Source organism: Sphingobium sp. LMA1-1-1.1 (genome assembly GCF_040676365.1).
Classification (GTDB): domain Bacteria; phylum Pseudomonadota; class Alphaproteobacteria; order Sphingomonadales; family Sphingomonadaceae; genus Sphingobium.
Genome location: NZ_JBEGHS010000012.1, coordinates 743,998 through 858,477, shown reverse-complemented (window position 1 = coordinate 858,477; position 114,480 = coordinate 743,998). Strand labels below are relative to the sequence as shown.

The window sequence follows — 114,480 nt, the reverse complement described above, 5'->3', positions numbered from 1 at the left end:
TCCAGGTTTCGGCGGACCTGATCCAATCCTTGGGCGGCGGGTTGGTGGCGCCCCGCAGGAAGGTGGAGAGCAGCAGGAATCTCGTGCCCTGATCCTCCGGCAGGTCGGCCCTGATCGACAGCTGGTCGCCTTCGGCCAGGCTGGGCACCTGCGCGATGGGCAGCACGTCCTTGCCCCGCATGACGGTGATGCGCAGACCCGGGCCGCCAAGCTCGAACGGCGCGGGATCGGCCGCCTGCACCGTTGCGGCCGACAGCGCGATGGCGGCGGCACCGCAGGTCCAGGACAGGATCTTCCATCGGTCGGGCAGCGGCATAGGGTTTCGACATCTTCCTGTCAGCGATCCGGACCCCGCTGTCCCACATCGGCTTTCCAATTCCAAGAGGGGCCAATTCCAAGAAGGCGGAGAGAGGCAACCGGTTTTGCGGCGAAGGGTCAGGATCGCGGGACGAACGGCTATTCCCTCGGTTCGTCCAGGATCAGCGCGGCCAGATCGTGCAGGCTGGGCAGCACCGCCGCGACCAACCCCCTCTCCGCATCGGTGGGCGGCAGCAGGTCGGGGACCATCACCGTCGCGATGCCGGCCGCCGCCGCCGAACGCACGCCGGCATAGCTGTCCTCCACCGCCACCGCATCGCTCACCGCCACGCCCAGGCGCCTGGCGGCCAGCAGATAGGGTTCCGGATGCGGCTTTGGCCGATCGACATCGTTGCGCGTCACGACAATGTCGAAATAGTCGAGCAAGCCCGCCTTCTCCAGCCGACGGCAGGCATGGGGCGCCTCCGTGGAGGTCGCTATGGCCATGGGGATGCCGGCGGAGGCCAGCCTGGCCAATGTCGGCTCGACACCGGGGCGCATCGGCACGGCCGCCTCCAGCGCCGCCTCGAATAGCAGGTCGCTGTCGGCATAGAACTGCTCCAGCGGAAAGTCCGCGCCGAAATGCTCCGCCAGCATGACCTGGTTCGCATCACGGTGAATGCCGACCATGGCAAGCTGCAACGCCTCGGAAAAGGGCCAGCCCAGGGCGGCGGCGGCCTCCGCCATGGTGCGGCGATGTTCCGCCTCCGTATCCAGCAGCGTGCCGTCCATGTCGAAAATCACCGCGCGCACCGGATCGGGCAGGCGGCGATTGAGGATGGCGGGTTCACTGCTGGCAAGGGTCGACGCGGTCATGCCATCCATGTGGCGTTTCGGCCGCGCTTTTGCGAGTGCATAGGCCGCACCCGCAGATGCAGGGATTGCGGGCCCGGACGCTCCGGCGCAGTCGTCAGTCTGACTGGCCGCCGGTTTCAGTCGCCCGGCGATCATCCTGGGGCGGCGACCACGGCGCCACGCGCAGCATGATCGCGTCGAACAGGTCCGAAGCCAGATAATCGGACAGCCATTTCTTCAGGCAGGGGAGCGGCTGCATCTCGAACCAGCCGGGATCGACGGCGGCGAACTGCCGCACGAACGGAATGACGGCAGCGTCGGCCAGCCCGCGCCGGGCGCCGCACAGATGCGGCGATCCGGTCAGCCTGTCGTCCAGGGCGTGTAGAAAGGCGAGCCCGCCGGCGCGGTGCGTTTCGGCAGCGCCCTCGGCATCGACTCCATGCCGCCCCGGATATTTGTAGCGGTCCAGATCATGTTTGAACGGCCCGTCATTGGCGGCGATGAGCGCGGGATCATCGCGGTCCAGCCAGCCTTCCGGATCATGCCGCGCCAGCGCCCAGCGCATGATGTCGATGCTCTGGTCGATCACCCTGCCGTCGGCGGCGACCAGTACGGGCACGGTTCCCTTGGGCGAGGCGGCGAGCATCGCCTCCGGCTTTGCCGACAGCCTGACCTCGCGCAGTTCGACCTGCGTGGCGCTGATCGCCAGCGCCAGCCTAGCCCGCATCGCATAGGGGCAGCGGCGGAAGCTGTAGAGGATGGGGACTGTCATGCCGCCTCCCCTTCAGGCAATGGCGACGGCGTCGAGCACGAAGGCGCTGCGCTCCGCGAGAGCGCCGATCTGGGCGAGATAGGCCTGGAAATGCGGGCTTGCGCGATGGGCGGCGATCGCGGCGTCATCGACATAGAGTTCATCGAGGATGAAGCGAGCGGGATCGGCCTGATCCTGCCATAGATCATAGCGCAGATTGCCCGCCTCCGCCCGACTGGGCGCCAGCATGGAATCGAGCAGGGCACGCACCGCCGCCTCCCTGCCGGCTCTGGCGGTCAGGACGGCGACGATCTTAACGGGTCCGGACATGGGCAGGATTCCTTTTGCTGATGAGCGGGCGCTGCGGGAGCGCGCCGCCGCCTTGCATGTCCTCATGCCTGATCGGGCGCGCCGATCAAGCGGGCTGCGATCGGGCAACAGGCATTTCTTTCCTTGCAACCAGCCGGAAAATCCGCGTTAAGGACGAGTCGATGAACCGGCTGTTCGCCCTGTTGGCATGTCTTGCCCTGACGCTGTCCTTTGCGACGGCATCGGTCGCGCACGCGATGGAGCCGATCGGCTGCATCGATGGGGTGTCGCCCTCGGCGGCCGAAAGCCCTGATGGCGACGATGAGGGGCAGGCGTCCGGCGACGCGGACCGTGCCTATCCCCACCATCATGGCGGCTGTCATGGCCATCATGTCGCGGCCGCTTTTGCCGCATCGGAAATCGCACCCGCAATGGCCCAGCGGACGGCCAGGCTGCGCTGGACCTCTTCGCCCCATGGCGCCGCCCCCACGCGAGCCGAATTGCGGCCGCCTATCGCCTGACCCTGCCGCCCGGCCTGCGCATCGCGCAGGCGGTCAACAGTTGTCAGGAGTTACCGAACATGAACCCCTTGCTGGCGGCATGGCTTGCCGCCGCCTCATCCCTGTCCGCAGCGCAGGCACAAGTGCCGTCCGCGCCGGCGGCCAAGGCGCAACCAGGCCTGACGCTCAGCCAGGCCCTCGACCTGGCCGGCGCCGCATCGCCCGCACTGGACGCCGCCGCCGCCGGCGTCGACGCATCCAGGGCCGCACAGGCCGCGGCGGGCCTGCGGCCAAACCCGGTCGTCACGCTCGAAGCTGAAAATGTGGCCGGCACCGGGCCCTATTCCGGCACGCAGAGCCTGGAGGCGACATCCTCTGTGGCCATTCCGCTGGAACTGGGCGGCAAGCGGTCGGCGCGGCTCGCCGTCGCAGGCGCGCAGCGCGATCGCGCCCTGATCGAACAGGCGATGGCGGCGGCCGACCTTCGATGGGCGGTGACGCGCGCCTATGCGGAAGCGGTGGCATCCGAACGGCGCACGGGCAATGCGCGCGACCAGCTTCGGATTGCCGAAGAAGGCCTGCGCGCCGCGGATGCCCGAGTGCGCGCCGGGCGCGCCTCCCCCATCGAGGTGCAGCGCGCCGGGCTGACGCGGATCAATGCGCAGGCCGCGCTTGCCAGGGCGGAGCGATCCGCCGAAGTGGCGCGCTTCACCCTGGCCCAGCGGATCGGGCAGGCCATCCCCGGCCCGCTGGACGGAAGCTGGTTCGATCGCATCGATTCGATCCAGGGTCCGTTGGCGCCCATGGATCCGGCGCAGACGCTGGCGCTGGCAGCCGCAGACGCCGATCTGGCGGCCAGCAGCGCGCAGGTGCGGCTTGCCCGCAGCCAGCGCATTCCCGACCTGACGGTGGGCGCGGGCGCCCGCCGGCTGGAAGCGACCCATGACAATGCCGCGCTGTTCAGCCTGTCCCTCCCCCTCCCCGTCTTCAACGGCGGCAGGGCGGCCGTTGGCCAGGCCATGGCGGAACAGCGCCGCGCCGAAGCCAGGCGGCGCATCGCCGCGCAGGAGGTCGCCCAGGCGATAGCCAGCGCGCAGGCGGAGGCCGCGAACGCCGCCATCGGCGCGGCGACGGCGACCGGACCGGCGCTGGCAGCCGCCGAGGAAGCCGCCCGCATCGCGCGCATCGGCTATCGCGAGGGCAAGTTCGGCCAGCTCGACCTGCTCGATGCCGAACGCACGCTCACCGAAACCAGGGCAGCCGCCATAGCGGCGCTGCTCGCCTATCATGACGCACAGGCGCAGCTGGAGCGATTGACCGCTCGCGCGCCGGACCAGGGAGACAATTGATGAACATCCTCCAGCGGACCGTAGCGGCCGCCATCCTACTATCCTCCCTCGCCGCCTGCGAAGCGCCCGCGCCGGAGAGCCATGCCGAGGGGGAGGCGCATGCCGGCGAGGAAGGACTGATCCACCTCACCGCGCAGCAGATCGCCGCCGCGGGCATCGAGCTGGCCCGCCCGACGACTGGCGGCGGCGCGATCACCTTGCCCGCCACGATAGAGGGCGATCCCCAGGGAACGCAGGTCGTGTCCGCCGCCATCGGCGGACGCGTGGTGTCGCTCACGCGCAATCTGGGCGAGGGGGTGAAGAGGGGCGACACTCTGGCGGTGATCGAAAGCCGCGAGGCCGCATCGCTGAAGGCGGAGGTCGAGGCGGCGCAGGCGCGTCTGGCGCTCGCCCGGTCCAACCTGCAGCGGGAACAGCGCCTGTTCGCCGAACGGGTTTCGCCCGAACAGGATCTGATCGCGGCCCGCACCGCCGCGACGGAAGCGGGGATCGCGCTGCGCCTCGCGCGGCAGCAGGTCGCGGCGGCAGGGGGCGGAGGAGGCGGCCTCAACCGGCTGGGCATCGTCGCACCGATCAGCGGCCAGGTCATCGCCCGCACCGTCACCCTGGGGCAGATGGTGGCCGCCGATGCGGAGCTTTATCGCGTCGCCAATCTCTCGCGGCTGGCGGTTCGCCTGTCGCTTTCCCCTGCCGATGCGGGCCGCATCCGGCCGGGCGCGAGCGTGGACATCAGCGCGCCGGGACGCAGGACGGGCGCGCGCGTCAGCTTCGTTTCCCCAGTGCTCGACGAAACGACGCGCCTCGTCCCCGTTCTCGCCATCATCGACAATCGCGACGGCCAATGGCGCGTCGGCGAACCGGTTACCGCCGCCATCGCGGTGACGGGCGGCAGCGGCGGAATGACGATTCCCGCCAATGCGATCCAGATGGTCGAGGGACGCTCGACGGTCTTCGTCCGCGTGGCGCAGGGATTCCGGGCCGTGCCGGTCACGGTCGGCCAGCCCAATGGCGATGCCGCCACCATCCTGTCGGGCCTCACCGGCCGCGAACAGATCGCCGTCGCCAACAGCTTCACTCTCAAGGCCGAGCTCGGAAAGAGCGAAGCCACGCACGAGGATTGATCCATGATCGGGCGTATCGTGACCTTTTCGGTCGAGCGGCGCTGGCTTGTGCTGCTCGTCACCCTCATCGCGGCCGTGATCGGCGCCTGGGCGCTCAGCCGCCTGCCCATCGACGCCGTCCCCGACATCACCAACAACCAGGTGCAGGTGAACATCCGCGCGCCCGCGCTGTCGCCCGAACAGGTCGAAAAGCAGGTCGCCTTTCCCATAGAGACCGCGCTGGCGGGCGTGCCGGGCCTTGAACATACCCGTTCGCTGAGCCGCAACGGCTTTGCCCAGGTGACGGCCGTCTTCACCGAATCCACCGATATCTATTTCGCCAGGGCCCAGGTCGCCGAACGGCTGCGCGGCGCGGAAGAGAGCCTGCCCGCTGGCGTCACGCCCGAAATGGGGCCGATCGCCACGGGGCTGGGCGAAGTCTATATGTGGACCGTCCATCTGGCCCACCGCAAGGACGACCGGCATGCGCCCGGCGAACCCGGCATCCAGCCCGACGGCAGCTATATCACGCCGGAGGGCGAGCGGCTGGTCGGCGCGTCCGATCAGGCGACCTATCTGCGCACGGTGCAGGACTGGATCGTCGCTCCCCTGCTCAAGAACACGCCGGGTCTTGCCGGCATCGACGCCATTGGCGGCCATGTGAAGCAATATCAGGTGGCGCCCGATGTCCATCGGCTCGCGGCGCTCAAGCTCAGCCTCGGCGACCTCGCAACGGCGCTGGAGGAAAACAACAGCGCCGTCGGCGCGGGCGTCATCGACCGCAACGGGGAAGGCCTGACCGTCCGGTCCGATGCCCGCCTTCGCAATGCCGCCGATCTTGGCCGGACCGTCATCGCCACGCGGGAGGGGGTTCCCATCCTGCTCAACCAGGTCGCGACAGTGCGGACCGGCCAGGCGCTGCGCATGGGTTCCGCATCCGAAAATGGCCGGGAAGTCGTCGTCGGCACCGCAGTGATGCGGATCGGGGAGAACAGCCGCGCCGTCGCCTCCGCCGTCGCCCGGCGCCTTGAAGAGATCAACGCCTCGCTGCCGACCGATGTCATCGTCCAGCCTGTCCTGGACCGCACGGCCCTGGTCCACGCAACGATCGGCACCGTGGCGAAGAACCTGTCCGAAGGGGCGCTGCTGGTCATCGTCGTGCTGTTTGCCCTGCTCGGAAACTTCCGCGCCGCGCTGATCGCCGCGCTCGTCATCCCCGTCACCATGCTGCTCACCAGCTTCGGCATGCTGCGCGGCGGCGTATCGGCCAACCTCATGAGTCTGGGCGCGCTCGACTTCGGGCTCATCGTCGACGGTGCCGTCATCATCGTGGAAAACGCCCTGCGACGGATCGCCGGGCATCAGCATGACAGGGGCCGGCCGCTCACCCCCGACGAACGGCTTTGCGCGGTGACCGCCGCCGCGCGCGAGATGATACGCCCCTCCGTCTATGGGCAGGCGATCATCATCCTCGTCTATGTCCCGCTCCTCACCCTGGACGGGGTGGAGGGGAAGACATTCACGCCGATGGCGATGACGGTCATCCTCGCGCTCGCCTTCGCCTTCATCCTCTCGCTGACCTTCGTCCCCGCGATGCTGGCCCTGCTGCTGTCGAAACCCGTGGAGGAGAAGGAGGGGCGGATCATGTCCTGGCTGAACGCCCGCTATCAGCCGGGGCTGGAGACGGCGATGCGCCGGCCGGGCCGGACGATCGGCATCGGGATTGCGGCATTCCTTGCCGCCATCGCCGGCTTCTCGATGCTGGGACAGGAATTCCTGCCCCAGCTCGACGAGGGCGACATCCTCGTCCAGGCGGTCCGCGTGCCGGGCACTTCGGTCGACCAGAGCCAGGCGATGCAGTTCGAGGTCGAACGCGCGATCGCGCGGGAACCGGAGGTCCGCTTCGTCTTTTCCAAGACCGGCACAGCCGAGCTTGCCTCCGACCCCATGCCGCCCAATGCGACCGACACATTCGTCATCCTGAAGCCCCGCGCGCAATGGCCCGACCCGCGCCTTCCCAAGGCGGAGCTGATCGAACGGCTGGAGCAGCGGCTGTCGATGCTGCCCGGCAACGCCTATGAGATCACCCAGCCGATCCAGATGCGCTTCAACGAACTGATCGCGGGCGTCCGGGGCGACATCGCCGTCAAGGTCTTCGGCGACGATGCCGACCAGATGAGCGGCACGGCCGACCGCATCGCCGCCGTGCTGCGCCGGACGAAGGGCGCCACCGACGTGCGGGTGGAACAGACCGAAGGGCTGCCCATCCTCGACGTGCAGCCCGATCGCGGCGCCATGGCGCGGCTGGGCATCAGCGCGCGGGCGTTGCAGGACATATTGGCCGCCGCCGTGGGCGGGCGCGACGCCGGCGTGATCTTCGAGGGCGACCGACGCTTTGCCGTCACGATCCGGCTGGGGGAGGAGGCGCGCAGCAATGTCGAGACGCTGGGCCAGCTTCCGGTGCCGACGCCGTCGGGCGCTTTCGTGCCGCTGGCCAGCGTCGCCCGCATCGCCCTGGTCGACGGGCCAAACCAGATCAGCCGCGAAAACGGCAAGCGGCGGGTCGTCGTGCAGGCCAATGTGCGTGGCCGGGACGTGTCCAGCGTGGTCGCCGACGTGCGGGCGGGGATCGCAAGGGAGGTGCGGCTGCCGGCCGGCACCTATCTCCAATGGGGCGGCCAGTTCGAAAATCTGGCATCGGCGCGGGACCGGCTGCTGCTGGTCGTGCCGGCCTGCTTCGCGCTCATTGTCCTGCTGCTCTACGGCGCGCTCGGCAGCGTGCGGGACGCCGCGATCGTCTTCACCGGCATCCCCCTCGCCCTGGTCGGCGGCGTGCTGGCGCTGGCGCTGCGCGGCATGCCCTTTTCCATCTCGGCGGCCGCGGGCTTCATCGCCCTGTCGGGCATCGCCGTGCTCAACGGACTGGTGATGGTGACGTCGATCCAGGATCTGGTGGCGCGCGGCGTGGATCGCGCCAAGGCGGCTCAGGCGGGCGCGCTGGCGCGATTGAGGCCGGTGGTGATGACGGCATTGGTCGCATCGCTCGGCTTCATGCCGATGGCGCTTGCGACCGGCGCCGGGGCGGAGGTGCAGAAGCCGCTGGCCACGGTGGTCATAGGCGGCCTTGTTTCCGCGACCTTGCTGACCCTGTTCCTGCTGCCGACCCTCTATGCCCGCTTCGGCAGGCGCGGGTCGACCAGCGACGCTGGCGGGGCAGCGGGGACGGCCGTCCCCTGAGAGGATGGCGGGTCGCGGCGACAGATTTCATATCGCAGGCGGAATCCTTGGCACTTGCGCGCTCCCGCACCGTTCCCTGCCGCAAGGAGGATGCCGTGCCGGACGAGATTGTTTCCATCGGGCTGCTGACAGCCAGGGATCTTGAGATCCTCGGCCAGGGATTCCGGCGGCACTTTCCCGTGCGGGATGACGAGCTGTTCAAGGATCTGCTCGCCAGGCTGGACGAACTGCCTGCCCGGCCAGAGCCGCCCACCGATGACCGGCGATGACGGTGATCCGGCCTTGCACGATCGCCATGCGGCAGTGCATGGAGCGTCAGCCATGCGCCAGACCCCGACGCCCAACATCCTTGTCGATGCCGACGCCTGCCCGGTGAAGGAGGAAATCTACAAGGTCGCCTGGCGCCACGCCGTGCCGGTCGTGGTCGTCAGCAACAGTCTGATCCGGGTGCCCGCGCATCCCCTCGTCTCCCGCGTCATCGTCAGCGACGGGTTCGACGCGGCGGACGACTGGATCGTCGAGCAGGGCGACGCCGGATCGATCATCATCACCGCCGACATCCTGCTGGCCGACCGATGCCTGAAGGCGGGATGCGGCGCCGTGATCGCGCCGACCGGCAAGCCCTTCACCCATGGGTCGATCGGCAATGCCGTGGCCGTGCGGGCGATAAAGGCCGATCTGCGCGCCGGCATGCTGACCGACGGCATCGGAGGCCCCGCGCCGTTCGCCAGGGCCGATCGGTCGCGCTTCCTGTCGGCCCTGGACGAAGCGATCGTGCGCCTGAAACGGCGATCCTGATAACGCGGGCGGCAGGTGCCGGTACGGTTCCCGCCCCGATCGCCTGGAAATCGCCAAGGATCTGCTGTTGCCGCGATTTCCTGACCGACGATCGATTCCGATCGCCTGGAAATCGCTCTATGCCTCCGCCGCGATGGCGCGTTCGATCATCATGCGCGAACGAACGCCGCCGGCATCGATATTGAGCTTGAGCAGCTTGCGGTCCGGACGGCGCAGCAGATTCTCCTGCTGCTGCTCCAGCATGGCCAGATCCTCGCTGAAGATCTTGCGCTGACCCTCGCGGATGGAGGCCGTGACGGCGGGATCGTCCACCGCGAACTGGCGGGCAAAGCCCCAGAAATACCAATGGCTATGTTCGGTCTCCGGCGTGATGAAATCGACCACCACGGCGGCGGCCTTGGCCGAAGGATCGGCGTCAGGTCCACCGCGCCCCTCCAGGGCGACGCCGACCTTGATCATGACATGGCTGGGCAGGCTGAAGCGACAGATCTGCCAGCGGTCGACCAGCCCGTCGTCGGGCAGGCCCGCACTGCGCAGCGCCATGCGCCAGAAGGGCGGCGCCTGCACGGCGGACATGACGCGGGTGGTGACGACCTCATCCCCCTCGACGCGGGTGGTGACCGGCGCCTCGTCAATCTCGGGCTGGCCGATGCTGCCCGCATGGACATAATTTTCATGGGTCAGGTCCATGAGGTTGTCGATCATCAGCCGATAATCGCAGGCGACATGATAGAGGCCACCGCCAAAGGCCCAGCCCGCATCCTCCGCCCAGGGCAGCGGGTGCAGCTTCGCCTCGTCCGCCCGCTCCGCCTCACCGGGCCAGACCCAGATGAAGCCGTGGCGCTCGATCGCCGGGTAGGAGCGGATGGGCGGGAAATTCTTCACGCGCTGTCCCGGCATCGACGCCGCATGACCCGTGCAGGCCATGGCCAGGCCGTGATAGCCGCAGACGAGATCCCCGTCCCGCACGAAGCCCAGCGACAGCGGAGCGCCGCGATGCGGGCAGAAATCCTCCAGCGCCGCCACCTTGCCGTCCTTGCCGCGATAAAGGACCATGGGTTCGCCGCAGATCGTCCGGCCAAGCGGCTTGTCCGCCAGTTCGTCGGGGGTGCAGGCAATGTACCAGGCGTCGCTCGGCCAGGGCTTCGGGGTGGGGGCGGATCGCGGCATGTCTCTCTCCAGGGATCGTCCGCCCTTTCGTGCGGCGGCGGCTTGCACTGTAGGGCGACGGCCGATTATAAGCATCCCGCATAATTCTTATAGAAACTATATCATTCCCTGATGGAAAAGCTCGATCTCAACCTGCTCCGCGTGCTGGAGGCGCTGTTCACCCAGCGCAGCGTGTCGGGCGCGGCGCGGGCGCTGGGCGTCACGCAACCGGGCGTCAGCCTGGCTCTGCGAAGGCTGCGCGCGCATTTCGGGGACGAACTTTTCGTGCGGCAGGGCGCTGCGATGGAGCCGACATTGGTGGCCCAGCGGTTGATCGACCCCGTCATGACGGTGATGGCGTCGGTCCGGTCGGACATCGTGACCGCCGCCCCGTTCGACCCCGCCCGGTCGGAACGCTGCTTCACCATCGGCCTTTCCGATCTGGGCGAACTGACCTTCCTGCCCGACCTCATGACCGCCCTGCGGGAACGGGCGCCGGGGGTCACGGTGCGTTCGGTCACCCTGGCGCCGCCCGATCTGCGCCGCGCCCTGGCGGACGGGTCGGTCGATCTGGCGCTCGGCTTCTTCCTGGGGCTGGAGGGGGACAATCTCTTCACCCAGACGCTGTTCGAACAGGGCTTCGTCTGCCTGGTGCGCGCCGGGTGGCGGGACGGCGCGACCACCATGTCACTGGAGGATTATCTGTCGGCCGACCACGCGATGATCGAACAGGAAGGCCGCAGCCAGGAAGTGCTGGAGCGGCGAATCCGCGCATTGGGGCTGCGCCGGCGGACGCTGTTGCGCTCGCCGCATTTCCTGACCGTGCCGCTGCTGATCGCCCGTTCCGACATGATCGCGACGGTGCCCTATGGCGTGGCCCGCATCTTCTCCCGCCTTGCCGGCCTGCAGTTCCTCCCCCTTCCCTTCGACGCGCCCCGCATTCCGATCCAGCAGCTATGGCATCGGCGCAGCCATCATGACCCCGGCACCATCTGGCTGCGGCGCCTGATCGCGGACCTGTTCGGCGGCCGCGATCCCATGCTGGACGACGATCCGGTTCACCCACGGCCGACATCCACCGTCCGCTGAATGCCGATCGCGTCGAGAAATCGGCGATCATGGCTGACGACCATCAGCGCGCCGTCGAAGCTTTCAAGCGCCCGCTCCAGCACCTCGATCGAGGCGATATCGAGATGATTGGTCGGCTCGTCCAGGATCAGCAACCAGGGCGGCTGGGGTCCCGAAAGAGCGACGGCCAAACCGGCGCGCAGGCGCTCGCCGCCCGACAGGCTGCCCACGATCCGCTGCGCCTCGCGGTTACGGAAGGCAAAACGGGCACAGGCCGCATGGATCGCCTCCTCGTCCAGCGTCGGGTGCCGGCGACGCATGTTGCCGATGATCGTGTCCCCTTCATCCAGCAGGTCGCCATGCTGATCCAGAATAGCGATCCGGTCGGATCGTCGCCGGACCATGCCGATGGCCGGCGCGAGCGCTCCGGTCACCAGGCGCAGCAGGGTCGATTTGCCCGTTCCGTTCGCACCCGCCAGGGCCACCCGCTCCGGCCCATGAATGGCCATCGTCCAGGGGCCGAGGCGACGTCCGCCCAGATCGACGCTGGCGCCCTCCATCGCCAGCAACTCAGCTTGCGAGGGGATGCCGGTGGCGGGCAGGTCGATGGCGAGCGGCGTCAATATTTCCACCCGGGCGCGAGCGGCATCGCTGGCATGAACCGCCTCGTCTATCTGCCGTTCGGCCAGGCGCCGCGCATGGCCGCCGCTATTCTCCGCCCGTTCCGCCCGCGCGCCCAGCAGGATCTTCGGTTCCGATCCCCTCTCGGCAAAGGCGCGGCCGGCCCTGTCGCGCCGGTCCTTCGCCTCCCGCGCGGCCTGCGCGGCGAGACGGGTGGCGCGCAGCGCGACGTCGGCGCGATCACGCTCGGCCTGCGCCCGCGCCTGATCGGCGTCGCGTGCGGCGGCAAAGGCTGACCAGCCGCCGCCGACGATGCGGATGCCGATGGGGCTGAGTTCGACGATTCGGTCCATGCGTTCCAGCAGCGCCCGGTCATGGCTCGCGACCAGCACGCCGCCCGGCCAGGTCGCGACCAGCCGCTCGATCGCGGCGCGGCCTTCCCGGTCGAGATTGTTGGTCGGCTCGTCGAGCAGCAGGAGATCGGGGCGCTCGATCGCGAGGCGCGCTATCCCGATGCGCGTCCGCTCGCCCCCCGACAGGCTGCCCATCGGCCGTTCGATGTCCACTCCGGCCAGCCCGATATCGGCAAGGGCAGCGTCGACCGCAGCGGGCAGCATCCAGTCGACCGCGTCGAAATCCGCTTCGGTCCCCTCGCCCCGCTCGATGCGCCCGTGGATCGCCAGCGCCTCGGCAACGCCCAGCGCCTCGCCGATCAATTGGTCGCTGCGCCAGTTCTGGGCCAGCATGGCGGCCGTGCCGCCGCGATGAACGCTGCCGGACGAGGGCACCTGCACGCCCGCCGCAATGCGCAGCAATGTCGACTTGCCCGACCCGTTGCGCCCGACAAGCCCGATGCGCTCGGCGCCGACCGACAGGGTCAGGTCATGGAAAAGCGTCCGCCCTTCAGGCGTGGCGGCGGACAGGCTGGATAATGTGAGAAAAGCGGACATGGACACCATGACGAACAGGGACAACAGGGCAAGGGGCGCTGGTCATCCGGTCATCCATGGTCGTAAGTCCTTCCTGTCGGGTCATCCGCTCGCTCGCCACTTCATCCCGGTCCATGGAGAGATCAGGCTCTGGCGGCCGCGGAAATCCTGGCCTGAACGAAGCACCATGTCCACCGCAATCTTCGCGCGCTTCTTCCCGGATGGCGGAATCTGCCAGCGGCCGCGCCGCGAATGGACCGGCCACCCTCAGGCCAGCGCCAGCACGCCCGTCAGGATATTGCGCACCAGCTCCGCCTGCCCCCGCGCCCCGGTCTTGGCATAGATCTTCTTCGAATAGTTGCGCGCCGTTTCCACCGTCAGCCCCAGGTCGGCGGCCGCCTCGCTGATCGACATGCCCTGCGCGATCGCCCAGGCCAGCCGCGCCTCGCTGGGCGACAATCCGAACAGGTCGACCAGCTGGTCGCAACGGTCCGCCTGCGACCATCGGTCGCCGCTGATATAGGCGATGGCGACGGGTGCCGACGGCACGGACAGCGAGCGATCCTGGATCGGCCGGACCAGCATGTCCATCAATGGATCGCGGCTCAGGTTGATCGCCCTCGGCCGCGCCTCGCGATCGGCGGCAAAGGTCTTGACCAGCGCGGTCATTTCCCGGTCGATCGCCGGAGACGCCGGCATCAGCCGGTCGTAACGCCCCCTGCGCAGCAGTCGCGAACGCTGGAAAAGCTGCTCCAGATGCGGCGTCATGTCGACGATGCGGCACTGGGCGTCCAGCGTCAGCCAGCCGAAGTTCAGCCGCCCGAACGCCTCCGAATTCACCGAAGACCGGAATTTTTCCCGCTCCAGCGCGACGAAGCTGCGCAGCGCGATGCGCAGATGCGGCACCAGCGCGGTCATCAGCGCGCCCACGCCCGACCCCAGCTCCCTCCCCCCCGCGCAGCTCAGCCAGGCATCCATGCCGCTCGGCTCGGTCACGCGCACCGAACGCATGTTGGTGATGCCCAGCGGTTGCAGGAATTCCGCCCGATAGCCCTGCTGCACCGCGTCGCCGGGATCCAGCAGTTCGTCCAGCGTATAGACCCGCGCCTCCCGCATCCGGCGATAGGGCAGGGGATCGCGCCCATATTTCTGGTTGAACAGCCGGTCGAGGTGCAGCGGCGTCGGCGGCCCGGCATACAGCTCGACGATCCGCTCCTCATCTACCGGGCGGAAGGCGAGGCTGGCATAGGCCGCCCCGGATCGCGCCCGCAACCTGTCGAGGAACCCGTGCCAAAGGGGTTGCTCGAACATACCCTCATGGAGAGCCGCCAATAATCCGCCATCGTCCAGTCGCATGGCTAATATGTATATCCTCCCATATGGGAGGTCCAGTACCTCACCGCTTCTGCCATCAGGCTGTCACAACACAAGGCGGTGAATGATGATCGATTCGAAGAGGCTGACGCATCTGGAGCGTCTGGAGGCGGAAAGCATCCATATCCTGCGGGAAGTCGTGGCAGAGGCCGAGAAGCCGGTGATGCTCTATTCGGTGGGCAAGGATTCGGCCGTGATGCTGCATCTGGCGCGCAAGGCATTCTACCCCTCGCCGCCGCCCTTTCCGCTGCTGCACGTCGACACCACCTGGAAATTCAAGGCGATGTACGAACTGCGCGACCGCATGGCGCGGGAATCGGGCATGGAGCTGCTCGTCTATCACAATCCCGAAGCGCAGGAACGCGGCATAAACCCGTTCGACCATGGCCCGCTGCACACCGACATGTGGAAGACGGAGGGGCTGAAGCAGGCGCTCAACCTCTACGGCTTCGACGCGGCCTTCGGCGGCGCCCGCCGCGACGAGGAGAAGAGCCGGGCGAAGGAACGCATCTTCTCCTTCCGCACGTCGTCGCACGGCTGGGATCCGAAGAACCAGCGCCCGGAACTGTGGAACCTCTACAACGCCCGCAAGAACAAGGGCGAGAGCATCCGCGTCTTCCCGATCAGCAACTGGACCGAGCTGGACATCTGGCAATATATCCACCTGAACGACGTCCCCATCGTGCCGCTCTATTTCGCGGAGGAGCGCCCCACGGTGGAGCGCGACGGCATGCTGCTGATGGTGGATGACGAACGCTTCCCCCTGAAGCCCGGCGAGGAGCCGGTGATGCGGTCGATCCGCTTCCGCACCCTGGGCTGCTACCCGCTGACCGGCGCGGTCGAGAGCGAAGCGAAGACCCTGCCGGAGGTGATCCAGGAAACGCTGCTCACCACCACCTCCGAACGCCAGGGCCGCGCCATCGACAAGGATGCCGGCGGCGCGGGCATGGAAAAGAAGAAGCAGGAAGGGTATTTCTGATGTCGGACGCCGATGTGATCTACAAGACCGACGCCCTCATCGCGGAGGATATCGACCAGTATCTGGAGGTGCACCAGCACAAGACGATGCTGCGCTTCATCACCTGCGGGTCGGTGGACGACGGCAAGTCGACGCTGATCGGCCGCCTGCTCTATGACAGCAAGATGATCTTCGAGGATCAGCTCGCCGCGCTGGAGGCCGACAGCAAGCGCGTGGGCACACAGGGGCAGGAGATCGACTTCGCCCTGCTGGTCGACGGCCTCGCCGCCGAACGCGAACAGGGCATCACCATCGACGTCGCCTATCGCTTCTTCGCGACGGAAAAGCGCAAGTTCATCGTCGCCGACACGCCCGGCCATGAACAATATACGCGCAACATGGTGACGGGCGCATCCACCGCCGACCTCGCCGTCATCCTGATCGACGCGCGCAAGGGCGTGCTGACGCAGACCCGCCGCCACAGCTATCTTGCCCATCTGATCGGCATCCGGAACATCGTGCTGGCGGTGAACAAGATGGATCTGGTCGACTATGACCAGGCGGTGTTCGACGGCATCGTCAAGGACTATACCGAATTTGCCCAGTCGATCGGCATCAAGGCCTTTACCGCCATGCCCATTTCCGGCTTCAGGGGCGACAATATCACCGGCCCTTCGGCCAACACGCCCTGGTACAAGGGACCAGCGCTGATCGAGCATCTGGAAACGGTGGAGGTCGACCAGGTCTCCGATCAGGAAAAGCCCTTCCGCATGGCGGTCCAGTGGGTCAACCGCCCCAATCTCGACTTCCGCGGCTTTTCCGGCCAGATCGCCACTGGCACGGTCAGGCCGGGCGATGCGATCCGCGTCCTGCCTTCGGGCAAGACCAGCACGATCAGCCGCATCGTCACGCTTGACGGCGACCTGGATGTCGCGGTCGCCGGGCAGTCGGTCACGCTGTGCTTTGCCGATGAAGTCGACTGCTCGCGCGGCGACGTGATCGCGGCGTCGGACAATCCGCCGCAGGCCGCCGACCAGTTCGAGGCGACGATCGTCTGGATGGCGGACGAGGAAATGCTGCCGGGCCGCCCCTATTGGCTGAAGCTCGGCACGCAGACCGTCACCGCCACGATCCAGCAACCCAAATATCAGGTCAACGTCAACACGATGGAGCATCTGGCGGCGAAGACGCTGGACCTCAACGCCATCGGCATCGCCAATCTGTCGACCGACAGGCAGATCGTGTTCGAACCCTATGAAACCAACCGCACGCTGGGCGGCTTCATCCTGATCGACAAGATCACCAATGCCACCGTGGCGGCGGGGATGCTGCACTTCTCGCTGCGGCGGGCGCAGAACGTCCACTGGCAGGCGACCGACGTCACCCGCGAATTCCACGCCAACCTCAAGAACCAGAAGCCGGCCGTGCTGTGGTTCACCGGGCTGTCGGGCGCGGGCAAGTCGACCATCGCCAACCTCGTCGAAAAGAAGCTGGCGCGCATGAACCGCCACACCTTCCTGCTGGACGGCGACAATGTGCGCCACGGCCTCAACAAGGATCTGGGCTTCACCGACGCCGACCGGGTGGAAAATATCCGCCGCGTGGGCGAGGTGGCGAAGCTCATGACCGATGCGGGCCTGATCGTCATCACCGCCTTCATCTCCCCCTTCCGGGCGGAGCGGGACATGGTGCGCCAGATGATGAAGCCCGGCGAGTTCATCGAGGTGCATATCGACACACCGCTGGCCGACGCGGAGGCGCGCGACGTCAAGGGCCTCTACAGGAAGGCGCGTTCGGGCGAACTCAAGAACTTCACGGGCATCGACAGCCCCTATGAAGCGCCGGAGGATCCGGAAATCCGGATCGACACCACGGCCATGACCGCAGAGGAAGCGGCCGAAGCCATCATCGCGAGGCTGATCCCATGAGCATGACCGACGCTGATCTTGCCGCGCATCTGGCCGACATTGCGGGGCGCCTGCTGCTCACGGTGCGCGACAGCGGCCTGCTCGGCGCCAAGGCGCTGGGCAAGGCGGGCGACCAGACCGCCAACCAGTTCCTGGTCCACGCCCTGCGCGAACAGCGTCCCGATGACGGCCTGCTGTCGGAGGAGATGAAGTGCGACGGCTCCCGCCTCGAAAAGTCGCGCGTCTGGATCGTCGATCCGGTCGACGGCACGCGCGAATATGGGGAGGAACGCGCCGACTGGGCGGTGCATGTCGGCCTGTCGGTGGACGGCATGGCGACGGTGGGCGCGGTCGCGCTGCCCGGACTGGACGGCGGCGTCGTGCTGCGCACCGACCAGCCCCGCCCCGTTCCGCCCGCGCCGGAAAAACTGCGCATGGTGGTCAGCCGCACCCGCCCGGCCGCCGAAGCGGTCGCCGTCGCGGAAAGGCTGGGCGCGGAGCTCGTCCCCATGGGCAGCGCGGGCGCAAAGGCGATGGCGGTGATCCTGGGGCAGGCCGACATCTATCTGCATTCGGGCGGCCAATATGAATGGGACAGTTGCGCCCCGGTCGCCGTGGCGCTCGCCCACGGCCTGCATTGCAGCCGCATCGACGGATCGCCGCTGGTCTATAATCAGGAGGACGTCTATCTGCCCGACCTGCTGATCTGCCGGAAGGAGCATGCGCAGGGGGTGCTGGACCTCATCGCCGCTCTAACTCCCACCGGCGACTGAAGCCCCGGACGCGGAAAGAGCAAAATCGTCCCTTCCCCCTTCAAGGGGAGGGAAGGAGGGAGCGCGGCCGCGTCGCCCAATAGAGATGGCAGGGCGGCAGATTGCGCCATTCGAAACCCGTCTCGACCGTCTCGAAACGCCGCTCCAGCAGGGGGAGCACGGCCTTGCGCATCTGATAGGCCAGGAACCGCCCGTCAGGCGCCAGGACCCCCGCGCTCGCCTTCATCAGCCGTTCCGCCCGATCCGGCGCCAGCGTGGAGAAGGGCAGGCCCGACAGGATGCAGTCCGCCCGGCCCAGCCCGTGACCGGTCATGATGCCGCGTACGGCATCGGCCGAACCGGCGACCGCGACCAGCCGCCCGTCCGGCGTCACCCTGCGCAGATGATTGATGAAGCCCGCGCTGGTATCGATCGCCAGCAACCGCGCATGGGCGGGCAGGCGATCCAGCAGGGCACGGGTGAAGATACCCGTACCCGGTCCATATTCGACGACGCATTCCATCCGGCTCCAGTCGATCGGGGCCAGCATCCTTTCGACAAGGCCATGCGAAGCGGGAAAGGCGGAGCCGACCGCCAGCGGATTTTTGAAGAACTCGCGAAAGGCGAGAGCCAGATGGTCCGTGCCGCGGCCCTGCGCTTCACCCCATGCGCCCCGCGCCATCCGATGTTCGAACGATATCGCCACGACTGCTCCACTCTCCCATGCCGTGATGCCGCAATCAGCGCGTTGCAGCCTGCCTGGAAAACCCGCGGGAACGGGACCGGGTTCCTGGAAAATCGCCTTAACTGGATCAGGATCCGCCGCGCCCGGCACGCACCGGAAGCGCGAAAGGCCGCCATTTGCAGGCCGTCAGCGCTGATATCGATCCGTCCTACAGCCGGTCCCGCACTGTCCGCATGACCTCGTCCAGGAAATCGGCCGCCGCGCGCACGCGAGGCAGCCTCTGCAGATCGGCATGCATGACCAGCCAATAGCTGCGCCAGACCTCCATCGACCCCGGCATCGACCCCGGCATCGACTCCGGCGTCGACTCGGGGAAAAGCTGGACCAGCCGCTCATCCTCCGCCGCCGCGAAGCGGTGCAGCACGCCCAGCCCCATGCCCGCCGCCACCGCCGCATGCTGCGCCGCACTGGAACTGGCGCGAAAGACGATGGACGCGCCGGGCAGCAACTGGTCGAGGGCGATCATCTCGGCAAAGCCGGCCAGCTCCTCGATATAGGAAACGAAGACATGGCGGCTGAGGTCGGCGCGGGTCGCCGGGGCCCCTTCCCGCTCCAGATAGGCCTTGGACGCGTAAAGGCCGAGGCGATAATCGGCCAGCTTGCGCGTCACGAAGCGGCCCCGGGGCGGCGGCTTCAGCATCACGGCGATTTCCGCCTCGCGCCGCGACAGGCTCGCCACCTTGCTTTCGGATGCCAGCTCCAGCGTCAGGCGCGGGTGGCGCGCGCGCAGGGCCGCCACATTGGGGGCGATCAGATGGCTGGCAATGGCTTCCGGCGTGGCGAGCCGCACCGTCCCCTCCACCTCCCGGTCGCGCCCGGCGACGCTGCTCATCGCGGCGAGCAGCTCGCTCTCGATCCGCTCGGCATGGGAAACCAGCGCGAAGGCGGCGGGCGTAGGCGTCACCCCGCGCGGGCTGCGGTCGAACAGCCGGGCGCCCAGCGTCGCCTCCATATTGGTCAGGCGCCGGGCGACCGTGCTATGATCGACGCCGACCCTGCGGGCAGCGGCCAGCATGTTGCCCTCCCGCATCACGGCCAGGAACAGGCGCAGCTCATCGGAATTCAGCATGAGCAAATCCGCACAACAAATGTGTCGACATACCCGTATATCCGCAAAGCTGGCGGGTCTATAGCAAAGCCATCCACCCGCAGGAGAGGAACCGGAAAAATGCGTTCGATTACTCATTTCATTCATGGACAATCCGCCCCGCTCCCCGGCGCCCGCTTGTCCGACGTGCTCGATCCCGCCACCGGTACCGTCCAGGCGCAGGTCGAACTCGCCACCGCCGCCCATCTCCAGAAGGCGGTGGATTCCGCCCTCGCCGCCCAGCCCGAATGGGCCGCCGTCAATCCCCAGCGCCGCGCCCGCGTGATGTTCCGCTTCAAGGAACTGATCGAACAGAATATGGACGAACTGGCCGTCCTCCTCTCCTCCGAACATGGCAAGGTGGTGGCCGACGCCAGGGGCGACATCCAGCGCGGCCTGGAAGTCGTCGAGTTCGCCTGCGGCATCCCCCATCTGCTCAAGGGCGAATATACCCAGGGCGCCGGTCCCGGCATCGACGTCTATTCCATGCGCCAGCCGCTGGGCATCGCGGCGGGCATCACGCCCTTCAACTTCCCCGCCATGATCCCCCTCTGGATGAGCGCCATGGCCATCGCCTGCGGCAACGCCTTCATCCTGAAGCCGTCGGAACGCGACCCTTCCGTCCCGGTGCGCCTTGCCGAACTCGCCATAGAGGCCGGCATGCCCGCCGGGATCCTCAACGTCGTCCATGGCGACAAGGAAATGGTCGACGCCATCCTCGACCATCCGGCGATCAAGGCGGTCAGCTTCGTCGGATCGTCCGACATCGCCAACTATGTCTATGCCCGCGGCGCGCAGAACGGCAAGCGGGTCCAGGCGATGGGCGGCGCCAAGAATCACGGCATCATCCTGCCCGACGCGGACATGGACCAGGCGGTCGCCGATATCGTCGGCGCGGCCTATGGTTCGGCGGGCGAACGCTGCATGGCGCTGCCCGTTGTGGTGCCGGTGGGCGAAGCCACGGCGGACGCCTTCCGCGCCAAGCTGGTGAACGCCATCGAAACACTGCGCCCCGGCATCCCGACCGATCCCGACGCGCAATATGGCCCCCTCGTCACCGGCGTGCACAAGGCCCGCGTCGAAAGCTATATCCAGATGGCGGCCGACGAAGGCGCGGAAATCGTGGTCGACGGGCGCGGCTTCTCGCTCCAGGGCTATGAGCAGGGCTTCTACCTCGCCCCGACGCTGATCGACCGGGTGACGCCGCAGATGAAGAGCTATCAGGACGAAATTTTCGGCCCTGTCCTTCAAATCCTGCGCGCCCACAGCTTCGAGGAGGCGCTCAGCTATCCCTCGCAGCACCAATATGGCAATGGCGTCGCCATCTTCACCCGCAACGGCGACTATGCCCGCAAGTTCGCCGCCGATGTGGAGGTCGGCATGGTCGGCATCAACGTGCCGATCCCGGTGCCGGTCGCCTATCACAGCTTCGGCGGCTGGAAACGTTCCGGGTTCGGTGACCTCGACCAATATGGCATGGACGGCGTGCGCTTCTACACCCGCACCAAGAAGATCACCCAGCGCTGGCCCGATGGCGGTGCGGTGATCGACCAGAGCTTCGTCATCCCGACGATGAGATAGGCCTCCGCCCGGCCGGGGAACGGAAGCGACCGCTCGCCCGTTCCCCGTCGCCGGACGCTGCCCAATTCTACGCGGAAAGCCTGGCGCATCTGGTGGGATCGGGCATCCCCTTCATGCGGCCGACCAGGGATCTGGACATCTTCTGCAAGCCCGGCGGTGTTCCGGTCTATAATTGTCCCTTCGGAACGGTTCGACCGTCCCTAGTCCTGATCGCGATCTGACGCGGCCGTGCAGGCCGGGCGGGACGCCTGAACCAGAACGTCCAGACCGTCAGCGAGCCGAGCAGCGTCAGCGCCAAACCCGACAGCGTCATGAGCAGCCGGAAGGGCAAGCCACCGACCTTCGCCGCATGGAGCGGGTAAAGCAGATTATAGCCCTTCACCGCTGTGGGCAGCGTCGAGGCGTCGCGCGCGGCAACCAGCATGCCGCTGTCGGCCGCGAACCAGAGAGTGGTGCGGCCATTGGGCAGCCATTCCTGCGGTCGCCGCATGCGAAGCGTGACGAGACCGCCCTTCTTGCGCGGCAGGCTGAGGCTGCGCACTTCCGCATCGGGGAAGCGCGCCTTGGCCGTCATGATCATGCCCGCCCAGTCCAGCCTTCCGGCAAGCCCGGCATTGCGGGGCGGGGGCGGAGCCAGCGCCTTGTCGATCTGCGCAGGCGCTCCCGGCCCGAACAGCAACGCCGCCATGGGACGGAACACCAGGACGGCACCCGTCACCAGCGACAGCAGCAACAAGGGCGCGACGATGATGCCCAGGTCGCGGTGATGCCGCACGATCGCGGAGCGGCTCATCCGTGCCGGCCATAGGCGCCATTCGAAGGTCCGCCGCGTCCGCCACCAGAGGATGAAGCCGGTCAACACGAAGAACAGCCCGCAAAGGGCGGCAATACCGATCACCCAATCGCCCGTTTCGCCGGAAAAGAGATGGTGGTGAAAATCGAACAGCCACAGTTCGGGCCGCTCCCACTGGCTGCTCCACCGCATCACCACGGCACCCTGCTGGTCCGCATAGGCGCCGCGGCCATTGTCGAACAGCAGTTTGAGCAGCCCGAAATCGTCGGACGCATAGGTGATCGACTGCGGCCGCATCGCCGGATCGGCCATGAGGCGCTGCGTCACCTCGGCCAGTTGGCGCACGTCCTCCACCCGCGGATCGCCGGCATGGGGCGCCAGCGTCCAGGCATTTTTATGCACCAGCAACGCGCCGCTCAGGCCCAGCAGCGCGAGCAGCAGCCCGATCAGCCCGCCGGTCCAGCGGTGGAGGGCGTCGATCAGTTTCACTAGAAGCGATAATCCCAGGACAGGGTGAAATTGCGGCCGCGTCCCGCGAAATAATGGGCATTGTCATTGGGCCGGACGGTCTGGCTGTAATAATCGATGGTGAATGTGTCGAAGATATTCTGCGCCGCCAGCGTCAATGCCCCCAAACGCGTCTGATAGCGCAGCGACAGGTCGGTCACGTCATAGCCGTCGAACCTGTAGAGCGGCGGATAGGCGCCCGGCGTCCGTTCGAACTGACGCGACAGGAAGAATTGCGTCTGGATGCGCGCCGAAACGGGTCCATGCACATAGCTGGCCGCCACGTTCAGGCGGTCGGGCGAGATGTTCGCCCCGTCCAGATCGCGGTCAACCTTGTCGATCCCGTCGTCCGAACCGTCGGTGCGGCCGATCAGATGGGCATAGCCGGTCGAGAGGGTCAGTCCCGGCAGCGGCGTCCGGGCCGAGAGGTTCAGTTCCAGCCCCTGTATCTCGACCCGCTGGCGCTGAACCTCGAAGGATGCGCCGATTGCCGGTTGCGTCAGCACCGATCCATTCTTGCTGGTCGACCAGAAATAGGCGGCATTGGCATCCAAAGGACCGCGCTTCAATTCCACGCCGATTTCGCGGTTATTGGAGACGATGGGGGCGACATTGACGCTGCGGCCAATATCGAAGCCCGGCTTCGCCACAGCGCGGGCGAGGCGACCGACATCAGGCACGGTATAGCCCTCCGCATAGCTGGCATAGGCGCGGATGCCATCCCAGGGTTCCAGGATCACGCCGCCGTTGAACAGTGTGTCACTGAAAGTGGGCGAGCCCCCCGCCACGTCGACGCCACCGCCATAGAAGGCGAGCGTGTGATAGTCGTCGATATGGATGCGCACATCTTCATAACGCACGCCGCCCGCCAGACGCAGTTTCTTGTCTAACAGCGCCAGGTTGAACTGCGCGAAGGGCGCCAGGCTGCGATAATCGGTCGGCGGCACCCAGGTCCGGCCGGTTGCGATCAGCCGCTGTTCGGTCAGATCGTAGAGCGCGTCGAAACCGATGGTACCGGTCAGCGCCTCGAATCCCGGCACGGCGCGTTCATAGCTGATCTTGCCACCATATTTGCGGCTGCGATTCTGCGACTGGTCGAACAGGGTGCCGACCGGCGCAATGCGCGGATCCTGAAAACTGGCGATCGGCGCAACCTCCCCGCCATAGGTGTCGCGCGAGCGGTTGAAGAAAAGTTGGGCGATGAAGTTGCCGCCCCACAGGGCACTGTCGGTCAGCGTAAGCGCAGCGCTTTCCGTGCGGTTGGTGGCCGGAACGCCGGGCGGCGTGCCGCGCACCGAACTTGTCGGGCGGTCGATGCGATAATTGCCGTCCACCGCGACGTAATCGCCCTCCCCCTTCAACTGGAAGCGGCTCATGGTCAGGTCCAATCGCGCACTGTCGCTCAGCGCGTAGCCGAAGCGGCCGAACAGCGACCAGCTCCGGCTGTCCTGCGTCTCTCCCTGCGTCAAGTCGGTGCCGACGCGATTGCCATGCCCGTCATAGAATGCGCCGCGCTTCTCATAGGCTGCGCCCACCATCGCGTCCCATCGCCCGGAGCGCCAGCCGATCAGCCCCGCCACCTTGCCGCCGATGCCGTCACCGTGAAAGCCGGTGTCGGCATTGCCCTGCACCAGCACCCGGCCTGTCAATCCGTCGTTCCGGGGCGGCGCAACGGTCACCTGATTGACGATCCCGCCCGTGCCGCCGATCCCTTGCAGCGCGTTGGAACCATAGATCACCTCCACCCGATCAATGAAGAACGGGTCGATGGTGAAGCCATCGCGCGCGCCGTCCCGCAACGGCGCCGTCTGCGGTATGCCGTTGATCGCGTAGAGCGGCGATCGGCCGCGCAGCGTCTCACCCGCGCCAGACAGCTTTTGCCGCGTCGGCGAAAAGGAAGGGGTCAGCGCCGACACCGCATCGACAATGGACCCGCCGATCGCAACCTGCTGGTTGAGCATTTCCTGGTCGATCACGTCGACGGTCAACGGCAGGGCGTTGGCCGGCAGGATCGTGCGCGCGGCGGTCACGATGATCGGGCCGCCATCCTCTGCGGCGGGTCGGGACTGGGCCAGCGCGGAGGGACTCAACAGAGCAAGCGTACTGGTCACAAGCAGGACAGACGAACGAATAGGCATGCATCACCCCTTAAAGCCGCCGTCCCGCTAGCCAAAAGAAGGGGATGTTGCAAGTCATTAGCAGTATTAACGAGCAAATGCTTGGCCGCCTTTGCACCGACGCGCCTTCCGATCATCAGGCCGGACAGAAACCCTTCACCACAAAGGGCAGGCTCTCCCCGTCTGGATCGGTCAGGGTCAGACAGGTTCCGAGCTGGATGGCCTGCGCTTCCAGCCGGTAGATCTTCTCGTCATCCGCCTCTCCCGGCTTGCAGGACAGCGCCCAGCCCTGCCGGGTGTGCAGCAGCGTGCCGTGCCGGTCCGGCTCATTGGGCCAGAAGCGCCGCGCCGTCGCCAGTTCGGGATTGATGCGATATTCCCGTTCATCGATCAGCCCGCCCGTGCTGAGCGGCAGGCGCAGCACATAGCTCCGCGCCGCCGATCCGTTGGGAAAACCCGCCGTCCGGGCAAGTTCGAGGCGTATGGTGGTCCAACTCATGGGAATGGCATCGGATTCCGCAGCGAAAAGAGATATAAGGATTATTCCTGATGGCGACCGCGCCACGGCAGCCCTAGCCAGATGGAAGATACGCTTGCCGGGAGACAGACGATGAAATCGGTCCTGCTGCACATTCATGAAGATCTTGGCGCGGAAAGCCGCCTCCAGGCGGCCTGCGATCTCGCCCGCGCATCCAATGCGCATATTCACTGCGTGCAGGTGACGGCCATGCCCGATTTCGTCGCGGCCGACATGTATGGCGGCGCCTCCATGGCCCCGGCGATGATGGCGGAACTGTACGACATCGACGAAAAGGCGCGAATGCGCGTGGAGGATCGGCTCCGGCGCGAGGATGTAAGCTGGGACTGGCGCCATGTGGAGGGCGATGTCGTCCATGGCCTGCTGTCCGCCGCAACGCTGACCGACGGCATCATCGTCACCCTGCCGTCGGGACCGCGCCGGGAATATGCCGACCCGCTGCACCTGGCGGCCGATCTGGCGCTCGCCGGAAGGGTTCCGGTGATCGCCGTGCCGCAGGAGGCGAAAAGCTTTCCCGTCACGGGCCGCGCGCTGATAGCATGGGACGGTTCGCAGGAGGCCTCCACCGCGCTGCGCCTCTCCGTCCCGCTGCTGAAACTGGCGGAGGAAGTGCATGTCGTTACGGTCGAGGAAGCCGGCAAATATCCCTTCCCGGCCACGGACGCGCCCGAATATCTGGCGCGCCACGGCATCAAATGCCAATTGCACACATGGCCGCAGGACGGCCGCACCATAGAGGCGTCGTTGAAGGCGGCCCTCGGCGTGCTGAAGCCTGAATGGATGGTGATGGGCGCCTTCGGTCACAGCCGGTTGCGCGAGATGGTGTTTGGCGGCGTCACCCGCGCCATGCTGCGCGAAGTCCATGTTCCGCTCTTGCTGGCGCATTGAATGCGCGGCATGGTGGGCGCATGGCGGTAGCGGACGATGAAACCGATGGCCTGACTCAGCGCGAGCACAGCCTCGAACAGGCGCTGCTCGGCTCCATATTGGCGACGGTGCCCGATGCGCTGATCGTCATCGACGTGCGCGGGCAGATCGTGTCGTTCAGCGCGGCGGCGCAACGCATGTTCCAATATGCCGAAAGCGACGTTCTGGGCGAGAATATCTCGATGCTCATGCCCTCCCCCGACCGGGAGAGGCATGACGGCTATATCGACCATTATCTGAAAACCGGGGAAAGGCGGATCATCGGCATCGGCCGGCTGACGAGCGCGCGGCGCCGGGACGGCTCGACCTTTCCCATCGAACTGTCCGTGGGAGAGGTTCAGGATGAGGGCCGACCGCTGTTCACCGGCTTCATCCGCGACCTCACCGAAAGCCAGCAGGCCGAGCGGCGGGTGGCGGACCTGCAGGCGGAACTGGCCCATGCCTCCCGCGTGACGGCGATGGGCACCCTGGCGTCGGCGCTGGCGCATGAACTCAACCAGCCGCTGACCGCGATCGCCAATTATCTGGAGGCGGGACGCGACATGCTCGACGCCGACGGGCCTGTGGACCGGGAATTGCTGCGTGAGGCTATGGCCGAAAGCGCCAGCCAGGCCCTGCGCGCCGGAGAGATCATCCGGTCGCTGCGCGAATTCATCCGGCGCGGCGAAACCATCCGCCAGCCCGAAGCGCTGCGCGGGCTGCTGGCGGAGGGGGCGGCACTGGCCTTCATCGGTGTCGACAGCCGGGGCCTGGACATGGACATCAGCGTCGACCCGCGCGTCGACAAGGTGCTGGTCAACCGTGTGCAATTGCAGCAGGTCATCATCAACCTCACGAAGAACGCGGTGGAGGCGATGGCCGGCAGCCCTGCGCGCATCCTGCGCCTCTCCGCCATCCCGGCCCCTTCCCCGACCGATGCCGGCCGGGTCGAAGTGATCGTCGCCGACAGCGGACCTGGACTGGCGCCGGAAATGTCGCGCACGCTCTTCACCCCCTTCACCACCACCAAGCCGTCCGGCATGGGCGTCGGCCTTTCGATCAGCCAGACCATTGTCGAGGGCCATGGTGGCCGGATCTGGGCCGAACCGTCGCAATGGGGCGGCACGGCCTTTCACTTCACCCTGGACGCAGCGGACTAGAGCATGAACGAAGCATTCCCGATCTATGTGGTGGACGATGACGAGGCGATCCGGCGGTCACTGTCCTTCATGCTGAGGACGAGCGGCTTCGCCGTGAAGCTGTTCGAAGGGGGCTCGCACTTTCTGAAGGAGGCCGCCGCGCTGGAGCCGGGGTGCGTGCTGCTGGACGTGCGGATGCCGGATATTGACGGGCTGGCGGTGCAGCGCGAATTGCGGGCGCGGGGAATCATGCTGCCCGTGGTGATCATGACCGGTCATGGCGACGTCGACATGGCGGTGACGGCGATGAAGGCGGGCGCCAGCGACTTCATCGAAAAACCGTTCGAGAAGGCAGCGCTGCTGGCCTGCGTCGATGCAGCGCGCCGGACGGCCGTGGCGGACCGCGGCGCAAGCGCAAGGGCGGAAGATGCGCGGGCACGGCTCAACATCCTGACCGATCGCGAGCGCGAGGTGCTGGACGGGCTGGTCGAAGGGCTGCCGAACAAGACCATCGCTTATGATCTGGGCATCAGCCCGCGCACGGTGGAAATCCACCGCGCCAACCTGATGCAGAAGCTGGAGGTGAAGAGCCTGGCCGAAGCATTGAGGATCGCCTTCCATGCCGCCGCGGAGAAGGACGAGGCATAATCCGGTTGCGGATTGTCCGTCGCCTGCGCGACCGAGGGCACTCAACCCAGCAATATCGCCCAGCCCAACAGGATACAGCCCGCGCCCGCCAGGATCGACATCGCGCGACCCCATGGCAACAGCTTCTCCAGCGCGACCAGCAGCGTCAGCACGGCTATCCAGGCCAGATTCATGATTCCGCCGACAAACAGCAGCGCCATCAGCATCCAGCAGCATCCCACGCACCAGGCGCCATGACGCGCACCCAGGCGCAGCGCGCCGGTCCATCCCGGCCGATAGTGGCGGCTGAGGAATATCGCGGGATTGCGGCACTCGCGCAGGCAGGCGTCCTTCCATGGGCTGATCTGATAGACGCCAGCCGCGATCAGCAGAGCGGCGGCCAGCGAAGGGCTGGACGTCGCCATCGCCATGGAGGACAGCAGCGCCGCCGTGGCCAGACGCCATTGCGCCAGAGTGGCGACCAGGGAGAAGAAGCCCCAGATCAACAGATAGCCCAGGGTGAAACTTTCCGTGGCGGGCCGTGCCGCGGCGGGCACCGCGCGAGCATAGAGCAGGATCATGGGCGCGGCGGAAGGCAGCATCATCGCAACCATCATCACCCACCACATGGCGAAGGTCACGAGGAACTGCGCCGCCGTCCATGGCATATCGCCGGGCATCATCATTGCCAGCATGGGGTCTTCCGCCAGTCCAGCCGGAAGCCATGACGCGCCGGGGGCCATGCCCATGCCCGCACCCGAAAGCAGCCAGCCCCAGGCCAGCACGATCATCACCGCCAGGGCGGCAAGGGAAATCAGGTGATGCCGGGCGAGCACCGTACGGAATGCCGACACCGTCAGCCCCTGACCACGCCGTGACTGTCGAGGTGCAGATAGGCGAACTGTCCGTAGCTCGCCGCATGGTCCAGCCGCATTGGCGCAATGGCGCGGCTGGTCCCGGAGCCGACCTCCGCCACTTCATATTCGAAGCCGTCGGGCAATTGAATCCGCGCCCGGATTTCCGATCCGTCCACCGGGCTGCGGATCGGTTCGCCGTCCATCTCCAGATGGCCCGGAATCCGCAGGCGGCCCTTGCGTCCTTCCACATCGACCTCGAAGTCGACGGGGACGAAATTGGGTTCATGCATGGTCGTGATGGTGGAGGCGAAGACGGCGAAGACCGTCGCCATCGGTGCGGTGTCGCCGCCGGTCATGATCGTCAGCAGGGCATCGCGCTGCGCCTGCGTCGCCCGTTCATCGACGAAGGCGGCGCATTCCCCCTGGCCTTCATGGATCGGCCCAGGCCAGCGGAAGACGGCAGCGATGTTCAGGCCGGCCAGGTCGATATTGCCATGCCGGCCCTCATCGATGGCGAAGCCGAAGGCGGCCTGGCAATGCCCCTTGTCCGGCAGGCCGCCGAACTGACAGTTGCAGCCATATTCGCAGTTGCAATTGGCGAACTCGCGCCCCCTGAGCATCCAGTAGACCATGGTCCGACTCCCTCACAGCCCGCAACGATCATAGCAGATTCACGCAGCCGCGTCGCGTTTTCGGCGGAAGGGATAGAGGAATTGCGCGCGATAGCCCTGGGGCACCTGTTCGGGCACGCCATAGCCCGTCGGCCATGCGCCGTCAGGCAGATGATGGGTGCCGAACAAACGGTCGAGAAAGGGGAAGTGGATCGCGAAATTCTTGTCGACCGCAACCTCCTCTATCGCATGGTGCCAATGGTGGAAGCGCGGGGTCGCGACGATCGCGCCCACGCGATTGAAATCACCGCGCAGATTGGCGTGGAGGAGCGAGGAGTAGATATAGACGAAACCGATATAGGCCTGCATCACCAATGGCGAAAAACCGAAGGTAAGCAGCGGCAAGGACGTCACGCCGCGCAGCGCGATGATCTCGAAGAAATGCATGCGCGCACCCGCCAGCCAGTCCATGGATTTCGCCGAATGATGGACGGCGTGGAAACCCCAGAGGAAGGGGACGCGGTGGAAGGCGCGATGAAACCAATATTGGACGAAATCGGTCAGCAGCACCACTTCCAGGAACTGCAACGGCCAGGGCTGGCTGGCGATCATGCCGCGTATGCCTGCCAGGCCGGCCGTGTTGGCGTTGATAAGGCCGGATGGCGCCAGCGCAAGGAAGGTGATGAGCTGCACCATCATCGAACTGATCAGATAATAGAACAGGTCCTCCCGCCATTCCTGGCGAAACAGGCGCTGCTGGGCCCTGTGCGGAAAGAGGCGCTCGATCGGGGCGAACATCAGCCCGGTCGCCACCATGTTGACGGCGAAGAAATCCAGCCCGAAGAACACGCCCCAATCATGGGTCTCCTGCGGCTGGACTTCCGCCCCTCCCAACAGGGTGGCGAACAGCGCGGCAAGGAGCGCGGTCGCGCCGATGGCTTTGCGTGTACGCAAAAGCAGGCTGAGCAACGCCAGCGCATAGCCGCCGATCAAAAGCGCGTGGACCAGAGGACGCAGCCCGCCCCACGCATGCAGCGCCGCCAGTTCGGGCGTCGAAAACCAGTCTGGCCAGCGTAGCGCCATAACCAGGCAAAGCCCGGTGAGGCTGAGCAGCAGCGCGAAGAAGCCCGAGAACCAACCGCTGCCAAGGCGCCGCACCGCGAGCGGCGATTGCAGGTCGCGTTCCAGGCTGTCGAACCAGTTTGCCACGATATGTCCCCTCTTGTCGCCCACCCGCCCATAGGGAGCGCCCACCGATATGTTAGAGCCTTGCCCCCGCCGCCCTCAAGCTTTCCTTGACGCGCGCCGTGGCCATTTCGAGGGGGGCAGTCTCACCCAACAGGGCAAAGCTGCCGTTGAGGGCGAAGGTGCAATGGCCGTGCACCGTGGCCACCAGCGATCGCGCGAGCCGCGGCGCGCCATCCCTGGCGCTCGGCGGCAGGACGGCGGCGACTTCGCGCACGACGACTTCCGTCAGCCCCGCCCGCTGCCGCGCATAATCCTCCGGCATGGCGACGCCAGGCGGCAGGCGATGGTCGTAGATCGCCATCCAGATATTCGTGTTTTCCGAGGCGAACTGGAAATAGCCCTCCACCAGCGCCGCGATCCGGTCCTGCGGCTGGCCGGCAAGGCGCTTTTCCAGGAAGGCGGCCCATTGGTCGAAGGTGCGCGTATTGATGGCGACGACCAACCGGTCATAGCTGCCAAAGACGTTGTAGAGCGTGCCCACCGAATAGCCGATGCGCTTGGCCACCTCTCGCGAGGAAAAACGGGCGAAACCGGCTTCCGCCATGTGCCGGTGGCCTTCTTCAAGGATGAGCGCCTCCAGTTCCTCGCGGCTATGATCGGATCGTCTGCCCATGCGAACGACGGATAAGAGAACAATTAGACGCTGTCTAATTATTTTATTGAACAGTGTTGAATTTTTGGGTAGCCCTCATGCCATAGGCGGGGTTTGCAGGGATTCGACTCATGCTCGTGACACTGGTTCTGCTGGTTTTCGGAATAGTGCTGTTCGACATGCGCGGACGGTTGAAGGCAACCGAGAAAAGGCTGGCACTATTGGAAGAGGTTATGGGAAATGCCTCGTCCCCCATGCGCCACGACCATCCCCGCGAGGATGAGGATGACGAGCCCGCGCAAGGGACGTCCGCACCCGCCCGCCTGGTGGAGCGGGATATCACGCCTCCTGCGCCAGCGGTCATATTGAGCCGTGGTTCCGGCGAAGACGGAACGCCCTCCACCCAAGCCGCCACCACGGATGCGATCGAGGAGACGGGTTCTCTCGCCCCGGAACATGATCGGATCGAAGCGCAAGCCATCGCCCCTGAACGCGCCCGGCCTGCCCGCGCCACCTTCAGTTTCGAGGAACTGTTCGGCCGCCAACTGCCGATATGGGCGGGCGGAGTGACGCTTGCCGTCGCGGGCGTGCTGCTCGTCAAATATTCCATCGATGCGGGATTGCTCTCACCGCTGGTGCGCGTGCTGTTGGGACTGTTGTTCGGCGGAGCGCTGATCGGCGGGGCCGAGGCAGCGTTGCGGCTGGAGGAACAGGTGCGCGACGCCCGGGTGCGGCAGGCGCTGGGGGGCGCAGGGCTGGCGACACTCTACGCAGCGATCCTGGCGGCGCACATGCTGTACGGTTTGGTGGGGCCAGGCGTCGCCTTTGCGGGGCTGGCGGGCGTCACCGGGCTGGCCATGGCGCTGTCGCTGCGCTTCGGCGCACCCAGCGCGCTTCTGGGATTGGTCGGCGGACTGGCGGCGCCCGCTTTGGTCAAGGCGGGACAACCCAATATACCGTTGCTGAGCTGCTATCTCGCCCTGGCGGTAGGCGGTCTTTGCATGCTGTCGCGCACCCAGCGCTGGATGTGGTTGGGCATAAGTGCGCTGGTGGGCGGAGCCGGCTGGGGCGTTGTCATGCTGGCCATGGGCGCGCTGGATTGGGCATCATCGCTGTCGATCGGCTTGCTGGTGCTGATGCTGGGCGTGGCTTTGCCCGTCCTCGCCTTTCCCGGAACGCGGGCGGCGCTGCTGCGCACGGGCGCGGCATTGGCTGCGGCGGCGCAGATGGCGGCGCTGGTTGCGACGGGCGGCTTCGGCCTGTTGCAATGGGGACTGTTCGGACTCTTGTCGATCGCCCTGGTCTGGCTGGGACGGGAGGCGGCATTGCGGCCGCTGGCGGCGGTCGGGGCGAGCGTCGGGCTGCTTCTGACAGCGGTGTGGCCGGCGCCGGAAACAGGGCATTTCGCATTGGTGATGCTGGGCTTGACGGCGATTTACGGCGGTACGGCCCTGCTTCGGGTCTGGCGCAGTGGGCTTGTCGAGGCAGGGCAGATCGCAGGGTTGGCGCTGGGCGGCTTTGCCGTGGCGCTGGGACAGCTCTGGCGGGCCGGGCTGGATGGGGAATTTGCCCTGCTTGCGCTGGCCGCGGCCGGATTGCCGGGCGTGGCCATGGCAATGGGCTGGCGTTGCGAAACGCGACACAGGGACGCGCGCTTCGTAACGCTGGCGAGCGCGGCAGCGTTGCTGCTGGCTGTGGCGGGCGGACTGGGACTGCCGCAATGGATGCTGTCGATCGTGATCGCAGCCCTTGCCGTTGGCCTGCTGGCGCTGGCGGAGCTGGCGAAGGATAGACGGGCCGAATGGAGCGGCTGGAGCTTCGCCTTTGTCGCCCTGGTGGTTCTGGCCGGATCAGACGAGGTCGCCAGGCTGTGGGGCGATGGGGCGGATGTCCCGGGCTGGCAGGGCGTGATCCGCTGGACGGCGGGCGCGGCGATGGCGACTCTCTTCGCCTGGCGCGCACGCTTTGCCGAGGGACGGATGGTGGCGCAGGGCGTGGCGGTGCTGCTCGCCTATGGGACGGTCGCGCAAGCCGTGCCGGCGCTCTGGCTGCCGGTGGCAGCTGCCCTGGGACTGGCTGTGTTGGCGCAAGGGGTGCGCAAGCTGTCGCTCCGGTCGACCATGCCCGCCCTGGGAGTCGCCTTGACGGTGGTGATGCTTTGGGCCGGCTGGCCTCTGGCCCTGTGGCTCGGCCGGGCCTTGCTGTCGCTGGTGGGCGAACCCGTGCTGGTGAGCGATCTGCCTCCGATTGGCGAGGCGATGCGGCGGCTCGCCCTGCCTGCTGCGGCGACGGGATTTGCCCTATGGCGGAACGGTTCGATCATGGGTCCGATCGGGCAGCGGATCGGCTGTGCCGTCGTGGGAGCGCTGGGCGGCGTTGCGGCGCATATCACGTTCAAGCAGATCTTCGGCCTGGCGAGCCTTGGGGACGTGACGCGCCTCGCCCTCGCGGAGCGGACAGTTTGGGAGGGGATACTCATCATGTCGGGGTTCGTCGCATGGCGAGGTGGGATCGCCCTGCCGCATTCCATGTCGCCAAACAACGACACGCGCCTTTCTGCGGCGCGGGCCAATGGGACGGTTTCAGGGCGACTGGTAGGGACTATCCTCGTCGGCGCGGGATTGGGCCACTTGCTGGTCTATTCGTTGCTGCTGCACAATCCCCTCTGGTTTCCGCAGGTGGTGGGAAGCTGGCCCTTGTTCAATCTGCTGCCTGTCCTGCTGGCCCTTGCCTTCGTGGCGCTCGAGGTCGCCGACGACTGGTCGCCGCGCGTTGCGGATGGGGTCCGCATGGGTTTGATCTCGCTGGTCGGCCTGGCGATGCTGCGGCAGCTTTTCGTCGGGCCTCTGCTGACCGTGCCGGGAGTCAGCGCGACGGAGGATATTCTCCGGTCGGTGCTCGCCCTGGCGCTGGCGATCGGCTTCCTGCTCTGGGGCATCCGCAGGCAGGCGCGAGACTGGCGGATCGCTTCGCTGCTGCTGATGCTGCTCGCCGTGGCCAAGGTGTTCCTGTTCGATGCTTCGGGATTGACGGGGCTGCTGCGGATCGCATCGTTCCTGGCCCTTGGCTTCAGCCTGATCGGCATAGGGTGGCTCTATAATCGCCTGTTGCGCGAGCCGGTTAACAACTCCGCGACTATTGCTGCATAATGCGTGAAGGACGGGGGTAAGAAAATGTCCGCACCTGATCTGTCATTGCTGGGTAAGCGCCGTTTCGCGCCATTGTTCGTGGTTCAGTTCCTGGGCGCCTTCAACGATAATCTGTTGAAGTTCGCGCTGTTGTTTCTCGCCAATTTCGGCCTTTATCGGGCCGAGCCGGACAAGGCGGAGATGCTGGCGACCATCGCCACGGGCCTGTTCATCCTGCCCTATTTCCTCTTTTCCGCACTGGCCGGCCAATTGGCCGACGCCTGGGACAAGGCGAAACTGGTGCGGGCGGTGAAGGCAGCGGAAATCATCATCATGACCCTCGCCGTCACGGGCTTCTGGCTGGAATCGGTGCCGCTGCTGCTGTCCTGCCTGTTTCTGATGGGACTGCATTCGACCATCTTCGGGCCCGTCAAATTCTCCATCCTGCCACAGCATCTGCATGCCGATGAAATCATGGGCGGCACCGGCCTGATCGAGGCGGGAACATTCCTCGCGATATTGAGCGGACAATTGCTGGCCGGCGTGATCCCACCCTGGGAAGCGGGATTGGTGGCGGTGGGGCTGGCGACGCTGGGCTTCCTGGCCAGCCTTGCGGTTCCCTCGGCGCCGACCGTGGTGCCTGGCCTGCGGATCGAGCGGAACATCTTCAAGAGCACCTGGCATATATTGAAGGCGGCGCGACACGGGCGCGGCGTGTGGCTGTCGATCCTGGGCATCAGCTGGTTCTTCGCCGTGGGCGCGGTGTTGCTGGCCGAGTTCGCCCCGCTGGTGAGCGGCGTGCTGAAGGCGAAGCAGGAGGTCGCGACCTTTTTCCTGCTGATCTTCTCGATCAGCGTGGCGCTGGGGTCGATGCTGGTGAACCGGCTGCTCGGCGGGCAGGTGTCTGCGCGCTTCGTGCCGGTGTCCGCGCTGACGCTGGCCGGATTCATGATCGACCTGTGGCTGTCGACCAGTTCCTATGCGCCCGCGCATTCGGGCGCGGGCATCGCGCAATTCGTGGCATCGCCGGGAAGCTGGCGGATCATGGCCGACCTCATCGGCATCGCCTTTTCAGGCGGCATGTTCATCGTGCCGCTCTATGCGATCCTTCAGACGCATAGCCCGCGCGAGGAACGATCGCGCGCCATTGCAGCCAACAATATCGTCAATGCGGCGATCACGGTGGCGGTCGTCACGGCGGTGACGGCGATGCTGGCGCGGGGCGAGAGCGTGCCCGGCGTGATCGGGGTGATGGGCTTTGCAACCCTGGCAGTGGCGCTGATCAGCTGCTGGCTGCTGCCGGAAACGGTGATCAAGGCCATGGTGCGCGGGATGCTGCGGCTATGCTACCGGGTGCAGGTGCTGGGAGCCGAGAATATGCCCGGCGCGGGCGAACCGGCCGTCGTCGTGGTCAACCATGTGTCCTTCCTCGACGGCCTGCTGCTGGCAGCCTTCCTGCCGGGCAAGCCGACCTTCGCGGTGCATACGCGGATTGCCAGGGCGTGGTGGGTAAAGCCGTTCCTCTCGCTGTTCGACGCCTTTCCAGTCGATCCGACCAATCCGCTGTCGGCCAAGGCGATGGTGAAGGCGGTGCGCGAAGGACGGACGCTGGTGATCTTTCCGGAAGGAAGGATCACCGTCACCGGCGCCTTGATGAAAGTATTCGACGGCCCCGGCATGGTCGCGGACAAGGCGGATGCGCCGATCATTCCAGTGCGGATCGACGGCGCGCAATTCACGCCCTTCTCGCGCCTCAGAGGCAAGGTCCGGCTGCGGCGCTTTCCCAGGATCACTCTTACCGTCCTGCCGCCGCGCCGCTTCGCCATAGAGGGCGAAATGACGGCGCGGGCACGGCGCGCGATCGCCGGTCGGCGGCTCTATGACGAGATGAGCCAGATGATGTTCGCGACGTCCGACACGGACAGGACCTTGTTCGAAGCGCTGCTGGAGGCGAGCCACGTGCATGGGCGCGGATCCCCCATCGTCGAGGATGTGAAGCGCGATCCGCTGACCTACGGGCGGCTCATGACCGGATCGCTGGTGTTGGGCCGTATCCTGGCACGATCGACGCGACAGGGCGAGGCGGTCGGCGTGCTGTTGCCTAATGTGGCGGGGGTAGCCGTGGCCTTCTTCGCCTTGCAGGCCGGCGGACGGGTGCCGGCGATGCTGAACTTCACCGCCGGGCTGGCCAATCTGAAAGCCGCCTGCATGGCGGCCGGCATTCGGACGGTGGTGACGGCACGAACATTTGTCGAGCAGGGCAAGCTGGGCGACATCGTCGCGGGGCTGGAGGCCGAAGGGATCACCTTCCTCTGGCTGGAGGATGTGGCGGCAGGCATCGGCCCCGGCGCAAAGCTGCGCGGCCTGATCGCCAGCCGTTTCGCCGGGCGGGCGCACAGGCGGCTCAAGGTTTCGCCGGACGATGCGGCGGTGATCCTCTTCACCAGCGGATCGGAGGGCCTGCCCAAGGGCGTCGTGCTGACGCATCGCAATCTTTTGTCCAACTGCCGGCAATTGGCGGCCAGGATCGACTTCAACTCCGCCGATGTGGTGTTGAATGCCCTGCCGGTGTTCCACAGTTTCGGCCTGACCGGGGGCACTTTGCTGCCGATCTTCCACGGGGTTAAGACGCTGCTTTATCCCAGCCCGCTGCATTACCGGATCGTCCCGGCGCTCGCCTATGACGCCAATGCGACCATCCTGTTCGGCACTGACACCTTCCTGTCGGGCTATGCGCGAATGGCGCATGGCTATGACTTCTATTCGCTGCGCTACATCTTTGCCGGCGCCGAACGGGTGCGGGACGAGACGCGCAAAATCTATGCCGAGAAATTCGGATTGCGCATCCTGGAGGGCTATGGCGCGACGGAGGCGGGGCCGGTGATCGCCGTCAACACGCCGATGCATTTCCGCGCCGGGTCTGTCGGCCGGCTGCTGCCGGGGATCGAAGCGCAGCTGGACGATGTGCCGGGGATCGAGGAAGGCGGCCGGCTTTCGATCCGGGGGCCGAACATCATGGCGGGCTATATGAAGGCGGATGCGCCGGGCGTGCTGCAACCGCCGGAGGAGGGCTGGCACGATACCGGCGACATCGTGACCATCGACGACCAGGGATTCGTGACGATCCGGGGACGGGCGAAGCGCTTTGCCAAGATCGGGGGCGAGATGATCTCCCTGCCTGCTGTGGAGGGCTATGCCTCGGCCATATGGCCGGACGCGGATCATGCGGTGGTGACGCGGCCCGATGCGCGCAAGGGGGAGCAACTGGTGCTGTTCACCACTGCGCAGGACGCGAAGGCGGCGGCATTGCAGGCGTGGGGCAAGGCGAATGGTGTGGCGGAGCTGGCGTTGCCGCGCGATATCAGGGTGCTGGACGCGCTGCCACTGCTCGGAACCGGGAAGACGGACTATGCATCCATGACGCAGATGGCGGCCGGGTAGGAAGAGATCCATCCCTGTCGACGACGCGTGGGGAGAAATCGGGTGGTGGAACGGCCTTCGCGATTGATGCGGCGCCTGCTGGTCGGGAAGGTGCGGGGCGTGTTTCACGACAGCGCGGCGGGTCAGGCCCCGGTAGTCGCGTCGGACCAGGCGCTCTATCCCCCGGGCGCTGTGATCCGGCGGGTGCATGGCGATGTCACCAGCATGATGATCGGCGGCGTCAGCGCATTGCTGCTCCAGATGCTGCATCCCGCGGCGCTCGCGGGCATATGGGACCACAGCCGGTTTCGCGATGACATGCTGGGCCGATTGAGGCGGACGGCGCGCTTCATTGCCGTGACCACCTATGCCGAACGGGCGGAAGCGGAGGCAGAGATCGCGCGGGTGTGCAGGATGCATGAGCATGTGCGCGGAACGCTCCCCGACGGGACGGCTTATGCCGCAGGCGATCCGTGGCTGCTTGCCTGGGTGCATGTTTGCGAGGCGACGAGCTTTCTCGACGCTTGGATGGCCTATGGCGAACCGTTCATGCCGCTGGCGGAACAGGATCGCTATTTCGCGGAGGCCGCGCTCGTGGCGCGGGCTTTGGGCGCCGATCCGGTGCCAGAGAGCCGGGCGGAGGCCAGAGCATTGATGACGCGCTTCCGCAGCGAACTTGCCGTGACGCCGCGCACGCGGGAGGTGGCCCGGATCGTGCTGCGGCAGCCGGCACCCTCCCTGGGGTTGATGCCGGCGCAGGCGATGATGATGCAGGCGGCCGTGACGCTGCTCCCCGGATGGGCGAGGCGGATGCATGGTTTTTCCATGCCTGCTCTTGCACGGCCGCTGGTTCGGGCCAGCGCCTTCGCGCTGGCGGGGACGATGCGATGGGCGTTCAAAGCGGAGAGGTAATGTTTCAGATTTTCGCGCCTGGTGATCAAGATATTTCATTTTGAAGGAATAATGGCGACAAACTGAAACCCGTTTTCTCTTCGAAGCTGCGATAAGATGCGCATGGCATATGTGATGGACCGCTCCGCAGACCTTCTGCACCGGACAATCCAGGGTTGTGGCCAGGGTTGTGGCCAGGATTATGCAGGGGCTGAAATAGCATGTTGATGCAGGAATCGGTGGCGGACCGCGAAATTTTCAGCCGTCTGGCGATCCAGCCTCCTGACGCGCTGCTGGGCCTGATCGGCCTGTATCGCGCGGACAGGCGGCCGGGGAAGATTGATCTGGGCGTCGGCGTGTTCCGGGATGATGCCGGTCGGACGCCGGTAATGCGTGCGGTGAAGGCGGGTGAGGCGAAGCTGCTGCGGGACCAGGAGAGTAAATCCTATCTGGGCGCCGAGGGTGACATCCGCTTTGTCGAATTGCTCGCGGAGGTGGCTTTCGGAGCCGGCGCGGATCGGCCGGTCGGGATCCAGACGCCCGGCGGCACCGGGGCTTTGCGGCTGGGCGCGGAACTGATCGCGCGCAGCAGACCCGACGCGACGGTATGGATCGGGACGCCGACCTGGCCCAATCATGCGCCGATCTTTCGGGAGGCGGGGATGATGACCCGCACGCACCGTTTCTACGACGTGGCGAGCGCCGCGATCGATTTCGACGGCATGATAGAGGATCTGCGCGAAGCCAAGGCGGGCGACGTGCTGTTGCTGCACGGCTGCTGCCATAACCCGACCGGAGCGGACCTCAACAGCGCGCAATGGCAGGAAATTGGCCTGCTTTGCGCGCGCCGGGCGCTGGTGCCGTTCATCGACCTCGCCTATCAGGGACTGGGCGATGGGCTGGAGGCCGATGCGGCGGGAATGCGCGGCCTGCTCGACATGTTGCCGGAGGCGCTGGTCGCCTATAGCTGCGACAAGAATTTCGGGCTGTATCGGGAGCGTGTAGGCGCGCTGTGGGTGCAATCCGGTGCGGCGGAACTGGTGCGCAGCAACATGCTGGCGCTGGCGCGGTCGCTCTGGTCGATGCCGCCGGATCATGGCGCGGCGGTGACGAGACTGGTGCTGGAGGATGACGCGCTGCGCGCCGATTGGGTGTCGGAACTCGATGCAATGCGGGCGCGCATCAACGAACTGCGCTCGGTGCTGGCGGCAAGTCATCCCCGGTTGGCGGCCATAGGCGATCAGCGTGGCATGTTTGCGCTATTGCCCCTGACGCCAGAGGCCGTTGATGCACTGCGCCGTGACCATGGCATCTACATGGCCGGCAATGGACGTATCAATATTGCCGGCCTCACGCTGGAAACCGTTCCTGCTTTCGTTGCGGCCCTTGCATCCTATCTGTAATCGACGGCCAGAGCGGATCGAGGAGTTCGTCAGTCGATAGCAGTTGAGGATATAGTTTAGCCCGTTTTGGACTTAATATATCCCCATCGGCTACCTCTTGCGTGATCCAAGCCCGCAAAACGCTGATTTGCAATCCGCCGACCGCATATCCCCGCGCCAATATTTTTCACCGTAACGGTTGCTTCTTTCATGCCCTGACAACAGCACTAGGGCTATGAATTTTCCAGTTGAAGCGTTTTGCGTTCACGCAAGGTGCTGCTGGGGGAAAGCAATGCGTCTGGGTTCCAAGGCCAAGCTGACGATCGCCGTCGGGCTGACTGCCGCTGCGGCTTTTCTGGCGCTGGGCGTTCGGGAATTGCGCAATAGCTCCGCCGCAGCGGCGCAGGGTCCGGCCGCGCCCATCAGGGCGGCTGCGCCTGTCCTGATGGTGCAGGCGGCCCGCCCGATCCGGACCGGTGAAACGATCACGGCGGCGATGATCCGCAACGCGGCGGGCGATCCGGCGCGCTATCCCTATGCGGCGACATCGACTGAGGTGGTGGGCAAGGTCGCGACGCGGGACATAGGCTTGCATGCGCTGATCGCCCGCGATGCGGTCGGGATGGAGAGCAAGCTTGCCATCCGCGTACCGATGGGGATGCGCGCCGTCAGCATCGACACCACGGCGGAGATTGCCGTGGCCGGTCTGATCCGGCCTGGCGATCGGGTCGATGTGCAGGTCGTCTATCCCGGTGCCGACGCGATCAGCGGGGCGCGCGGATCGGGACGCAGCCGGGCGCAGGCCTTGCTCCAGATGGTGCAGATACTGGCCGTTGGCGAGGTGGTGGTGGGAACGCAGCAGTCATCGGGGGCCGATGGTGCCGAGGGCGCTCTCTCCTCCCCTCCCCCACCCGCGCGGACCGTGACGCTCGCCCTGACGCCGGAACAGGTGTCCCTCCTTTCGCTGGCGAAGAATACGGGGGCGCTGACGCTGTCGCTGCGCAATCCGGCGGACAGCGCGCAGGTCGCGGTTGCCGTGGCGGCTTCGAGGGGTCCCGATCCAACAGCGGTGCAGGCGCCCCCGCCCATAGTGGCTGCACCCGCGCCCCGCGCGACAGCGCGTCCGGCGCCTCACGCCATCGAACTCGTCATGGGCAACCGGCGCGAGACCATCTATTCCGGGAGCGCCGCCAAGTGAGGATTTTGGGCTGTTGCGGGTTGGCGGCGATCGCGCTGGGCCTGCCCATGCAGGGCGCCGCGCAGACGGCGTTGCAAGTGAAGGAGCAGCGCACCCTCTCCTACCCCCGCGCCATCGGGCGGGTCGAGGTCGACCGGGAGGGTGTCTTATCGATCACCGCGCCCTCTTCGCGCTCGCTGCGGCTCACGGCGATCGGCGAAGGCGCGGCGACCGTCAGCGTCTATGGCGGCGATGGCGGGTTGATGGCGCGGGAGCCGGTCAGCGTCACGCCCGATGCGGCGGCGAGTGCGCCGATTGTCCGGGCGGGCGAGCAGGTGGTGGCGGTGGACGTACAGTTCGCGGCCGTCTCTGCGACGACGCTCAAGGCGCTCGGCTTCAACTTCTCCAAGCTTTCAGGCGATATCCAGGGGGCTATCGTTTCGCCCAGCAGTCTGGGGAGCGCTTCGTTCAATCCCGATGGGCTGGCGCTGGAGGCGAGCGCGCCGATCCAGAACGCCTTCAACCTGTTCCTTTCGGCGCCCAATCGAGGGATCGGGGCGGTGTTGAGTGCCCTGTCCTCCAATGGACTGTCGCAACTATTGGCGCAGCCGACCTTGCTCGTACGCTCCGGCGAGCAGGCGAGTTTCCTGGCGGGCGGTGAATTTCCGGTGCCGGTTCCGCAGGTTTCGGGATCGGGCAATAGTTTGTCCATCCAGTATAAGGAATTTGGCGTGCGGTTGTCGGTGACGCCCTTCGTGTTGTCGAAGGACCATATCGTGCTGAAGATCGCGCCGGAAGTCAGCGAACTCGACTATAATAATGGCGTGCAGTTGCAGGGCTATGTCGTGCCGGGACTGCGGCGGCGGTCGGCCGAGACGACGGTCGAACTGGGCAGCGGGCAGAGCTTCGTGATCGCGGGGCTCAGCTATTCCAGCCAGACGGTGACGACGGAAAAGACGCCCTTCCTGGGCGATATCCCCGTGCTCGGGGCCTTCTTCAAGCGGCAACAGAACCAGAAGGAGAAGCAGGAGCTGATCATCGTCGCCACGCCCCGGCTGGTGGGGCCGGTGAAGCCGGAGGAGTTGCCGCCCCTGCCCGGCGCGGCAACAGCAGGGATCGACCCCGGCATAGGCGACATGATCCTGGCGACGGACGGGCTGGACCAGACCAATATGCCCTTCGGCGTCGTGAGGCGCTGAGATGGCCAGGATCCTTCTGCTGTCGGTCGACCGCATGCTGGCACAGCGCATCGAGGACGCTGCGGGCGGGCGCGTACCAGTCGAACTGGTGCAATCGGTGGAACGAGAGGCGCTGGATGGGCCGGGGCTGATCATTATCGACCGTGCCGCCATCCCGCCCGATCGCGCCCTGTCGGTTGCGATCGGCGCCGTGGTGTCGAGCGCGGAGGGTCGGCCCGTGCTGCTCGCCACCGACGAGATGGAGGCCGAGCCCTTGCTGCGCGCCATTCGGGCCGGCGTGCATGATGTTGTTCCGCGCAACGGAGAAAAAGGGGAGATCGCCCCCATATTGGCGCGTCTTTTGAATGAGGCGGCGGTGGATCAGGGTAGCCGGGGGCGGTTGACGCTGCTGCTGGGTGCGGATCGCGATGCGTGCGCGATGGTGGCGACGGACATGGCCATTGCCATGGCGGGACAGGGATCGACGCTGCTGATCGACTGCACCCTGCCGACGAGCGCGGCGGCGACCTATCTGGACCTGGGCGTCGACTATGGGCTGGCTTCCGCGATCAGCGATATGGACCGGCTGGACGCCAGCCTGCTCGCCAGCACGGTGGCGCGGCATGGACCCAGCGGATTGATGCTGTTGACCTTCGACGGGGGGACTGGCGCCGAACCTGCGGGACTGACACCGGGCGACCTGGCGGCGCTCATCCGGCTGCTGCGGGGCTGTTGCAGCCATGTCGTGCTGAATGCGGGAAGCCTGCGCCATGGCGGGCTGCTGCGCGAGGTGGTGGCGGAGGCGAGCCAGGTGGAACTGCTGTGCGGCCAGTCGATCCGGGAGATCGAGGCGTGTCGCCGATTGCTGGACAGGATTGGGACGGAACGCGAGCGGATAGAGGCAATGCGGCTGCTGGTGTGGGATCATCTGCCCGGCGTGCTGCTCGACGCGCGGCGCATGGCGGACGCGCTGGGCGTCGGCGCGGCGATGGCGCTGCCCATCGACCGGGCGCGGATCCGCAATGCGCTGAACGCGGGCCGGCCATTGGCGATGGAGGCGGATGGCGGGACCTATATGGCGACGATCCGACGGGTTTGCGGGGTGACGTCGAAGGCCGGCGGGATCGACCGGCTGCGGGGGGCGATGCTGCGTATCGTCCAGCGTGCATCATGAGCCTGCTGACCGGCGAAGAGGCCTTCATTCCTGCGCGGGAGGTGCGGATCATGCCCGTCGCGCAGCCCGCGGCACAGCGGATGAGCGACATCTATCAGCTTGCCAAGGCGCAGACCTGCGCCCAGTTGATCGAGCAACTGGAAGCGCGCGGGGACACGGCTGAGACCTTGGGTCCGAGAGCGCTGCGCGAGGAGATCGAGCAGATCATCGCCAGCCGCAGCCGCCGGGGGCAAATGGCGCTCAACAGCGCGGAGCGGCTGCTGCTGATCGAGGATGTGGAGGACGAGGTGGCGGGCATGGGTCCGCTTGCGCCGCTGCTGCGCGATGCGGGCGTGGACGACATCATCGTCAACGGCCCGGGTCATATCTATGCCGAGCGGGGCGGGTTGCTGGAGAAGGTCGAGACGCGGTTTCGCGACGACGCCCACCTCATGAACGTCATCCAGCGGATCGTGGGGCCGATCGGCCGCCGGGTAGATGAGGCCAGTCCCTATGTCGACGCGCGCCTGGCTGACGGGTCGCGGGTGAATATCGTCATTCCGCCGGTGGCGCTGGACGGGCCGACGCTGTCGATCCGCAAGTTCCGGTTGCAGAGCATGACGATCGAGGACTGCGTCGCCAATCAGGTGATGAGTGCGGACATGGCGGAATATCTGAGCGCGGCGGTACGGTCCCGGCTGAATATCCTGATCTGTGGCGGGACCGGCGCGGGAAAGACGACTTTGCTGAACATGCTGTCGTCCTTCATCGGGGATCGCGAGCGACTGATCACCATCGAGGACGCCGCCGAACTGCAGTTGCGGCAGAGCCATGTGGTGCGGCTGGAGACGCGGCCGCCGACAGTCGACGGCAGCCGGGAAGTGAGCAGCCGCGAACTGGTGCGCAATGCGCTGCGGATGCGGCCAGACAGGATCATCCTGGGCGAGGTGCGCGGGGTCGAGGCGGTCGAGATGTTGCAGGCGATGTCGACCGGGCATGACGGGTCGATGGCAACGCTGCACGGCAATAGCCCCAGGGACGCCTTTGCCCGGCTGGAGATGCTGCTGGGCTTTGCCGGGGTACAGAGCGATGTGCGGGCGATCCGGCGCTTCATCGCCAACAGCGTGCATGTGGTGGTGCAGCTGCAGCGGCTTTCCAACGGCAGCCGACGGGTCATGTCGGTCAGCGAGGTGACGGGGCTGGAGGGCGACGCCTATTCGCTCAACGAACTTTTCGCCTTTCAGGAGCAGCCAGCCCTGTCGGGACTGGGCGAGTTCCGGACATTGTCGCTGCGGCCCCATTTCCTGCCAAGGCTGCGTGATTACAGGAGCGTCCGATCGTGCTGAGCGGGGCCGCCTACCTTCTGCTGTCGCTGCTGATCATAGCCGGGATCGGCTGGCAACTGCTGGCCGAACAAGCGCGGCAGCGGGCAGTGATCGACCGCCGGTTGGGACCGGCCTTGTCCGCCGCGCCGCCACGCGCCGCGGCGCTGACGGTGCCCGACCGGATAGCGCCGCTGCTAGCGCAGGCCCAGATCGAGTTCACGACGCGGGCGGTGGGGATGGCGGGCGGCCTGCTGCTTCTGATCGCGCTGTCCGCGCTGCTTGCGGCAGGGCCGGTGGCTGCGCTGGCGGTGATGGCGGGCGTGCCGACGGCGCTGCTCGGTTGGGTGCGCCGGCGGGCGCAGCGGCGCGTCGAAGCACTGATCGAGGCGCTGCCCTATTATATCGACGCCGTGCGACAGATGCAGGCGGTCGGCAATTCCCTGGCGCAGGCGCTGGAACGGGCGCTGGCCGATGCGCCCGCCGTGGTGCAAAGCTATATCGCGCCGGTCGCAAGACGGCTGGAACTGGGCGCATCGGTGGCCGACGCCATGCAGATGCTCGCGGAGCGGCTGCGCGTTCCTGAAATATCGATGCTCGCCGCCGCGATCCGCACGAACATGCGTTATGGCGGGTCGATTTCCGCGGTGCTGCTGAACCTGGCCAACATCCTGCGCGAGCGCATCCGCATCAAGCGCGAGCTGAAAGCCGCCATCTCCGAAGCGAAGATCAGCGGACGGGTGCTGATCGTCATGCCGCTGGTGGCAATGGCCGCGCTGGTGGCGATGAACCCGGATTATATCGACTTCTTCCTGCGCGATCCGCGCGGGCATCGGCTGGCCATCGTCGCCATGGTCCTGCAGGGGCTGGGCATGCTGGTGATGCGGCGGGTGATGAGGCTCACCTTCTGATGGGCGCGCTGTTCCTTTTCTGCGCGGCACTGGGCGTCCTGTGCGCCGTAATGGGCATGCAGATGCTGCTGGCCGACCAGCGGCTGGAAGCGCGGCTGGGCATGGCAGGGGATCGGCCCGACTTTCGCCTCCCCGCGGCCTTCGCCGCGCGCGGACGGGACCGATCGGAGATCGCTGACAAGCTGATGCTGGCAGGGTTTCAGGATGCAAGGGCTGCGGACCGTTTCGTCTGGGCGCGCATGGCGACGACCGTCGGCGCGGGGCTGGCAGCGATGCTGGCTTCGCGGATTGGCTGGGGCGGCTTGTTTGCCCAACCCCTGCTGATCGTCATTGCCACCGGCCTCGCCTATGTCGGGGCAAAGCAGGCGATCCACCTGCTCGCGGCGCGGCGGGCGCGGGCGATCATGGCGGAATTTCCCTTCCTGCTCGACCTGATGCTGATGATGCTGGAAAGCGGCATTTCGCTCGACCAGTGCTTCCGCTCCATCGCCCGCGACGAAGCCATTGCGGTGCCGCACCATGCACGGCTGGTGGCGATGCTGGTGGCCGATCTCGACCGGGGCATGCGCTATGATCAGGCGCTGGATCGCTGGGCAGCGCGGGTGGCGGTGAATGGGGCAAGGGAACTGGCCGCCCTCTTCCGTCAGGCTCTGTTCCAGGGGGTCGAACTGGCCCCTGCCCTGCGCGAATTCGTGCGGGAATTTACCCAGCGCCGCGTCGCCCGCGCGCGGGAGGCGATGGGCGGCATCACCGTGCGCATGGTGGTGCTGATGATCCTGTTCTTCATGCCCGCCCTGTTCGTGGTGCTGGGCGGGCCGCCGGTGGTGGCGATCTTCGATACTTTGCGGGGAGTGTCGCAATGAGGCGTTTCATGCTGGCCGCAATGCTGATGGCGGCGGTGCCCGTGCAGGCGCAGGAAACGCCCGACACGCGGGGACTTTATCTGCAACTCATCCGTCAGGCGCGGGCGGACGGTCGGCCGCGGGCGGCACTGGCCTATCTCGACGATTTCGAGCGCCGCTATCCCGGCGATACGGAGGCCCGGCTGCTGCGGGTCAACAGCCTGATCGACCTGGGACAGATCGATGTGGCGGAGGCGGTGTCCTTGCCGCCTGAAACCACCGGCGGCGACGTCAGCGCGGTGCGCGGACATCTGCTGGCGGCGCGGAGTCGATGGGGCGAAGCGGCGGCCTGCTATGAACAAGCGAGCCGGTCGAGCCCGGCCGATCCGCTGCTGCGCAACGCACTGGGCTATGCGCTGTTGCGGTTCGGGCGGGTCGACGCGGCGATAGAGGCGTTGCGTGGGGCGAGTGATCTGGCGCCGCAAATGGCGGTTGTCCGCAACAATCTGCTGCTGGCGCTGATGGTGGGCGGGCGACGCGATGAGGCGGAGGCTGCATTGCGTCGGCCCGGCGACGGCGCGCTGCGGCAAGAACTGGCAGCGGAAGCGGCACGGATCGGCAAGGGGGTTGAGAAATGATGGCGCTGTTACTGATGATGTCCGCGACAACGCCAACATCCGCGACAACGCCGGTGCCGGCTGGCGAAGCACGGCAGGTCGTCGAGGCGCAGCTGAAGGCACCGGCACGCGAGGATGCCCTGCTGTCGGCGGAGGAGGCCGCGCTCATCCGGCAGCGATATCTGGAGTCGATTGGGCGGCAACTCGATCGGGCGGCGGATGCGGCGCGATGATCCCGTGGAGTTGGTCGATCAGAGCCACCATCCGATCCGAGTTATCGCGATTTTCTGGTCTCTTTCCGACGCCTTTGTGGGAGCAGCTATCCTGTTGGGCGCAGGTTCGCTCGCTGCTTGGCGACCAATCCGCCGCCGTCGCGCCAATGGTCGCTGCGCTGGGGGCGGTGTTGATCGGCGCGGTCGGATTCGCGCTGGATGCAGGGCTTTATTATGTGAGCGAGCGCGATCTGCGCGCCGCGACCGATGCGGCCGCGTTGGCTGCGGCGCAGAACCCGGCTCAGGCAGCGGCACGCGCGCGGGATAGCCTCAGTCGCAACGGATATGACCCCGCCATTCTCCGCTCGGTCGAATTGGGCCGCTATTGCGCCGATGCCGCGCTTGGTGCCGCGCAACGCTTCGACGCCAGCATGGCGCTTTGCCCCGGCAATGGGCGGGTCAACGCCGTGCGCATCCGCACCGGCAAGCCGGCGCGACAGTTCCTGATGCGCGTGCTGGGTCCGGCCAATCCCCTGCCCGACCTGTCCGCCACTGCCACGGCAGCGCGCATCGACGAGGCCGGCATCGGCATCAGCTCCGGCGTACTGACCGTCACCAATGCCCTGGTGAACAGCGTCAATGACCTGCTGGGGGCGCTGCTGGGCCTTAAGCTGCGCCTCTCCACAGCCGATGTGGAGGCGCTGATGGCGAGCGATATCGATGCCGGCCTTTTCTTCGACGCGCTGGCGCGGCGGGTCGGGGAAAGCGGCACCTATGGCGCGCTCACGGCCCGCACCGTGGGGCTTGGCGACCTGCTGGCCGCCGCGGCCAGTGCCGCAGACGACAGCACCACCGCCGCCGCCCTCACCCTGCTCGCCGGGCAGGTCGGCAATGGCTATGCGGTACCGCTTAACGGCTTGTTCGGCCTTGGCGTGTGGAAGAACATGCCGGTCGGCGGCGCAGACGAAAAACCCGCTCTGCGCGCCGGCATCAATGCCTATCAACTCTTTTCCTACGCCGTTCAGGCGGGCAACGGCGCGGTGGACCTGTCGGACGCGGTCGGCACCGTCGCGCCGGGCAGCAGCGTCCTGCTGGCGGCAATGGCGACAGGGCCGATGGACCGGCCACGCTTTTCCTTTGGCCCAGTGGGCGAAACCCATGTTTCCACCTCCGCATTACGGCTGCAACTGGATGTCGGGATCAGGAATGTCAGCCTGCTCGGCGCTTCGTTGATCTCCGTCAACCTGCCGGTCACCATCGACATCGCGGCGGCCCAAGGGCAGGTCAGCGCCATCGATTGCCCCGATACGGCCGAACAGGCGCGCGACACGCGGGTGACGGTCCAGGCCAGCAGCGGCCTCGTCAACGCCTATATCGGCGCGTTGCCGGCCGGTGCCATGACGCGGCCGATGCCGCCCCTTTCGGTCGCCGATCTGCGCCCGGTCCGGATCGTCAATGTCCTGGGTCTCATCACGGTGGACAGCCGCGCCGTGGCGCAGCCGGTCATGGGCGCGAGCGGCGCGATCATCTTCGGTCCCGGCGGACAGGGCAGCATAGGCCGCCCCGGATCGCCCGGTACGCCTGCCAGCATCGGCAATGAGGCGCAGGTCGGGCCGCTGCTGACGTCACTGGTGGGCAGCCTTGGCGGACAGGACGGATTGCAGATCAATCTGTTGGGCGCATGTCTGCCGCTTGTCTGCGACACGACCAGGGCGCTGGCACGATCACAATTGTTGAGCGCTGTGGTCAATCCGGTCGCCGGGCTGGTCGGCACCGCCATCGATCCTCTGGTCACCAATCTGCTTGCAGCGCTGGGCATCCAGCTTGGCCATGCCACGCTCTGGGCGACCGGCGCGCGCTGCGGAGTGCCGGTGCTGGTGTGATTCCTACGGCGGCGCGCGGTTCCCCCCTCGCGCGCAGCCGGTCATTTGCCGAGGGGGCAGGAGGACTAGGATGAACAAGTTTCTGGGTTCGCTGATCGCGAAACTGGCGCGGGATGAAAAGGGCCTGACGGCGGTCGAATATGCCGTTCTGGGCGCCGTGGTGGTCGCGGCTATCGTTGCGGTGGGCACCAATTTCCGCACGCAGCTCGGCGCCGCCTTCACGACGATGTTCAACAGCATCCCATCAAGCTGATCGCCATGCGAAAACGACAGCTGCGGGCATGCGAGCAGGGGCTGGCGGCGCTGGAATTTGCGCTGCTGGCTCCGGCCTTGCTCATGCTGGTCTTCGCGGTCGTGCTTTATTCCTTTTATTTCGCCGCCCTGATGGGCGTGCGCCATGCCGCGATCGAGGGCGCTCGCGCCGCCGTTGCCGGCCTTTCTACAGCAGAGCGTACGGCGCTGGCGCAGGATCGGGCACAGGCGGTGATCAGCGGATACGGCACCTTGCTCGCGGCAGGGGGCGGGCCGGTCGTCACGGCCGTGCCGGATGCGACCGGCACCTTCCGGGTGCGTGTGAGCTACAATATGAGCGGCAGTCCGATGATGCGCTATGCAGCCTTCGTGCCCATGCCCTCCCCCACTGTCAGCGCCAGCGTCATCGTCACGAACGGAAGCTATTGAAGGGCGGGCTCTAACCTGTGTTAGCGGCCTTGCTCTTTGGCCCGCCGATCAGGAACCAGCGCTGCCGCGCGACGATTGCATGGGGTCACGCTCACGAACAAAGGAGTCTCCCATGTCCGTCATCGACAGGATCGTCGCCGCCGTCACTCCGCCGGAATCGGAAGAGGACCGCGCCCGTGCAAGAGAGAAAGCGCGGGCGGCCGCGACGGCGGGAGACTGGCTCGCTACGACAGCAGCCTTTAGGCACAGGTCGGACCGGCTTGGGGCAGGTCCGGCAGAACCGGCCTGCCCCACAACATCCGTCACAAAGATTACCGGGCGTTCAGTCCGCCGGCGGCCGGGGCGGCGCCGCGCTCTTGAGGTGCACGGGCGGGCCAGGGACATTGGGATTTCCCTCGACGGCGTTCGCGTCCGAAGCCCAGGATGCAAGGATCGCGCGTTTCACCTCAGGCTCCATCTGGGGGTGATCGACCTTTTCAAAGGGTCCATGAAAATGGGAGAGGGACATGGGCTTGCCTCCTTTCTTCCAATCCTCTCTACCTTTCGGCGGTAGCCGCCAAACGACAAATTAAAGAAGGAAAAGCACTGTTCAAGAGCGCGGCACGCCTTCAGCTTTCTTGGCGCTGCCAAAAGAAGAAGGCGGGAATAGCGGGCTGCGTCGGCCGCGACATGCCCCGTTGGCCTGGCGCCGGATGACGGCGCAGAAGCTGACAAAGGCCGTCTGCCCAAGTCCAAGTGATCATCCAACCAGGAGGCAGGAAAGCGCACCTGGGGGACAGATATTGCGTATACGCAACGCCGGTCATCGTGTCGAAAGCGGATCGCTATACTATGGCGGGACCGGCGCGGGCCGCGACGATTGTCTCGCGCAGTCGTGCAAATAGTTCGTCCAGATCCGCATCTTGAGCGATGCTGAGGTCGATTGTCAGGCACCCACTTCGACCGGGCCTAGCGCAGCCGATGCGCGATCCACCCGCGACAATCGTCATGTCGCGCGCTTCCTCCACGGGTTGCGGCATGGCCGCCTTGCGCAAGCGGGCAAGAACCGTCGCGGGCGAAATCATGCGGCCGCCTTCACGCGCCAGCGCCCCTTGCTGCCCTCCAATATACTGGGCTTCGGCAATCATGCGTGCCCGCTGGTCAGGACGGCGCAACAGCGGCGTCAGTATTTCCGAATAACGCACCCGAAGTTCATCCTTGGTGGCGAATGCGTCAACCACTTCCACGGGCAATTGCGCCAGGGCAAGCAGCCGGCTCAGCTGGCTGTTGGACAGGCTGAGCGCTTCGGCCATACGGGACTGCACCCCGCCGTAGAAGCGCTCGACCGCATGCTGATAGCTGCGCGCCCGGTCCAGTTCGCTGATATCCGACCGCTCGCGATTTTCGATGTCGGCCAGGCGGAAGGCTTCCTCGTCCGACAGGTCGACCACCAGGGCCAACAGCCGGATTTCCGGCCGCCCATTATGGTTGAGCCAGTCCACCGCGAAACGGCGGCGGCTGCCGACCAGAAGCTGATAGGTCCGGTCCGAACCCGGTGGATTGAGACGAACGAGGACGGGGATGCGATTACCCCCCTCGCTGGCGATGGAATCGATGAGCGACCGGCAGCCGTCCGCCGTCAGTCCCGGCTGGTCGCGCGGATTGCCGTCCCAGACTGAACATTCGTCCGGCTGGATCAAAATCGTGCCCCGCGATCCCGGCGCCCTGTCCGCGAACGGAGCAAGCCGCTGGTCGAGGCGGCTGAGCTCCTCCTCATCGGCCGCGCCCTTGTCGGCTGGTTCTTGGGCCAGGGTCGCCAGAATGTCGCGTATGAAGCGTGCCATGATTCACTTCCTTTGCGTGAGCTGGCCTACGCAATAGCGATATAGGCACGGTTGTGGGCCGGAATCGGGTTCGTTTCGGATCAATCACGCATTGCGTTGAAACGGATGCAGATCACGCGCTCCAAGCTTTTCCTGCCACATCATGACCAGTGGAAAGCCCGTTCCCACTTGTTCCGCTCTAGAAGCGCCGCCCCACGGTCAGCGTCGCCGCGTGGACATGGCGGTCGGAACTGAACTCGCCCGCATAGCCGAGACGGATCGTGGTGCGATTATTCCATGTCGCGCTGACCCCGGCATTCACCAATCCTGCATCTCGCGCCAGCCGCGTGGGACGCAGCGTGAAAATCGGCAGGTCACGAGTGGCAAAACGCGCCTCGATCCGACTGTCGGGATGGCTGCGCAGCTCGCGCTGCCATTGTGCCTCGACCGAGGGCCTGAGCGTCCAGCCGCCTTGCATCACCGTGGCGGAGATGCGCCCGCCCAACCCGCTACGAAGCGATTTCGTGCGGAAGGCAGCAACCTCCAGAGCGGCGGGTCCGCCATTTTCGACGAAGCCACTGACATCCGCATAACGATAGTGCAAACCGGCAAAGGGCTGTATCCGGACAGCGCCGGATCGCAGCATCACCCCGGCCTCGCCCGAAGCGCCCCAGCCGTCGCCATCGACCGGCGCCACCATTTGTCCGGTGAAACCCGCCCAGCCGACTTGGCGCCTCAGCTTGTATTCCGAGAGCGTATAAACAGCCGTCGCATCGGCATAAAAGCGGCCGTCACTATAGCTGGCATAAGAGCCGATCTGGCTGTTGAACTGGCTGATGCGCGGGCGTTGCGCCGGACCAAGCCGTGCGTCGATGCCGTCGATGCCCAGGGTTGCGCCGACGATCAGGCCGGCGACGGGCTTCACATCGACGGCGAAGCGCAGCGACCGACTGTCGGACTCCGCTTCGGGGCGATCGATACGCGCCTTATAGCTCGCCTGCTTTATCCCGCCGCTCAACATCATGGTAATGGTGCGGTCGCCGCGCACCGGAATATCGGCCGGCGCGTCGATGGCGACGCTGCGCCGCTCAACCAGCCAGGAGCGGATATCCCGGTCGACGGCGTCCATGGACTGGATCGACAGGCGGGGCAGCAGGGAATAGCTGCGCGGCGAAAGCTGACCCAGCGCATCGGCCCGCGCCGCAGCCGTGGGCAGGGCATCGATCGACGCAAGCATGGCTGAGCGGTCGCTGCCGGGCGCGCCCGACGCGGCGTCCAGCGTCATCCCGACTGCGGCTTCGCCTGGCGTTACGGCATAGGGCGTATAGGGACCGGCCATGGCGGGTTGGCCATAAAGCATCAGTAATGCCGCAGCGCCTTCGATAAGGCGCCGAACGGAGAAGAGGCGGGTGAGCAAGATGATATTCCCCTTTTTGACGAAGTCATTTTTTGCGTGAACGCAAAGTCCACCGAGCTGCGTTCGAATGGGTTTGAGGAGGCAGTGCGCCCACTGCCTCCTCGCCCCCGCCCTACCCCGGGGGCTATTTGGGGGAGAGCATCGTCGGCGCGCGGTCCGTCATGCATGAGGACCATGGCGGACCGCGACGCCGCATCAGTTACTGCCCCCGAGCAACCCGCCGAGCAGGCCGGTGACGGGTGCCAGGGCATTGCCGGCAGTTCCCTCCCCTGCCCCCAGCAAGCCGTTGACCACGCCGGTCACGGGAGCGAGCGGTGTAGCGCTTCCTGTTCCGGGCAGCGCGGGAGCCGGGCTGTTGACAGTGTCGAGCAACGGCGCGGCGACGCTATCGGCTGTGCTGGTGACGGTTGCGACCACTGGGGCAACGCCACCGACAACTTGATCGACCGTGCTTTGCGCCTGCGGCCCCAGAAGCCCCCCCGCCAGATTGCCGACCGGTTGCAATCCCGCCTGCACCCCGGATGCAGTAGTGGGGACAGCGACGTCGACCAGATTGCCTTGGGTGAGGACATCGACCGTCGCCAGCTGCCCGGCAACCGCGCCGCCATCCGACGGCAGGAGATTGACACCAACCAACGTGCCTGCAGTGGAAGCACCCGTCAGCACATTGCCACCGACATTCGCGCCGACCAGCGGTGCGTTCAGTCCAGTAGCGGGGTCGCCGCCGACACCGCCCAGAGCGCCGGTCAGGCCGCCCACCGCGGTTTCCACCAGCCCCGTCACCGGGGAGAGGACGCCATTACCGCCCACCAGCGGGCCGGCAATGGGCGAGAGCGCCCCGTTGACCGTGTCCAGCACGGGCGTGGTGAGCTGGCTGACGGTCGAGGTGACAGCCGCGACCGTGGGGGAAAGGCCATCGGTAAGCTGAGACACAGCCTCCCCGGCTGGCGCGCCAAGCAGGCTTCCGGCGAGCGTGCCCACCGGCGCAAGCCCCTGCTGAACGCCCTGGGACGTGGTCGGCAGGGTGACTTGCGCAACGGTGCCGTCGCCCGTCAGCAGATCGACCGTGGCCAGGTTGCCAGTCGCCGGAGTCTCGCCGGGAAGGACATTGACGCCGATCAGCGACCCCGGGCCGGTTGGGCCAACCACCGGCAGATTGCCGATGGATGCCCCGATGATTGATCCGCTGCCGGTCGGGCTGGTGGGGCCAGAAGGTCCCGTTGGACCACCAGGTCCAGTGGGCCCACCAGGGCCTGTCGGTCCAGCAGGTCCCCCAGGACCCGTGGGACCGGACGGGCCGGTGGGGCCTTCTGGACCTGTGGGACTGGTGGGACCTGTGGGACCGCCAGGGCCAGAGGGTCCGCCGGGACCGGTTGGTCCGCTTGGGCCAGATGGATTGGTCGGACCTGTCGGGCCGCTGGGACCAGTGGGAGACGGACCGCCCCCCGCCCCCACGTCGAAGCCCACGCCGTCGGCGCAGGCGCTGAGCAAAAGAAGAGGTATCGCCGTGGCGCACAGCAAATAATGCCGTCCCGAACGGACCGATCCATAACGTGGCATTGCAAGACTCCCTGTTTTCCTGCGAGCAGATCGCAACGGGAGCAAGTTAAGCGGGGCAGTCCTTATCGCCGCGTCAAGAAGAAACCAGTCTGGTTATAACAGTTCACACTGCCCGAATGCGCCCCGATCCACCGCGCAAAAGCATGCTGCCGCATGCGCAAAGCCTTCGTAAACATGATTCAATCGCTGAATTTTAGAGCTTTTATGGGCTTCCAAAAAAGCCCTTCGCCCGCAAGGGTGGGGTTGAGGCAAGCAAATCTCCTTCCCTGGCTTTTCTTCCGATATGGTTCATTCTTCCTGCAGGGCGAGGATCGATCATAGAGCGGGTTTCGATCTGATTGAATCAGATCGCCGCTCTGGATTCCTTGTTTGCCGCGATTTCTTAACCAGCGATCGGTTCCGATCGTTTGGAAATCGCTCTAGGGGTCGTAAATGCGTCGGTCGCGCGCATCCCGCCCGCGCCAGATCATCGCCTACGGTTCTTCGCTTGGGGACAAAATGCTGATCGAACCGTCAGCGACGACTCATCGCCATCTGGGCCCTTCGATCCAACTCACCAGGCTGCGACGCACGCCCTTGGTTACGGGCAGGACGCGATGCTGGAGGAAAGAGGGAAAGATCAGCATGCTGCCGCGTGGCGCAAAATTGACGCCGGGCTGCTGAAGGCCGAAAAATTCGAAGGCGCCACCCTCATACTGCTCCGGGTCGGACAACTGCACCACGACCGAAAGCTTACGGTCAAAGGGACGCGAGGATTCCAGCCATACATCCTGATGCCAGTCATATTTGCCCTGAGCCCGCCCATGATATTCCGTATACTGCAGCTCATAAGGCCCCATGATGTCGACCCCGAAATTAGTGCGGTTGGAAGATTGAACGAACTGCATCAGCCGATCGACAATGTCCTTGTCGCGATGAATATCCAGCCAGCTTATGGTCGACGACCGATAGCCATGGTCGCTGCGCACCGCCTGCGCAAAGCCGACAGTCGCACTTTCCGGCTGGTAAAGTGCCGCGCGCTTGACGATCGCATCGCATTCCGCCCCGGTCAGGGCCGAGGGCCATAGCTCCCACACATTGTTCATTGTCCTGCTTCCCGCTTTTTGTTTTTGCGTATTCGCAAAAAGAACGGATCAAAAAGCCCGCCCTATCCCGAAGAAAAAACGCGCCTTGTCGCTATAGGCCGGATCGGGCCGCTTGACCGGCACGGCCATTTCCGCGCTGACCCGCCATTTCGGTCCCAGGCCCAACCGCACCCCACCGCCGGCAGATGCAAGGCTGTAGTCGCGTGCCGCAAGGCGGTAGGCCGGCCGCGCCGTCCCATGCGCCAGCGCACCGTCGACCGCGATGAACAACGCGCTGGCCTTCAGCAAGGGCGACCGGGCGGGCAGCGACCATGAGAGTTCCGCGCTGCCCGCAAGCGCCTGTTCCGCCGTCAGCGTTCCAGTGCGGAAAGCCATGCCGGCGCCACGGCCGCCCAGCGGAAAGCGCTCCGTTACCGGAAGACGATCTTTCGAATATTGGCCCTTGATTGAAGTTCTGAGACTGAGCTTGCCGCTGATCCCCTTCACCGCGATGGCCTGAACATTGACCTTGGTGAAGCCGGTTTCGGAAAAGCCGGCAAAAGGTCTGGCGCCCAATGCGTCGATACCCTGGCTGATGACTGAGGAAATCGCATAGCCGTTCGTCGCGTCGGCGCGGGACCAGGAAGCGCCCAGGCGCAGCGCCCGCGATCGATAATCCCCGAAGCGGATATCGAGGAAATAGTTGTCGCTGTCGATGCCGTCGATGGACGCGGTGAGGGAAAGTTGGGTCTTCGTCGATCGAACAACGGGATAGTTGAGCGTCAGGCCCGCCAGTGTCGCCTTGCCGCTAATCATGCTTCCGCGTGACCGGCTCTCGACATGAGCGGCCTGCGCAGCCAGGGTCAGGCCGTCGCTGCCGATCGGCGTGCTGTGGCTAAGCGAATAATATTGGTAGCGGTCGGGGTAGAATGGCAGATAGCCGGCAATGCGCGTGCTGTCGCCTTCGCGGACAAGGCCGTTGATCGTGACGGACATCTGCGCCTGCACGCCCTGCACGACGTTGCTGACCCCACTATTGTCGATCGTCAGCCCGATCTGCACCTGCTTGCGCTTGACGATAAGGTCGATCAGAAGGTCGCCGGGCGCCCCCGACTGCCGCAGCCGCGCATCGACCGTCTGCCCCGGAATGTCGCGCAGCAAAGCCAATGTTCGCTCCAGAAGGCTCTTGCGCAGCGGCGCGTCGCGCATCAGCCGACGCATATGTGCGGCGATAAGCCGGGCGGGCGCGCTGGGCGACATGCCCGCGAGACGATAATCCTTCACCCGTCCCTCGACCAGACGAACGGTCAATATGCCACCGCCCGGCACCTGGGGTGGTATGGAGACGGAATAGAAAGCAATGTCGCTCTTCGCATAAGTCGCACTGATCGCATTGGCGATGCCCTGCAGGGTCTCGCCGGTCAGCGGCCGTCCGATATAGGATGAGGTGGCGGCATCGAGACGGGCCGTGGGCAGCGTCGTTCCGCTGTAGCGCAGGCGCGTCAACAGGATCTGGGAAGCGGAGGAAGCTCCGGGCGCCACCTGGACCGAGGGCGCAGGTTGCGGCGTGGCGACAGGCGTGGGGACGACCTGGGGTTCGAGCCGGTCTGTGCGGTCGCGATCAATAATCGGGGCTGCGCTCTGCTGACCCGGCGCGGTATCCTGCGCGACCGCGGGAACCGCCAGCATCAGCCCCAGGCCCCACGCGACCGCGCGTGCCGTGCGTCTGCGCCACCCTATCCCCGCCATCATCCGCCGCCACATCGTTCCGCACCATTTCCGCCACCAAGGGGCGGCCGCACAGCAGGATGGGCGAAAACGACCTGCCGTTCATCCGCAACAGGGACCGGATCGGTTGTATCGGCAAGTCTTTGTAAAAGACCCTCTGGGAACGAAGGCCGCGCCTTGGGCGATCCCCACCCGACGCGGCGCTGAACGGGCGCGCGGCAATTGCGACCATTTTGGCGGAACGGCCGTCTGTAGCCCTCTTTCCCAGGCGAAATGCCCGTTCCGGCATCCACATTGTAACAAGCCGGAGGAGTCGCCACGGACGGATAAATGCGGCCCAACCGCTCGCGCCGGCATGATTTTGACGTCTGAAAGCGTCAATAACGCGATTTTACTGCCGATTTTCGCCGGTTACCGATCGCAAAGGGGCTAGTTGAGCGCGCAGAGACAGGTTAAGACCAGCCGTCCACGAAAGGGAGATCATCATGAACAATACTGAACTCGCCGAAGCACTGGCCGCCGACCATGGACTGACCAAGGCCGACGCGCGCAAATATGTCGATGGCATATTTTCCACCATCGCCGGTGCTGCTGCTAAGGGCGAGGAAGTTTCGCTGAACGGATTTGGCAAGTTCAAGGTCAAGGACCAGCCAGCTCGCGAAGGTCGCAATCCGTCGACCGGCGCCGCTATCCAGATTGCCGCTTCCAAGAAGCTGACCTTCACCCCGGCCAAGGCCGTGAAGGACCAGTTGAACGGCTGAAGACGGTCCTGGCGGCCGCATCCGGTCGCCGATCAAGTCTCCGTCGAAACATGATCGGAAGTTTTTGGTCCCAGATGGCGGACCGCATCTTCCTTTTATGAAATGGCGCGCACTGCCTTATTGGCGGGCGCGCCATTTTCACAGGAGTCTGCCTTTCCTCGTGAACTGACGAGCTGTCCAGCACATGATATGAGACCCGGACATGCCGGCCGTCACGACGCTGTTTCTGCAATTCCCGAGGCCCCTCTCAGCACTCCGTCCCACCATGTCGCGACGGGTTGCTGCCCGCGGCTTCGTATTTGCCGTTGCAGACGTAGCGCCTTTGGGCGTCGTTCGGGCATCCTCTCTCAAAGTCCGCGGGCGGGTCGAAAGCTTGCATTTTATACAGGGAACAGCTTTCATACTATGGGATCTTATCTTGCATTGATCGAGCATTGATAGCCGGCACGCGAATATAGAATCTTGTCCGTCATCCTTGTACCAACATCTTATTTCCGAGACGTGGCCGCCAAAGGACCGATGAAGACAGCGGTTCATTGATGGAAACCCCTTCATCAAGTGTGCCATGTCGAGACAAATTGGAGTTGTTTAGCCGCGCTCGATAGCCCGTGTCTGTGCTGTCAAGTCGATTCGGATTTACATTTCACGCAAAACCGCGCAAAAGGCCGCTTCTATTACTCAAAGATGGGAAGCGGGGCCAATGTCTGAAAACAACCAGCCTGACATCACGACGCTCACTGTTCAGCTGGTGAGTGCCTTTGTCTCGAACAATAATGTCGCGAGCGAAGGTCTTGCCGACCTCATCCGGACCACCCGCCTTGCCTTGACTGATGATCCGGCCGCAAAGCCTGAAGAGGCGGCAGTGCCGACTTATACTCCAGCCGTATCGGTACGCAAAAGCCTGTCTTCGCCCGAACATATTCTCAGCATGATTGACGGCAAGCCATACAAGACGTTGAAGCGGCACCTGGCCAGCCATGGTCTGTCGCCCAATGAATATCGCGAACGCTATGGCTTGCCGAAATCCTATCCGCTGGTTGCGCCCAATTATTCGGAAGCACGGCGGGCGGTCGCCACGAAGCTTGGCCTTGGCCGCAAGCCCGTAACCGCGAAGAAGCCGGCGGAAGCGGCGCCTGCTCCAGCAGCCAGCGCAGCAGCAGCTCCGAAGAGTGCGCCCGCAAAGGCCAGCCCTGCCAAGCCGGCAGCGGCGAAGTCCCCGGCCAAGCCTTCGGCTTCCAAAACTGCGGAAGCAAAGGCTGCCCCTACCAAGTCGACAGACGCCAAGGTGCTCGCAGTGAAGCCTGTGGAAGCAAAGTCGGTCGCAGCCAAGAAGCCTGCTGAAAAGCCCGCCGCTTCGCGCAAGCGTCTATCCATAGCAACACCAGCCCCGAAGAAGAAGGCGGCTTCGGCCAGCGACAAACCGTCTGAAAAGCCCGCCGCAGGAACAGCATCGACGAAGGCGCCCGCCAAGGCTGCGGCCAAGAAGAAGCCCGCAGCCAAGGCACCTACAGCCGAAAAGGCCTGATTGGCACGCCGGCATGTCTTTGCCATGAGCAACAACATGCCGGCGCTTTACCTCCGCGAGCTTTGCGGAAGCTCGTTCGAAGATGGGCGGCTGAAAATGCCCGGCTCCGCGAAATATGAACTGCTGATCACGATATCACCCTGACTAATGTGATAGTTTTTGGGTAGAGTGGCGGAAGTGCTGTTCGCTTCAAGGGCATGTTCAGCAGATCACCCAAATCAATCCCGCCAGTTTAGCTCATCATAATATCGCAATCCAATCACGCTGCTGCGAGATTTGGATCAGTGCAAGCCGTTACAAGACCCAAAATATCGCTTGGGAAATTTGAAACAGAGTGTCGAAAGAAGATTTGGAGCATTTTCCAATTGGGCGGTATCATCGTCATAAACTTTCACCGTCATTCAGCAAGGCATCGGGAAGCTTCCGCCCAGCACTTCACATTCTGGGTGCTGCGTGATGAACTATCAGTGATCGATATTTTCCCCTGCGGATCGATAGGACGGCTTCTCAGGTCGGGCACCCCAGCGCCGTTTGAGCGAGAATGCCTAAAATTCGTGCAGCCTGGGGCGCTCACTGAGCGCGAAAAATCGCCTCCCCTATGTCTGATCATGCAGGCCGACCAAAAGCTCTCCAGAGGGCCCTGAAGGCAAATTATGGCCGTTTCCTGTTTTGTTCCGCATTTGCCCCATTTGAGAGGATTTCCTCGGCTTGTACATGGCCATCGGGCAGCACGGCTCAAGGTGAAATGTCGCTGGCAGCGAGTGCTTCATTGTGGCATGAGAATGATCGATAGCAGATTGTTACGGCGGCTTGCTCCAGCCTTTCCTCCATCATAGCTGATACAACCAACAGGCATCTTTGGTTGTACACCATGCTGCGCTATGCTTAGGTAATGCGCGACTTTCCAACCTCGTCGGACCATGCCCTTCTTCTCCTCGGTCGGCTTGATGGGCGCCTCTACAATAGTCCTGCGGCCGACATCTGGCTCGCCAGGGCAAGGTTGAAGGGCGCCTCTGTCTTGTCGCGCTTTGCTGGTGTGCCTGTATCGGTCACGGATTTGCAGGACTGGATTTGCGGGCGCACGCCTCCCCCACGCCATAATGAAGGCCTCAACGATCCGCTCTCCGTCGCGGCCCTTTTTCATTTCGCACTCTCAGCGAGCGACAGCCATGATCCGGTCGCCCGAGCGACACTCAAAGTCTCCCGCACGCTGTTGGACGACCGAAAGGAGGCAGCGTTGTGGGCGCCTGAGGATCTTGTTCGCTTCGGTCCCGCATGGCGGACGGCTCAGATGCTGCTTGAGGCCCCCTATTCCGCACCGTCCTTCCTCGGGATCGCGCAGCGTCTGATCGACGCGAGGGGGAGCCTCGACACACCGGTTGGCGAAGGTCATCTGGTCACGACAGCCGATGGGCGCCAATGGCGCATAGATCCCCGGCGTTTCGATGTGGGCTGGATACTCGCCTGCCATCTTCCCGGCGCCATGTTCGCGGCAGGGCTGAGCTTACGTGCGTTACCGGCCTTCGTCGAACTGCCACGCTTTCTGCCAGATGATGCCAGTTTGCTGGCGGAGCAGATTGCGACCATGGTTGCGCGCGAAGCGAATCGGGGACTGGCCGAACTGGGACGGCTGGAGGCAAAGCTCGCGCAACTCCCAACGGATGCGCGCGTGACACGGCGCAGCAAGGCTCCACTGTTGATGCGGCTTGAGCTTGCTTATCCGGGCCTCAGCAAGGTTGCGGTCGCCCACTTGCTGGGCATTTCCCATCAAGGCGCAACGAAATTGATCGCACAGGTGGAGAGGCTGACAGGGCGCCTTTGAACCTGGGCGAGCCAGTCCTTATCCAAATTTCTTCAACCAATAATATCATGGCCTGGTTATAAGGTTTCTAAGGAAGTTAAAGAGTTAATCGGTTCGGCTTGCAGTGCGAATCGCAGGAAAAGCACGAGTCGGTTGTTCTGTCCTGTTCCCATAAGGTCGATAGTTCGTTCCCGTAATGTCGATACTGTCGTTCCTGAAATGTCGGGTAAGCGTTCCCGAAGGGGCGAAGACCGTTCCTGTAATGTCGAAGCTCGCCTGGCGGTGGGGATTGGTGGGAGGAGATTGAATCATATTCGTGCGGGGTGTCGGAGAGGACGTTCAAATTCTTTGGGTAGGTGGAAGGAATGGAGCCGCTTGCAGCCTGGTTGTTGGATGCCGCCCGACTAACCCGACACTTCGGGAACGCACCTTGCGTTGAAAGAGGGATATGTCGAGGCATCCGCTGAAAATCGCTGCTTCCGCATGGAAATCGGTGATGTCGGCTGAACGGAAGGCGGAGAGCATCAGCGGACTTCGCCCGTTCCGCCTGTGATGCTGATCTTCGGATGAGCGGTGCTGGAGCGGTCTGATCCATGATCAGGAAATCGCGATATCGGGGAAATCCAGAGAAGCGACCCGGTGCGGTCGGGTTCGGCGTGTCCTAGAGACGGTGCCGGTTCTTCTCGTGGAAGCGGCGGACGAAACCGATAAATGCCTTTTGATAATTGACCGGCGTGCGTGCGGGATCGGCTTCGAGCCAGTCGCGAAATTCCCGATGGAGCGTCTGATAATCCCAGCCCGGATATTCCGCGCGAAGGGTCGCCATGGTTGCGTCCGTGATTTCGCCGGCGGTCGCCTTGGCGGACATTCCGGCCAAGGTCTTGCGGATCATGCTGCCGGCATCGATCAGCATGTCTTCGTCGGCGGACGCAGGCGTGGGGCTGGTGATACGGCCGGACTGGGGTGCCGCCGCTACTGTCGGGGTGGGTGCTACCGAGCGAGGTAGATCGTTGGAGCGACGACGGCGCATGCGAAGCGAGGGTTCGCGCTTGCCGTCGGGCTGTTCCAGTTCCACCGCATAGCCCGGCAGAGGATCGCGTTCTGCAATCTTGGCGATCTCGAATTTGAAGCGGCGATAGGGCCCTTCGGCGCCCGACTTTTCGAAAAGTGTCGGCAGGGAGATGGCGAAGCCCCCCTCCCCTGCCCCACCGGCATGTTTGCGCGCAACCTTGTAGAGCCAGCGTTCGCGCCCGCCGGTCAGGTCGAAATAGGCGCGGTCGATGCTGAGCACTCCACCCTGCATCAGCACGCCCTCATAGAACCAGTTGCTGAGTTCGATGGTCATGCCGCGGGATCGTTCGGTGCGTTCATCGACAAGCTGAGTCCAGCCGTCGAGCCAGCTGAAAGTGGCTTCCCGGCGGTTTTCGGCGCGGATGTTGGTCTTGATGGTGGTGGAGACGAGCCGGTCGAGCGACTGGCCGAGCAGTTCATAGGCGCGGCCGGTGGTAGGGCGGTGGATGGCGCGCAGCAGGTCATAGGGCATAAGATGCAGCTTGCGCGGAATGTCGTTGAGCCCGCGGCGCGCCATGTCGGCCAGAACCGAGGCGCAGTAGATCAATATGTCGGCGTCCCAGATGGTGGCCATGCCATAGTCGGGATTGGCGGAGACATGGACCCAGGCCTTGCCATCGGGGGAGGTGTAGTCGATCGGCTTGACCCGTTTTGTCTTGGCGAGACTGAAAAAGGGGCGCTCCATCATCTCGCGCTGATCGCGCAAGGGCATGTCCGCAATATAGGGGAGGAAGAGCTCGAACTGGTCGGTGATCTCTGTCCTGGCGGCGCGGGTCATGGGCGGATCCTGAGGATGAACGGCGGCGCATGGCGGGTGAGGCGGAGCCTCGGCAGGGCTGGACCGCGGCAATTCCATGAACGAGACGGCGACTTGGCGCGGGTTTTGAAATGATGGTGGGAGCGTGCGGTGGGCCGGATGGTGGAGTTGGGGTGAGGGTGGGTGTGGTTGTTTCCCCGGGGAAACGAGGAGCAGGAAGGGGAGGGGGGGAGAGACGCTGTTTCCCCGGGGAAACAGCTGGCAGGCGCGAGGAGGCTCGCGGCGTCTGCCTTCCTGTTTCCTGGATCAGATTGTGCCCCCCCAGCCTCCATCAGCGTTGAAGTCCCATGCCCTGGCGTTCGAGATGTTCGAGCGTGTCGCGCAGCGCGGTGGCGAGCGTTTCCATGTCGGCGCCCGACCCGGCGTGGAGGCGGATGGTGATGCCCTGCCGATTGACCGATTGCACGGTCAGCGCGGGGCGGCCGTAGCGGGTGGTCCAGGTGAAGGGTTCCTCCCTGGGGGCGGACTGGGCAATGCGCGGGGCGTCAAGCAGGCGCTTGAGCGCTTCCGCCGCGGGGATGGGGGCAGCCCCCGCCGCGCGCAGGGCGCGCTGTTCGGAGGAGAGGCGGCCAGCCTCCGCCCGGATGGCCGGTGCCGCCTTCGGATTGTCCAGCGCCTGGGCCAGCGCATAGGCAGGCTTCAGCTGGACGTCGGCCGGAGAGGCGAAGGCGTCGATCACCGCGTCCTCGATTCCCGCGACCTTGATCATCTTGCTGAGCCACCCCTTGGAAAGCTTCAGCCGTTCGGCCATCCGGGTGAGGTGGCTGCCATAATGGGCCCTGAGCGCTTCCGCATAGTTGCGCGCGCGTTCGAGGTCCGACACGTCCTTGCGGGCGCGGTTTTCGAGGTCGGCGAGGCGGAAGGCGGCCTCATCGTCGAGCTGGGCGACCTGCGCCACGAACATCATGTCGGAATAGCTGTTGGCGCGCAGCCAACTGATCGACCAGTGGCGGCGGGTGCCCGCGATCACTTCATAATCATGGTCGGGATCGCCCTCGATCCGGCGGACCACCGCAGGCACTTTCTGCCCGCCTTCCGCGATGATCGAGTCGATCAGTTCACGGCAATTTTCCGCATCGAGATGCGCATAGAGGCGGGCATTGCCGCTCCAGATCCGGACCTTTGCCGGGTCCAGCAGCAATTGCGTGACCTGCCGCACCTCTCCGGAAGCAAGGCGGGCGAGGGCGGATTCGCGGCCGAGCAGGGTGGTGCCCCGCGCGCGATCCTGGCGTGGCGCGACCGGCGAGGGGTCGGGAGGCGAGGGGGTCGGGCTCACTTCCTCCGGCTCGACTGATGGCGCCGCTGTCGCCTCCGGCTCGTCGGCGAGAAGGGCGGCCAGATAGTCGGATTGCTTACGCGCCATGACATTCCCCTTCGATCACGCGGGAACATATCGTGAACATATGGATGAGGCCTTCACGCCGCATTGACGATGTCCTCTTCCCGCGCCGGGGCCACGCGGCCCCAGCCCTGGCGCACCAGCGCCTCGATCTGGCCCATGGCCTCGTCCAGATTGGCGCGGCACCGCTTGTGGGTGCGCGGCGTGCCGATCGGCTTTTCCAGCTCATAGACGGTCATCATGCGCAGCGCCGCATGGCTGATCTCCGCGCTGTCGAGAATGGGAATGGGCAGGAGGGCAGGGCCGAAGCTCTGCTCCATGATCGCGCGGACCATCGAATGGCTGGGATCATTGCTGTCGAATTTCGAGCAGAGCAGGCGGACGAACTGATAGTCGACCTCTATCCCGGCCTGCTGGAGCTGGCCGATCACCTGGTCCATCATCGAAAGGAACTGGACCGTGGAGCAGAAGTCGGGCGTGGTCGCGGCCAGCGGCACCAGCAGGGCATTGGCCGCCTGCATCACGGCGAGGCTGATCGTGCCGAGCGCTGGCGGCGGATCGAGCAGCACCACGTCATAATGGCGGGCGAGATCCATCAGGCCCTGTTTCAGCTTGCGGAACCGCGCCGCGAGGACGGAGCCGCCATCGCTGCCTGCGGCCGCCAGCTCATATTCGACGTCGAACAGTTCCAGATTGGACGGGATCAGGTCGACATTGGGCCAGGCGGTGTGCTTGACCGCATAGAGCAGGTCCACCTGCGTCGGGTCGATCGACAGATAGGGGTAGAGCGTCTCTTCCCGCTGGATGTTGAAATGCGGGTTGAAGCCGAACAGGGTGGTGGTGGTGGCCTGGCTGTCGCAGTCGACGACCAGCACGCGATAGCCCTGCACCGCAAAATAATGGGCGAGATGGGTGGTGACGGTCGACTTGCCGACGCCGCCCTTGAAATTCTGTACCGCGATGATGGCCGGAATGTCCAGCGGGGCGCGTTCGGGCGAGGCGCCGAGCACCTGCCGCATGTTCAGCAGCTCCTCCACCTTGTAGCCGGGGCGGCGTCCATTTTCGGTCGGTGGGGCAGGGGGGAGGCGTCCGTCCTCCTCCGCCATGCGAATGCGATTCGTGGAGCAGCCGAGCAGTTGCGCCGCCTCCGCAATGCCGAAGCGGATGTTGAGTTCCTTCCGGCTATCCGGCAGAAACGCCTTGCGGCGCAGGCGTTCGACCATCTTTTCGCCGGCCTCCGCCAGATCCCCGATCTGGGTCACCACTGCGTTCATTCCTGCCCTCTTGCGCGAAGTTGAAGCTTGTTCAGGGTATATGTGGCATAAATAGTTCAAATTGGCAAATGGATGGGGATTGAGATGTGGTAGCGGGAAAGGGGCGGGTTGGAAGCTGTGTTAGGGTGGCGAGGTTGAGAGGTCAGGATGGGTGGATAGCGGACTGGCCGCTCACCTCTCCAACTGCTAACATTCCGACTTCACTCGAAACCTCATGTTGGGTGCGCTGAATGAGATATGGTCATCCCGCCCCGTTGATAGGTAGGCGAAACAGGCTGACTCACACAGTCGCGTCGGGACGACGGCGCGTTGCACTCCAGCTTGCGGGCTGTGTGTCGGGAGTCATTACCAGCCTAGGCGCGAGCTTGCCTCTGACAGTCAGCGCTGCCATCCCCTACGGGGAGAGCTTTCCTGCAGTCTCGTCGGGCAGGCTCTGGGTGCGTGTAGCGTTAGATCCGCGCCTCCACCACACTGGCTCAGCCAACCTGACCGTCCAGTCAAATGATGAGCGAGGTATAGCCACATATCTTGCGATTGCGCTTAGATCGGAAGCAAAATCATCCGCTTTTGCTCAGATCAAGAATTTGAAAATCAGCGCAGTAGCAGAAACAAACCCGCAGTGGCGGTTCACAAAATCCGACATATGCGCGAACAACAAGCTTATCGTATTTTCGGTGGAGGCTCGTAAAATAACCGCCTCAAATGGTGAAGTCCGGGTAACGAGGCTTGGATGCCGAACCTCAACAATTGTCCATCGAGAAGCGTTTAACCTGATCTATCCTCATGGCGAAGGAAACGCCGGTGACGCATGGGGCGGAGCTACGAGGCGCATCGGGCGAAGCGCATCGAACATCCTCGGTTCCATCGCACCCTAAAGCACCTTCAAAAAGATTGGACGTCGCAACTAGCTGTAGGAAATCGCGGTGCGATGGAATGTCCGGTTGCGGATCAAGTAGCAAAGCCGCGAATGTCTCACTTTGGTCGCTAGCCGCCCTGCTCCGGTAAATTTAACATAACGCAATGCCGTGCTGTTTGGATCAATCAGCGCTCGCCCGGTCAATAGACCAATCATTCCGGTGGATTGATATCCGCCCGAAGGCGACCGTGCGGGCGCGTGCGGAGTATGATGTGAGCGAGGGCGGCGGCAACCATGTCCGGCGCCGGACCACCGATACCGCCGATCAAACCGAAGGTGCGAAATCTGGCGACGCGGCGGCCAACAGCGGCAGATAAGGCTGTATGATGGAGGAACTGATGCCAGCAGTCATCGCGGTCTCACGCTTGTTTCCTTGATACGGCCGTCCAGCATGGAGATCTGCACGTCGGCTGCCGCCGCGACATCGGGATCATGGGTGACGCACACCACCGCGCGACCCTGATCGTGAGCAAGATTGCGGAACATCTCGACCACGCGGGCGCTGTTTTGGCTGTCGAGATTGCCTGTGGGTTCGTCGCCCAGCACCAGTGCGGGATCATTGGCGATGGCGCGGGCGATGGCGACGCGCTGGCGCTCGCCGCCGGAGAGGCGATCAGGCGTCTTCGCGCTTTTCTCTCCAAGACCCATGCCTTCAAGCAACGCCTGCGCCTTTGCCTGTATTTCCGCCAGCGGGAGCTTGCCGAGTCTGCGCATGGGCAGCATGATATTTTCCAGTGCCGTGAACTCCGGCAGAAGGAAGTGAAACTGGAAGACGAAGCCGAAGCTCGCCAACCGGATCCGGGCGCGCGCGTCACCGCGCAGCGAGTTCATGTCCTGCCCGTTGAACAGCACCCGTCCTGATGTTGGCCGATCGAGCAGGCCGAGCAGATAGAGCAGCGAGGATTTGCCGCAGCCCGACGGCCCGACGATGGCGACGAATGTGGCTGGCTGGATCGACAGGGACACGTCGGAGACCAGCGTCACCGGCGGCGTGCCGGGCAGGCTGCGGGACAGGTCCTGAACCTCTATGATCGCGCTCATACCGCGCCCCGCAATATGTCGACCGGATCGACGCGCGCCGCCTTTCGCGCGGGGAGCCATGCGGCAATCACCCCCGAGATCAGGGACGCCGCCGCTGCGATCGCATATTGACGCGCGGAGCGGTCCAGCGGCAGGCGTTGGTCTTCGCCCGCGATGGGGAATTTGAGCGAGCCGAGGATTGCCATCAGCCCGTAGCCCAGCAGCCATCCGGCGACGATGCCGATCAATGCCAGGGCCAGCCCTTCGAATACGAAGATCAGTTGTAGATCGCGCTCTGAAAAGCCCATCGAGCGCATGATCGCGATGTCGCGCCTTTTGTCGGACACGCTGTTGGATACGACCGTGTAGATGCCGAAGCTGGCGACCAGCAGGATAGCCGACACGACGCTGTACATGATGACGTTGCGGGTCACGAGCAGGGAGAGGAAGTCGGCGGAACGCTCCTGCCAGCTTTCCGCCTTATAGGCATAGCGCGCCTCCAGGCGGCGGCTGATCGGCTCGGCCTCATAGGGATCGGCAAGGCGGACGCCGATGCGGTTGATGATGAAGGGACGGCCGAGCAGCGATTGTGCTTCCCGCAGCAGGACATAGCCCAGGCCGGACGAAATCTGCGTCTGGCCGCGCTTGAACAGGCCGACGATGCGGAGCGACCGGCTCTTTCCCGAAGCGGAGGTCGCGCCAACCACATCGCCCACGCCAAGGCCAAGCCGTCGGGCCATTTCCTCGCCTATGATAATGCCGCCCTGCGTGCTTTCGAGGTCGCGCAGGCGTCCGATGCGCAACTGGTCCTGGATCATGCTGACCTTTTCCTCGATCGCCGGATCGACGCCCACGATGGTCAATGCTTCCTCGCGTCCGCCGCTGCGCAGGGTGATCGCGCCGCTGAGGCTGGGCGAACCGATGGCGCCGGGCACCGCGTCGACGGCACGCAATATCTCCGGCCAGCCTTTAAGCCCACGCACTTCGTTGCGGACCTTGTAGTGGCGAAGGTCCACAGCCGCGCCCTTGTAGTGGCTGATGCCGGGTTGAGGCGGCGGGCTGCGCAGCTCGTCGGAAATGATGATGTGCGGGGCGGCGTCGATCAGTGTCTTGATGAAGTCATTCTGGCTGCCGATCATCATGGCCGACACGGCGAGGAAGAATCCGACGCCGACGGCCACCCCGCTTACCGCGACGACGGTCTGGCGGCGACGGCCGACAAGATGACGGGCGGCGACGCTGGCCAGCAGCCGCAACTGGCCGGTCATCGCCGCACCCGAACGCGCATATCGTCCTTGAGCTTCCCTTCCGGCGTCTTCACCACCATGTCGCCACGCGACAGGCCGGAGAGGATCTGCACGTCGTTGGTCCCGGCAATGCCGGTGCGGACAGGTTTCGCATGAACGCGATTGTCGCGAACGATCCACACTTTGCCGTCTTCAATCGCGGTTGCGGGCACCAGCAGCGCTTGTTGCGCCCTGCGCGTGACGATGTTCACCTCCAACGTCAGGCCCAGCGGCAGCGCCACCGCGCCGTCGGTCACGATGCGGGCGCGAAAGGCGCGTTGTTCGGGATCGCCGCCCGGCGTCACCTCGCGCACATGACCATGCAGCACCCGGCCGGGCCAGGCGTCGCTCGACATCAATGCTTCCTGACCGGCACGAACGCGGGAAACGTCGCGTTCATCTACGGTGGCCGTGATCCATATGCGGGAAGGATCGCCCAGCGTCATGAGGATGCGGCCGGGGCTGGCGAGATCGCCGGGCTGCACGTCCCGGCGCAGCACGACGCCGTCGATGCCCGACCGCACGATCATCTGGTCGAGCCGCGCGCGGGCGCTGTCTTCCGCCGCTCTCCCGCTTTGGGCGGCGGCTACGGCCGAGTCCCGTGCAGCGCGGGTGACCCAGCCCTTGGCGAAAAGCGTGAGCACGCGCCGCTCATCCTGCTGCGCAAGGCGGCGTTGTGCAGCCGCCTGTTGCAGCGCGTGGCGCTGCTCCTCGTCATCGAGAAGGATCAGCGGCTGACCGCGCACGACAGTTTGCGCTTCCTCAGCCAATACCTGGCGAACCGGAGCGGTGAGACGGGCCGAGACCGAAACGGGCTGCTGCGCCTCCACGAAGCCGGTGGCATAGACCAGTTCGACGGCCTGGCCGATACGGACGGGCGCGAGTTCGACCTTGTGCGCCCGGCTCGCGAGCAACCACCATGCCGCAGCCACCGCGACCAGCGCGAGCGGCAACAGCCAGAGCGCGATGCGTTTCATAAGAGGGTATATAGCATCACGCCAAGACCATTGCCTGCCCGTATCGATTTTTGTCCTGCTATTTCGATCCGACCGGAATCTGACGCGGCTTGCTTGCTTCCGTGGCGAGACGGGGGACGATGACTTTCAGCAGGCCCTTTTCCAAATGGGCGCTGGCCTTGTCCGCATCGGCTTCGAACGGAAGTGCAACGCGGCGCAGATAGCTGCCCCGACTGCGCTCGATCAGATGATAATTCTTCTTTTCATCCTTTTCCTCGCGGTCTTCCTTATGCTCGGCCTTTATGGTCAGGATATCGTCCTGCACGTCGAGAGACACGTCCTTTTCGTCAAAGCCTGGCAGTTCGGCGGTCAGTTCCAAGCCCTTGTCCGTTTCCGCAATGTCGACGCGGGGGAGGTTGAAGCCCCTGTTCCCGCCATCGCCGTTGGTGAGCCAGCCACGGCCGAGATCGTCGCTCAGGCGATCCATTTCCTTGCGCATCTCGGCAAAGGGATCAAAGCCGGTGCGGAAGAGATTGCTGCGCCCAAAGGGGATGAGTGAACGAAAATCAGTCATTTGTCCTTCTCCTGCTTTTGTGAAACTGGCGGTTCGCCGGGATGGTGCATCATCTGATGCTGTTGCCGGCGTTCGGCTGGATCATGCATCGCGCGGCAATGCTCCATCGCTTCGGGCATGGGACGCCCCTGCTGCATCGGCATGGCGCCCGATTGCATCATGTGCCCGCCTGCCCGGTCATGCATTGGGCAGTCCATCTTAGGCGCGGCCGGGGGCGACGGCGCGCGGGGCGGGGCGGTCTGCGCCGACGCTCCGACTATGAGCGAAAGGTTGAGCAGCGCGGCACTGGCGACATGGCGGCGCATGGGTCATTCTCCATTATAGAGTCCATGCTGAATTGTCGTCCGGAGCAGGATGCCGCGCCATAAGTAGAGTCACGCAGTCGGCATCGGCGGGACAAGGACGGCCGCGCCCTTGACCCTGCCTTCGCGCAGGCTTTGCAATGCCTGATTGGCTTGATCGAGGGGAAAGCTTTGGGTGACGATGTGCAGTTCCATGCCGCCGATCAGTTCGAAAAAGGAGGTGCCGTCTTCCCGCGTCAGGTTGGCCACCGACAGGATCTGTCTTTCCTCCCACAGGTCGGCATAAGGGAAGGAGGGGATGTCGCTCATGTGGATGCCTGCGCATATTACGCGGCCACCTTTCTTGACCGATCGCAGGGCACGGGGAACGAGTTCGCCGGCCGGGGCGAAGATCAGCGCGGCGTCGAGAAGCGCAGGCGGTTTTTCGGAGGAGCCGCCCGCCCAGGCACAGCCAAGCGAACGGGCAAAGTCCTGCCCCGCTGTGTCGCCGTCTCGGGTGAACGCGTAGACGGTACGCTGCTGATGCCGGGCGACCTGCGCCAATATGTGCGCGGCGGCGCCGAAGCCGTAGAGGCCGATGACGTTTGCCGGGCCGGCCAACCGCAATGCTCTCCACCCGATCAGGCCAGCACAGAGGAGGGGGGCGGCCTCCACGTCGGAAAAGCAATCGGGCAGGTCGAAGCAATATCGCGCGTCGGCGATCGCATGGCTCGCATAGCCCCCGTCGCGGGTGGCTCCGGTGAAGAGCGGAGCGTCGCAGAGATTTTCTCGCCCTGCCCGGCAATAGGGGCAGATGTCGCATGTGTGCCCGAGCCAGGGGACGCCCACGCGCTGGCCTATGGTGAAGCCCTCAACGTCGGTTCCCCGTGCCGCGACGCGGCCGACAATCTCATGGCCTGGTATGATGGGATAGTGGGCGGAGATTTCGCCGTCGAGGACATGCAGATCGGTCCGGCAGACACCACAGGCAGCGACTTCGATCAGCAGTTCGCCGGGTCCGGGATCGGGGATGGGGCGTTCGATCCGCCGGAGGGCAGCGCCCGGCGCGGGGATCTGCATCGCCACCATCGGCTTCACTGTACGTTGTCCGCCGAACGCAGGGAAAAACCGAACAGCATAAGCATCACGCCTTGCGATAGAGGTCTATGGCGAGCACCATGCCCAGCAGCCAGAGGCAGCTCCACGGCCACGAAACCGCCACCAGCACGGCTCTGGTGGCATAATACACGATCACGCCCTGATTCGCCGCAGAGACCTTATCGCATCGCCACCCGCTTGAGCGCTTCGGCGCAGAGGAGGTAGGCGGCGACCAGTGCTGCCGTCACCATGAGGATGCCCGGTGGAGGCGCGGAGAAACCCAACGTAGGCGCGAACGGGAGGAAAGGCAGGGCGATCGCCGTGCCGAGGTAGAGGCTGGCGCTCATTACGAGCAGGCGGTGCGGCCGTTGCCGCCACAAGGGCGATGAGTGCCGCAAAGGTCGCGATGTCGAACAGTGACGACAAGGGCCCCATGATGAGGGTGAAGTGAACGAGGCCGCGCATGTCCCATCCACGCGGCGTGGCAAGATCGCCTCCTTCTGCCCGGTCAAACGCTATGCCTGTCTGCGACAAATCATAGAGCATGTTGTTGAGCAAGATCTGGACCGGCGTCAGCGGCAGGAAGGGCAGGAACAGCGACGCGAGCGCCATCGGCAACATGCGGCATTGTCATCGTGCAGCTTGATGAGGCTTGCCTTGAGCGTAGCGTCGAGCGGCATGATCGTTCCGTCTGGCACTTGCGCCTGATCGCACAGGTCCAGGATCGTTTCTGGCGCCCCTTTGACGATCTCGATCCTGTCTCCTTCCCGCTCAGCCAACACCGATACGCGCCGTCTTTCGAAATCAAAGGGCCGTTCGTCGCCGCACATGCTGTCAGCTGGCATGAGCCGCCAGGCTTTTCCTGGCGATCCGGACGGTAGGATCGTCGGGGTCCGCGATGGTGACGAAGCCAAGTTCCCGTTCCATGCGCAGGGCCGCCTCGTGATCTGCGGACTCGATAGACTCGATCGTCTCGATCCCCTCCGCCTTCGCATAGCGCAGGACATGTTCGAACAAGGTCCAGCTGAGGCCCTTGCCCTTCATGTCGGTGCGGGTGCTGAGTGCGATCTCCGCGCGGGTGCGATCAGGATCGGTCGCGAGCATGGCGATGGCGAGGAGGTCGCCCTCCTCTCCGAAGGCGACGAAGCTGATGGTGCGGACATAATCCACGCGGGTCATCATCGCGATCTGCTCGCGGCTGACCTTGGCTACGCCCGACATGAAGCGGAAGCGCAGGTCTTCGGGCGAGACATGGTCGAAAAGGGCCGCCACGGCGGGCCCGTCGTCAGGGCGCACCGGCCGCACATGGAAGCGAAGGCCCTGCTCCGTGACGAGGTCGGACGTCCATCCTTCCGGCGGCGCGCGCAGGACAAGGCGGGATGCCGTTGCCGCCCCGGCGGTGATACGCGCCCGTGCATCAAGGGCGATGACGCCAGCCGCGCTCACGATCAGGGGGTTGATGTCCAGTTCCATCAGGTCGGGAAGGTCGACCGCCATGGCCGACACGGCGTCCAGCACATCGGCGACGCTTTCCACATCGGCTGCCGGGACGTTGCGATATCCGGCGAGCATCCGGGAGATATGCGTCCGCGCAATGAGGGCGTCAGCCTGCGCATGGTCGATCGGGAGGAGCTCGATGGCCTTGTCGTCGAGAAGTTCAGTCGCGACGCCGCCCGCGCCAGCCATGATGATGGGGCCGAAAGCCGGATCGGTGCTGAGGCCCACGATCATCTCCCTCCCGTCTTCCACATTTATCATGTCCTCGACGGCGAACCCCTGGATGCGGGCCTCGGGCAAGTCGCGGCGGATGCGCCGTTCCATCTCTCGCGCGGCGGCCACGGCAGCCCCGGCGTCTGGCAGGTCGAGCGCGACCCCGCCCACATCCGATTTGTGCGGCAGGTCGCGCGAGACGATCTTCACCGCATAGGGCGCGCTCAGCCAGCAGCAGGCCTCTTCCACGGCGTCCGCCGAAGCGGCAAAGCGCGTGGGGACGACAGGGATGCCATAGGCTTCCAGCAGCTTCTTCACCTTGATTTCGGAGAGTGTCGTGCATCCGTCCGCCTGCGCACCGGAGATGATGGCGCGGGCGGCGGCACGGTCGGCCTGCACATCGCGCGACCGGGCGGGCGCTTCCGTCAGGCTCTCGCGCAGGCGGCGAGCCTGGGCCAGATAGCCAAAGGCGCGGACGGCGTCATCGGGTGTCGAAAAGACCGGGATGCCCGCCGCCGCGAAGACGGGCCTTACCCTGTCGCTGTTAGCGTCACCGAGCCAGCAAGCCAGGACAGGCTTGCGGATGCGATCCTGCGCCGCCGCCGCGACTTCGCGGCAGATAGCCAGCGCCGTTTCCCTCGCTTCGCTGCGTGCGGTCGGGCAATTCATGAGCAGCACCGCGTCGCTCCCGCTGTCGCGCAGGATGGCTCGTACAGCAGCGGCATAGCGGCCTGGGTCCGCGTCGCCCAATATATCGACGGGATTGGCGCGCGGCGAACCTGCGGGCGTGACCTCCGCAAGGGAGGCGATCGTTTCCGGCGCCAATGACGCGAGCTGCCCATCCGCCTGCGCCAAGGCATCGACCGCCAATATGCCGGCGCCGCCGCCATTGGTCAGGATCGCCAGGCGATTGCCGGGAATTGGCTCACAGGCGCAGAGGATCTCGGCGGCGTCGAACAGTTCCGTCAGGCTGTCCACCAGCAGGATCCCGGCGCGTTCGAAGGCGGCTTTATACACATCATAGGAGCCGATCATGGCCCCTGTGTGCGAAAGGGTCGCCTGCGCGGCGAGCTGGCTTTTGCCGGCCTTGATCGCAATGATCGGCTTATGGAGCGCAGCCGCGCGAGCGGCTGCCATGAACTCGGCCGCCTCGGTGACGCCCTCCACATAGAGCAGAATGGCGTGGGTGTGCGCATCGGCCGCGAGCAGGTCGATCAGGTCGCCAAGATTTGCATCGGTCATGTCGCCTGCGGAAATGATGCCCGAAAAGCCCACCCGGCGGGTTTGCGCCCAATCAAGTACTGCGGTGATGAGCGCGCCGCTCTGCGAGATGAGGCCAAGATTGCCCGGCAGCGCCGGGGTGCAGGCGAAGGTAGCGTTGATCCGCGCATGGGGCGCCATGATGCCCAGGCAATTGGGTCCGACGATCCGCATGTCGTGCCGCTGGGCCGCGGCCCTGATCGCGTGGTGAAATGCGCTGGCATCGTGAAGGCCCGCCGACAGGATGACGGCGCAGCGGGAGCCGAGGGTTCCAAGCTCGTCGATGATGCCCGCCACGGTCGGTTCGGGCGTCATGATGACGGCAAGTTCGGGTGCGGCGGGCAGGTCCGCGAGGCTGGCGACCCATGTCGCGCCTTGTCGCGTCACCGGGTGAGGATTGACCACATGGATGCTACCTTCGAACCCGCCCGCGAGCAGATTGTCGAGGACGAGCGTGCCGATGGCGCCTTCCTCCTGCGATCCTCCGATCAGGGCGATGGTCCTGGCGTGAAGAAGCGGCGACAGATTGCGGATGGTCATGGCTGATTTCGTCCTTGGCTGGGATCGCGCGGGTACGCAGCGATCCTAGGAAGGGCGATGTCCATGGAGATATCCGTAAATGCCGCAGGGCGTCCGGCACGGTTAATGAAAAGCTACTTACGGGAAGTTGCGAATAGGGCGGCGATGCGCAGTTCGTAAAATGGCCTCATCAGCGAGGAGGCGAACATGCAGCGTTCAGGCGACATGGAAGGCGGTGCTCCACGGCACGATCCTGTCCGGGAAACGGTTCACGATCTGCGCAACCTGTTCGCTGTCATTGCTTCAATCAGGCATCTGCTGGACAAGCATCAAGACGGCCCCGAGCGGCAAACCATGCTGCGCGGGCTGGAGGAGGCGGCTGTGCGGGGCAACGAGCTCACGTCCCGGCTGCTTGCCAGGCAGAAGGCGGGACAGTGCTGCCCGGTGGATGTGGGCGCGCAGGTCGCACACGCCGCGCCCTTGCTCCACGCCATGGTGAACCACCCGGCGTCATTGGAGATCGACACGCAGATGGCCTTGCCCGACGCTCGGGTAAGCGCCGACCCGGCCGAACTGGAAGCGGTGATGCTGGAACTGGTCGCCAATGCGGTCAGGGCGGGTGCGCGGCATATCTGGCTCCGTTGCCGCAGGATCAACGACTGGATCTGGCTGGTGATTGCGGACGATGGTTCGGGCTTGCAGGCGAACGGCGCTGCGCGACCGCGACTAACCACAGTGGACGGATGCCGTGGGAACGGCTTGCAGCGGGTCGGTAGAGCAATCCGGGACATGAGAGGCAAATTATTCATTCGCGGCGGTGCCCGAGCAGGCTCGGGCACAGTGGTCGCCACGCTTTTGCCGGTGGCGCCTTCCGCCGCCAGCAAATCACGCGCCCGGCATTGGAGCGCACCCATCAACAAGGAGAGTTGCGATGAAGACCGATGGACAGTTGCAGCATGACGTGATGGACGAACTTGAGTGGGATCCCAGCGTCGATCATGCGGATATCGGCGTGGCGGTGAATGACGGGGTGGTGACCCTGTCCGGCTATGTTTCCAACTATCTGGAGAAGATGGCAGCGGAAAAGGCGACTCGGCGTGTCAGCGGGGTCAAGGCGATCGCCGAGGAGATCCAGGTGCGCTTCAAGTCCGAACCCAAGACGGCGGACCATGAAATTGCCAAGCGCATCCTCGACATGTTTTCGTGGAACGTCTCCATCCCGCACGAGAAGATCAATGTGAAGGTGGAGAAGGGCTGGGTCACGCTGTCGGGCGTTGTCGATGCCTATTATCAGAGCGATGAGGCGAGACGGGCAGCCGCCGGGGTTTCCGGCGTGACCGGCGTCAGCAACCTTGTCGAGGTGAAGAAGCTGCCCGTCAGCGCTGACATTCGGGAACGGATCGCCGCCGCCTTCAAGCGTCAGGCGGATCTCGACGCTGCTGGCGTTACGATCGCGACGGTTGGGAACACGGTACGCCTCGGCGGACGGGTGAAGGCCTGGCACGAACGCGGCGTCGCGGAGCGGGCGGCCTGGGCAGCGCCCGGCGTGACCAAGGTCGAGGACAATATCGTCGTATCAACATTCTGACCCGATCCCCCGGCGGGCGCCATTGCCTGCCGGGGTGCTCCATTGCGGGTCGGTCCCTGACGCTATTTCATTGGAGGAGCATATGTCCGTCATAGATCGCGTGCGCCAATCCGCAGACGCCATGTTTCAGGCAGCCATGACCATCGGACTGATGATCGCCATCGCGGCGATGATCCTGGCCCGAATGCCGGGATGACATCCGTTGGATAGCGAACATCTTATCATGAGGAAATCGACATGAAGAACGTGCTCTTGCTCGTCCATGATGATGCCGGTCAGGAGGCGCGCCTTCAGGCGGCGCTGGACCTGACCAGATGCCTTTCCGGCCATCTGACCTGCCTCGACGTCGTGCAGGTCCCGGTGCTGGCGGGCAGCGAATATTATCCGGACGCCGAACTGATGCTGCTTCAGGATGCGCGACAACGGGAAGAGGTCAATGCCGGACGTATCCGGGCGCGGCTACAGGCGGAAGACGTGGCCTGGAACTGGGTTGATCAAACGGGCTTCATCACGCCGCCGATACAGGACAGCGCGATGCTGGCGGACATCATCGTCCTCAATACGTCGCTCGCGGATCGCATGATGCCCGACATGATCCCAATCGTGTCAGATGCGGTGCTGAAATCAGGAAAGCCCGTATTGGCGGTTCCTGACGATAGCCGGGGCATCGACTTTGGCGGCCATGTGCTGGCCGCGTGGGATGGATCGTGCCCGGCTGCCGAAGCGTTGCGGGCGGCGGTGCCACTGCTGGCGAGCGCCGAGGGCGTGACGATCATCGAGATGGGCGAAGTCAGTGGCGAGCTTGCGGAAGATGCGGCGGCCTATCTTTCCCGACATGGCGTCAGGCCGCGGGTTGAGCATCTGGACGAGCCGGAAGGCGGCGTCGCGGCGGGACTGCTGGCCGAGATGAACAGGCGGCGGCCGGCTTTCTGCATCATGGGAGCATATGGACATTCGCGGTTGCGCGAGAGTCTGTTCGGCGGAATCACCCGGACAATGCTGGGGGAAGCGAATGTCCCGTTATTCCTGGCTCACTGAAATCCCATAATGAAAGCATCAATTGAAATGGCTTTGGGTGGAAGGCGGGGAGGCTGTCCAACCTAAAGGCGTAGATCATGGAGTCGTTTAGGTAGCGTAATGACCATCCGGGATTGCACGGACATGGCTGAAATATCATCTGTTCCATATCAAAGACTTACGAGGGAATGGATAAGTCGTGTGTTGGAATACGGCCAATGATGTTAGGGTGCGCAGGGCCTTGCCAGGCTGACGTCAAAATCCCGCATAGGGTGAGGCCATGCCGTCATGGAAAACAGCGCGTCCGCAATATTACGCCCTCGCCATTCTGGGGGTTGCTTTAGTAGCGGCGGTCCGGCTGCTTCTTGATCCATGGCTGAGCGACCGGTCGGCCTATCTGCCCTATGTCATCGCAATCCTGGGCATCGCGCTCTGGCTGGGCAAGGGACCGGCGATCCTCGCTACCCTGCTGAGCGTTGCGGCAGGGGTGGCGATTACCTATCGGTCGACGCTACAGAACCGCGACCTGATCGAGATCGCGCTGTTCGTCGTGACCGCTGCCGGCATCATCCTGATGAGCCGCCTCGTCCGCCAGTCGAACCAGCGGCTGGAGGTGGCTGAAGTCGCCGTCGAACATGGCGGCGCGGCGAACGAGCAGCTGGCGGTCGAGCTCAACCTGTTGATCGATGGCGCGCACGGGTTGGCGATCTACATGTTGGATCCGGCTGGCCGGGTGATGATCTGGAACCGGGGCGCCGAGCGGTTGAAGGGCTGGACCGAGCAGGAGGTGCTGGGCAAGCCATCTTCCCTATTCTATCCCCGCGAAGCCGTTGCGGCGGGCAAGCCCGAGGCCGATATCGAGCGTGCCTGCGCAGAAGGGCGATTCGAAGAAGAGGATTGGCGCGTCCGCAAGGACGGGTCGGAATTCCTGGCGGCGGTTAGCTGGACCGCGCTTCATGACAAAGATGGCGCGCTGCGCGGCTTTGCGAAGATCGTGTCCGACATCACCGAAAAACGGTCGGCCGAAGGCCAGCTGCGCGCCCATGAAAGCCAGCTGCGCGCGATCCTGTCCACCGTGCCGGACGCGATGGTGGTGATCGACGAGGCTGGCACGATGCTGTCGTTCAGCGCGGCCGCAGAGGCGCTGTTCGGCTATGCCGAGCTAGAGGTGCTGGGCAAGAATGTGCGCATGTTGATGCCGTCCCCTGATCGTGAACGGCATGACAGTTATATCCAGCGTTATCTGGAAACCGGTGAAAAGCGCATCATCGGCAAGGGCCGGGTCGTTTCGGGCCGGCGGGCCGACGGGTCCATATTCCCCATGGAACTATATATCGGCGAGGCGGTGCGCGGGAATGAGCGCATCTTCACCGGCTTCATCCGCGACCTTACCGAAAGGCGGGCGGTCGAAGATCATATGGCGACATTGCAGGCCGAATTGATCCATGTGACGCGGGTGAGCGCGATGGGAACGATGGCGTCGACGCTGGCCCATGAACTCAACCAGCCGATCGCCGCCGTCGCCAATTATGTCGAGGCCGTGCGCGACCAGATGGCGCAGCCACAGCAAAGCGAGTGGCCAATGATGCGAGAGGCATTGCAAGAGGCGGCGAGCGAGGCGCTGCGGGCAGGCCAGATCGTTCGCAGACTGCGGGAGTTCGTGTCGCGCGGCGAGGTGGAAAAGACGATCGAAAGCCTGCCCGAACTGGTGCAGGAGGCGTCTGCGCTGGGCCTCGCCGGCGCGCGCGAAATGGGGATCGACGTGCAGTTCGACATCGATCCGCTGGCGTCGCCCGTGCTGGTCGACAGGGTCCAGATCCAGCAAGTGCTGATCAACCTCGTTCGCAATGCGTGCGAGGCGATGGCGGACAGCGCGGTCAAGCAGCTGACCATCGCCACGCGCGCGGCCAAGGACGATCTGGTCGAAGTCATCGTGTCGGACACCGGCTGCGGCATTGCACCGGGGGTGGCGCGACAGCTTTTCACCGCATTCGTCAGCACCAAGCCCAACGGTATGGGCCTTGGCCTTTCCATATGCCGCACCATCGTCGAGGTGAATGGCGGCAAGATCTGGATGGAAAGCCGCAAGGGAAAAGGCACCGATTTCCACTTCACTCTCATTCGAGCGCAAGCCGAGGAGGCATATGACCGTGAAGAAGTTCGTTCACATCATCGATGACGAGGATGCCGTCCGGCGGTCGGCGGGCTATATGCTCAAGACGTCGGGCTATAGCGTGGAGACATGGGTGTCGGGGGTCTCCTTCCTGAAGGAAGCCAGATCGGCCGAGGAAGGCTGCATCCTGCTCGACGTTCGCATGCCCGACATGGATGGGTTGGAGGTGCAACGCGTCCTGGTGGAGCGGGGGATCGCGATGCCGGTCATCATCATGACCGGACATGGCGACATATCGATAGCGGTGCAGGCGATGAAGGCAGGCGCAATCGACTTTCTGGAGAAGCCGTTTGAAAAAGTGGTCCTGATCGATGCGATCGAGCGCGCGTTGGACCGGGTGCGCTCTGCCAAGGGGGCGACGGCCGATGCTGCGCGCGCGGAGCTGATCACCGGGGCGTTGACGGTGCGGGAGCGGGAGGTGCTGGAGGGGCTGGCGCAGGGGCTTCCCAACAAGACTATCGCCTATGACCTTGGCATTTCATCCCGGACGGTCGAGGTGCATCGCGCCAATCTGATGGCGAAGCTGCATGTCCATAGCCTGTCGGACGCCCTGCGCATCGCCTTTGCCGCAGGCATGGGCCACAAGGACCTGACTGCGATCAATACGTAAAGACTTGCGCGCGCGCGCCATGGCACCATTTTCTCATGTTGCTCACACCAGCGGCGCAAGGCGCGCCGAAATTATCCAGCCCCCCGATTTTCGTCGCCCTGTTGGACGACGATGCCGGAGCGAGGCGTTCGATGCAGCTGCTGTTGCAGGGGCGGGGTTTTCAGGTGCGTTCCTTTGCCGACCCCGAGGCGCTGGTCGCCGATGTGAAGGCGAACAACCCGGCCTGTCTGGTGACGGATTACCGGATGGCGGGATGCAATGGCCTGGAGGTGCTGGACAGGTTGCGCGCGGCGGGATGGAGCGGGCCCGCGATACTGGTCACTGCCTATGGTTCGGCCGAATTGCTGCAAAAGGCGATGGCGCATGGCTTTGGCGCTCTGATCGACAAGCCGTGCAAGGATTCGGCGCTGATAAACGCCATCAGGGACGCGACGATGGGTCAAGTAGGGAACTGACAGGTGCCGTCATGACGAACGCTGGGAAAAAGCAGGCAGCCGCGCGGCCTTTCGCCGTCATGGACCTGCTGTCGCCCCGCGAACGCGAAGTGCTGGCCGCGGTGGCAAGCGGCCATACCAACCGGGAGACCGGCAAGCTGTTGGGCATCAGCCACAGGACGGTCGAGGTCCATCGCGCCCGGTTGATGCGAAAGCTGGGCGTGCAGTCGGTGGCCCAGCTCGTTGCCCTGTATGTGCTTCACGGCCAGTCGCACGCCGGCCAAGGCAGGCCGTCGCATTGAGGCCGATCGCCTGCCCGTCTCACCGGGCGCAACCGGTCCCGGCGCTGGAGCACCTCGTATAATCCCCAATGTCGCCGGGCATGGATTGTGGGATCATGGCGGCGGGACCCCGGAATAGTGGCCCCTCTATCTTCAGCGATTGCATGCGAGGAAGATGATGACTGAGGCAAGAACCGCCCGCCATTCGACCATGGAAGCGTCCGACGAGCTGGTGCAGATGCTGCGCCGCCATGCCGAGCTGCTGCCTTCGCCCGACGAGGTGGAGGCGTTCGGAAATTTCTTCGACCGTTTCGGGGATGCGCGCGTCGTCCTGCTGGGCGAGGCGAGCCATGGCACGTCGGAATTCTACCGCGCGCGGGCGGCGATCACGCGGCGGCTGATCGAACGGCATGGCTTTGCGCTGGTGGCGGTGGAGGCGGATTGGCCCGACGCGGCGCGCATCGACGATTATGTCCGGCATCAGGCACCGCGCCCCAGAAAAGGCGATGTGTTCGTCCGCTTTCCGACATGGATGTGGCGCAACCAGGAAGTGCTGGCCTTTGCCGACTGGCTGCGTGGCCATAATCAGGGATTGGAGGCACAGCGGCAGGCGTCCTTTCACGGGCTGGACGTCTATTCCCTCAGCGAATCCATCCATGCCGTGCTGGCCTATCTGGACAAGGTCGATCCGCAGGAAGCGGAGCAGGCTCGCCGCCGATATGGATGTCTGACGCCATGGCAGGACGAACCGGCCCAATATGGCCGCACCGTCATGATGTCGGGCGGCAATGGGTGCGAGGACGGCGTCGTGGCGCAGCTTCGCGAGTTGCTCGACCAGCGGCTGGACCTGTTGAAACACGATGGCGACGCGTGGTTCGACGCCTATCAGAATGCGCGCATCGTGCGGGCGGCCGAACGCTATTACCGGGCCATGTATCGCAGCTCGACCGAGAGCTGGAATCTGCGCGACCGCCATATGTTCGAAACGCTGCAAAACCTGATCGCGCATCGCGGCAGTGGCACGAAGGCGGTCATCTGGGCGCATAACAGCCATATCGGCAACGCCGCCGCCACGGCCATGGGATGGCAGGGGGAATTCAACATCGGCCAGCTTTGCCGCCTTGCTTATGGCGATGATGCGGTGTCGATCGGGTTCGGCACCGATACGGGCCTGGTCGCGGCGGCGAGCGATTGGGGCAGCGCGATGGAAATCAAGACGGTGCGCCCGGCGCGGCCCGACAGCTATGAGCATGCCTTTCGCCGAACGGGCGTGGCGCGCTGCCTGACCGACTGGCGCGGGCGGGACAAGGCGGCATTGCGCGATGCGCTGAGCCAGCCGCTGCTGGAGCGCGCCATAGGTGTCGTTTACCGGCCCGAGACCGAGCGGCTCAGCCATTATTTCGAGGCCGTGATGGCGGAGCAGTTCGACGCGTGGGTGTGGTTCGCTCAGACGACGGCGGTGGTGCCGCTGGGCGCCGAACGGCCGCATGGCGCGCCAGAAACCTGGCCTTTTGGATTATGATCATGACAGAGCTTATCGCGAACAGACATGATGTGGTCATTGGCGCGCATCGCCTGTCGGGCTTCCTGGACGTTCCGGAAAACGCAACCGGGCTGGTGATATTTGCCCATGGCAGCGGCAGCGGGCGGCACTCGCCACGCAACCAGCATGTGGCGGCGGGCCTGAACCGTGTGGGCATGGCGACGTTGCTGGTCGACCTGCTGACGCCGGAGGAGGAACGGGACCGACGCAATGTGTTCGACGTGGGGTTGCTCGCACGGCGACTGCGCGAGGTGGCGGAATGGGCGGAGGAGGTGCCGCAGCTTGGGCCGTTGCCGCTCGGCTATTTCGGCGCGAGCACGGGCGCGGCGGCGGCGATCATCGCGGCGTCCATGCCGGGGGATCGGGCCGCGGCCATCGTGTCGCGCGGCGGGCGGCCGGACCTGGCGGGCGCGGCTGCATTGGGGGGCGTGAAGGCGCCCACGCTGCTGATCGTCGGCAGCCTGGACCAGGATGTGCTGGCGCTCAACCATGATGCCAAGACGTTGATGAAGGCACCCGCGGAACTGGTGGTGGTTCCGGGTGCCAGCCACCTGTTCGACGAGCAGGGGACGCTCGACCAGGTGATCAAGCTTGCGGCGCGCTGGTTCACCTCTCACCTGAAAGGAGCGGCGCGATGAAGCTGCCATCGATGCTGTTCCACGATCGCCGCGATGCGGGTGTACGTCTGGCAAAGGTGCTGTCCCATCTGGCCGAGGACAATCCCCTGGTGCTGGCGTTGCCGCGCGGCGGCGTGCCGGTCGCTTTCGAGGTGGCGAAGGCGCTGAGGGCGGACCTTGACCTGCTGTTCGTGCGCAAGCTGGGCGCGCAGGGATATGAAGAACTGGGCATCGGCGCGGTGGTCGACGGCGCGAACCCGCAGCTTGTGCTTAACGAGGATGTGGTGCGGCAATTGGGGCCGACGCCCGAATATGTCCGGGCCGAAATGCGCAAGCAACTGGCCGAGATCGACCGGCGGCGGCGGGCCTATCTGGGCGACCGGGAGCCGATTGCGGTGGCAGGCCGCACGGTGATCATCGTCGATGACGGGATCGCCACCGGCGGCACGGTGAAGGCGGCGCTCAAGGGACTGAGCAAGGCGCATCCCGCGCGGCTGATATTGGCGGTGCCGGTTGCGCCCGCCCATGTTGTCGCGGGGCTGCGGGAGGAGTGCGACGATGTGATATGCCTCTATGAACCCTATCCCTTTTATGCGGTGGGAGCGCATTATGTCGTCTTTGATCAGACGACTGACGAGGAAGTGGTGAGCCTGCTCAGCGAGGCGCGGGCTTTGCGGAGCGGGTAGTCGGCCTGAGGGCTGTCAGCGCAGTTCGTGCTGCATGATGCCGTTCAGGATGACCCAGAGCCACTCCATGCCGATCAGTTGGAGGACGAGGACGGCAAGGATCAGCGCTACGGCAAGGGTGGCGAGGATGAGCCGGTAGCGCATGGTACGCAACCCGTCAGGGCGTGGAGCGGCTGGTGACGACCGCCGATCCGTTGGGCTGGATCTGGATCAGGTGATAGGCCTTGTCCTCGCACTGGGCGCGCCAGACGACGGCGGGCGAGGGCGCGCCCGGCATGGGGTTGCTGCTCACGATAGTTTGGCACGGCAGGCCCGCATCGCGGATGGCGCGGAAGAAGACGGCGTCGCGGGCCTGCTTGGGCAGCACGGCGACCTCCGTAGCGTAGTTCGTCGCCGACGCATTGGGGTCGGGGGCGGGAGCCTCTGCCTTCTGGGCGGGTTTGCATGCGACCGCCAGCAGAGCCGTCGCCAGTACGGCCATCGTCCGCATCGCACCTTGTCCTTTACTGGTCATCAGCATCCCCCTTTTCCCACGCCCGCCGCGCGGGACCAATGGGGACATATACTTATGCCGGCGTGGGCAGCGCGGCGCGCGAGCTGGCCGGCGGCGCGTGGCCGAGATCATGACGGAGTAGAGGGCCTCGGCAAGCACCGCCCGAGCGGGGTTGGTGCTTCTATGATCTAAGCCAGCCCGTTGTCCCTCATCGCGTGGGCGATGAGGGGGGCGAGCGCGGCCTTGCTTGTTGGTCCGTCGATGCTGTCGCTGCTGGCGATGCGCGCGATCCCGTGGGCAGCCATGAAGGCGAGGTCGTCAGGGTGAGCGAGGCAGTGAGTGGCGATGGCTTCGATGGAGGTTGCGCCTGCCTGACGCAGCAATTTCGCCGCTTCCACCAGCGTGCGGCCGCTGGAGATCATGTCGTCCACGATGATGGCGCGGCGGCCCCTTGCGTGCTCCACGTCCGGGATGGTCAGGCTCACCTGGCGGTCGCTGAGGCGCTGTTTCGTGGCGACCAGGGTTTCGAGGCCGAGCGGTCTGGCGATCGCTTCGGTCCATTGGCGGGATTCACTGTCCGGGCCGATGATGATCGGATTATCCCCGGCGTCGATCAGCGCCGTGAGCAGGGGGGCTGCGGACGGGCTGATGGCGGAGATGCCGGGGATGGCTTCGGATAGCGTGGCGACGCGGTGGAGGTGGGGATCGACCGTCAGGAGCGCATCGAAATGGCTGGCGAGCAGGCCGCCAATGACCTTCTGGCTGACCGCTTCGCCGGGGTGAAAGGCTTTGTCCTGCCGCATATAGGCAAGATAGGGCGCGACGAGGATGACGCGCTCCGCCCCGCTGTCCCGCGCGGCGGAAGCGGCGAGCAGGAGTTCGATGAGCTTGCGGTCGGGATCGTCGAGCGAACGATACAGGATGACGCTCCGCGCTGATGCTGGAATGCGGACGAGCGCTTCCTTGTCAGGGAAGCGGTGAACGGCGACGTCACGAACCGGCAGGTCGAGCGATGCGCCCAGCCTATCCGCCGCCGCCATGCTGTCCGCGAAGGCGAGGATCACCGCGCTCACCGTGCCACCATATAGCCCGAATCTTCCGCCGCGAGGTCGCGCGCGAAGCCAAGGCCAGTGGGCGACTGGGCGTGGATGCGATAGAGCGCCTGCCCCTTTCGCACCTGCGCGCCGACCTTGTGCAGTAAGTCGATGCCCGCGCCCTTGTCCATCGGCGCACCGGCGAGGCGGGCGATGCGCGCGATGCGATGGCAATCAATCGCGCTCACCCGCCCTTCATGCGGCGCGACCACTTCATGGACATGGTCGCCGAGGGCGAACTTCACCGGCTGCCGTCCCTGCGCGTCGATCAGCCTTTCCATGGCGGCGAGCGCCTTGCCAGAGGCGAGCAGGTCCATCGCCCGCGCATAGCCCCGGCCGCCGCGCAGGGCGGGATCGAAGTCGAGGACGCGGCCCGCGAGGAACAGTGCATGCTCGCGCAAGTCCTGCGGCGCGTCGGCATCGTTGCGCAGCACCGCCATGACATCGCGCGCCTCCAGCACCGGGCCGACGCCCCGGCCAACGGGCTGCGAACCGTCCGTGATCACGATGTCGATGACGAGGCCGATCTCGTCTGCGATATGTTCGAACAGCTTGCGCAGGCGAACGGCGTCATCCTGCGTGCGGACCTTTGCGGTGGGTCCGAACGGTATGTCGAGCACCAGATGGGTGGACCCGGCGGCGAGCTTTTTCGACAGGATGGAAGCCACCATCTGCTCGAACGTGTCGATGCGCAGCGGGCGTTCGACGGAGATCAGCACATCGTCGGCGGGCGACAGGTTCACCTTGCCGCCCCAGGCGAGCACGGCCTTTTCCCTGGCGACGATGGCGCGCATCGCGTCTTCGCTGAGGTCGACGCTCGCCAGCACTTCCATCGTGTCGGCGGTGCCGGACGGGGAGGTGATCGCGCGCGACGATGTCTTGGGCATGATGAGGCCGTGCGCCGCCACGATCGGCACTACGATCATCGACGTGCGGTTGCCGGGGATGCCGCCGATGCAATGTTTGTCGACGACCAGCGGGGCCTTCCAGTCGAAGCGGTTGCCGACATCGGCCATGGCGCGGGTGACGGCAAGGGTTTCCTGCGTGCTCATGAACCCGGCGCAGGCGACCAGGAATGCGCCGATTTCCATCGGTGAATAGCGGTGGGCGGCGATGTCGCGGATGATCGCGGATATCTCGTCATCCTGAAGCGTATCGCCGTCGATCTTGCGCCCGACAAATTCCAGGCTGCGGGGCGGCATCGCCTGTTCGATTGCAACGGCCGCGCCTTCGGGCAGGGCGAGGCGCCGGAATGCCTGCTCGCCAAGGCCGATTTCGCCCGGCTTCAGCATCGCGGGTTCATCGACCAGCGCGAGGGTGGCGAGGATTTCGGCGCTTCCGTCACTGATGCGGATCTTGCGCAGCGCCTGGAATTGCTCGGCGGAATAGCCATTGCTTTCACGCAACAGAAAGGCGGTGTTTTCAGGGTAGGTGTCGATGGCGAGGCGCTTGATCGTCAGCATGAGGATCAGCTGCCGTCGCCAAGTTGCGGCGGGACGGGTGTGCCATGCAGTTCCTGCGCGACACGGGCGCAGATACTGGCCGCCCGCTGGCGCACGCGGGCAAGATTGTCCTTGAAGAAGTCGGCGGGTGCGCTGTCCACGACATTGCCGATATACAGCGCCTCGCTCGATTGCATGGCGAAGGCGCGGAACAGATAGGTGCCGGCGAGATTGCGGAGCGCTTGGGCCTGGCCTTGCGATTGCAGCCAGTCCTCCGGCGCGCCGGAGGTGGTGATGGCGCACAGATGGCCGTTGCCGAGCAGGCCAGTGCCCGCGCCATGCTGGACCTGGCCTATGGTTGTTCCCGCACCCAGCACCCGGTCGATATAGCCGACGAGGATGGCAGGCGGCATGCCGAACCAGACGGGAAAGATGAAGGTGATGACATTGGCGCCGCATAGCAGGGCGAGTTCGGCCTGCACGTCCGGGGAGAGGCGGAAGTCGCTGCGGCCCGGGCGTTCATGTGCCTTCAGCACCGGATCGAAGTTCATGGCGTAGAGGTCGCGCAGGATCGCCTGCTGACCCGCCGCCTCCACCGCCTCGCAATAGGTTTGCGCGATGGCGGCGTTGAAGCTGCGGGGATCGGGGTGGGCGAGCACCACCGCGTGGCGGATGGGAGATGGGGACGCGCTGGGCATGGCCGAGTTCCTCATTTGGCGTGCTGGCGCTGCTTCGCCTCTTGATAGGCGTCGAGCACGCGCCGCATCCGCGCCAGCGCATCGCGGCGGGCGCGTTCGCTGCGGATGCGGCCGAGATGCTGTTTCAGGTGGGTGATGAAGTCGGCATAATCATTCTGCCAGTCGGGGCCGCTCAGCTCCTCCATGTCGACCCGGCCGGTCTGGATGCGGTGGGCCGGCTTGCCGGGTTCCAGCGCATAGACTTCGCCGATCTGCGGGGCAATGATGCTGGCTGCGGGATTGTCCGCCTGCGTCAGGATGCGCAGGGCGGCGACGGCTTCGGGTTCGCCATGGTCGAGGAACAGGCTGCCGCTGATCGGCCTGCGCGCGCCGATCCAGCCATGCAGTTCATCGCGGTCGGCATGGGCAGAATAGCTGTCGATGCGGCGGATGCGGGCGCGGACATTGATGTCCTCGCCAGAAATGCGGACGCGCTGGGCTCCGTCAAGGATGACGCGGCCGAGCGATCCCTTCGCCTGAAAGCCGACGAACAGGACGGTGGAGTCCCGCCGGAACAGATTATGCTTCAGGTGATGGCGGATGCGGCCCGCTTCGCACATGCCCGATGCGGCCATGATGATAGCGCCGGTCATGGTGTTGAGGCGGATCGATTCCGCGACATCCTCGACATAATGAATGGACGGGTGACGAAAGACGTCTTCCCCGCCGGTGTCCTCCAGTTCCGACGCATGGGCGGCGAACACCTTGGTGGCGCGGCTGGCGAGGGGGGAGTCGACGAAGATCGGGACGTTGGGGATGCGGTTGGCGTCGGCCAGCTTGGCGAGGTCGAGCAGCAGTTCCTGCGTGCGTTCGAGCGCGAAGCTGGGAATGATGAGGTTGCCGCCGCGCGACAGGGCGTCCTTGATCTCTGTCTCCAATTGGGTGCGGCGTTGTTCGATGGTGAACTTTTCCCGCGCGCGGTCGCCATAGGTGGCTTCGCAGACCACATGGTCGAGACCGGCGGGGGCCTGTGGGTCGGGGTGAAAGGCCTTGTTGATGGGGCCAAGGTCGCCCGAAAAGAGGAGGTGCATGCCTGCGGTTTCTATCTCGACCGAGGCTGCGCCCAATATATGGCCCGCGTTCCAGAAGCGCGCGCGGAAGCCGGGGGCTGGGTCGAACCAGTCGCACAGCGGCGTCGGGCGGGTGAGGCGCCAGGCATTGAGCGCATCCTGCTCGGTGTAGAGCGGCTCGAACAGGCTTTCGCCCGCGCGGTCGCGGCGGCGGTTGCGGCGATCCGCTTCGCTTTCCTGAATGCGCCCCGCGTCGGCGAGCATATATTCGAGCAGGTCTGACGTGGCGGGCGTGCACCAGATGGGCTTGTCGAAACCCTGCGCCGCGAGCTTGGGGAGCAGGCCGCAATGGTCGATATGGGCGTGGGTGAGGACGACCGCGTCGATCTTGCCTGGCTCGAAGCTGAATGCGCCATGGTTCAGCGTTTCGAGCGTGCGCGATCCCTGGAAGAGGCCGCAGTCCACGAGGATGGCCCGATCGCCCAGCCGCAATTCCATGCAGGAGCCGGTGACGGTGCCTGCCGCGCCATGGAATGTGAGGGTTAAGGCAGGGCTCAAGCCGTTTCTCCCGATCCTTGTTTTCCGGCCATCATCATGGGGCCAACGGGCGGGGGAGGCAGTCCGTAGTTATACTGATGGGCAGGGGCGCATCCGTATCTTTCCTAATGTCGCGAGACGGGGCGCGTCCGCACAGTGAAGCGATGAGCAGCCAAGTGCCAACGAAGCCGCCATTGCCCGTCAAGGACGAGGTGATCCTCTGGTTCGATGCGATCGGGCGCGGCGATGTCGGCCGGGTAGGCGGCAAGAATGCCTCCCTTGGCGAGATGGTCTCCATGCTGGGCGGGGCGGGCATCGCGGTGCCGCCGGGCTTTGCGACCACGGCGGCGGCCTATCGCGCGCTGGTGGAGCATAACCGGATTGGGGATCGGCTGGCGGGCATCGTGGCGCAGTATCGCAGCGGTGCGATGCCGCTGCATGAGGCAGGCGAGGGCGCGCGGCGGCTGTTTCTGGACGCGGAATTGCCGCCGTCGGTCGCTGATCCGATAGTGTCGGCTTATCGGGATCTGTCGCGGAAGGCTGGCAAGCGCGAGGTCGCGGTCGCGGTGCGGTCGAGCGCTACGGCGGAAGATTTGCCGGACGCGAGTTTCGCGGGGCAGCAGGAAAGCTTCCTGAATGTCGTGGGCGAGCGGGCGCTGCTGGACGCGTGCCGCCGCTGCTTCGCCTCGCTGTTTACCGATCGGGCGATTTCCTATCGCGAGGCGAAGGGTTTCGACCATTTGCAGATCGCGCTGTCGATCGGGATACAAGTCATGGTGCGGTCGGACCTTGCGGGATCTGGGGTCATATTCTCGATCGACACGGAGACGGGCTTCCCGCGCGTCGCCGTCATCAGCGCGGCCTGGGGGCTGGGCGAGACGGTGGTGCAGGGGCGGGTCGATCCGGACAGCTATATGGTGTTCAAGCCCTTCCTGTCGGACGGACGGCTCAAGCCGATCGTCGAGAAGCGGGTCGGCGCGAAGGCGCAGAAGCTGATCTATGCCACCGGCGGCAGCGCGCGGACGGTACTGGTCGAATGCAGCCGCCATGAGCGCGACCATCCTGTGCTGGAGGACGAGGAGATATTGGAGCTGGCCCGCTGGGCCGTGTTGATCGAGCGGCATTATGGCTGCGCGATGGACCTGGAATGGGCCAAGGATGGCGAGAGCGACAAGCTGTTCCTCGTGCAGGCGCGGCCCGAAACGGTGCATGGAACGCGATCTGCGACGGCGCTCAAGACCTGGCGGCTGACGGGCAAGGCGCCTGCGCCGGTCGTCACGGGCGCGGCGGTGGGCGATGCCATCGCGTCCGGCGCGGCCTGCATCATCCGCAGCACCGATGACATTGCGCAATTCGTCGATGGCGCGATCCTGGTGACCGACAATACCGATCCCGACTGGGTGCCGGTGATGCGGCGCGCGGCGGGGATCGTCACCGATCATGGCGGGCCGACCAGTCATGCGGCGATCGTCAGTCGGGAGCTTGGCGTACCCGCCATCGTGGGGGCGGGAGACGCGACCAGTCGCTTGACCGCAGGGCAGGACCTTACCTTGTCCTGCGCGGAAGGGGACCGGGGACATGTCTATCCTGGCCGCCTGCCCTTTGTTTCGGAAGAGGTCGATACGGCCAGCCTGCCGCTCACGCGCACGGACTTGATGCTGAACGTCGCGAGCCCGGCGAGCGCCTTCCGCTGGTGGCGGCTGCCCTCGCGCGGCGTGGGTCTGGCGCGAATGGAGTTCATCATCAGCAACCTCGTCCGGGTCCATCCGATGGCACTCGCCCATCCCGATCAGGTGAGCGATGCGGCTGAGCGGCGGGAAATCGAGCTGCTGACGCGTGGCTATGATCATCCGCGCGACTATTTCATCGAGACGCTGGGCCGGGGCATCGCGAAGATCGCCGCCGCGCACCATCCTCATCCGGTGATCATGCGCTTGTCCGACTTCAAGACCAATGAATATGCGCACTTGCTGGGCGGCGCGGCGTTCGAGCCGCATGAGGAAAATCCGATGCTCGGCTTCCGGGGGGCATCGCGCTATTATCATGAGCGCTATCGCGACGGCTTCGCGCTGGAGTGCCGGGCGATCCGGTTTGTGCGGGAGGCGATTGGCTTTGAAAATGTGATCGTGATGGTCCCCTTCTGCCGGACGCTTGGCGAAGCGGACAGGGTGATCACCGAAATGTCGCGCCATGGGCTGATGCGGGGAGAGCGAGGGTTGCAACTCTACATGATGGCGGAGATTCCCGCGAATGTGGTGCTGGCGGAGCAGTTCGCGGCGCGGTTCGATGGTTTTTCGATTGGCTCCAATGATCTGACGCAACTGGTGCTTGGCGTAGATCGCGATTCAGACTTGCTCGCACCGCTGTTCGATGAGCGCGATCCTGCGGTGATGAAGATGATCGCGGACCTGATCGCCCGTGCGCGCAAGGCGGGGGTGAAGGTCGGGATATGCGGGCAGGCGCCGAGCAATTATCCGGAGTTCGCCGAATTCCTGGTGCGCGAAGGGATCGACAGCATATCCCTGAACCCCGACAGCTTCGTCGCGACCCTGAAATGCGTGGCCGCGGCGGAAGCCGGGCGAGTTGTTCCTGCGGCTTGAGATGGCCGGTGCTGGCGCTGAACTGACGGGCCTTTCCGCTTCGCAAGCGCGGGAGAGGCTGGCGGCGGAAGGGCCGAACGAACTGCCACGGCCAGCGCGGCGCACGCCGTTCAGGATCGCGATGGAGGTGCTGCGCGAACCCATGTTCGCTATGCTGTTGGCAGCGGGTGGCCTCTATCTGCTGCTGGGCGACAAGGCCGATGCGTTGATCCTGCTGGGTTTTGCGGGCCTCTCCATCCTCATCACCATCGTTCAGGAGGCGCGCACGGAACGCACGCTGGAAGCGCTGCGCGACCTGTCCGCGCCGCGCGCACTGGTGATACGTGATGGGGAAGCGCTGCGCATAGCGGGGCGCGAGGTAGTGACCGGCGATATATTGGTGTTGGATGCCGGGGACCGGATTGCGGCCGACGCTCTGCTGCTGGAGACGCAGGCACTGGAGGCGGACGAATCGCTGCTGACCGGCGAAGCGGTACCTGTCCGGAAACGGGCGGCGGGGCCAAGCGATCAGGAACAGGCCGAGCCGGGCGGGGATGATACGCCCCATCTTTTTTCAGGCGCCATCGTGACGCGCGGCAGCGGCGTTGCGCGCGTGACGGCGACAGGCCTTCGCAGCCGCGTCGGTCAGATCGGGCGGTTCCTGGAGACTTTGGAGACGCAGGTTCCGCACCTTCAGAAGGAAACGGCGCGGACGGTGAGCCTGTGCGCCGTCGGCGGTGTCAGCGTAGCGCTCCTGGTCGTGCTGCTTTATGGCGCTTTGCGTGGCGACTGGATGGCGGCGCTGCTGGCAGGGATCGCCACCGCCATGTCGTTGTTGCCGGAAGAATTTCCGGTGGTGCTGACCATCTTTCTGGCGATGGGCGCTTGGCGCATCGCGCAGGTGGGGGTACTGACCCGGCGCGCGTCGGCTATAGAGGCTTTGGGCGCTGCGACGGTCCTCTGCACTGACAAGACCGGCACCCTGACACAGAACCGGATGACCGTGACCGAACTTTGGTTGCCGTCCGGCGCTGCGACGGGTCTCGGCGAAGGTTTGCCGCATCCCGACTTCCACAACTTGATCGGGGCGGCAGCGCTGGCCAGCGCGCCGGTGCCGGTCGATCCCATGGAGGTCGCGTTTCATGGCATTGCCAGGGATGCCCGGCTTCCTGCCCGCGGCGATTGGGAGTTAGTACATACTTATGGCCTGCGACCGGACCTGCTGGCGATGTCCAATGTCTGGCGGCCGGCGGGCGAAGGCGAGCCGCTGACCGTGGCGGCCAAGGGCGCGCCGGAAGCGATTGCGCGCTTGTGCCGTCTGGATGGGGACGCGCGCCGGGCGCTGGAACAGGCGGCGCAGGCGATGGCGGCGCGGGGGATACGCGTTCTTGGCGTCGCATCGGCGCAGGCGTCGGGCGATGATCTGTCGAAGGGGCATGAAGTGCACGACTTCACGCTGCTGGGGTTGATTGGCTTGTCCGATCCGCTGCGGGCTGGCGTGACCGAGGCCGTCGCGCAATGCCTGGCGGCGGGTATCCGGGTCGTGATGATAACCGGCGATTTTCCAATAACCGCGCAGGCGATCGCCGCGCAGGCGGGGATCGGGGCGGGCGTGGTGATGACGGGCGACGAGGTGAGGGCGCTTTCCGACGCTGACCTTTGCGTGCGGGTGAAGGATGTCACGATATTCGCCCGCACCATGCCGGAACAGAAGCTGCGGATCGTGTCGGCGCTGAAGGCCGCAGGCGAAGTGGTGGCGATGACGGGCGATGGGGTCAATGATGCGCCGGCGCTGAAGGCCGCCGATATCGGCATCGCGATGGGCAAGCGCGGCACAGATGTTGCGCGGGAGGCGTCGGCCATCGTGCTGGTGGAGGATGATTTCGGCGCGATCGTCATCGCCATTCGCCTTGGCCGCCGCATCTACGACAATATCCGCAAGGCCATCGGCTTCATCTTCGCGGTGCATGTGCCGATTGCGGGGCTTGCCGTTTCTCCGCTGTTGCTGGGCCTGCCATTGGTGTTGGGGCCGATTCAGATCGCGCTCCTGGAAATGATCATCGATCCCGTCTGCGCTCTCGTTTTTGAGGCGGAGCGGGACGAAAGCCGCATCATGCAGCGGCCGCCTCGCGACCCGGCCGAGCGTCTTTTTTCGAAGGGCTTGATCCTGCGCAGCATCGTATATGGCGGGATTGCTTTCGCGCTGCTGCTCGGGCTTCAGCTGGGAGTGACGTATTGGGGATTTGCTCCGGATCGCGTTAGGACGATCCTTTTCTTCGCGCTGGTCGGATCCATCATGGCGCTCATACTGGTGAGCCGATCCTTCAGCACCTCGCTCATCCGCGCCCTATGGCGAAACAATGCGTCATTGCGGTACACCGCGGCTGCTGTGCTGCTAGCATCCGCGTCGATCGTCCTGCTGGCGCCGTTACGACGGATTCTCGATTTCTCCCCCCTCAGGCCAGCGGATTTCCCTTTTTTGATCACACCGCCCACGATCGTTCTGTTTCTGTGCGAGATCGTCAAGGAACGGCGTGGCAGGCGCGCTTGACCGCCCTTCAAGTGCAGTTGCTTCGATAAAAGCGAATTGCGGCGTGCTGCTCCTTTGGAAGTCGTGATGACGCCATATGTGAACACCGGTATGGCCCGGATCCGCCACAGTTGCGTCGTCTGTGCGCGCTGAGGCGGATCAGGTTGTGCAGGGTTGAGTGATTGCTGTAAGCGACGTCGCCGCGACCGATCCGATCACCTGGATTTTGCATTTCGTTCTACCTGTGCTATCGACGCTTCGCTGAACGTCGCGTTTTGACGGATATCGGGCCGCTTCGGTTCACCTTTGTCCCCACATTGCCTCTTTTAAGCCGGAATGCGCGAATGGTCGCGCGTTCGCAGGACATGCAACAAGGAGACCGAGCATGATCACCGGAACAGTCAAATTCTTCAACGCCGACAAGGGCTATGGCTTCATCGCTCCCGAAGGCGGAGGCGATGACGCGTTCGTGCATATTTCCACCGTGGAACGCGCAGGTATGCACACCCTCGAAAAGGAGCAGCGCGTGACATATGAACTGGAGAAGGACAAGCGCGGCAAGATGTCCGCGGTCAATCTCCAATCAGCGTAAACGGTGCGGGGGCAGGCCAGGAGGCCGCTCCCGGCACATGCCTGTGGACATTGGTTCGCATTGCGAGGCCTCACGGGGGACGAAACCGCCCGTGAACAGGTCAGGCGTCCGGAACATACGGATTTCCACCGAAGCCAAACCGCGAAGCATCCCCTGGTCAAACGGATAGCGGGCATCAATCCGCCGGAAGACGGACGCAGGGACAACCCACCAATGAATTTGAAAATGGAATGCGGCAAGAGCCGCAAGGACTTACGATGAATATTGTTACACAGATCAGAAAACGTGCGATTATCCACCTGCCTTTTGGCAAGCAGGGCAAAAGACCCTTTTCTCCCACTCGATCGACGACGCTCTCTACCAATGAATTGAAGCGGATCGTTGCAGCGATGATTGGTTGAACATCATGCGCCGGCAGTATCCCACGCTGTCGGCCTTTCTCCAGAATTAGGAACAGTAATGAGCCGAGAAGCAATCCGCCCCTTTTTGATTACAAAGGATGAGGATGGTCATTTCCGGCTCACTGTGCGTGAAACACGCTATAATTCGCAGGGTTATCCGCTTGTGACCTCCCAGATGCAGGAGGAGACGTTCAAGACGGCAACTGCTGTGCGGAACTTTGCGCGAGATATGTTCAAGGCCGGACCCGGACAGTTTGCAACCAAGTAAATTGTTGCCGGCTCACACGATTGGTTGAGCCTGGCCTCGGAAAATTCTCATCTCGGTATCGTGGCTACAAGTGGCGCTTCATGGCGTCCATGCGAGCGACATCAGCAAAGGGAAAATAGCTCAATGTTATCCATGCCCGATGATGCCGTCGAACTGATCGGCAAGGCAGAGCTTCCTGATGGAGGACGGCTGCACTTATGGCGGCGCGGCGATGATTATTCCATCAGGTTCGGGGACAATGAACTGATGGGTAATCAGGTCCGTCATTCCGAAGAAGCTCTTGCCACCCTGGCCTGTAGCCGCCTGCAGCATCGGGACAGCCGCATCCTTATCGGCGGTTTGGGCATGGGCTTCACCCTCGGCGCTGCCCTGCAATCCTTGCCATCCACAGCCATCATAAGCGTAGCAGAACTCGTTCCGGAGATTGTGACGTGGGCAAATGGGCCTTTGTCACACCTCTTCCATGATTATCTCTCAGATCCCCGCGTCAAGGTTGAGATAGCCGACGTGCATGACGTGATCGACCGAGAGAAGTCGGCGTTCGATGCCATCCTGCTGGATGTCGACAACGGACCCGATGGGCTGATCCACCTGGCAAATGAACGCCTATACTGCAATTGGGGACTGCGCGCTGCTCACGCGGCCTTAAGGCCCAATGGAATATTGGCTGTCTGGTCAGCCTATGGGGATGAAGGCTTCGTTGCACGCCTTGAAAACGCGCATTTCGATGTAGAAGAGGTCAGTGTGGCAGCCCTCGTTGATGGTGAGGACGTGATTCATACAATCTGGCTGGCTTCGAAGCAGGATGACTGCCGGTAGTTCGTCGTGATTTGACCCTCAGTGCGAGGGGCTTTCAGAAAACGGCCCCCTCCGCGGCGGGAGACTGGAACTGAACGCCTGAACGGCCGGGAAGGTCGACCTTGGCGAACTATGCTTTGGCGAGCGCGTCCATTACTGCCTCAAGGTCGCGCTTAACGACGACGTAGTGGCCCTTTTCAAAATTAACGGCGCTCGAGCATTTTCAAGTTGACCGTTTACGGTCAACGGCTCGGAAAATGCGGCATCAAAAGACCAGAGCGTTTTCGTTCATAGTGAAAACGGCGCCAGCTTGATCAGTTCCTCTGTAACGCCGAACAAAGCTGACACTGTCTGCATTGATTGCCAGGACGTCACCGTCAGGCGTCTCGAATTTGACGTACCCGTTCAAGGATTTTTCGCCTCAGGACTGGATGGAGCAGATCCGCCGCCTTTCTTCGCTTTATGCTTTGCAAGCAATCCGTCCAGTTCCGCTATACGGATGCGCTCCGGAGTATCCTTTGCAAGACCTTTCAGCCTGCATTCGGCCCACAGGCTTCGGCGTTCGGACTCCAATGCTTTCTGATACAAGTCGGCCATATTCTGCTCCGCAATTCGGTTGGATGCTCAGCGTCGATACGCTACCCCGAGCGAGTCGTTTCAGGTGATGGGCGTGGGGCTTGCCCCACGCCATCGGCCATCCTGTATGAACCAGCCTCAGCTATTTATTTTCGAGCTTTGCGCGCAGCGTAACGCGCATCGCGCGCAGCCTTCATTTCAGCGGCGCTGGCGGGCTTCAGCCTGGCGGCCTTGAGTGCTGCCGCGGCCTCTGCGGCGGCTTGTTTTTCGGCTTCTGCCGCCAGTTCGGCCGCTTTGCGTTCTGCCTTCTGAGCTTTGGCCAAAGCAGCAGCCTCAGCCTTGGCAGCCCGCTCGACTGCAAGTGCTTGATCCTTGGCTTCGCGCGCGCGGCGCCGCTCCGCCATAATTGCCTCGTCAACGGGCGGCTTGGCTCTCAGCGCATCCAGGGCTTTCTGTTTGGCCAATCCTGCTGCGGCAATACGGTCTTGAAACGAGGGAGCTTTATAAGAGGGCAAAGTTTATCCTTGAACGTTTATATCGACGGCGGACCTCGCGTTGCAGACGCAAGACCGGTTTAGCGGTGAAGGGGGAGCCACTAGCAAAAAATACCCCTGGTCTCAAGATCGTCAGATTGCGGGTAGAGGCACTGTCCGAAATTTCAGTCTGAAGAACGAAACGGCTAAAAACGATCTTTTGGGAGCTTTGTCAGGCCGCCAGCATGTTGCCATAGCCGATGATGATGGTTGCGATGACGAGAAGGCCGACACCGCTCCACACCATCGCGCGCACGCGCGGCGCGGCGTCCTTCCACTCGCGGAAGGCAAAGCCCCAGAGCGTGCCGAAGATGATGATCGAGGCCATGTGCAGCGTCCACGACGAGAAGCCGAAGCGCCCCATCTGGCTTTCGCCCATGGTGTAGAAGAAGAACTGGAAGTACCAGGCGGTACCGCCCAACCCGGCGAGCAGGAAGTTGCGGCCGAGAGGAGGGCGCCCCTCGCCGCGACCGGCGTCCGCGTCCATGTGCATGGCAGTGCCGCCCAGCCACTGGCTTGCCGAGCCGTTGCGGACGATCAGGATCGCGCACCAGATCGCGTTGGTGGCGAGGCCGCCCGCCATGACGAGGCAGAGCGTCGGCAGACCAGTCCAGAGCGGGCCAGTGCCGGCAGCGGCGGAGAGTGCCTTGATCGGCTCGCCCGCGCTCAGCCCGAAAGCGAAGCAGGAGGACATGACGCCGGAGAAGATCGCGACCGCGATACCCTTGCGGAAATTGAACTCGGCCACAGCCTTTGTCTTCTGCGCATCGGAGAGCGCACGGTCCTTGACGGCGCCCGCCATCGCCACCACGACGATGCCGGCCAACGTGACGAGCAGCCCGAGCAGGATCATGTGGCCCGATGTGCTGCCGAGCAGCTTCGCCGCGAAATCGCCTTGAAAGATTGGCGGGATCAGAGTGCCGAACACCGTGCATAGCCCCAGGACCACCGCCATGCCGAGCGACAGGCCGAGATAGCGCATGGTCAGCCCGTAGGTGAGGCCGCCAAAGCCCCACAACATGCCGAAGAACACGCACCAGCCGACGATCCGGCCGGGAATCTGCGCCATCACGCCAATCAGATCATGCGTCTGGACGGAGGCGAAAAACCACGGGGCGACCGCCCAGGAAAAGATCCCGCCGGTGAGCCAGAATATCTCCCAGTTCCATCGCCTGATGCCGCGATAGGGCACGTAGAAGCTCGCCGAGGCAAGGCCGCCCAGCCAGTGGAAAAGAACGCCGAGAAGGGGGTTGGCTGGCATCAGAGGTCAAGCCCCAAGCGATAGATGCGGTTGGCATTGCGGCCGAAGAGATCCCGCCGCTCCTCTTCGGAAAAACCTGCGGCGAAGGCGTGATATGCTTCCAGGTAGCGGTCGAGCGGGGCGAAGAGCTTGTCCGTGGGGCTGTCGCTGGCGAACATGGCACGCGCGGTGCCGAACACGTCTATTGCCTCGCGCAGCAGCGGCGCCACGGCATCCAGCGTCCAGTTCCGATCGATGAAGCCCAGCCCCGAAATCTTGATGGAGACATTGGGGCATGCGGCGAGCGCGCGGATGCCGTGGCGCCAGCGCGCCAGCCCCTCCCGCTCGGACGGGATCGGCATGCCGAGATGGTTGATGATCACCGGCACGTCGGGGTGACGCTGGATCAGCGGCGCGAGGCCCGCCATCTGCGGGGCATAGCATTGCAGGTCGAACGACAGGCCGTGGCGGCCGAGCCGGCCAAAACCGCGCCACCAGTCGTCGTCGAGCGTGACGTCGCTCGGGTTATAGGTGCGCATCGGGTTGACGTGCCAGTTGACGATCTGGCGGATGCCGCGGACGTGGGGATGTGCGGCATGCGCCTCCAGCACGGCATCGATCCCGTCGTCTTGCAAGGCCGCGAAGGCGACGATGCCGTTCGGCATACCCTGCGCCGCAGCGAGGCCTTCGAGCCAGCGCGTCTCGTCGAGCGCCTGATCGGGCACCGCGCCGGCGTCGATATGGACGCAACCGACGACGTTCCAGCGGCCGGCGTCGGCCAGATAGTCGTCGATCAGATAATTCTTCGCGATCGCCTCGGTGCTGCCGTTGGGGCCGGCATCGTCGAACGGCGGCAACAGCCACGGATAGCGAATGTGCGCCAGATCCCAGAGATGGACGTGGGCATCGACGAAGGGAATGGCGTCCAAGCGGCTTCTCCGGTCAGTGGGGGATGCGCCGCCTCTCGGGCGGGCGGTCGCATCCCGCAAAAGTCAGAAGGTCGTGCGTCCACCCGATGTGTCGAAGGTGGCGGCGGTGGTGAAGCTGCACTCCTCCGATGCCATGAAGCAGACCATGGCGGCCGATTCTTCGACTTTGCCCAGCCGGCCCATGGGAATCCTGGAGCGCATGTAATCGACCTGGCTCTGCGGCAGCTGATCGAGGATCGGGCTTTCGAAGGTTGCAGGCGTCAGCGCGTTGGCGATCACGCCCTTGCCGGCCAGTTCCTTGCCCAGCGACTTGGTGAAGCCGATCACGCCCGCCTTCGATGCCGAATAGGCCGAGGCATTGGGATTGCCTTCCTTGCCCGCCACCGAGGCGACGTTGACGATGCGGCCATAGCCGTTCGCCAGCATGTGCGGCACCACCTCGCGGCAGCAGTAGAACAGGCCGTTGAGGTTGATATCGACTACGCGTTGGAAGCTGTCGATGGGGAACTCCCAGACGGGCTGTGTTGCCCCGGTGATGCCCGCCGAGCAGACCAGAATGTCGATATTGCCGAACAGGTCTGCGGTTTCACGCGCGGCGGCCGAAACCGCCTGCGGATCGGCGACGTCGAGCGCGACGGTGTGCGCGGCGCCGACCTCGTCCTTCGCGGCGGCCAGCGTTTCGGCATTGAGATCCCAGAGGGCGACGGTGCCGCCTTCCGCCACGATCCGCTTCGCCACTTCCCTGCCCAGCCCGGAAGCGCCACCGGTCACGATGGCGGTCCGGCCGGCATAGCGCCCCGAGAACAGGGTCATGTCAGCACCTCGTCACCGAGATGACGCCACGCTGCGACCGTCTGGGTCTGGGTGCCGAGCTTCGCGATCGAAAGCGTCATTTCGTCGCCGGGCTTGAGGAAGATCGCGTCCGGTTTCTTGCCCTCGCCCACGCCCGGCGGCGTGCCGGTGATGATCAGGTCGCCGGGGAACAGCGTCACATATTGGCTGAGATAGGCGATGATCTGCTTCACGGTGAAGATCATTGTCTTCGTGTTGCCGGTCTGCATGCGCTGGCCGTTGACGTCGAGGCTCATGTCGAGATCCTGCGGATCGCCGACCTCGTCGGGCGTCACCAGCCAGGGGCCGACCGGGCAGAAGGTGTCGTGGCCCTTGCCCTTGCTCCACTGGGTGCCGCGCTGCTTCTGGTTGAACCGTTCCGACACGTCGTTGGCCAGCACGTAGCCCGCGACATGATCAAGCGCGTCCGCCTCCTCCACGTAGCGGCAGGTCTTGCCGATGATCACGCCCAGTTCGACCTCCCAGTCCCCATGGGTCGAATCCTTCGGCAGCATCACCTCGTCATTGGGGCCGGTGAGCGCCGACAGCGCCTTCATGAAGACGACCGGCTCGGTCGGGATCGGCAGGTTCGATTCGATCGCGTGATCCTCGTAATTGAGGCCGATCGCGACGATCTTGCCGATGCCCTTCAGCGGCACGCCGTAGCGGGGCGTGCCCTGGACCACGGGCAGCTGGTCCGGATGGACCGCCCTGGCGATGGCGAGCGTCGCCGGCGTGATGTCCTCGACGACGTCGGACAGATCGCGGATGTGGCCTTCGGCATCGACGATGCCGGGTTTTTCGGACCCGCGCGGGCCGTAGCGGCAGAGCTTCATGGGAAATCCTCAGTGGGTATAGGGGCGATGAAGGGGGATGTCGCGGTTGAGCTCGACGCCGAAGCCCGGCTTGTCGAGCGCGCCAACCTTGATGCGGCCATTGACCGGGACCGGTTCGCCGAGCAGCTGCGGTGCGAACATCGGCACCACTTCGGTCGGTCCGGGGTGCATCATCAGGAACTCGGCGAAGGGCGAGTTGTGGCGGGTGATGACGAAATGATAGCTGTAGACCGACGATCCGTGCGGGATCATCAGCACACCCTTGCTCTCGGCATAATTGGCGATCTTGATCAGTTCGGTAACGCCGCCGCACCAGCCGACGTCGGGCTGGATGATGTCGCAGCAATCCATGTCCATCAGCATGCGGAAGCCCCAGCGGGTCGCCTCATGCTCTCCGGTGGTGACGAGCAGGCCCCTGGGCGCGTTCTGCTTCAGCGCGGCATAGCCCCAGTAATCGTCTGGTGAGAGCGCCTCCTCGATCCATTTGAGCCCACATTCCTCGTAGGCGCGGTGGGAGAGCCGGGTGGCGTAATCGAGATCGAGGCTCATCCAGCAATCGAGCATCAGCCAGAAATCGTCGCCAACCCGCGCGCGCATCTCGGCCAGTTCGGCGATGTTCTTGTGCAGGCCCTCAATGCCTTCCGCGGGACCGTGGTGGAGTGGGAGCTTGCCGCCGATGAAGCCCATCTCCTTGGCGAGATCGGGCCGCGCTCCGGTGGCGTAGAATTGCAGTTCTTCGCGGACGTTGCCGCCGAGCAGCTTGTAGACCGGCTCGCCGCGCAGTTTGCCGAGCAGATCCCACAAAGCGAGATCGACGCCGGAGATTGCGTTGATCACCAGTCCCTTGCGCCCGTAATATTGGGTCGAGAAGTACATCTGGTCCCAGATCTTCTCATAGTCGGCCGGGTCGCGACCTTCGAGGAAGCGGGCAAGATGCTTTTCGACGATGTAGCAGGCCGGTTCTCCGCCGGTCGTCACCGCGAAGCCGACCGTGCCGTCAGCCGCCTCGATTTCAACCACAAGCGTGCCCAGCACATTGATCCCGAAGCTCTGCCGGCTCTGCCGATATTCGGGATAGCGCGCCATCGGCGTCGCGATGTGATCGTCGATCCAGTGCCCCTCGCCCTGGTCGTGATAGTCGGCCCCGCCGCCGCGCACCACAAAGGCGCGGACATACTTGATCAACGGTAGCGCCACGGAGATCCTCACCCCTATATAGTCAGGCCGCTGCACGACCATGTTGCCAATATATGGAAACGTGTTTTATAGAATGGATATGAGGGCGTCAACATGACCGAAAACAAAAACGAGGAGAGCGGCAGCAGCGTGGGCGCGGGCAGCCAGACGCTTATGCGCGGGCTCGATATTCTGGAGGCGGTGAGCGAGGAGGGTTTGGCGCTGGCCGAACTGTCCGAGCGGATCGGCCTCGCCAAGAGCACGACGTACCGGCTGGCTACGGCTTTGGCCGATCGCGGCTACCTCGCCTACACGCCGCGCGCCGGCTACCGCCTGGGCGCCAAGCTGCTGCAACTGGGCGCAATGGCGCAGGCGCAGATCGACCTCATCCAGGTTGCGCGCGATCATCTCGAGCGCCTTTCGTCCTCGACCGGCGACACCGTGCATATGGGCGTACTGGTCGACGATCAGGCGCTCTACCTCGACAAGGTTCCGGGGCGCCGGCGGATCACCATTTCCAGCCGGGTCGGTGATCGCCAACCGCTCAGCTCCACGGGCCTCGGCAAGGCGCTCATGCTCGATCACCCGCCCGCTTACTGGGCCGAGCGCTTCGATGCCGACCAGAAAAGCGGCTCCCACCCGGTCGATCCCGCGCTGTGGCGCGAGCGGATGGCGGGCTATGTCGAGGCAGGCCGCGCCTTCGACCTCGAGGAGAATGAGGACCAGATACGCTGCGTGGCGGCGCCAATCCGGGACGTCGCCGGCAAGATCGTCGGCGCGATCAGCGTATCCAGCGCCGCGCAATATATGGACGACCAGCGGATGGTGGACCTCGCCACCGAGGTGGTCGACACCGCGAAGGCGATCAGCACCGAACTCGGCTGGTCGCCCCCCAAGACCAGAGGATGATGATGCTTTTGCAGAACAAGGTGCTGCTCGTCACCGGTGGCTCCGCCGGCATCGGGCGGGCGACGGCGATCGAGGCGGCGCGCCACGGCGCCGATGTCGCGATCAACTATCTGGGGCACGACGAAGGCGCCGCGAGCGCGGTGGCGCAGATCGAGGCGCTGGGACGCCGCGCGATTGCCATCGAAGGCGACGTCGCCGATGCGCGCACCGCAACCGATTTCGTCAGCCGAGCGGTGGACGCGCTCGGGCGGGTCGACATATTCGTGTCGAACGCCGGCATCTGCCCGTTCCACGCCTTTCTCGACATGCCTGCCAAGACCTTCGAGCGGACGATGGGCGTCAACCTCCACGGCGCCTTCTACATGGTGCAGGCGGCCGCCAACCAGATGGTGCGACAGGGAGACGGCGGGGCGATCGTCGCGGTCTCGTCGATCTCGGCGCTGGTCGGCGGGGAGATGCAGACCCACTATACCCCCACCAAGGCGGGCATCCACTCGCTGATGCAATCGACCGCGATCGCGCTCGGCAGACATGGCATCCGCTGCAATTCGGTGCTGCCCGGCACGATCCTGACCGACATCAACAAGGACGACCTTGCCGACGCGGAAAAGCGGACGCGCATGGAGGCGCGCATCCCGCTCGGGCGGCTTGGGGCGCCCGAGGATCTCGCCGGTCCGATCGTCTTCCTTGCTTCCGACATGGCGCGCTATGTCACCGGCGCGGCGCTGCTGGTCGATGGCGGCGCGTTCGTGAACCTGCAATGAGCCGGAAGATCCGCACGGCAGCCTCCGCGATCGACTATCGCGAGCTGGCCCGGCGCCGTCTGCCGCCCTTCCTGTTCGAATATATCGACGGCGGTTCCTATGCCGAGGTGACGCTGAAGCGCAACGTCGCGGACCTGGAGGCGATCGCGCTTCGCCAGCGGGTGCTTAACGATGTATCGACGATCGATCTGGCGACCACTCTCTTCGGGCAGAGGCTGGCGCTGCCGGTGGGCCTCGCCCCGATCGGCCTTGCGGGGATGAACGCGCGACGCGGCGAGGTGCAGGCAGCGCGCGCGGCGGAGGCGGCGGGCGTGCCCTTCTGCCTTTCGACCGTCTCGGCCTGCCCGCTGGACGAGGTTGCGGCAGGAACCACGAAGCCCTTCTGGTTCCAGCTCTACATGATCCGCGATCGCGGCTTCATGCGCGAATTGCTGGAGAAGGCGCGAGCGCTCGGTTGCTCGGCGCTGGTCTTCACGGTCGACATGCCGGTGCCGGGATCGCGCTATCGTGACTATCACTCGGGTCTGGCCGGCGCGCCGGGCCTCGGCGGCGCACTGCGGCGCGCGTGGCAGGGCGCGACGCATCCGCGCTGGGCGTGGGACGTCGGCCTCAACGGCCGCCCGCACCAGCTTGGCAACGTCGCGCCGGTGCTCGGCCCCAACACCGGGCTGGAGGATTTCTTCGCCTGGATGCGCAACAATTTCGATCCCTCGGTATCGTGGCGCGATCTCGACTTCATCCGCCAGACCTGGGACGGACCGCTGATCATCAAGGGCATCCTCGACGTCGAGGATGCGAAGGCCGCCGCCGCGATCGGCGCCGACGGGATCGTGGTCTCCAACCATGGCGGCCGCCAGCTCGATGGCGTGCTGTCGAGTGCCCGCGCGCTTCCGCCGATCGCCGATGCGGTGCGCGACCGGCTGGCCGTGCTGGCGGACGGCGGTATCCGATCCGGCCTCGATGTCGTGCGGATGCTCGCGCTCGGCGCCGATGCGGTGCTGTTGGGGCGAGCCTGGGTCTACGCGCTTTCCGCCGCCGGGCAGGCGGGCGTTGCCCACGTCCTGCGCCAGGTCGAGGCCGAGATGCGGGTGGCGATGGCGCTGACCGGGTGCACGGACATCTCCTCCATCGATCGGTCACGCCTGGCAAATCAATTCTCACATAATGGAATGATAGAATAATTTTTGAGAATTATGTTGACATCTGCCGTCAACCCCCGCATCCCGAGGCTCAGGCAGCAATGCGACTGTCATCGAGTCTCAGGTGAGGCCGGGGAGGATTGAAGGCTATGATCCGCTGACCTGATTGCTGGCGCCTCGAAATGCGCCGCCCGATTTTCAACAGATAACGAGGTTCGTCTCGCCGGGATGCGGCCACCGCCGTCGCCGGCCGGCGTGGCGTGCCCGCAAGAGGGGAATGATATGAAGACGATCCAGGGACTCGCCCTGCTGCTGGCGGGATCCGCCTTGTGCTCGACCCAGGCTGTTTTTGCACAGACCGCGCCAGATACGCCCGCGCCCGTCGCGGACACTGCCGGCGCGGATGCGGCCGGATCGACGCTCGCGCCTGCGGCGGACGATGGCCAGACACAAGCGTCTTCGCAGGATATTGTCGTCACCGGCACCTTGATACGCGGCGTGGCGAAACCCACCGGCTCCAACCTTCTCACCGTGAGCAGTGCCGCAATTCGGTCGACCGGCAGCAGTGCGGCAATCGACGTCCTCAACCAGACGGTGCCACAGCTTCCGACGCTGAACAGCGTCTCTTCCGGTTCGGCGAGCTTCGCCACACCCGTGGCCAAGATTGCGCTGCGCGGCTTCGGAAACACAAATGGCAATTCTTCCGGCCAGACAGCGACCCTGGTTCTTTTCAACGGCCATCGGATCGTGCCTGTCGGCGTTCTTTCCACCGACCCCGATCCCAATCTGATTCCGGCCGACGCACTCGAAACCGTCCAGGTCCTGCCGGACGGCGGGTCGGCGACATACGGTTCTGATGCGATTGGCGGCGTGGTCAACTTCGTCGCGAAGAAGCGCTTCGACGGCCTTCAGATGCACTACCAGCATCAGTTCGGTCAGGATTATCACGAGAACGACGTAACGCTGACTGCGGGCACTCACTGGTCGACAGGCTCTGTTCTGATCAGTGCCGCCTATGCGGCTCACGACGCGATCTTCGGCAAGGACCGCGACTACATCACGTCTGACTTCACGAGCCACGGAGGTTCGGATCTGCGCACCACGTCGTGCGGCTACGGCAATTTCACCGTCAACGGCACGGTGTACACTGCTCCGAATTTCCAAAGTGTCCCGTCCGTTCCGCGTTGCGATCAGACCGACTATACGAGCCTCACTCCGGTCGAGCGTCGTGTCAATGTCTTCGCCTACCTCGAACAGGAAATCACCCCTTCGCTCAAGTTTTCTGTCGACGGCATCTACGGTCTCAGAACTGACAAGGTCTATACCGATATCGCGTCTATTCCTTCGTCAATCACCATCGACGCAAGCAATTCCTACTTCAGGCCAGTGAACGGCGAGACGTCGCAGACGGTTAGCTACAACTACTCCAGAGGGCTGGGAAATGCCCGCGTTTCGCCCCAGCGATTTGAACAGTATCAGGTCGATCCAAGTCTGACCTGGACGATCAATGATCGTTGGCAACTGCGCGGTGATTTCCTGTACGGCCATAGCACGGCTACCATCCACGACCGGACCGGCTTGAACGGATCGGCCATCACGGCGACGAATTTCAATCCTTACGACACGTCGCAGACCCCGTCTGATGTGCTGGCAAATCTGGCGGATCACGAGATTTACACGCGCGGCGTAAACAAGATCGTCAGCGGCCAGATCGTTGCCAACGGAACGTTGTTCTCCCTCCCGGGCGGTGATGTGAAGCTGGCTGTTGGCGGCGAAGTTCGCCGGCAATCGCTGTTCAACTCTACCGTGACCGGTGCGATCGGCGATCGGTCCGGCCTGGCGAGCTACGACGCCACGCGGACTGTCAAGGCTGGCTTTGCGGAGCTGTTTGTGCCTGTTGTCGGACGCGAGAATGCGGTGCCGTTTATCAACGCGCTGTCGCTCGACGCCGCCGTCCGATATGACCACTATAGCGACTTTGGCGGAACGACGAACCCCCGCTTCGGTATCGACTATAAGCCGTTCGAGGATCTGACGCTTCGTGGCGTCTACCAGACGACGTTCGTTGCACCCAGCCTTGCCGACTCAGGAAACAAGATCGATACGCGCCTGCAGGTCCTGACTTTGGCGCCCCAAACCTATCTGGCCTTTATCGCCGGCGCGGGCCAGGGCTTGAAGCCGCAGACCGGTCGAAATTACTCGATCGGTGGCGATTATAGCCCGCATGCGATCCGTGGGCTGAAGCTGGGCCTGACATATTGGAACACGAAGATCGACAATCTCGTTTCACTTTCGCTCGGGGCATATGGATTCCCGGGGGCCCTCAGCACCGCCTATAATCTATGCGGCGCCGCTTCGCCCGTCCAGCAGTGCAGCGAGGCCTATATAAGCAGCATTCAGCCGCTCTGGCTGAGACTCGACAATGGCGGTGCTCCGAACATCCAGTCTGTCGCCGACCTGTTCAAGCCGGGAAGTAACATCATCGGCGTGGTGGACGCACGACGGGCTAATTTCGGCAGCGAAAAGCTGGACGGATTTGATTTCAATGTTTCCTACAATACCGATGTTTCATTCGGCACGATTTATGGACAAATCGCCGGAACTTACATCCTGAACAAGAAGATCTCGGCCACCGCCGGCGGGGCGTATCAGGATTATCTCGCAAGCACGGTCGTGAATGGCCAGACTCCCAAATATAACATTGTCGGTTCGCTCGGCGCCACCAGCGGCCCGGTGACCGCAAGCCTGACTATTCGGCGCAACGGTGGGTATCATGTGCTCGACGGCATCTCGCCCGGCCAAAGCCATGTTCGCGGCTATACTGTGACGGACGTGTTCGTCGGTTATAATCTCAATGCGATCGGCTTCATGAAAGGAGCGGATATCGGGGTCACGGTGCAGAACCTGTTTGACGCCGATCCGCCTTATTATGGTGCGTCCGTCTCGGCGGGTGCCCTTTCCGGTTATGCAAACGGAGGTACGCTCGGTCGGATTGTCAGCCTGTCCCTTCGCGGACGGTTCTGACGGTCGAATAGGGAGGAGAGGATGGGGCGGCGGGTCACTCAAGGCGCTTTTGCAGCGGCCTGCGGCCTCTTTGCAATGGCATCGGCAAACGGCCAAAGCCAGCCGGCGCCATCGGACAAGCTTAGGGCGGGCTTCGAAGACCCGCCACATGAGGCGCGCCCGCAGGTCTGGTGGCACTGGATGAGCGGGAACGTCACGCAAGAGGGCGCGCTCCTCGATCTACAGTGGCTGCACGACGTGGGCATCGGCGGAGTCCACGCTTTTGCCGGTGGCCGGCTGGAGCCCACTGTCGTCGATCATCCTGCTCCCTTCATGAGCGTTACGTGGAGGACAGCTTTTCGCGCCGCCGTGGATAAGGCGCATGCGGATGGGATGGACGTGACGATAGCCGGTTCGCCTGGTTGGAGTGAGACGGGCGGGCCCTGGGTGCAACCCGCTGACGGCATGAAGAAATATGTTTGGGCGACGAAGATCGTCGAGGGTGGCCATCGCATAAAAACCGACTTGCCGTCCCTCCCGACCGCGACCGGACCATTTGCTTCCGTGCCTCGAGACCCAGGCTTTTCCTTACCCGGCGATCCGAAAACACCGGATCCGATTGCATCGGGGCCCGGTCCCGTCATCGCCTTTCCTCTGCCGGCGGAGGAGGCTGCGGCTCCTTCCTATACGTCGAGCGCCGGCTCCGCCGAGGCCCTGGCGACCGCAGCGGCCGACTTATCGTCAGACTTTGCGTTACCTATGTCGACGGATGGCAGCGCCTACGTCGATGTGCGTTACGCCAAACCCGTGGAAATGCAGGCGCTCACGCTGGCCATGAGCACGCGGCCTGCGATCGACATCCTGGTCAGCCGCGATGGCAAGACCTTCGATCTGGTGCGGCACGTTCCCCAAGACGAGGCCGAGCATCCGTCGCGACAGCAGACATTTGCCTTCAAACCTGCGACAGGCCTGGTGTTCAGGATCCGCTTCGGTGCGCCCAAGCCCTGGCGCGTGCTTCCGGGTCTGCCAAGAGGTCTGGTCCCTCCTCCTGGACCGGTCATCTTCCACCTTCAGCGCGTGACGTATAGTGCCGCGCCGCGGATCGATGGCTTCGAAGCCAAGGCCGGATTTCAATCCATAGTCGACCAGGCGACCCTGGAATCCGCCGCAAAATCGGCGGGATTGTCACCGACATCGGTCATCGATCTTGAACGCTATGTCACCGGCGAAGGGGCTTTGGACTGGACGCCGCCTCCAGGGCGTTGGATGATCCTCCGCTTCGGCTGGTCGTTGACGGGACAGACCAACGGACCCGCCGAACCGGTCGCGACCGGGCTGGAAGTCGACAAGCTCGATGCAAAAGCCGTCGACCGCTATGTCGATGGGCTCTTCAGCCTGTACAGCGAACGTATCGGCGTCAATCTCGGTCCTGCGGCAGTCAATGGCCTGCTTACCGATAGCTGGGAGGCGGGAGTCCAGAACTGGACACCCGCCTTGTTGCAGGAGTTCCGCAAACGGCGAGGCTATGATCCCTTGCCGTGGCTTCCTGCCCTGGCGGGTTACGTAGTGGGCAGTTCCGAACGTAGCGACGCATTTCTTGCTGACTTCCGCCAGACGCTGAAAGATCTTCTGATCTCCAGTCACTATGATGTCCTGGCCGATGCTGCTCACAAACGCGGCATGACCTACTATACGGAGGTCCAGGGCGACACGCCCCGCGCCATCGTCGATGCCATGACGGCGAAATCCCGATCCGACATACCGACGGGTGAGTTTTGGTATCGGCCGTTCGCGACGGTTGCCGGGCAGCCTTCGCTCGTAGCCGATCTCCAGGAGGCGGCGTCGGCTGCGCACGTCTACGGAAAGCCCCTGGTGGCCGCGGAAGCGCTGACGGTTGCGGCAGGCAACGATCCATGGGCTTTCTCTCCGGCGATGATGAAGCCCGTCGCCGACCAAATCTTCGCGCGAGGCGTCAATCGCATTCTCCTTCACGAGTCACACCTCCAACCGTTCCCGGATCGCAAGCCGGGCCTCGCGCTTGGCTTTTTCGGACAATATTTCAATCGGAACGAAACATGGGCGGGAATGGCCCGCCCGTTCGTCGATTATCTGGCGCGAACGTCGCACCTGCTACAGCAGGGTCGCTTCGTGGCGGACGTCGCTTATTTCTACGGGGAGGAGGACGGGCCGACGCGTCAGTTCGAGCTTGCTCCGAACAAGGACGTGCCCCCCGGGTATGCCTTCGATTATATCAACCCCGAGGCTCTTCTCGACAAACTGTCGGTGCGCGACGGCAAGATCGTCACCCAGAAGGGCATGCAATATCAGGTGCTTTACATCCCTCAAACCGTTCATCGGCTGTCCCTGCCGGTCGTCGAGAAGCTTGGCGCGCTGGTGCGTGCCGGGGCGACTTTGGTTGCGATGCGTCCGAAGGGCGGCATCGGCCTGAACGACGAAGGTGCCGCTTATTGGAAGGCAGTAGATCTGCTTTGGGGACATGATGGGGAGGTTCGCCAGCTCGGTCAGGGTATGGTCTATGCCCAAAGCTCTCTGGCCGATGTCCTGCGAACCAGGCGGATAGCACCTGATGTGGACGATAACGGCGCGCAGCTGTTGTTCCTGCACAGGCGTGCGTCAGACAGCGACATCTATTTCCTGTCGAACCAGTCCTCGGCAGACATCAATCCGCAGGTCGCGTTTCGTGTAGATGGCCGGATCCCGCAATGGTGGTCTCCCGAGGATGGCAAGGCCCGGGATCTGTCGTTCAGGCGGTCCGGAGGCAGAACGGTCGTCGATCTGAAGCTCGACCCCCAACAGGCGGGATTTGTCGTCTTCAAAGGTCGGACGGACAAGCTGTCCCGGACCGTCGCCGGCCCGCGCGTCGCGGCAACGATGACGCTCGACCGCGGCTGGAGCATCCGGTTCGAGAATGGCTGGGGTGGGCCGCCGGGACGTCAATCCTTCAAATTGGGTGACTGGTCCAAATCCACCGAACCGTCGATACGCTATTTCTCGGGCGTGGCGGCCTATGACACGATGATCGACGTGCCGGGCAAGATGATCGGTACAGGGCGCCATATGGTTCTCGATCTCGGCAACGTCCGGGATCTTGCTCAGGTTGAAATCAACGGCCGCGCCGTAAGCATCAGTTGGCATGCCCCTTATCGCGTGGACGTGACGGGCTTCCTGAAGGCGGGGTCCAACCGGATCGTCGTCAGGGTTGCCAACCTCTGGGTCAACCGCCTGATCGGCGACAAGCAACCGGGTGCCAAGCCCTTTGCTTATGCGCCCGCGTCAACGTACCAGGCCGACAGCAAACTTCTTCCATCGGGGCTCATCGGTCCTGTTCGCCTTACAGCCATGGACCCGGCGGACTGACGTGATTGGCGATCGCTCTTCAGAGCCCCTTCTGCATCATGGAATATTATAGGTGTGCAAATGAAAACCGTCAGACTCGGGCTCGTTGCAGCGCTGCTTTCCGGAATAGTGCCCTGCTTTCCGGCAACCGCGCAGGATTCGGCAGACGCCAAGGCCGCGGCGACCGAGGCCAAGATGACCGACGTCGAGCGCTTCCAGCTTCTCCATGGCATCATGCCGATCGCAATTCCCGGTTTGCCGCCGATCCCCCCGGGTCTCAAATCCACCGCAGGGTTTGTTCGCGGCATACCCCGCCTGGGCATTCCCGATATCTATGAAAGCGATGCCAGCCTGGGTGTCGTGAACCCGCTCCAGTCTCGCAAGGGCGATATATCGACCGCTCTGCCGTCCAGTCTCTTGCTGGCAGCGACATTCTCCCCCGACCTTGCTTTTGCGAGTGGCGCGCTGGCCGGCAATGAAGCGCGGTCCAAGGGTTTCAACGTGCTCCTTGCCGGCGGGGTTAATCTGGCGCGCGATCCACGCAACGGCCGCAACTTCGAATATGCGGGTGAAGATCCGTTGCTCGCCGGCACCATCGCCGGCGCTTCGATCAGCGGCGTACAGAGCGAGCATGTCGTCTCGACCGTCAAGCATTTCGCGTTGAACGACCAGGAGACGTTACGTCAATCTATCGACGCGAGGATCGAGGAGAAACCGTTTCGGGAAAGCGATCTGCTCGCCTTCGAGATCGCTATTGATCGGGGCCATCCGGGCGCCGTGATGTGCGCGTACAATCAGGTAAACGGCGCCTATGCGTGCGGAAGCGATTTCCTCTTGAACAAGGTCCTGAAGGCGGACTGGAAATATCCGGGCTGGGTCATGTCGGATTGGGGAGCGGTTCACGACGTCAGCTATTTCGCAAAGGGGCTCGATCAGCAGTCGGGTGCGCAGCTGGACAAGGAAACATATTTCGACAAGCCGCTGCAGGATGAAGTGGCAGCCGGGCGCGTGCCAAAGGCACGGGTGTCCGACGCGGTGCGTCGCATCCTGCGATCGCTCTATGCGGTCGGTGCCGATGCGCCGCTTCGGGAAAGGCCGATCGACTTTGCCGCCCACGCGAACGCCGTGCGGAAAATTGCCGATGCCGGTATCGTCCTGCTCAAGAACGAAGGCGGCATACTGCCTCTTGCTGCCAATGCTAAGTCGATCGCGGTCATTGGAGGCCATGCCGATGTGGGCGTGATCTCCGGAGGCGGATCGAGCCAGGTCACGCCGGCCGGGCAGGTCTTGCTGCTGCCGCTCGGCGGACGCGGGATCATGAGCAACTGGTCGAAGATCCTCTACATGCCGTCGTCGCCGCTCAAGGCGCTCCAGGCCGCACTGCCCCGGACGAACATCGAGTTCGACAGCGGCTACGTGCCCGAGGAAGCAGCGGCATTTGCCGCGCACTCGGATCTGGCGATCGTTTTTGCGACCCAATGGCAGTCCGAAGGCGTGGATGGGAGCCTGACGCTGCCCGAAGGGCAGGATGCGCTGATCGATGCGGTGGCGACCGCCAATCCGAATACGATCGTCGTGCTCGAGACCGGGAATCCCGTCAAAATGCCGTGGCTGGGAAAGGTGAAGGGCGTCCTCGAGGCCTGGTATCCGGGGCAGGGGGGAGGCGAGGCGATCGCCGACGTTCTGACGGGCGCCGTCAATCCTGGAGGCAGGCTGCCCATCAGCTTCCCAACCGACGAAAAGGATCTTCCACGGCGGACGATTCCCGGTCTCGGATTGCCTGAGAAGACGGCCCTCCCGATCGACTATGATGAAGGCGCGAACGTCGGTTATAAATGGTATGCGGCCAAGGGCGTGAAGCCGCTCTTCGCTTTCGGTG

General features: G+C 64.6%; 101 protein-coding genes and 1 pseudogene (2 of these 102 cut by a window edge). 54 read left to right on the top strand and 48 right to left on the bottom strand.

Annotated elements, in window-relative coordinates; genetic code table 11:
• From MRBLMA1_RS11295 to MRBLMA1_RS11280, 4 genes are all read right to left on the bottom strand, one after another.
• Window positions 1–316, bottom strand: partial view of a hypothetical protein gene (locus tag MRBLMA1_RS11295; protein WP_363736861.1) — the 5' end (the start) only. It extends 2,084 nt beyond the left edge of the window; the window shows 316 of its 2,400 coding nt (coding positions 1–316); it begins with the start codon at window positions 314–316; its stop codon lies off the left edge, out of view.
• 140 nt (window positions 317–456) lie between these two features.
• Window positions 457–1,173, bottom strand: a complete 717-nt coding sequence (locus tag MRBLMA1_RS11290) for an HAD family hydrolase (protein WP_363736859.1) — start codon at window positions 1,171–1,173, stop codon at window positions 457–459.
• Between the two features lie 94 nt (window positions 1,174–1,267).
• A complete protein-coding gene (locus MRBLMA1_RS11285) occupies window positions 1,268–1,924 on the bottom strand; it encodes a glutathione S-transferase (RefSeq protein WP_363736858.1) in 657 nt (218 codons plus the stop codon).
• Window positions 1,925–1,936: 12 nt separating this feature from the next.
• Window positions 1,937–2,233 (bottom strand): putative quinol monooxygenase, encoded by a 297-nt coding sequence (locus tag MRBLMA1_RS11280; RefSeq protein ID WP_363736857.1) that lies wholly within the window; start codon window positions 2,231–2,233, stop codon window positions 1,937–1,939.
• 161 nt (window positions 2,234–2,394) lie between these two features.
• On the opposite strand from MRBLMA1_RS11280, the gene MRBLMA1_RS11275 reads away from it, so the two are divergent.
• The 6 genes from MRBLMA1_RS11275 to MRBLMA1_RS11250 are packed head-to-tail and all read left to right on the top strand — an operon-like array spanning window position 2,395 to window position 9,196.
• Window positions 2,395–2,733, top strand: coding sequence for a hypothetical protein (locus tag MRBLMA1_RS11275; RefSeq protein WP_363736856.1), 339 nt, complete (start codon window positions 2,395–2,397; stop codon window positions 2,731–2,733).
• Between the two features lie 59 nt (window positions 2,734–2,792).
• The gene (locus tag MRBLMA1_RS11270) at window positions 2,793–4,061 is read left to right on the top strand and encodes a TolC family protein (protein WP_363736854.1); all 1,269 of its coding nucleotides are present in this window, start codon (window positions 2,793–2,795) and stop codon (window positions 4,059–4,061) included.
• On the top strand, window positions 4,061–5,182 hold the full coding sequence (locus MRBLMA1_RS11265) for an efflux RND transporter periplasmic adaptor subunit (protein ID WP_363736853.1): 1,122 nt from the start codon (window positions 4,061–4,063) through the stop codon (window positions 5,180–5,182). Before MRBLMA1_RS11270 ends, MRBLMA1_RS11265 begins: the two co-directional genes overlap by 1 nt.
• A 3-nt stretch (window positions 5,183–5,185) precedes the next feature.
• A complete protein-coding gene (locus MRBLMA1_RS11260) occupies window positions 5,186–8,398 on the top strand; it encodes an efflux RND transporter permease subunit (protein ID WP_363736852.1) in 3,213 nt (1,070 codons plus the stop codon).
• Window positions 8,399–8,445: 47 nt separating this feature from the next.
• Window positions 8,446–8,667, top strand: coding sequence for a hypothetical protein (locus MRBLMA1_RS11255; protein WP_363736851.1), 222 nt, complete (start codon window positions 8,446–8,448; stop codon window positions 8,665–8,667).
• A 52-nt stretch (window positions 8,668–8,719) separates the two neighbouring features.
• Entirely contained in the window at window positions 8,720–9,196 is a 477-nt protein-coding gene (locus MRBLMA1_RS11250; protein ID WP_133654848.1) for a YaiI/YqxD family protein, read from the top strand.
• Window positions 9,197–9,313: 117 nt separating this feature from the next.
• On the opposite strand, the gene MRBLMA1_RS11245 is transcribed toward MRBLMA1_RS11250, so the two are convergent.
• The gene (locus tag MRBLMA1_RS11245; protein ID WP_363736849.1) at window positions 9,314–10,366 is read right to left on the bottom strand and encodes an aromatic ring-hydroxylating dioxygenase subunit alpha; all 1,053 of its coding nucleotides are present in this window, start codon (window positions 10,364–10,366) and stop codon (window positions 9,314–9,316) included.
• Window positions 10,367–10,477: 111 nt separating this feature from the next.
• Between MRBLMA1_RS11245 and MRBLMA1_RS11240 the strand changes: the two genes are divergently transcribed.
• A complete protein-coding gene (locus tag MRBLMA1_RS11240; RefSeq protein ID WP_363736848.1) occupies window positions 10,478–11,434 on the top strand; it encodes a LysR family transcriptional regulator in 957 nt (318 codons plus the stop codon).
• Here the strand turns inward: MRBLMA1_RS11240 and MRBLMA1_RS11235 are convergent.
• Window positions 11,404–12,984 (bottom strand): ABC-F family ATP-binding cassette domain-containing protein, encoded by a 1,581-nt coding sequence (locus tag MRBLMA1_RS11235; RefSeq protein ID WP_363736847.1) that lies wholly within the window; start codon window positions 12,982–12,984, stop codon window positions 11,404–11,406. The two genes, MRBLMA1_RS11240 and MRBLMA1_RS11235, sit on opposite strands and share 31 nt — an antisense overlap.
• Window positions 12,985–13,230: 246 nt before the next feature.
• A complete protein-coding gene (locus tag MRBLMA1_RS11230) occupies window positions 13,231–14,319 on the bottom strand; it encodes a helix-turn-helix transcriptional regulator (RefSeq protein WP_363736846.1) in 1,089 nt (362 codons plus the stop codon).
• 85 nt (window positions 14,320–14,404) lie between these two features.
• Between MRBLMA1_RS11230 and cysD the strand changes: the two genes are divergently transcribed.
• The 3 genes from cysD to MRBLMA1_RS11215 are packed head-to-tail and all read left to right on the top strand — an operon-like array spanning window position 14,405 to window position 17,975.
• Window positions 14,405–15,316: a sulfate adenylyltransferase subunit CysD gene (gene cysD / locus MRBLMA1_RS11225; protein WP_363736908.1), complete on the top strand. Its 912-nt coding sequence runs from the start codon at window positions 14,405–14,407 to the stop codon at window positions 15,314–15,316.
• Complete coding sequence (cysN, locus tag MRBLMA1_RS11220) at window positions 15,316–17,223, top strand: sulfate adenylyltransferase subunit CysN (RefSeq protein WP_133654853.1); 1,908 nt, start codon at window positions 15,316–15,318, stop codon at window positions 17,221–17,223. Before cysD ends, cysN begins: the two co-directional genes overlap by 1 nt.
• A gap of 2 nt (window positions 17,224–17,225) precedes the next feature.
• A complete protein-coding gene (locus MRBLMA1_RS11215; RefSeq protein ID WP_363736906.1) occupies window positions 17,226–17,975 on the top strand; it encodes a 3'(2'),5'-bisphosphate nucleotidase CysQ in 750 nt (249 codons plus the stop codon).
• A gap of 40 nt (window positions 17,976–18,015) precedes the next feature.
• Here MRBLMA1_RS11215 and MRBLMA1_RS11210 read toward each other — a convergent pair whose 3' ends face one another.
• Together MRBLMA1_RS11210 and MRBLMA1_RS11205 are read right to left on the bottom strand one after the other, a co-directional pair.
• Window positions 18,016–18,660 carry a class I SAM-dependent methyltransferase gene (locus tag MRBLMA1_RS11210; RefSeq protein WP_363736844.1) on the bottom strand — a complete coding sequence of 215 codons (645 nt, stop codon included), beginning with the start codon at window positions 18,658–18,660 and terminating at the stop codon, window positions 18,016–18,018.
• Between the two features lie 187 nt (window positions 18,661–18,847).
• Window positions 18,848–19,768, bottom strand: coding sequence for a LysR family transcriptional regulator (locus MRBLMA1_RS11205; RefSeq protein WP_363736843.1), 921 nt, complete (start codon window positions 19,766–19,768; stop codon window positions 18,848–18,850).
• 99 nt (window positions 19,769–19,867) lie between these two features.
• On the opposite strand from MRBLMA1_RS11205, the gene MRBLMA1_RS11200 reads away from it, so the two are divergent.
• Entirely contained in the window at window positions 19,868–21,367 is a 1,500-nt protein-coding gene (locus MRBLMA1_RS11200) for a CoA-acylating methylmalonate-semialdehyde dehydrogenase (RefSeq protein WP_363736842.1), read from the top strand.
• 166 nt (window positions 21,368–21,533) lie between these two features.
• Here the strand turns inward: MRBLMA1_RS11200 and MRBLMA1_RS11195 are convergent, their stop codons facing one another.
• The 3 genes from MRBLMA1_RS11195 to MRBLMA1_RS11185 all read right to left on the bottom strand — a co-directional run bounded on the left by MRBLMA1_RS11195 (window position 21,534) and on the right by MRBLMA1_RS11185 (window position 25,283).
• The gene (locus tag MRBLMA1_RS11195; protein ID WP_363736841.1) at window positions 21,534–22,649 is read right to left on the bottom strand and encodes a PepSY-associated TM helix domain-containing protein; all 1,116 of its coding nucleotides are present in this window, start codon (window positions 22,647–22,649) and stop codon (window positions 21,534–21,536) included.
• Window positions 22,649–24,805 carry a TonB-dependent receptor gene (locus MRBLMA1_RS11190; RefSeq protein WP_363736839.1) on the bottom strand — a complete coding sequence of 719 codons (2,157 nt, stop codon included), beginning with the start codon at window positions 24,803–24,805 and terminating at the stop codon, window positions 22,649–22,651. Before MRBLMA1_RS11190 ends, MRBLMA1_RS11195 begins: the two co-directional genes overlap by 1 nt.
• A gap of 115 nt (window positions 24,806–24,920) precedes the next feature.
• Entirely contained in the window at window positions 24,921–25,283 is a 363-nt protein-coding gene (locus tag MRBLMA1_RS11185) for a hypothetical protein (protein WP_363736837.1), read from the bottom strand.
• Window positions 25,284–25,394: 111 nt separating this feature from the next.
• Between MRBLMA1_RS11185 and MRBLMA1_RS11180 the strand changes: the two genes are divergently transcribed.
• From MRBLMA1_RS11180 to fixJ, 3 genes are read left to right on the top strand one after another with little or no spacing between them, the layout of a single operon-like run.
• A complete protein-coding gene (locus tag MRBLMA1_RS11180; RefSeq protein ID WP_363736835.1) occupies window positions 25,395–26,210 on the top strand; it encodes a universal stress protein in 816 nt (271 codons plus the stop codon).
• Between the two features lie 20 nt (window positions 26,211–26,230).
• Window positions 26,231–27,388, top strand: coding sequence for a sensor histidine kinase (locus MRBLMA1_RS11175; RefSeq protein WP_363736834.1), 1,158 nt, complete (start codon window positions 26,231–26,233; stop codon window positions 27,386–27,388).
• A 3-nt stretch (window positions 27,389–27,391) separates the two neighbouring features.
• Window positions 27,392–28,015 carry a response regulator FixJ gene (gene fixJ / locus MRBLMA1_RS11170; RefSeq protein ID WP_363736833.1) on the top strand — a complete coding sequence of 208 codons (624 nt, stop codon included), beginning with the start codon at window positions 27,392–27,394 and terminating at the stop codon, window positions 28,013–28,015.
• Between the two features lie 41 nt (window positions 28,016–28,056).
• Here fixJ and MRBLMA1_RS11165 read toward each other — a convergent pair whose 3' ends face one another.
• The 4 genes from MRBLMA1_RS11165 to MRBLMA1_RS11150 are packed head-to-tail and all read right to left on the bottom strand — an operon-like array spanning window position 28,057 to window position 31,323.
• Window positions 28,057–28,848, bottom strand: coding sequence for a DUF2182 domain-containing protein (locus tag MRBLMA1_RS11165; protein WP_363736832.1), 792 nt, complete (start codon window positions 28,846–28,848; stop codon window positions 28,057–28,059).
• Window positions 28,849–28,850: 2 nt separating this feature from the next.
• Complete coding sequence (locus MRBLMA1_RS11160) at window positions 28,851–29,483, bottom strand: DUF1326 domain-containing protein (RefSeq protein WP_363736831.1); 633 nt, start codon at window positions 29,481–29,483, stop codon at window positions 28,851–28,853.
• Between the two features lie 39 nt (window positions 29,484–29,522).
• Complete coding sequence (locus tag MRBLMA1_RS11155; protein WP_363736904.1) at window positions 29,523–30,671, bottom strand: sterol desaturase family protein; 1,149 nt, start codon at window positions 30,669–30,671, stop codon at window positions 29,523–29,525.
• Window positions 30,672–30,723: 52 nt separating this feature from the next.
• Window positions 30,724–31,323 carry a TetR/AcrR family transcriptional regulator gene (locus tag MRBLMA1_RS11150; protein WP_363736829.1) on the bottom strand — a complete coding sequence of 200 codons (600 nt, stop codon included), beginning with the start codon at window positions 31,321–31,323 and terminating at the stop codon, window positions 30,724–30,726.
• Between the two features lie 110 nt (window positions 31,324–31,433).
• Here MRBLMA1_RS11150 and MRBLMA1_RS11145 point away from each other — a divergent pair, with 110 nt between their 5' ends.
• The 15 genes from MRBLMA1_RS11145 to MRBLMA1_RS11075 all read left to right on the top strand — a co-directional run bounded on the left by MRBLMA1_RS11145 (window position 31,434) and on the right by MRBLMA1_RS11075 (window position 50,099).
• On the top strand, window positions 31,434–34,451 hold the full coding sequence (locus MRBLMA1_RS11145; protein ID WP_363736827.1) for a DUF2339 domain-containing protein: 3,018 nt from the start codon (window positions 31,434–31,436) through the stop codon (window positions 34,449–34,451).
• Window positions 34,452–34,475: 24 nt separating this feature from the next.
• The gene (locus MRBLMA1_RS11140; RefSeq protein ID WP_363736825.1) at window positions 34,476–37,871 is read left to right on the top strand and encodes an acyl-[ACP]--phospholipid O-acyltransferase; all 3,396 of its coding nucleotides are present in this window, start codon (window positions 34,476–34,478) and stop codon (window positions 37,869–37,871) included.
• A 45-nt stretch (window positions 37,872–37,916) separates the two neighbouring features.
• The gene (locus MRBLMA1_RS11135; RefSeq protein ID WP_363736823.1) at window positions 37,917–38,762 is read left to right on the top strand and encodes an oxygenase MpaB family protein; all 846 of its coding nucleotides are present in this window, start codon (window positions 37,917–37,919) and stop codon (window positions 38,760–38,762) included.
• A gap of 200 nt (window positions 38,763–38,962) precedes the next feature.
• On the top strand, window positions 38,963–40,144 hold the full coding sequence (locus MRBLMA1_RS11130; protein ID WP_363736821.1) for an amino acid aminotransferase: 1,182 nt from the start codon (window positions 38,963–38,965) through the stop codon (window positions 40,142–40,144).
• A 271-nt stretch (window positions 40,145–40,415) separates the two neighbouring features.
• On the top strand, window positions 40,416–41,321 hold the full coding sequence (gene cpaB, locus MRBLMA1_RS11125) for a Flp pilus assembly protein CpaB (protein ID WP_363736819.1): 906 nt from the start codon (window positions 40,416–40,418) through the stop codon (window positions 41,319–41,321).
• Between the two features lie 20 nt (window positions 41,322–41,341).
• A complete protein-coding gene (locus tag MRBLMA1_RS11120; protein ID WP_363736903.1) occupies window positions 41,342–42,499 on the top strand; it encodes a type II and III secretion system protein family protein in 1,158 nt (385 codons plus the stop codon).
• Between the two features lies 1 nt (window position 42,500).
• Window positions 42,501–43,652, top strand: a complete 1,152-nt coding sequence (locus MRBLMA1_RS11115) for an AAA family ATPase (RefSeq protein WP_363736817.1) — start codon at window positions 42,501–42,503, stop codon at window positions 43,650–43,652.
• Window positions 43,649–44,977: a CpaF family protein gene (locus tag MRBLMA1_RS11110; RefSeq protein ID WP_363736815.1), complete on the top strand. Its 1,329-nt coding sequence runs from the start codon at window positions 43,649–43,651 to the stop codon at window positions 44,975–44,977. The genes MRBLMA1_RS11115 and MRBLMA1_RS11110 overlap by 4 nt, the downstream gene beginning before the upstream one ends.
• Entirely contained in the window at window positions 44,971–45,864 is an 894-nt protein-coding gene (locus MRBLMA1_RS11105) for a type II secretion system F family protein (RefSeq protein ID WP_363736813.1), read from the top strand. The genes MRBLMA1_RS11110 and MRBLMA1_RS11105 overlap by 7 nt, the downstream gene beginning before the upstream one ends.
• Complete coding sequence (locus tag MRBLMA1_RS11100; RefSeq protein WP_363736811.1) at window positions 45,864–46,727, top strand: type II secretion system F family protein; 864 nt, start codon at window positions 45,864–45,866, stop codon at window positions 46,725–46,727. The genes MRBLMA1_RS11105 and MRBLMA1_RS11100 overlap by 1 nt, the downstream gene beginning before the upstream one ends.
• Window positions 46,728–46,735: 8 nt before the next feature.
• Window positions 46,736–47,344, top strand: coding sequence for a tetratricopeptide repeat protein (locus MRBLMA1_RS11095; protein WP_363736901.1), 609 nt, complete (start codon window positions 46,736–46,738; stop codon window positions 47,342–47,344).
• Window positions 47,341–47,556 (top strand): hypothetical protein, encoded by a 216-nt coding sequence (locus tag MRBLMA1_RS11090; RefSeq protein ID WP_363736809.1) that lies wholly within the window; start codon window positions 47,341–47,343, stop codon window positions 47,554–47,556. Before MRBLMA1_RS11095 ends, MRBLMA1_RS11090 begins: the two co-directional genes overlap by 4 nt.
• The gene (locus tag MRBLMA1_RS11085) at window positions 47,553–49,418 is read left to right on the top strand and encodes a TadG family pilus assembly protein (RefSeq protein WP_363736807.1); all 1,866 of its coding nucleotides are present in this window, start codon (window positions 47,553–47,555) and stop codon (window positions 49,416–49,418) included. The genes MRBLMA1_RS11090 and MRBLMA1_RS11085 overlap by 4 nt, the downstream gene beginning before the upstream one ends.
• A gap of 70 nt (window positions 49,419–49,488) precedes the next feature.
• Window positions 49,489–49,671, top strand: a complete 183-nt coding sequence (locus MRBLMA1_RS11080) for a Flp family type IVb pilin (protein ID WP_066562160.1) — start codon at window positions 49,489–49,491, stop codon at window positions 49,669–49,671.
• Between the two features lie 5 nt (window positions 49,672–49,676).
• Complete coding sequence (locus tag MRBLMA1_RS11075) at window positions 49,677–50,099, top strand: TadE/TadG family type IV pilus assembly protein (RefSeq protein WP_363736804.1); 423 nt, start codon at window positions 49,677–49,679, stop codon at window positions 50,097–50,099.
• Window positions 50,100–50,421: 322 nt separating this feature from the next.
• Here MRBLMA1_RS11075 and MRBLMA1_RS11070 read toward each other — a convergent pair whose 3' ends face one another.
• From MRBLMA1_RS11070 to MRBLMA1_RS11045, 6 genes are all read right to left on the bottom strand, one after another.
• Entirely contained in the window at window positions 50,422–50,607 is a 186-nt protein-coding gene (locus MRBLMA1_RS11070; protein WP_363736802.1) for a hypothetical protein, read from the bottom strand.
• A 316-nt stretch (window positions 50,608–50,923) separates the two neighbouring features.
• Window positions 50,924–51,922, bottom strand: coding sequence for a ParB/RepB/Spo0J family partition protein (locus MRBLMA1_RS11065; protein ID WP_363736800.1), 999 nt, complete (start codon window positions 51,920–51,922; stop codon window positions 50,924–50,926).
• 178 nt (window positions 51,923–52,100) lie between these two features.
• Window positions 52,101–53,318: an autotransporter outer membrane beta-barrel domain-containing protein gene (locus tag MRBLMA1_RS11060; protein WP_363736799.1), complete on the bottom strand. Its 1,218-nt coding sequence runs from the start codon at window positions 53,316–53,318 to the stop codon at window positions 52,101–52,103.
• 195 nt (window positions 53,319–53,513) lie between these two features.
• Window positions 53,514–54,467: a hypothetical protein gene (locus tag MRBLMA1_RS11055; protein WP_363736797.1), complete on the bottom strand. Its 954-nt coding sequence runs from the start codon at window positions 54,465–54,467 to the stop codon at window positions 53,514–53,516.
• A 935-nt stretch (window positions 54,468–55,402) separates the two neighbouring features.
• Window positions 55,403–55,963, bottom strand: a complete 561-nt coding sequence (locus MRBLMA1_RS11050; protein ID WP_363736795.1) for a 2OG-Fe(II) oxygenase — start codon at window positions 55,961–55,963, stop codon at window positions 55,403–55,405.
• Window positions 55,964–56,011: 48 nt separating this feature from the next.
• Window positions 56,012–57,706 (bottom strand): ShlB/FhaC/HecB family hemolysin secretion/activation protein, encoded by a 1,695-nt coding sequence (locus MRBLMA1_RS11045; RefSeq protein WP_363736794.1) that lies wholly within the window; start codon window positions 57,704–57,706, stop codon window positions 56,012–56,014.
• Between the two features lie 449 nt (window positions 57,707–58,155).
• On the opposite strand from MRBLMA1_RS11045, the gene MRBLMA1_RS11040 reads away from it, so the two are divergent.
• The 3 genes from MRBLMA1_RS11040 (at window position 58,156) to MRBLMA1_RS11030 (ending at window position 61,778) form a co-directional block, all read left to right on the top strand.
• On the top strand, window positions 58,156–58,431 hold the full coding sequence (locus MRBLMA1_RS11040; protein ID WP_363736793.1) for an HU family DNA-binding protein: 276 nt from the start codon (window positions 58,156–58,158) through the stop codon (window positions 58,429–58,431).
• Window positions 58,432–59,131: 700 nt separating this feature from the next.
• Entirely contained in the window at window positions 59,132–59,956 is an 825-nt protein-coding gene (locus MRBLMA1_RS11035) for a MucR family transcriptional regulator (protein WP_363736791.1), read from the top strand.
• A gap of 892 nt (window positions 59,957–60,848) precedes the next feature.
• The gene (locus tag MRBLMA1_RS11030) at window positions 60,849–61,778 is read left to right on the top strand and encodes a hypothetical protein (protein ID WP_363736789.1); all 930 of its coding nucleotides are present in this window, start codon (window positions 60,849–60,851) and stop codon (window positions 61,776–61,778) included.
• Window positions 61,779–62,418: 640 nt separating this feature from the next.
• Here the strand turns inward: MRBLMA1_RS11030 and MRBLMA1_RS11025 are convergent.
• The 13 genes and pseudogenes from MRBLMA1_RS11025 to MRBLMA1_RS10965 form a co-directional block, all read right to left on the bottom strand.
• Window positions 62,419–63,606, bottom strand: a complete 1,188-nt coding sequence (locus MRBLMA1_RS11025; protein WP_363736788.1) for a replication initiator protein A — start codon at window positions 63,604–63,606, stop codon at window positions 62,419–62,421.
• Window positions 63,607–63,916: 310 nt separating this feature from the next.
• Window positions 63,917–65,008: a ParB/RepB/Spo0J family partition protein gene (locus MRBLMA1_RS11020; protein ID WP_363736787.1), complete on the bottom strand. Its 1,092-nt coding sequence runs from the start codon at window positions 65,006–65,008 to the stop codon at window positions 63,917–63,919.
• 53 nt (window positions 65,009–65,061) lie between these two features.
• Window positions 65,062–66,258 (bottom strand): AAA family ATPase, encoded by a 1,197-nt coding sequence (locus tag MRBLMA1_RS11015; RefSeq protein WP_013054122.1) that lies wholly within the window; start codon window positions 66,256–66,258, stop codon window positions 65,062–65,064.
• Between the two features lie 1,264 nt (window positions 66,259–67,522).
• Window positions 67,523–68,215 (bottom strand): ABC transporter ATP-binding protein, encoded by a 693-nt coding sequence (locus MRBLMA1_RS11010; protein WP_363736786.1) that lies wholly within the window; start codon window positions 68,213–68,215, stop codon window positions 67,523–67,525.
• Window positions 68,212–69,462 carry an ABC transporter permease gene (locus tag MRBLMA1_RS11005; protein WP_363736784.1) on the bottom strand — a complete coding sequence of 417 codons (1,251 nt, stop codon included), beginning with the start codon at window positions 69,460–69,462 and terminating at the stop codon, window positions 68,212–68,214. Before MRBLMA1_RS11005 ends, MRBLMA1_RS11010 begins: the two co-directional genes overlap by 4 nt.
• A complete protein-coding gene (locus MRBLMA1_RS11000; protein ID WP_363736782.1) occupies window positions 69,459–70,457 on the bottom strand; it encodes an efflux RND transporter periplasmic adaptor subunit in 999 nt (332 codons plus the stop codon). Before MRBLMA1_RS11000 ends, MRBLMA1_RS11005 begins: the two co-directional genes overlap by 4 nt.
• Window positions 70,458–70,515: 58 nt before the next feature.
• Window positions 70,516–71,010, bottom strand: coding sequence for an Hsp20/alpha crystallin family protein (locus MRBLMA1_RS10995; RefSeq protein ID WP_363736781.1), 495 nt, complete (start codon window positions 71,008–71,010; stop codon window positions 70,516–70,518).
• Window positions 71,007–71,129, bottom strand: a complete 123-nt coding sequence (locus tag MRBLMA1_RS10990) for a hypothetical protein (protein ID WP_363736779.1) — start codon at window positions 71,127–71,129, stop codon at window positions 71,007–71,009. Before MRBLMA1_RS10990 ends, MRBLMA1_RS10995 begins: the two co-directional genes overlap by 4 nt.
• Before the next feature lie 255 nt (window positions 71,130–71,384).
• On the bottom strand, window positions 71,385–72,380 hold the full coding sequence (locus MRBLMA1_RS10985) for a zinc-dependent alcohol dehydrogenase family protein (protein WP_363736900.1): 996 nt from the start codon (window positions 72,378–72,380) through the stop codon (window positions 71,385–71,387).
• 188 nt (window positions 72,381–72,568) lie between these two features.
• Window positions 72,569–72,769 (bottom strand): hypothetical protein, encoded by a 201-nt coding sequence (locus MRBLMA1_RS10980; protein ID WP_363736910.1) that lies wholly within the window; start codon window positions 72,767–72,769, stop codon window positions 72,569–72,571.
• 58 nt (window positions 72,770–72,827) lie between these two features.
• Window positions 72,828–72,935, bottom strand: a pseudogene (locus MRBLMA1_RS10975) (hypothetical protein); the annotation flags it as partial.
• A 26-nt stretch (window positions 72,936–72,961) separates the two neighbouring features.
• The gene (locus MRBLMA1_RS10970; RefSeq protein ID WP_363736778.1) at window positions 72,962–73,234 is read right to left on the bottom strand and encodes a hypothetical protein; all 273 of its coding nucleotides are present in this window, start codon (window positions 73,232–73,234) and stop codon (window positions 72,962–72,964) included.
• Window positions 73,224–75,899, bottom strand: coding sequence for a bifunctional acetate--CoA ligase family protein/GNAT family N-acetyltransferase (locus MRBLMA1_RS10965; RefSeq protein WP_363736777.1), 2,676 nt, complete (start codon window positions 75,897–75,899; stop codon window positions 73,224–73,226). Before MRBLMA1_RS10965 ends, MRBLMA1_RS10970 begins: the two co-directional genes overlap by 11 nt.
• Window positions 75,900–76,085: 186 nt before the next feature.
• On the opposite strand from MRBLMA1_RS10965, the gene MRBLMA1_RS10960 reads away from it, so the two are divergent.
• From MRBLMA1_RS10960 to MRBLMA1_RS10915, 10 genes are all read left to right on the top strand, one after another.
• Window positions 76,086–76,838, top strand: coding sequence for a HAMP domain-containing sensor histidine kinase (locus MRBLMA1_RS10960; RefSeq protein ID WP_363736776.1), 753 nt, complete (start codon window positions 76,086–76,088; stop codon window positions 76,836–76,838).
• Complete coding sequence (locus tag MRBLMA1_RS10955; RefSeq protein ID WP_363736775.1) at window positions 76,810–77,466, top strand: BON domain-containing protein; 657 nt, start codon at window positions 76,810–76,812, stop codon at window positions 77,464–77,466. The genes MRBLMA1_RS10960 and MRBLMA1_RS10955 overlap by 29 nt, the downstream gene beginning before the upstream one ends.
• A 237-nt stretch (window positions 77,467–77,703) precedes the next feature.
• Entirely contained in the window at window positions 77,704–78,504 is an 801-nt protein-coding gene (locus MRBLMA1_RS10950) for a universal stress protein (protein ID WP_363736774.1), read from the top strand.
• A gap of 259 nt (window positions 78,505–78,763) precedes the next feature.
• A complete protein-coding gene (locus tag MRBLMA1_RS10945; protein ID WP_363736773.1) occupies window positions 78,764–80,662 on the top strand; it encodes a PAS domain S-box protein in 1,899 nt (632 codons plus the stop codon).
• Window positions 80,628–81,266: a response regulator transcription factor gene (locus MRBLMA1_RS10940; protein ID WP_363736771.1), complete on the top strand. Its 639-nt coding sequence runs from the start codon at window positions 80,628–80,630 to the stop codon at window positions 81,264–81,266. Before MRBLMA1_RS10945 ends, MRBLMA1_RS10940 begins: the two co-directional genes overlap by 35 nt.
• A gap of 35 nt (window positions 81,267–81,301) precedes the next feature.
• Complete coding sequence (locus tag MRBLMA1_RS10935; RefSeq protein ID WP_363736769.1) at window positions 81,302–81,721, top strand: response regulator transcription factor; 420 nt, start codon at window positions 81,302–81,304, stop codon at window positions 81,719–81,721.
• Between the two features lie 11 nt (window positions 81,722–81,732).
• Window positions 81,733–82,002, top strand: a complete 270-nt coding sequence (locus tag MRBLMA1_RS10930; protein ID WP_363736767.1) for a response regulator transcription factor — start codon at window positions 81,733–81,735, stop codon at window positions 82,000–82,002.
• 157 nt (window positions 82,003–82,159) lie between these two features.
• Complete coding sequence (locus MRBLMA1_RS10925; protein WP_363736766.1) at window positions 82,160–83,503, top strand: erythromycin esterase family protein; 1,344 nt, start codon at window positions 82,160–82,162, stop codon at window positions 83,501–83,503.
• A 2-nt stretch (window positions 83,504–83,505) separates the two neighbouring features.
• On the top strand, window positions 83,506–84,162 hold the full coding sequence (locus MRBLMA1_RS10920) for a dienelactone hydrolase family protein (RefSeq protein ID WP_363736764.1): 657 nt from the start codon (window positions 83,506–83,508) through the stop codon (window positions 84,160–84,162).
• Window positions 84,159–84,827 carry a phosphoribosyltransferase gene (locus tag MRBLMA1_RS10915; protein ID WP_363736762.1) on the top strand — a complete coding sequence of 223 codons (669 nt, stop codon included), beginning with the start codon at window positions 84,159–84,161 and terminating at the stop codon, window positions 84,825–84,827. The genes MRBLMA1_RS10920 and MRBLMA1_RS10915 overlap by 4 nt, the downstream gene beginning before the upstream one ends.
• 15 nt (window positions 84,828–84,842) lie before the next feature.
• Here the strand turns inward: MRBLMA1_RS10915 and MRBLMA1_RS10910 are convergent, their stop codons facing one another.
• The 6 genes from MRBLMA1_RS10910 to MRBLMA1_RS10885 all read right to left on the bottom strand — a co-directional run bounded on the left by MRBLMA1_RS10910 (window position 84,843) and on the right by MRBLMA1_RS10885 (window position 90,161).
• A complete protein-coding gene (locus MRBLMA1_RS10910) occupies window positions 84,843–84,971 on the bottom strand; it encodes a hypothetical protein (protein ID WP_363736761.1) in 129 nt (42 codons plus the stop codon).
• Window positions 84,972–84,984: 13 nt separating this feature from the next.
• The gene (locus MRBLMA1_RS10905) at window positions 84,985–85,341 is read right to left on the bottom strand and encodes a hypothetical protein (RefSeq protein WP_363736760.1); all 357 of its coding nucleotides are present in this window, start codon (window positions 85,339–85,341) and stop codon (window positions 84,985–84,987) included.
• 167 nt (window positions 85,342–85,508) lie between these two features.
• Complete coding sequence (locus tag MRBLMA1_RS10900) at window positions 85,509–86,393, bottom strand: ribose-phosphate diphosphokinase (protein WP_363736759.1); 885 nt, start codon at window positions 86,391–86,393, stop codon at window positions 85,509–85,511.
• Complete coding sequence (locus MRBLMA1_RS10895; protein WP_363736758.1) at window positions 86,390–87,877, bottom strand: thymidine phosphorylase family protein; 1,488 nt, start codon at window positions 87,875–87,877, stop codon at window positions 86,390–86,392. Before MRBLMA1_RS10895 ends, MRBLMA1_RS10900 begins: the two co-directional genes overlap by 4 nt.
• 5 nt (window positions 87,878–87,882) lie before the next feature.
• Window positions 87,883–88,554 carry an NAD(P)H-dependent oxidoreductase gene (locus tag MRBLMA1_RS10890; protein WP_363736756.1) on the bottom strand — a complete coding sequence of 224 codons (672 nt, stop codon included), beginning with the start codon at window positions 88,552–88,554 and terminating at the stop codon, window positions 87,883–87,885.
• A gap of 11 nt (window positions 88,555–88,565) precedes the next feature.
• Window positions 88,566–90,161, bottom strand: coding sequence for an MBL fold metallo-hydrolase (locus MRBLMA1_RS10885; protein WP_363736754.1), 1,596 nt, complete (start codon window positions 90,159–90,161; stop codon window positions 88,566–88,568).
• Between the two features lie 155 nt (window positions 90,162–90,316).
• Between MRBLMA1_RS10885 and ppsA the strand changes: the two genes are divergently transcribed.
• The 6 genes from ppsA to MRBLMA1_RS10855 all read left to right on the top strand — a co-directional run bounded on the left by ppsA (window position 90,317) and on the right by MRBLMA1_RS10855 (window position 97,329).
• Window positions 90,317–92,740 (top strand): phosphoenolpyruvate synthase, encoded by a 2,424-nt coding sequence (ppsA, locus tag MRBLMA1_RS10880; RefSeq protein WP_363736752.1) that lies wholly within the window; start codon window positions 90,317–90,319, stop codon window positions 92,738–92,740.
• A 1-nt stretch (window position 92,741) separates the two neighbouring features.
• Window positions 92,742–95,270, top strand: coding sequence for a cation-translocating P-type ATPase (locus tag MRBLMA1_RS10875; protein ID WP_414714765.1), 2,529 nt, complete (start codon window positions 92,742–92,744; stop codon window positions 95,268–95,270).
• A 364-nt stretch (window positions 95,271–95,634) separates the two neighbouring features.
• Entirely contained in the window at window positions 95,635–95,841 is a 207-nt protein-coding gene (locus MRBLMA1_RS10870) for a cold-shock protein (protein WP_363736748.1), read from the top strand.
• A 257-nt stretch (window positions 95,842–96,098) separates the two neighbouring features.
• Window positions 96,099–96,242, top strand: coding sequence for a hypothetical protein (locus MRBLMA1_RS10865; RefSeq protein WP_363736746.1), 144 nt, complete (start codon window positions 96,099–96,101; stop codon window positions 96,240–96,242).
• 58 nt (window positions 96,243–96,300) lie between these two features.
• Window positions 96,301–96,510: a hypothetical protein gene (locus MRBLMA1_RS10860; protein WP_133654887.1), complete on the top strand. Its 210-nt coding sequence runs from the start codon at window positions 96,301–96,303 to the stop codon at window positions 96,508–96,510.
• 123 nt (window positions 96,511–96,633) lie between these two features.
• Window positions 96,634–97,329: a spermidine synthase gene (locus tag MRBLMA1_RS10855; RefSeq protein ID WP_363736743.1), complete on the top strand. Its 696-nt coding sequence runs from the start codon at window positions 96,634–96,636 to the stop codon at window positions 97,327–97,329.
• 384 nt (window positions 97,330–97,713) lie between these two features.
• Here the strand turns inward: MRBLMA1_RS10855 and MRBLMA1_RS10850 are convergent, their stop codons facing one another.
• The 7 genes from MRBLMA1_RS10850 to rhmD all read right to left on the bottom strand — a co-directional run bounded on the left by MRBLMA1_RS10850 (window position 97,714) and on the right by rhmD (window position 103,492).
• Complete coding sequence (locus MRBLMA1_RS10850; protein WP_363736742.1) at window positions 97,714–97,905, bottom strand: hypothetical protein; 192 nt, start codon at window positions 97,903–97,905, stop codon at window positions 97,714–97,716.
• Between the two features lie 125 nt (window positions 97,906–98,030).
• Window positions 98,031–98,399, bottom strand: coding sequence for a DUF6481 family protein (locus MRBLMA1_RS10845; RefSeq protein ID WP_363736740.1), 369 nt, complete (start codon window positions 98,397–98,399; stop codon window positions 98,031–98,033).
• A gap of 190 nt (window positions 98,400–98,589) precedes the next feature.
• A complete protein-coding gene (rhaT, locus tag MRBLMA1_RS10840; RefSeq protein WP_363736738.1) occupies window positions 98,590–99,678 on the bottom strand; it encodes an L-rhamnose/proton symporter RhaT in 1,089 nt (362 codons plus the stop codon).
• Window positions 99,678–100,586 carry an amidohydrolase family protein gene (locus MRBLMA1_RS10835; protein WP_363736736.1) on the bottom strand — a complete coding sequence of 303 codons (909 nt, stop codon included), beginning with the start codon at window positions 100,584–100,586 and terminating at the stop codon, window positions 99,678–99,680. Before MRBLMA1_RS10835 ends, rhaT begins: the two co-directional genes overlap by 1 nt.
• A gap of 63 nt (window positions 100,587–100,649) precedes the next feature.
• Window positions 100,650–101,399, bottom strand: coding sequence for an SDR family NAD(P)-dependent oxidoreductase (locus MRBLMA1_RS10830; protein WP_363736734.1), 750 nt, complete (start codon window positions 101,397–101,399; stop codon window positions 100,650–100,652).
• Window positions 101,396–102,253 carry a fumarylacetoacetate hydrolase family protein gene (locus MRBLMA1_RS10825; protein WP_363736732.1) on the bottom strand — a complete coding sequence of 286 codons (858 nt, stop codon included), beginning with the start codon at window positions 102,251–102,253 and terminating at the stop codon, window positions 101,396–101,398. The genes MRBLMA1_RS10830 and MRBLMA1_RS10825 overlap by 4 nt, the downstream gene beginning before the upstream one ends.
• Before the next feature lie 9 nt (window positions 102,254–102,262).
• Window positions 102,263–103,492, bottom strand: a complete 1,230-nt coding sequence (gene rhmD / locus MRBLMA1_RS10820; protein WP_363736730.1) for an L-rhamnonate dehydratase — start codon at window positions 103,490–103,492, stop codon at window positions 102,263–102,265.
• Window positions 103,493–103,543: 51 nt separating this feature from the next.
• Here rhmD and MRBLMA1_RS10815 point away from each other — a divergent pair, with 51 nt between their 5' ends.
• The 6 genes from MRBLMA1_RS10815 to MRBLMA1_RS10790 form a co-directional block, all read left to right on the top strand.
• Window positions 103,544–104,338 carry an IclR family transcriptional regulator gene (locus MRBLMA1_RS10815; protein WP_363736728.1) on the top strand — a complete coding sequence of 265 codons (795 nt, stop codon included), beginning with the start codon at window positions 103,544–103,546 and terminating at the stop codon, window positions 104,336–104,338.
• Entirely contained in the window at window positions 104,338–105,102 is a 765-nt protein-coding gene (locus tag MRBLMA1_RS10810) for an SDR family NAD(P)-dependent oxidoreductase (protein ID WP_363736898.1), read from the top strand. The genes MRBLMA1_RS10815 and MRBLMA1_RS10810 overlap by 1 nt, the downstream gene beginning before the upstream one ends.
• A complete protein-coding gene (gene lldD / locus MRBLMA1_RS10805) occupies window positions 105,099–106,283 on the top strand; it encodes an FMN-dependent L-lactate dehydrogenase LldD (protein ID WP_363736727.1) in 1,185 nt (394 codons plus the stop codon). Before MRBLMA1_RS10810 ends, lldD begins: the two co-directional genes overlap by 4 nt.
• 240 nt (window positions 106,284–106,523) lie before the next feature.
• Entirely contained in the window at window positions 106,524–109,265 is a 2,742-nt protein-coding gene (locus tag MRBLMA1_RS10800) for a TonB-dependent receptor plug domain-containing protein (RefSeq protein ID WP_363736725.1), read from the top strand.
• A 21-nt stretch (window positions 109,266–109,286) separates the two neighbouring features.
• Window positions 109,287–112,622 carry a glycosyl hydrolase gene (locus MRBLMA1_RS10795; RefSeq protein WP_363736723.1) on the top strand — a complete coding sequence of 1,112 codons (3,336 nt, stop codon included), beginning with the start codon at window positions 109,287–109,289 and terminating at the stop codon, window positions 112,620–112,622.
• 60 nt (window positions 112,623–112,682) lie between these two features.
• A protein-coding gene (locus tag MRBLMA1_RS10790; RefSeq protein WP_363736722.1) for a beta-glucosidase crosses the window boundary here: on the top strand, window positions 112,683–114,480 show its 5' portion. 362 nt of this gene lie beyond the right edge of the window; only the first 1,798 of its 2,160 coding nucleotides appear in the window; it begins with the start codon at window positions 112,683–112,685; its stop codon lies beyond the right edge, outside the window.

Excerpts from the sequence above, each read along its gene's own strand:
- MRBLMA1_RS10860 (WP_133654887.1), top strand. The coding sequence starts at position 96,301 with ATGAGCCGAGAAGCAATCCGCCCCTTTTTGATTACAAAGGATGAGGAT.
- MRBLMA1_RS10800 (WP_363736725.1), top strand. The coding sequence starts at position 106,524 with ATGAAGACGATCCAGGGACTCGCCCTGCTGCTGGCGGGATCCGCCTTG.
- MRBLMA1_RS10875 (WP_414714765.1), top strand. The coding sequence starts at position 92,742 with ATGGCCGGTGCTGGCGCTGAACTGACGGGCCTTTCCGCTTCGCAAGCG.
- MRBLMA1_RS11115 (WP_363736817.1), top strand. The coding sequence starts at position 42,501 with ATGGCCAGGATCCTTCTGCTGTCGGTCGACCGCATGCTGGCACAGCGC.
- MRBLMA1_RS10920 (WP_363736764.1), top strand. The coding sequence starts at position 83,506 with ATGACAGAGCTTATCGCGAACAGACATGATGTGGTCATTGGCGCGCAT.
- MRBLMA1_RS11015 (WP_013054122.1), bottom strand. The coding sequence starts at position 66,258 with ATGAACGCAGTGGTGACCCAGATCGGGGATCTGGCGGAGGCCGGCGAA.
- MRBLMA1_RS10925 (WP_363736766.1), top strand. The coding sequence starts at position 82,160 with ATGACTGAGGCAAGAACCGCCCGCCATTCGACCATGGAAGCGTCCGAC.
- MRBLMA1_RS11175 (WP_363736834.1), top strand. The coding sequence starts at position 26,231 with ATGGCGGTAGCGGACGATGAAACCGATGGCCTGACTCAGCGCGAGCAC.
- MRBLMA1_RS10945 (WP_363736773.1), top strand. The coding sequence starts at position 78,764 with ATGCCGTCATGGAAAACAGCGCGTCCGCAATATTACGCCCTCGCCATT.
- MRBLMA1_RS11215 (WP_363736906.1), top strand. The coding sequence starts at position 17,226 with ATGACCGACGCTGATCTTGCCGCGCATCTGGCCGACATTGCGGGGCGC.
- MRBLMA1_RS11070 (WP_363736802.1), bottom strand. The coding sequence starts at position 50,607 with ATGTCCCTCTCCCATTTTCATGGACCCTTTGAAAAGGTCGATCACCCC.
- MRBLMA1_RS11190 (WP_363736839.1), bottom strand. The coding sequence starts at position 24,805 with ATGCCTATTCGTTCGTCTGTCCTGCTTGTGACCAGTACGCTTGCTCTG.
- MRBLMA1_RS11005 (WP_363736784.1), bottom strand. The coding sequence starts at position 69,462 with ATGACCGGCCAGTTGCGGCTGCTGGCCAGCGTCGCCGCCCGTCATCTT.
- MRBLMA1_RS11185 (WP_363736837.1), bottom strand. The coding sequence starts at position 25,283 with ATGAGTTGGACCACCATACGCCTCGAACTTGCCCGGACGGCGGGTTTT.
- MRBLMA1_RS10855 (WP_363736743.1), top strand. The coding sequence starts at position 96,634 with ATGTTATCCATGCCCGATGATGCCGTCGAACTGATCGGCAAGGCAGAG.
- MRBLMA1_RS10910 (WP_363736761.1), bottom strand. The coding sequence starts at position 84,971 with ATGCGCTACCGGCTCATCCTCGCCACCCTTGCCGTAGCGCTGATCCTT.
- MRBLMA1_RS10950 (WP_363736774.1), top strand. The coding sequence starts at position 77,704 with ATGAAGAACGTGCTCTTGCTCGTCCATGATGATGCCGGTCAGGAGGCG.
- MRBLMA1_RS11145 (WP_363736827.1), top strand. The coding sequence starts at position 31,434 with ATGCTCGTGACACTGGTTCTGCTGGTTTTCGGAATAGTGCTGTTCGAC.
- MRBLMA1_RS10795 (WP_363736723.1), top strand. The coding sequence starts at position 109,287 with ATGGGGCGGCGGGTCACTCAAGGCGCTTTTGCAGCGGCCTGCGGCCTC.
- MRBLMA1_RS10865 (WP_363736746.1), top strand. The coding sequence starts at position 96,099 with ATGAATATTGTTACACAGATCAGAAAACGTGCGATTATCCACCTGCCT.
- MRBLMA1_RS11240 (WP_363736848.1), top strand. The coding sequence starts at position 10,478 with ATGGAAAAGCTCGATCTCAACCTGCTCCGCGTGCTGGAGGCGCTGTTC.
- MRBLMA1_RS11075 (WP_363736804.1), top strand. The coding sequence starts at position 49,677 with ATGCGAAAACGACAGCTGCGGGCATGCGAGCAGGGGCTGGCGGCGCTG.
- MRBLMA1_RS11110 (WP_363736815.1), top strand. The coding sequence starts at position 43,649 with ATGAGCCTGCTGACCGGCGAAGAGGCCTTCATTCCTGCGCGGGAGGTG.
- MRBLMA1_RS11065 (WP_363736800.1), bottom strand. The coding sequence starts at position 51,922 with ATGGCACGCTTCATACGCGACATTCTGGCGACCCTGGCCCAAGAACCA.
- MRBLMA1_RS11260 (WP_363736852.1), top strand. The coding sequence starts at position 5,186 with ATGATCGGGCGTATCGTGACCTTTTCGGTCGAGCGGCGCTGGCTTGTG.
- MRBLMA1_RS11160 (WP_363736831.1), bottom strand. The coding sequence starts at position 29,483 with ATGGTCTACTGGATGCTCAGGGGGCGCGAGTTCGCCAATTGCAACTGC.
- MRBLMA1_RS10935 (WP_363736769.1), top strand. The coding sequence starts at position 81,302 with ATGTTGCTCACACCAGCGGCGCAAGGCGCGCCGAAATTATCCAGCCCC.
- MRBLMA1_RS11285 (WP_363736858.1), bottom strand. The coding sequence starts at position 1,924 with ATGACAGTCCCCATCCTCTACAGCTTCCGCCGCTGCCCCTATGCGATG.
- MRBLMA1_RS11230 (WP_363736846.1), bottom strand. The coding sequence starts at position 14,319 with ATGCGACTGGACGATGGCGGATTATTGGCGGCTCTCCATGAGGGTATG.
- MRBLMA1_RS11095 (WP_363736901.1), top strand. The coding sequence starts at position 46,736 with ATGCTGGCCGCAATGCTGATGGCGGCGGTGCCCGTGCAGGCGCAGGAA.
- MRBLMA1_RS11000 (WP_363736782.1), bottom strand. The coding sequence starts at position 70,457 with ATGAAACGCATCGCGCTCTGGCTGTTGCCGCTCGCGCTGGTCGCGGTG.
- MRBLMA1_RS10930 (WP_363736767.1), top strand. The coding sequence starts at position 81,733 with ATGACGAACGCTGGGAAAAAGCAGGCAGCCGCGCGGCCTTTCGCCGTC.
- MRBLMA1_RS10870 (WP_363736748.1), top strand. The coding sequence starts at position 95,635 with ATGATCACCGGAACAGTCAAATTCTTCAACGCCGACAAGGGCTATGGC.
- MRBLMA1_RS10995 (WP_363736781.1), bottom strand. The coding sequence starts at position 71,010 with ATGACTGATTTTCGTTCACTCATCCCCTTTGGGCGCAGCAATCTCTTC.
- cysN (WP_133654853.1), top strand. The coding sequence starts at position 15,316 with ATGTCGGACGCCGATGTGATCTACAAGACCGACGCCCTCATCGCGGAG.
- MRBLMA1_RS11030 (WP_363736789.1), top strand. The coding sequence starts at position 60,849 with ATGCGCGACTTTCCAACCTCGTCGGACCATGCCCTTCTTCTCCTCGGT.
- MRBLMA1_RS11010 (WP_363736786.1), bottom strand. The coding sequence starts at position 68,215 with ATGAGCGCGATCATAGAGGTTCAGGACCTGTCCCGCAGCCTGCCCGGC.
- MRBLMA1_RS11250 (WP_133654848.1), top strand. The coding sequence starts at position 8,720 with ATGCGCCAGACCCCGACGCCCAACATCCTTGTCGATGCCGACGCCTGC.
- MRBLMA1_RS11235 (WP_363736847.1), bottom strand. The coding sequence starts at position 12,984 with ATGTCCGCTTTTCTCACATTATCCAGCCTGTCCGCCGCCACGCCTGAA.
- MRBLMA1_RS11290 (WP_363736859.1), bottom strand. The coding sequence starts at position 1,173 with ATGACCGCGTCGACCCTTGCCAGCAGTGAACCCGCCATCCTCAATCGC.
- MRBLMA1_RS11200 (WP_363736842.1), top strand. The coding sequence starts at position 19,868 with ATGCGTTCGATTACTCATTTCATTCATGGACAATCCGCCCCGCTCCCC.
- MRBLMA1_RS10985 (WP_363736900.1), bottom strand. The coding sequence starts at position 72,380 with ATGGTGGCGATGCAGATCCCCGCGCCGGGCGCTGCCCTCCGGCGGATC.
- MRBLMA1_RS11020 (WP_363736787.1), bottom strand. The coding sequence starts at position 65,008 with ATGGCGCGTAAGCAATCCGACTATCTGGCCGCCCTTCTCGCCGACGAG.
- MRBLMA1_RS11275 (WP_363736856.1), top strand. The coding sequence starts at position 2,395 with ATGAACCGGCTGTTCGCCCTGTTGGCATGTCTTGCCCTGACGCTGTCC.
- MRBLMA1_RS11130 (WP_363736821.1), top strand. The coding sequence starts at position 38,963 with ATGTTGATGCAGGAATCGGTGGCGGACCGCGAAATTTTCAGCCGTCTG.
- MRBLMA1_RS11035 (WP_363736791.1), top strand. The coding sequence starts at position 59,132 with ATGTCTGAAAACAACCAGCCTGACATCACGACGCTCACTGTTCAGCTG.
- MRBLMA1_RS11270 (WP_363736854.1), top strand. The coding sequence starts at position 2,793 with ATGAACCCCTTGCTGGCGGCATGGCTTGCCGCCGCCTCATCCCTGTCC.
- MRBLMA1_RS11045 (WP_363736794.1), bottom strand. The coding sequence starts at position 57,706 with ATGTGGCGGCGGATGATGGCGGGGATAGGGTGGCGCAGACGCACGGCA.
- MRBLMA1_RS11150 (WP_363736829.1), bottom strand. The coding sequence starts at position 31,323 with ATGGGCAGACGATCCGATCATAGCCGCGAGGAACTGGAGGCGCTCATC.
- rhmD (WP_363736730.1), bottom strand. The coding sequence starts at position 103,492 with ATGGTCGTGCAGCGGCCTGACTATATAGGGGTGAGGATCTCCGTGGCG.
- MRBLMA1_RS11205 (WP_363736843.1), bottom strand. The coding sequence starts at position 19,768 with ATGCTGAATTCCGATGAGCTGCGCCTGTTCCTGGCCGTGATGCGGGAG.
- MRBLMA1_RS11080 (WP_066562160.1), top strand. The coding sequence starts at position 49,489 with ATGAACAAGTTTCTGGGTTCGCTGATCGCGAAACTGGCGCGGGATGAA.
- MRBLMA1_RS11085 (WP_363736807.1), top strand. The coding sequence starts at position 47,553 with ATGATCCCGTGGAGTTGGTCGATCAGAGCCACCATCCGATCCGAGTTA.
- MRBLMA1_RS11100 (WP_363736811.1), top strand. The coding sequence starts at position 45,864 with ATGGGCGCGCTGTTCCTTTTCTGCGCGGCACTGGGCGTCCTGTGCGCC.
- MRBLMA1_RS10960 (WP_363736776.1), top strand. The coding sequence starts at position 76,086 with ATGCAGCGTTCAGGCGACATGGAAGGCGGTGCTCCACGGCACGATCCT.
- rhaT (WP_363736738.1), bottom strand. The coding sequence starts at position 99,678 with ATGCCAGCCAACCCCCTTCTCGGCGTTCTTTTCCACTGGCTGGGCGGC.
- MRBLMA1_RS11140 (WP_363736825.1), top strand. The coding sequence starts at position 34,476 with ATGTCCGCACCTGATCTGTCATTGCTGGGTAAGCGCCGTTTCGCGCCA.
- MRBLMA1_RS11180 (WP_363736835.1), top strand. The coding sequence starts at position 25,395 with ATGAAATCGGTCCTGCTGCACATTCATGAAGATCTTGGCGCGGAAAGC.
- fixJ (WP_363736833.1), top strand. The coding sequence starts at position 27,392 with ATGAACGAAGCATTCCCGATCTATGTGGTGGACGATGACGAGGCGATC.
- MRBLMA1_RS10815 (WP_363736728.1), top strand. The coding sequence starts at position 103,544 with ATGACCGAAAACAAAAACGAGGAGAGCGGCAGCAGCGTGGGCGCGGGC.
- MRBLMA1_RS10895 (WP_363736758.1), bottom strand. The coding sequence starts at position 87,877 with ATGCTGACGATCAAGCGCCTCGCCATCGACACCTACCCTGAAAACACC.
- cysD (WP_363736908.1), top strand. The coding sequence starts at position 14,405 with ATGATCGATTCGAAGAGGCTGACGCATCTGGAGCGTCTGGAGGCGGAA.
- MRBLMA1_RS10915 (WP_363736762.1), top strand. The coding sequence starts at position 84,159 with ATGAAGCTGCCATCGATGCTGTTCCACGATCGCCGCGATGCGGGTGTA.
- MRBLMA1_RS10970 (WP_363736778.1), bottom strand. The coding sequence starts at position 73,234 with ATGCCAGCTGACAGCATGTGCGGCGACGAACGGCCCTTTGATTTCGAA.
- MRBLMA1_RS10965 (WP_363736777.1), bottom strand. The coding sequence starts at position 75,899 with ATGACCATCCGCAATCTGTCGCCGCTTCTTCACGCCAGGACCATCGCC.
- MRBLMA1_RS10955 (WP_363736775.1), top strand. The coding sequence starts at position 76,810 with ATGAAGACCGATGGACAGTTGCAGCATGACGTGATGGACGAACTTGAG.
- cpaB (WP_363736819.1), top strand. The coding sequence starts at position 40,416 with ATGCGTCTGGGTTCCAAGGCCAAGCTGACGATCGCCGTCGGGCTGACT.
- MRBLMA1_RS10990 (WP_363736779.1), bottom strand. The coding sequence starts at position 71,129 with ATGCCCGAAGCGATGGAGCATTGCCGCGCGATGCATGATCCAGCCGAA.
- MRBLMA1_RS10905 (WP_363736760.1), bottom strand. The coding sequence starts at position 85,341 with ATGACCAGTAAAGGACAAGGTGCGATGCGGACGATGGCCGTACTGGCG.
- MRBLMA1_RS11280 (WP_363736857.1), bottom strand. The coding sequence starts at position 2,233 with ATGTCCGGACCCGTTAAGATCGTCGCCGTCCTGACCGCCAGAGCCGGC.
- lldD (WP_363736727.1), top strand. The coding sequence starts at position 105,099 with ATGAGCCGGAAGATCCGCACGGCAGCCTCCGCGATCGACTATCGCGAG.
- MRBLMA1_RS11090 (WP_363736809.1), top strand. The coding sequence starts at position 47,341 with ATGATGGCGCTGTTACTGATGATGTCCGCGACAACGCCAACATCCGCG.
- MRBLMA1_RS11040 (WP_363736793.1), top strand. The coding sequence starts at position 58,156 with ATGAACAATACTGAACTCGCCGAAGCACTGGCCGCCGACCATGGACTG.
- MRBLMA1_RS10830 (WP_363736734.1), bottom strand. The coding sequence starts at position 101,399 with ATGACCCTGTTCTCGGGGCGCTATGCCGGCCGGACCGCCATCGTGACC.
- MRBLMA1_RS10850 (WP_363736742.1), bottom strand. The coding sequence starts at position 97,905 with ATGGCCGACTTGTATCAGAAAGCATTGGAGTCCGAACGCCGAAGCCTG.
- MRBLMA1_RS11050 (WP_363736795.1), bottom strand. The coding sequence starts at position 55,963 with ATGAACAATGTGTGGGAGCTATGGCCCTCGGCCCTGACCGGGGCGGAA.
- MRBLMA1_RS10825 (WP_363736732.1), bottom strand. The coding sequence starts at position 102,253 with ATGAAGCTCTGCCGCTACGGCCCGCGCGGGTCCGAAAAACCCGGCATC.
- MRBLMA1_RS11025 (WP_363736788.1), bottom strand. The coding sequence starts at position 63,606 with ATGACCCGCGCCGCCAGGACAGAGATCACCGACCAGTTCGAGCTCTTC.
- MRBLMA1_RS11245 (WP_363736849.1), bottom strand. The coding sequence starts at position 10,366 with ATGCCGCGATCCGCCCCCACCCCGAAGCCCTGGCCGAGCGACGCCTGG.
- MRBLMA1_RS10940 (WP_363736771.1), top strand. The coding sequence starts at position 80,628 with ATGACCGTGAAGAAGTTCGTTCACATCATCGATGACGAGGATGCCGTC.
- MRBLMA1_RS10890 (WP_363736756.1), bottom strand. The coding sequence starts at position 88,554 with ATGCCCAGCGCGTCCCCATCTCCCATCCGCCACGCGGTGGTGCTCGCC.
- MRBLMA1_RS10810 (WP_363736898.1), top strand. The coding sequence starts at position 104,338 with ATGATGCTTTTGCAGAACAAGGTGCTGCTCGTCACCGGTGGCTCCGCC.
- MRBLMA1_RS11265 (WP_363736853.1), top strand. The coding sequence starts at position 4,061 with ATGAACATCCTCCAGCGGACCGTAGCGGCCGCCATCCTACTATCCTCC.